The organism is Streptomyces sp. NPDC007991 (assembly GCF_042958445.1).
GTDB lineage: Bacteria > Actinomycetota > Actinomycetes > Streptomycetales > Streptomycetaceae > Streptomyces.
Genome location: NZ_JBIBJD010000008.1, coordinates 114,164 through 197,291, shown reverse-complemented (window position 1 = coordinate 197,291; position 83,128 = coordinate 114,164). Strand labels below are relative to the sequence as shown.

Genomic DNA, 83,128 nt, shown 5'->3' with positions numbered 1-83,128 from the left:
CACCAGGCTGTGCACCGCCGACGCCCAGGTGGCGGGGTGGGGACGGGCGGAGTGGGGGCGGGCGCCCCCACGTCCGGGTCGTAGTCGTCGGCGACGGCGGCCCGAGTCGGCCCGGCCTGGAGATCGCCGTGGGGGTGGGGATCGTCAGGTGGCTGCGGGACCTTCGCGGCTGGTCGCGCGGTTCCCCGCGCCCCTGAAGGGGCGCTGTGCCAGGACCTGGCCGAGCCCACCCCGCGCCGGGCTAGTGCGCCGCCGACTCCCAGTCCGGGCCCGCGCCCACCGAGACGCCCAGGGGGACGCGGAGGTGGACGGCGTTCGCCATCTCTCGGCGGACGAGTTCCTCGGCGGTGGCCCGCTCCCCGGGGGCGATCTCCAGCACGATTTCGTCGTGGACCTGGAGCAGCATGCGGGAGGTGAGCCCGGCGTCCTTCAGCGCGCTGTCCACCTTGAGCATGGCGATCTTGACGATGTCGGCCGCCGTGCCCTGGATGGGCGCGTTGAGGGCCATCCGCTCGGCCGCCTCGCGGCGCTGGCGGTTGTCGCTGTTGAGGTCGGGGAGGTAGCGGCGGCGCCCGAAGAGCGTCGCCGTGTAGCCCGTCGCCCGGGCCTCGTCGACCGCCCGGCGCAGATAGTCCCGTACGCCGCCGAACCGCTCGAAGTAGGCGTCCATCAGGGCGCGGGCCTCCGCCGCCTCGATGTTCAGCTGCTGGGAGAGGCCGAAGGCGGACAGTCCGTAGGCCAGGCCGTACGACATGGCCTTGATCTTGCGGCGCATCTCGGCGTCCACCGCGGTCGGCTCCACCGAGAAGACCTGGGAGGCGGCCGTGGTGTGCAGGTCCTCGCCGGAGGTGAACGCCTCGATCAGGCCCTCGTCCTCGGAGAGGTGGGCCATCACGCGCAGCTCGATCTGGCTGTAGTCGGCCGTCATCAGCGACTCGAAGCCCTCGCCGACGACGAAGCCGCGGCGGATCGCGCGGCCCTCGTCGGTACGGACCGGGATGTTCTGCAGGTTGGGGTCCGTCGAGGACAGGCGGCCGGTGGCGGCGACCGTCTGGTTGAACGTGGTGTGGATGCGGCCGTCCGCGGCGATCGTCTTGATCAGGCCCTCGACGGTGACGCGGAGCTTGGCCTGCTCGCGGTGACGGAGCATGATCACCGGCAGCTCGTTGTCCGTCTGCGTGGCGAGCCAGGCGAGCGCGTCGGCGTCCGTGGTGTAGCCGGTCTTGGTGCGCTTGGTCTTGGGCAGGGCCAGCTCGCCGAAGAGGACCTCCTGGAGCTGCTTGGGCGAGCCCAGGTTGAACTCGTGCCCGGCTGCCGCGTGGGCCTCCTTCACCGCCTGCTGGACGGCGCCGGCGAACATCTGCTCCATGGCCTCCAGGTGGGGCCGGTCGGCCGCGATGCCGTGCCGCTCCATGCGGGCGAGCAGCGCGGACGTGGGCAGCTCCATGTCGCGCAGCAGGTCGGCGGCGCCGACCTCCTCCAGGCGGCTCTCGAAGGCCTCGCCCAGGTCGAGGACGGCGCGGGCCTGGATCATCAGGGCCTCGGCCTCGGCGCCCTCGTCCGCGCCGAAGGCGAGCTGCCCGTCGGCCGCGGCGGCGGGGGCCAGCTGGCGGTGCAGGTATTCCAGGGACAGCGCGTCCAGGTCGAAGGAGCGGCGGCCCGGCTTGACCAGGTAGGCGGCGAGCGCGGTGTCCATGGTCACGCCCTCGACGCTCCAGCCGTGCTCGGCGAAGACCCGCATGGCGCCCTTGGCGTTGTGGAAGATCTTGGGCTGGGCGGCGTCGGCGAGCCAGGCCGCGAAGGCCCTCTCGTCGGCCTCGTCCAGCTGGGAGGGGTCGAACCAGGCGGCTGCTCCGCCGGGCGCGGCGAGCGCGACCTCGGCGACCGAGCCCGCGCCGAGCGCCCAGGCGTCGACCGTGGCGACGCCGAGCGGCCCGGTGCCGTGCTCGGTGAGCCAGCCGGTCAGCTCGCCGGTGCCGAGCACCGTGCCGTCCAGCTGCACGCCGTCGGTGCTGATGGGGGTGGTCTCGGCCTCCTCGGCGCCGGGGTCGACGGCGAAGAGCCGCTCGCGCAGGGAGGGGTTGCGGATCTCCAGGGTGTCCAGGACCATCGCGACGGCCTTGCGGTCGTAGGCGGTGCGCTCCAGGTCGGTGACGCCCTTGGGGAGCTCGACCCGGCGCTCCAGCTCCGTGAGCCGCCGGTTGAGCTTGACCGCTTCCAGATGGTCGCGCAGGTTCTGCCCGGCCTTGCCCTTGACCTCGTCCACGCGCTCGACGAGCTCCGCGAAGGAGCCGAACTGGTTGATCCACTTCGCGGCGGTCTTCTCACCGACTCCGGGGATGCCGGGGAGGTTGTCGGAGGGGTCGCCGCGCAGGGCCGCGAAGTCGGGGTACTGCGCGGGCGTCAGCCCGTACTTCTCGAAGACCTTCTCCGGGGTGAAGCGGGTCAGCTCGGAGACGCCCTTGGTCGGGTACAGCACGGTCGTGTGCTCGCTGACCAGCTGGAAGGAGTCCCGGTCGCCGGTGACGATCAGGACCTCGAAGCCCTCGGCCTCGGCCTGGGTGGCGAGCGTGGCGATGACGTCGTCCGCCTCGAAGCCGTCGACCGCGAAGCGGGCGGCGCCCATCGCGTCGAGAAGCTCGCAGATCAGCTCGACCTGGCCCTTGAACTCGTCGGGGGTCTTGGAGCGGTTCGCCTTGTACTCCGTGAACTCCTGCGACCGCCAGGTCTTGCGGGAGACGTCGAAGGCGACCGCGAAGTGCGTGGGCGCCTCGTCGCGCAGCGTGTTGGCCAGCATCGACGCGAAGCCGTAGATCGCGTTCGTCGGCTGGCCCGTCGCGGTGGTGAAGTTCTCCGCGGGCAGCGCGAAGAACGCTCGGTAGGCCAGCGAGTGCCCGTCCATGAGCATCAGTCGCGGGCGGCTGCCGCCGGAGGTCTGGTCGGTCGTCTTCGATGCTGTCTCTGCCACGCCCCCGATCCTGCCACGCCCCACTGACACTCGGCCCCGGCCTCGGGCCCGACGACGCGTGTGCCCGGGACGAGCCGTCGCCCCGGCCGTCCCGACCATGCACCCGCGACGGGCCGCCCCAGCCCCCCGACGCGTACGCCCGAGGCCGGCCGCCGCCCCACTCACCCGCGACAGGCCGCCGCCCCGGCCCCCGCCCCGTGCACCCGCGACGGGCCATTGCCCCAGCCCTCCCCTCACGCGATGTCACCGCCGCGTGCGAGGATCGGAGACGTACCTCACAGTGCGGTGGAAGGGGAGAGTGCGATGGCGACCAAGCCACCCAAGAGCGATCCGGTTCAGGACGCGCCGCAGGTCACCGGGCCGCAGCACGCGGCAGCGGGCCTCCCCGCGATCGGGCACACGTTGCGGGTCGCCCAGCAGCAGATGGGTGTGAAGCGCACGGCGCTGACGCTGCTGAGCGTGAACCAGAAGGAGGGCTTCGACTGCCCGGGCTGTGCCTGGCCGGAGCCTGAACACCGGCACAAGGCGGAGTTCTGCGAGAACGGCGCGAAGGCCGTCGCCGAGGAGGCCACGCTGCGCCGGGTCACGCCCGAGTTCTTCGCCGCGCACCCGGTCGCCGACCTGGCCGGCCGCAGCGGCTACTGGCTGGGCCAGCAGGGGCGCCTGACCCACCCCGTGTATCTCCCCGAGGGGGGCACGCACTACGAGCCGGTGACCTGGGAGCGCGCCTTCGACATCGTCGCCGAGGAGATCGCCGCTCTCGGCTCCCCCGACGAGGCTGTCTTCTACACCTCGGGCCGCACCAGCAACGAGGCCGCGTTCCTCTACCAGCTCTTCGCCCGCGAGCTCGGCACGAACAACCTGCCCGACTGCTCGAACATGTGCCACGAGTCGTCCGGCTCGGCCCTGTCCGAGACGATCGGCATCGGCAAGGGCAGCGTCCTGCTGGAGGACCTCTACAAGGCCGACCTGATCATCGTCGCCGGCCAGAACCCGGGGACGAACCACCCGCGCATGCTGTCCGCCCTGGAGAAGGCCAAGGCCAGCGGAGCGCGGATCATCAGCGTCAACCCGCTGCCCGAGGCGGGCCTGGAGCGCTTCAAGAACCCGCAGACCGCGCAGGGCATGCTCAAGGGCGCCGCGCTGACCGACCTGTTCCTGCAGATCCGCATCGGCGGCGACCAGGCCCTGTTCCGCCTCCTCAACAAGCTGATCGTCGAGACGCGGGGCGCGGTCGACGAGGCGTTCGTCCGCGAGCACACGCACGGCTACGAGGAGTTCGCCGAGGCCGCCCGCGCGGCCGACTGGGACGAGACGCTCGCGGCGACCGGCCTGACCCGGGAGGACATCGACAAGGCCCTGGGCATGGTCCTCACCTCCGAGCGGACCATCGTCTGCTGGGCGATGGGTCTCACCCAGCACAAGCACTCGGTGCCGACGATCAAGGAAGTGGTCAACTTCCTTCTCCTGCGCGGCAACATCGGCCGCCCGGGCGCGGGCGTGTGCCCGGTCCGCGGCCACTCGAACGTGCAGGGCGACCGCACGATGGGCATCTTCGAGCGCCCCGCCCCGGCGTTCCTGGACGCCCTGGAGAAGGAGTTCGGCTTCGCCCCGCCGCGCGAGCACGGCTACGACGTCGTACAGGCCATCCGCGCGCTGCGCGACGGCGAGGCGAAGGTCTTCTTCGCGATGGGCGGCAACTTCGTCTCCGCGTCCCCGGACACGGAGGTCACCGAGGCGGCCATGCGGCGGGCCCGGCTGACCGTGCACGTGTCGACGAAGCTGAACCGCTCGCACGCGGTCACGGGCGCGCGCGCCCTGATCCTGCCGACGCTCGGCCGCACCGAGCGGGATCTCCAGGGCAGCGGCGAGCAGTTCGTGACCGTCGAGGACTCCATGGGCATGGTGCACGCCTCCCGGGGCCGGCTGGAGCCCGCGAGCCGGCAGCTGCTGTCCGAGCCGGCCATCGTGTGCCGTCTGGCCCGCCGCGTGCTGGGTGAGAACAGCGCCACACCCTGGGAGGAGTTCGAGAAGGACTACGGGACGATCCGGGACCGCATCGCGCGCGTGATCCCCGGCTTCGAGGACTTCAACGCGCGCGCGGCCCGCCCCGGCGGCTTCACGCTCCCGCACGGCCCGCGCGACGAGCGCCGCTTCCCCACGGCCACCGGAAAGGCCAACTTCACCGCCGCGCCCGTGGAGTACCCGAAGCTGCCCGAGGGCCGCCTGCTGCTCCAGACGCTGCGCTCGCACGACCAGTACAACACCACGATCTACGGCCTCGACGACCGTTACCGGGGCATCAAGAACGGCCGCCGGGTGGTGCTGGTCAACCCCGAGGACGCGCGGGCCCTGAAGCTGGCGGACGGCGCTTACGTCGACCTGGTCAGTGAGTGGAAGGACGGCGTGGAGCGCAGGGCGCCGGGGTTCCGCGTCGTGCACTACCCGACGGCCCGGGGCTGCGCCGCCGCGTACTACCCCGAGACCAACGTGCTGGTGCCGCTGGACGCCACGGCAGACATCAGCAACACCCCGGCCAGCAAGTCCGTCGTGGTGCGTCTGGAACAATCGGTCACCGACTGAGCGTTTGCTCAGCCGCAGTGGTAACCGCATGATCTGGACGAACGGAGACCGGGCCCCATGGGTGAGCAGCAGCATGTGACGTTCCCGCAGGAGGTCGTCGACGAGTACGCGGCGCTCGGCGTCGACCTCTTGGCCCTGTTCTCCGCGGGCCACCTCGGGACCCGGATGGGCGTCCAGATCGTCGAGGCCTCGGCGGACCGGGTGGTCGGGACGATGCCGGTCGAGGGCAATACCCAGCCCTACGGACTGCTGCACGGCGGGGCCTCCGCCGTGCTGGCCGAGACGCTGGGCTCGGTCGGCTCGATGCTGCACGGCGGCAGTTCCAAGATCGCGGTGGGCGTCGACCTGAACTGCACGCACCACCGCGGGGTGCGCTCCGGCCTCGTCACCGGCGTGGCCACGCCCGTGCACCGGGGGCGGTCGACCGCCACGTACGAAATCATCATCACGGACGAAAGCGACAAAAGGGTGTGCACGGCCCGGCTGACCTGCCTGCTGCGCGACGTGAACCCGGGCGACGAGCAGCTCATCCGCGCCGCGAGCTGACCGACGTAGGGAAAACCCTGGAGGGGCGGGCGCGCTCTTGTCGCGGCCGCCCCCGCGCGCTTCACTGACGCTCCACCCCCACAGGAGAAGACCCGTCCCACCCGTAGAAGGGTTTCTCTTGACCTCCGTACGCGCCTTCGCCGTCACCGCCGCGGCCGGTGCCGCCGTGCTCGCCACCGCGCTGCCCTCCGCCGCCATCAACTCCTACAACGCGACGCCCGCCCCCGAACGCACCGAGGTCGGCGCGCTCGTGGCCACCTGGGACGACGACGGCGACCCCGCGACCCCCGACCGGGTCGACTGGGTCTGCTCCGGCACCATGATCGACGCGGACACCTTCCTGACCGCCGCGCACTGCACCTCCGACTGGCCCGACAACGTGCGGTTCTCCGTGTCCCTGGACCAGGACGTGCAGTCCGGGCTCGACGCGGCGGCGAAGAAGTACCCGGGCGACCCGGACGCGCAGGCCGCCGCCGTCGCCGTCCCGGGCGCCGCTCACACCCACCCCGGCTACCCGGGGCCCGCCTCCGACACCCACGACATCGCGGTGATCGAACTGCCCGCCGCCCAGGTCAAGGCCCGCTGGAACTTCACCCCGGCCACCCTGCCCACCGCGAACCAGCTCGGCAGACTCGGCCCCCAGAAACTGAACGCCACCGACTGGCTCGTAGCCGGCTACGGCACCCAGGAAGCCGTCAACGGCCCCGGCGGCCAGACCCACCCCGGCGGCGGCGTCCGCATGAAGGCACCCGTCACCTTCGACGCCCTCAACAACTCCTGGGCCCGGCTGGCGATGACCGCCCCGCAGGGCAACGGAGGCGCCTGCTACGGCGACTCGGGCGGCCCCAACTTCGCCGTCATCGGCGGCCGGAACATCCTCGCCGCCACCACCATCACCGGCGACACCCCCTGCTATGCCACCAATGTGACCTACCGCCTGGACACCCCCGGCGCCCGCGCCTTCCTCTCACCGTTCGTGAAGCTGCCGTAGCCTCGCGCCGACACCCACCGGCCGCACCCCTTGGCACGACCGACCGCCCCGCCGCATCACGCACCGCCGGCTGCGGCGGGGCACCGCCGCCCCTGGCGGCAGCCCCACCCCTCACTCCCCCGACCCCGTCAGGCGTCAACCCGCCCTGCGTGGGCGGAAGGCGGACGTCTCCAGCGCCACGACCCGGCAGGCCGGTCCGCCGCCCCGGGGACGGGCACGCCTTGTCACCCTGGCCGCGATCGCCTCACCGTTCGTGAAGCCGCCGTCACCTCGCACCGACGCCCGCTTTGACGGTCACCCGGCACGACCGGCCACCCCTCCGCATCGCGCGCACCCCCAGGCATGGCGAGGCATCACCCCTGGGGGGCCGGCCCGCCCGCGCTCCCGGCCCCATGAGGCGACGCACCTCACCCGGCCCTCGGACCCGCCCATCTGCCGTGGACCGATGGAAGTCGGACATCGTGAACGCAGGCCCGGCAGGCCGGTCGGTCGACCGCCGGCGCGCGCGGCGCCCCCGGACGCGCGACGCCCGTCGCCGTGACCCCGACCACCCACCCGCACACCCGACCCCCGCCCCCGTGCCCCGACCACCGACCCCCGCGCCACCCCGGGAACGCACCTCCCCGTCACCCTGCATCCCCGCAACGGCGGCCGCGATCGCCCTGCTCCCGCCCGCCTCCACGCGCCTCACCACCGACGACCGGGTCCTCCGCTCCCCCGCGAGCGGGCCGTTCAGGTCCGCATCGGCGCTTACTCGCTCCTCACCCAGCCGACCGGTAAGCCGCCCCATCGCAACACCGCGGAAATCGCCTTTTCCGCCGGGCCGGAACTCCCCCGGACGCGGACCGTGCCCCTTCTCGGCGTAACGCTCCGTAACGCGCGCGCAATACAACAGCTCGAATTCACCTTCGACCGCGGCCGGTCCCCGGACCTCGCCGGCCCCCGTTCGCACCGCCCGCGCCCCGGTGGACGCACGATCTCAGCCACGGCCAACCGGAAGTGCGCGTTCTCAGAATGCGGACCACGGAGGAAATCCACCAAACCTGCCGAGAGGGCCCGCCACCGAAGCAGGGCATCCATCACGTCATAACAAGAAAGTCACAAGCCAGCCCACGCCGCTGACCCCGCCTCCACACGGGCTTAGAGTCACGGCCAGTCACCGCTCCATCGGGAGTTCGGTACCAGCGCGGCACTCACCCCCCGACCAGGGCGGGCCTGCCTGTGAAAGGACTGATCGTGCGACAGCGTTCCTTGGTGATTCTTACCTCCGTTCTGACGACCGGAGCTCTGACTCTCACCGCCTGCGGCTCCCGAGACGACAGCGGTGACAAGAGCGGAGACAGCGGCAACGGCACCACGCTGACCATCGGCGTCGACGCCCCCCTGTCGGGTGAGAACTCCACCACCGGCCTCGGCATCCAGTACGGCGCTCAGATCGCCGTCGACGACGCCAACAAGAACAACTGGGTCCCGGGCGTGAAATTCAAGCTCAAGGCCCTGGACGACAAGGCCCAGCCCGCCACCGGCCAGTCCAACGCCACCACCTTCACCGGCGACAAGACCGCCGTCGGCGCCGTCGGCCCGCTGAACTCCGGCGTCGCCCAGACGATGCAGCAGGTCTTCGCCTCGGCCAACATGGTCCAGATCTCCCCGGCGAACACCGCCCCCGAGCTGACCCAGGGCAAGAACTGGCAGACGGACAAGAAGCGTCCGTTCAAGACGTACTTCCGCACCGCCACCACCGACGAACTCCAGGGCAGCTTCGCGGCCGGCTACGCGTACAACGGCCTCAAGAAGAAGAAGGCCTTCGTCGTCGACGACAAGCAGACCTACGGCGCCGGCCTCGCGAAGATCTTCAACGAGCAGTTCAAGAAGCTCGGCGGCAAGGTCGTCGCCACCGACCACGTCAACACCGGCGACAAGGACTTCGGCTCCCTCGTCACCAAGATCAAGAACTCCGGTGCCGACCTGCTCTACTACGGCGGCCAGTACGACGAGTCCGCGCTGATCACCAAGCAGCTCAAGGACGCCGGCGTCAAGATCCCGCTGTTCGGCGGCGACGGCATGTTCGCCTCCACCTACATCGAGGCCGCAGGCAAGGCCGCCGAGGGCGACCTCGCCACCGCCATCGGTGTCCCCGCCGACACCCTGCCCGCCGCCAAGCAGTTCATCCAGACGTACAAGGACAAGGGCTACAAGGGCGACTACGGCGCGTACGGCGCCTACGCCTACGACGCCACCACCGCCATCATCAAGGCCGTCAAGGCCGCGGCCGACGCCAACGGCGGCAAGGTTCCCAGCGACATCAACGACCTGCGCTCCAAGGTCGTCGACGGAGTCCAGAAGTCCGACTTCGAAGGCCTCACCGGCAAGATCTCCTTCGACCAGTACGGCGACACCACCAACAAGCAGCTGACGGTGTACCAGGTCGAGAAGGGCGCCTGGAAGGACGTCGAGACGGGCACCGCCGACCTGAAGTAGTCCGGCCCGCCCCATAGCCGCACCACGGGCCGCGCGGGAGGAGGACCCCGACCGCGCGGCCCGTTTTCACACCCCCTCACAGCACGCGACCACGCACGCATCCAGTGCACACGACCACCAGCGACATGGAGGCCATGCGGTGAACACCCTGCCGCAGCAGCTGGCCAACGGGCTGCTTCTCGGCTCGATGTACGGGCTGATCGCCATCGGCTACACGATGGTGTACGGCATCGTCCAGCTCATCAACTTCGCGCACGGCGAGATCTTCATGACCGGCGCCTTCGGCGCCCTCACGGTCTACTTCTACATCCTCCCCGACGGCACCTCGATGATCTTCGCCGTACCCCTGATGCTTCTCGGCGGCGCCATCGTGGCCATCCTCATCGCCGTCGGAGCGGAACGGTTCGCCTACCGGCCACTGCGCGGAGCCCCACGCCTGGCACCCCTCATCACCGCCATCGGCCTCTCCCTGGCCCTCCAGGAAGTCGTCCGCAACTTCTACCCCGGCGCCGACCGCGCCCGCGCCTTCCCCGGCCTCGACGCCACCCACGACATCGGCTCCGTCACCATCAAGGACGCCGACATCTTCCTCATCCTCGCCGCCGTCGGCTGCATGGCCGCCCTCGCCGTCTTCGTACGCCGCAGCCGCACCGGCCGCGCCATGCAGGCCACCGCGCAGGACCCCGACACCGCACAGCTGATGGGCATCGACACCAACCGCATCATCGTCATCGCCTTCGCCATCGGCGGCTTCTTCGCCGCCGTCGCGGCCGTCGCCTACGGACTCAAGTACGGCAACGTCGACTACCGCATGGGCTTCCTCATGGGCCTCAAGGCGTTCACCGCGGCCGTCCTCGGCGGCATCGGCAACATCTACGGCGCCATGCTCGGCGGCGTCGTCCTCGGCATCGCCGAAACCCTCGCCTCCGCCTACATCGACGAGATCCCCGGCATGTCGCAGCTCGGCGGCCAGAGCTGGGCCAACGTGTGGGCCTTCTGCCTCCTCATCCTCGTGCTGCTGTTCCGGCCCCAGGGCCTGCTCGGCGAGCGCGTCGCGGACAGGGCGTGATCACATGACCGAGACGACCGAGAAGACCCCGGCGCCGGACGCCGTCCCCACCCCGGCGCCCGCCCCGCGCGGTCTCATACCCCTGCCCCCCGCAGCCGCCCGCGCCCTGCTGCTCGCCGGCGGCATCGCCACCGCCGCCTCCGCGTTCCTCGCCTGGACCTGGACCGACGAGTTCCCCGGCGACCTCACCATCAACGGTTACCCCGGCGGCCTGCAGTGGCTGACCTTCACCGCCGGCGTCCTCACCGCCCTGTTCACCCTCGCCGGCTACGGCATCCGGGGCCTCGGCTGGCTGCTGCCCGCCCGCAACAACGCACCCCTCGTCCTCACCGCCCTCGGCGGCTTCGCCGTCACCTGGTTCACCGTCATCGCCATCAGCGCGGAACTCGGCGGCGTCGTCAACCTCGAACCCGGCGGCTGGATCGCGGCCATCGCCTCACTCCTGCCCCTCCTCGGCGCCTTCGCCCTCCCCCAGGAGAAGCCCGGCACCGACGGCACCAAGGCAGCCCTCAAGGCCTACATCGCCAAACCCGACCGCATCCCCGCCGCCCAGCTCGGCAGCGGCTGGGTCCAGCGGGCCGTCATCACCGCCGTCACCATCATCGGCCTCGGCGTCTTCACCTACGGCATCGACACCGAATACGGCGAACTCTTCGTCGGCTACCTCTTCGTCGTCACCTTCGCCATGTGGGCCCTGCACACCGCCGGCCTGCTCGACCGCTTCTCCCAGCTGATCGCCGGCAACCGCAGCTTCACCCTCGCCATGGGCTTCGCCGCGGCCATCGCCTTCCCCTTCACCCAGACCGACGACCACTACGCCAACATCGGCGTCAACATCCTGATCTTCGGGACGGTCGCCCTCGGCCTCAACATCGTCGTCGGCCTCGCCGGACTCCTCGACCTCGGATACGTCGCCTTCCTCGGCGTCGGCGCCTACACCGCCGCCCTCGTCTCCGGCTCCGAGTTCTCCACCATCTCCGGCGTCCACCTGCCCTTCTGGGCCTCCGCCCTGGCAGGCGCCGCGGCCTCCCTCGTCTTCGGCGTCCTCATCGGCGCCCCGACCCTGCGGCTGCGCGGCGACTACCTCGCCATCGTCACCCTCGGCTTCGGAGAGATCTTCCGCATCGCCGTCAACAACATGGACGGCGACTCCGGACCCGACGTCACCAACGGCCCCAACGGCATCGCCAACATCCCCGACCTGAACCTCCTCGGCTTCAACTTCGGCCAGGCCCACGACATCGGCGGATTCACCCTCGGCCGCTTCGCCAACTACTACCTGCTGATGGTCCTCATCATGGCCATCGTCGTCCTGGTCTACACGCGTGCGGCGGACTCCCGCATCGGCCGCTCCTGGATCGCCATCCGCGAGGACGAGACCGCCGCCACCGCCATGGGCATCAACGGCTTCCGCGTCAAGCTCATCGCCTTCGCCCTCGGCGCCGCCCTCGCCGGCCTCGCCGGCACCGTCAGCGCACACGTCACCTACAGCGTCGTCCCCACCCCGTACCAGTTCGCCGGCTCCACCCCGCCCAACTCCGCGTTCCTCCTCGCCGCGGTCGTCCTCGGCGGCATGGGCACGGTCGCAGGCCCCCTCCTCGGCGCGGCCCTGCTCTACCTGCTCCCGGAGAAGCTGGTGTTCCTCCAGGACAAGTCGCTCCTCGCCTTCGGCATCGCACTCATCCTGCTCATGCGCTTCCGCCCCGAAGGCATCATCGCCAACCGCCGGCGCCAGCTCGAATTCCACGAGACCGGCCAACTCGACGTACCCAAACAGACCACGCTGACCGACGAACCGGCCGTCACCAAGGCGGGGGCGTAACCACGATGACTACACAGCCCACACCTGTACTCGAAGCACGCGACGTCACCATGCGCTTCGGCGGCCTCACCGCCGTGCGCTCCGTCGACTTCACGGTCAACGCCGGCGAGATCGTCGGACTCATCGGCCCCAACGGCGCCGGCAAGACGACCTTCTTCAACTGCCTGACCGGCCTCTACGTCCCCACCGAAGGCACGGTCTCCTACAAGGGCACCGTCCTGCCGCCCAAACCCCACCTGGTCACCCAGGCCGGCATCGCCCGGACCTTCCAGAACATCCGCCTGTTCGCCAACATGACGGTCCTGGAAAACGTCCTGGTCGGCCGCCACACCCGCACCAAGGAAGGCCTCTGGTCCGCCCTCCTGCGCGGACCCGGCTTCAAGAAGGCGGAGCGCGCCAGCGAGGAACGGGCCATGGAACTCCTCGATTTCATCGGCCTCGCCCACAAACGCGACCACCTCGCCCGCAACCTCCCCTACGGCGAACAGCGCAAACTGGAGATCGCACGCGCCCTCGCCAGCGAACCCGGGCTCCTCCTGCTCGACGAACCCACCGCAGGCATGAACCCCCAGGAGACGCGGGCCACCGAAGAACTCGTCTTCGCCATCCGCGACAAGGGCGTCGCCGTCCTCCTCATCGAGCACGACATGCGCTTCGTCTTCAACCTCTCCGACCGCGTCGCCGTCCTCGTCCAGGGCGAAAAACTCGTCGAAGGCACCTCCGAAGTCGTCCAGGCCGACGAACGCGTCATCGCCGCCTACCTCGGAGAACCCTTCGAAGGCGACCCCGGACAAGCCGAAGCCGCGGAGGTCGAAGCAGCCGAAGCCGCGGCCGGAGCCGACGCACACAGCACCACCAAGGGAGAAGCCAAGTGACCGCACTCCTCGAAGTCGAGGACCTCCGGGTCTCCTACGGCAAGATCGAAGCCGTCAAAGGCATCTCCTTCAGCGTCGACGCCGGCCAGGTCGTCACCCTCATCGGCACCAACGGCGCCGGCAAGACCACGACCCTGCGCACGCTGTCGGGTCTGCTCAAGCCGACGTCCGGGAAGATCGTCTTCGACGGCAAGCCGCTCAGCGGCGTCCCCGCCCACAAGATCGTCGCCCTCGGCCTCGCCCACTCCCCCGAAGGCCGGCACATCTTCCCCCGCCTCACCATCGCCGAGAACCTCCAGCTCGGCGCCTTCCTCCGCAAGGACAAGGAAGGCATCGAAAAGGACATCCAGCGCGCCTACGACCTCTTCCCCATCCTCGGGGAACGCCGCAAGCAGGCCGCCGGAACCCTCTCCGGCGGCGAACAGCAGATGCTCGCCATGGGCCGCGCCCTGATGTCCCGGCCCAAACTCCTCATGCTCGACGAACCCTCCATGGGCCTCTCCCCGATCATGATGCAGAAGATCATGGCGACCATCTCGGAGCTGAAGTCCCAGGGCACCACCATCCTGCTCGTCGAACAGAACGCCCAGGCGGCGCTCTCCCTCGCCGACCAGGGCCACGTCATGGAGGTCGGCAACGTCGTCCTCTCCGGGACGGGGCAGGACCTGCTGCACGACGAGTCCGTACGCAAGGCGTACCTCGGCGAGGACTGAGGTCCGGTCCTTACACCAAGAGGCCCGCGCAGACGCTCGGCCGGGGGTTGCCGGCCGGGCGTTTTGCGTTGGGCGGCGGTCATTCCTTGTCCCGCAGGCGGGCGATCTGCTGCCGGGAGAGTTCAACGGTGCGCTGCATGTGCCGGTACAACAGGGCGCGCTCGTCCTCGGTGTAGTCGGCGAACATCGCCCGCCATCCCCGGCTCAGCTCGGACCACAGCTCCATGAGATCCCGCATCGCCTCCGGGACAGGCTCCACCAGGACCCGGCGGCGGTCGGTCTTGTCGCGGTGCCGGACAACGTAACCGGCCTTCTCGAGACGGTCGACCAGCCGGGTGGCCGATCCGCTGGTCAGGCCGGTGAGTTCGGCGATCCGGCCGGTGGTGAACGGGCCGGGCTCGGCGGTCAGCAGGTTGAGGCACTGGACGTCGGTGGGGTGCAGCTTGAGATGGTCCGCGACCGCCTGGTTGAACATGACGTACGAGGCCAGGTAGCGGCGGGACTCCTGCTGGAGATCGTCGATCAGCATGCACACCCCTAAATATCTGCGTAACGCAGTAAGTGCGTTGTACGGTAACCGCATGACGAAGGAATTCTACCGGCCCGTGGTGGCGGTCGCCGGAGCGACCGGCGCCCAAGGCGGCGCGGCCGCCCGCTCGCTACTCGATCAGGGCTTCCAGGTCCGGGCCCTGACCCGCACTCCCGACTCGGCCGCCGCACACGCGCTGAGGGCCTTCGGCGCCGACGTACACGCCGCCGACTTCGACGACAGCAAGTCACTGGAGGCCGCCCTGAAGGGCGCCGACGGCTTGTTTGCCATGTCCACGCCGTTCAGCTCGGACCCGGAGACCGAGGTCCGGCAGGGCATCGCCCTGCTTCAGGCCGCCCGCGGTGTCGGGCACATCGTGTTCACCTCGGCAGCGCACGCCGACCGCGGCACGGGCATTCCACACTTCGAGAGCAAGTACCGCATCGAGCGGCACCTGCGAGGGCTGGGTGTGCCGTGGACGATCCTCGGTCCGGCCGCGTTCATGGACAACTACACGGTCGAATGGTCGCTCGAGGGTCTGCGTGAAGGCCGGTTCGTGCTGCCGATGCCGGCCGACCGGCCGCTGACGCTGATTCCCGCGCGGGACATCGGCGCCTTCGCAGCCCATGTTCTCGCCCGGCCGCAGGAGTTCGCGGGCCGGCGCATCGACATCGCTTCCGACAAGCTGACGTGCCTGGAGATCGCGGAAGCCCTGACCGGCGCATGCGGCCGGCCGATCGTCTTCCAGCGGCTGCCGATCGCCCACGTCGAGGCGTTCTCGGCCGATCTCGCCGCGATGTTCCGCTACTTCACCGAAGTCGGCCTCGATGTGGACGTGGACGCACTGCGGCGCGACTTCCCGGAGATCGGCTGGCAGCGTTTCGGCACCTGGGCGGCCGAGCGCACCTGGCCGGTCGGCTGATTCCACGCGGTCAGCACAGAACCGGACCCAGCTGCGAGCAGTTTGCGCAGACACTCGGCCGGGGTTTCCCAGCCGAGCGTTTTACGTGGGCGGCCGTTGAGTTCGGCGGCGACAGCGGACCGCCGCAGCAGACCGTTCTCTCAGCCCTTGCTGGACTTCTTCTCCTCGGCGTCCTGGATGACCGCCTCCGCGACCTGCTGCATCGACATCCGCCGGTCCATCGACGTCTTCTGGATCCACCGGAACGCCGCCGGCTCCGTCAGCCCGTACTCCGTCTGGAGAATCGACTTGGCCCGGTCCACCAGCTTGCGCGTCTCCAGCCGCAGCGTGAGGTCCGCGACCTCCTTCTCCAGCTCCTTCAGCTCCGTGAACCGCGAGACGGCCATCTCGATCGCCGGCACGACATCCGTCTTGCTGAACGGCTTCACCAGGTACGCCATGGCACCGGCGTCCCGGGCCCGCTCCACCAGATCGCGCTGCGAGAACGCCGTCAGCATCAACACCGGCGCGATGCTCTCCTCGGCGATCTTCTCGGCTGCGGAGATACCGTCCAGCTTCGGCATCTTCACGTCCAGGATCACCAGATCGGGACGGTGCTCACGGGCCAGCTCCACGGCCTGCTCCCCGTCCCCGGCCTCACCGACGACGGTGTACCCCTCCTCCTCCAGCATCTCTTTGAGATCGAGCCGAATCAGGGCCTCGTCCTCGGCGATGACGACCCGCGTCGTCATCGGAGGCACGTGCGACTTGTCGTCTTCAGGCACGTCAACAGGCTGGGGCGACTCGGGGGCGCTCACGTGGGCTCCTTGGTAGGGGCAGGCCGGTACTGCTCCCAAGAGCGTACCTAGCTGCGGTATGGTGGTCAGGCGGAGGGTCGAGGTCAACCTTCGATTCACCGGGCCCCGGTAGCCCAATTGGCAGCAGGCAATGGATTCAAAACCCATACAGTGTCGGTTCGAGTCCGACCCGGGGCACTTTTCCTTCATTTCCAAGGTCACTGTTTACAAGCGGATGTCCACGTTCTCGTGAACATCCGCTTCTTTCTGCGTGTCGTCACGATCATCGCCTCACAGTGGGCTCCATGTACGACATCAGTACACGTAAGCGAGCGCTCGCGCTGGTCGCTCAGGGCCGCAGCCTGAATTCCGTAAGCCGTGAGACAGGCATCTCGCGGGCCGCGATCCGCTCCTGGCAGGACCGCCTCGAGCCGCTGCCCCGCTTGGCGCCTCCAGACCCCGGGCCCCCTGCCGACGAGTGCGCCTACGCCTACTTACTGGGCCTCTACCTCGGCGATGGTTGCATCAGCGGCCACCCTCGCGGCGTCGGCTACTACCTGAGAATCGCGTGCGCGAACTCATGGCCTGGCCTGATCGACGCGTGCGAGACCGCCATGCGAGCCATCAACCCGACCGGGTGCGCCTTTCGCACCCAGGCGCAGGGCTACGTCTCGGTGGTCGGCTACAGCAAGCAGTGGCCCCACCTCTTCCCCCAGCACGGCCCCGGCAAGAAGCACGAGCGAGGTATCGCACTCGAACACTGGCAGCAGGCGATCATCGACGCCCACCCCTGGGAGTTCATTCGCGGCCTCATCCACTCCGACGGCTGCCGGGTAACCAACTGGACCACTCGACTCGTCGGCGGTGAACGGAAGCGCTACGAATATCCCCGGTACTTCTTCACAAACCGCTCGGCCGACATCATCCGGCTCTTCACCGCGACCCTCGACCAGGTCGGCGTCCAGTGGAAACGGGCAAACGCATGCAACATCTCCGTCGCCCGCAAAACCTCAGTAGCCCTCATGGACGCCCACGTTGGCCCCAAGTACTGACGGCTCCTTACTTCGGGCTGTCGTCCTCGCCGATGTGGTGGACGCGGACCATGTTCGTCGAGCCGGAGACGCCGGGGGGCGAGCCCGCCGTGATGACGACCGTGTCGCCCTTCTGGCAGCGGCCGTAGCGAAGGAGCAGTTCGTCGACCTGGTCGACCATCGCGTCCGTCGAACCGACCTCCGGGCCGAGGAACGTCTCCACGCCCCAGGTCAGGCTGAGCTGGGAGCGCGTGGCCTGGTCGGGGGTGAAGGCGAGGAGGGGGATCGGGGAGCGGTAGCGGGACAGGCGGCGGGCCGTGTCGCCGGACTGGGTGAAGGCGACCAGGAAGCGGGCGCCGAGGAAGTCGCCCATTTCGGCCGCTGCTCGGGCTACCGCGCCGCCCTGGGTGCGGGGTTTGTTGCGTTCCGTGAGGGGCGGGAGGCCTTTGGCCAGGAGATCCTCCTCCGCCGCTGCGACGATGCGGGCCATCGTGCGGACCGTGTCGATCGGATGACTGCCGACGCTGGTTTCGCCGGAGAGCATGACGGCGTCCGTGCCGTCGATGACCGCGTTGGCGACGTCGGATGCTTCGGCGCGGGTCGGGCGGGCGTTGTCGATCATGGAGTCGAGCATTTGCGTGGCGACGATGACCGGTTTGGCGTTGCGTTTGGCCAGTTTGATCGCGCGCTTCTGGACGATCGGGACTTGTTCCAGTGGCATTTCGACGCCGAGGTCTCCGCGGGCGACCATGATGCCGTCGAACGCGGCGACGATGTCGTCGATGTTCTCGACGGCCTGGGGTTTTTCGACTTTGGCGATGACGGGGATGCGGCGGCCTTCTTCGTCCATGATGCGGTGGACGTCCTGGATGTCGCGGCCGGTGCGGACGAAGGAGAGGGCGATGACGTCGGCGCCGGTGCGCAGGGCCCAGCGGAGGTCGTCCTCGTCTTTCTTGGAGAGCGCGGGGACGGAGACGGCGACGCCGGGGAGGTTGAGGCCTTTGTGGTCGGAGATGACGCCGCCCTCGATGACCGTGGTGTGGACGCGGGGGCCGTCGATCCGGGTGACTTGGAGGCAGACTTTGCCGTCGTCGACGAGGATGCGTTCGCCGGTGGTGACGTCGGTGGCGAGGCCGGCGTAGGTGGTGCCGCAGGTGGTGCGGTCGCCTTCGGTGCCTTCTTCGACGGTGATGGTGAAGGTGTCGCCGCGTTCGAGGAGTACGGGGCCTTCGGTGAAGCGGCCGAGGCGGATTTTGGGGCCTTGGAGGTCGGCGAGGACGCCGACGCTGCGGCCGGTTTCGTCGGCGGCTTTTCGTACCCGGTGGTAACGCTCCTCGTGTTCGGCGTGTTCGCCGTGGCTGAGGTTGAGGCGGGCTACGTCCATTCCGGCGTCGACCAGGGCTTTGATCTGGTCGTACGAGTCGGTGGCGGGTCCAAGTGTGCAGACGATTTTTGCTCGGCGCATGGTCTGAGCCTATGAGTTACTGACTGGTAGAGAATTGGTGGTGAGTGACTGCGCAACGGACTTTGCGTGAAACGTTACTGACAGGTGTTGAATTGTGCGGCGGGGCGCTCTGATGAGCACCCCGGGGGAATTCGGTCGGGTTTTCGGAAAGGGGCCGGCTAGAGCTTCGGCGGCACCATGGTGAAGCGGGCGTTGATCTGGGCGTGGACGCGCTGGCGCTGGGGTTCGAGGTCGAGGGGGGCCGCGGGGGCGTTCTCGGCGGCGGCGCCGTAGGCGGCGGAGCGGGCGCGGCCGGGGGCCTGGGGGTAGGGCGGTGGTGCGTTCTCGGCGCCGATGTCGGCGAGTTCGACCAGGGCGGAGAGGGTGGTGCCGAGTGCTTCGGCGTATTCGCGGGCGCGCTGGACGGCTCCCCGTACGGCTTTCTTGCGGGCTTCGCGGTGGGCGGGTGAGTCGGGGCGCAGGGCCCACCAGGGTCCGTCGACGCGGGTGAGTTCGAGGTCGGCGAGGCGGGTGGTGAGTTCGCCGAGGGCGGTGAAGTCGGTGAGTTCGGCGGTGACGTGGACGGTGCCGTGGTAGGTGCGGACGCGTTCGCCGCGGCCGTGTTTGGTGAGTTCGGGGGTGATGGAGAAGGCGCCGGTCTCCAGGCGTTCGACGGCGTCGCCGTAGGACTTGACGAGGTCGAGGACGCCGGCGTTGCGGCGGGTGAGGTCGTCGAGGGCGGAGCGGCGGTCGCGGCCGCGGGCGGCGACGGTGATGCCTATGCGGGCGATCTCGGGGTCGACTTCGAGGCGGGCTTCGCCGCGGACGGCGATGCGGGGGGCGTCGGGTGTGCCGTAGGGGACGGCGGGTTGGGAGGCGTCTGACGTGGGGGCGGTCATACGCCCCACTCTGTCATGTCTTGGCTGGCCAAGGGGGTGGGGCCGGTGGGACGAGTCATCAGATCGCAACCTGCCGGGGCTGTTGCTCTCGGTCATGGCCGGGTCAGAATCTACGCGCGTTATCTACGCGCGTCGTTCACAGATTCCGCGAGGAGTGCCAGATATGCCGTTGAACCGCCGGAAGTTCCTGGAGAAGTCCGCTGTGGCCGGGGCGGGGGTGGCGCTGGCCGGTGGGGTCGGGGCGCCGGGTGCGCAGGCGGCCGAGACGAAGGGCGGCGCCAAGCGGTACGCGTTCACCGTGCTGGGGACGACGGACCTGCACGGCAACGTCTTCAACTGGGACTACTTCACGGACGGGGAGTTCGACGACAAGGACCACAACGACGTCGGACTGGCCAAGGTCTCGACCCTGGTGAACCGCGTCCGTGCGGAGAAGGGGCGTGGCAACACGCTGCTGATCGACGCGGGCGACACGATCCAGGGCACGCAGTTGTCGTACTACTACGCGAAGGTCGACCCGATCACGGCCGAGGGCGGGCCGGTGCACCCGATGGCGCAGGCGATGAACGCCATGGGCTATGACGCGGCGGCGCTCGGCAACCACGAGTTCAACTACGGCATTCCGGTGCTGCGGAAGTTCCAGGAGCAGTGCCGTTTCCCGCTGCTGGGTGCGAACGCGCTGGATGCGAAGACGTTGCGGCCGGCTTTCCCGCCGTACAGCATGCACCGGCTGCGTACGCCGTTCGGGCGGGATGTGAAGGTGGCGGTGCTGGGTCTGACGAATCCGGGGATCGCGATCTGGGATAAGGCGAACGTGCAGGGGAAGATGACGTTCCCGGGTCTGGAGGAGCAGGCGGCGAAGTGGGTGCCGAGGCTGCGGTCGATGGGTGCGGACGTCGTCATCGTGTCGGCGCACAGCGGTTCGTCGGGGACGTCGTCCTACGGTGACCAGTTGCCGTACGTCGAGAACGCGGCGGGGCTGGTGGCCGAGCAGGTGCCGGGGATCGACGCGATCCTGGTGGGGCACGCGCACACGGAGATCCCCGAGTACTTCGTCACCAACAAGGAGACCGGCAAGCGGGTCGTGTTGTCGGAGCCGCTGAAGTGGGGTCAGCGGCTGACGCTGTTCGATTTCGAGCTGGTGTGGGCCAGGGGCTGCTGGACGGTCGAGAAGGTGGGCGCGAAGGTCCTGAACTCCAACACGGTGGAGGAGGACCCGAAGATCACGAAGCTGCTCACGGACGAGCACGAGAAGGTCGTGGCGTACGTCAACCAGGTGATCGGCACGAACGCGGCGGAGATGACGTCGGCTGAGGCGCCGTTCAAGGACGTGCCGATCATCGATCTGATCAATCACATCCAGGCGGATACGGTGAAGCAGGCGCTGGCGGGTACGGAGCACGCCGCGCTGCCGGTGTTGTCGCAGGCGGCGTGCTTCTCGCGGTCGGCCCGGATTCCGGCGGGCGAGGTGACGATCCGGGACGTGGCGGGTCTGTACGTCTTCGAGAACACGCTGGAGGCGCGTCTGATGACGGGTGCGCAGATGAAGGCGTATCTGGAGTTCTCGGCGAACTACTACGTGCGGACGGCGCCGGACGCCCCGGTGGATCCGGCGAAGCTGACGAACGCGAACGGCACGCCGGACTACAACTACGACGTGGTGAGCGGTCTGTCGTATGAGATCGACATCGCGAAGCCGGCCGGGTCGCGGGTGACGGACGTGCGGTTCGAGGGGCAGCCGCTGGCGGACGACGCGCGGTTCGTGTTCGCGGTGAACAACTACCGGGCCAACGGCGGCGGCAATTTCCCGCATGTGGCCGCCGCCCCGGTGGTGTGGTCGAACTCTGAGGAGATCCGCAACACCATGATCGCCTGGGTGAAGTCGAAGGGGTCCATCGATCCGGCTGCCTTCGCGGCGGTGGACTGGAAGCTGACGAGGAACGGCACGCCCGTTTTCTGAGCCGCGTTTTTCATCGCCTTCGGTCGTCGACGAGCGGGGTGAGTGCCGGTGCCTCGCGGGGCGGCGGGACTTGCCGGTGCGGTGCGAGGCCGAAGGTGGTGAAGGCGGTGCGGCGTGGGAGGGCGTAGGTCTCCCTGCCGGTGAGGGAGTTGAGGATGATCGCGGCGCGCCAGGCGGCGAGGCCGAGGTCCGGGGTGCCGACGCCGTGTGTGTGGGTCTCGGCGTTCTGGACGTACACCGTGCCGGTGACGGACGGGTCGAGGACGAGGCGGTAGTCCTCGTCGATGCGCGGGCGTGCCCGGCTGTCGCGGCGCATGTAGGGGTCGAGGCCGGCCAGGATGCGGTCGAGGGGGCGTTCGCGGTAGCCGGTGGCGAGGACGACGGCGTCGGTGGTGAGGCGGGAGCGGCTGTCCTGTGAGCCGTGCTCCAGGTGCAGTTCGACCTTGGTCGTGGCGACGCGGCCGGCGGTGCGGACGCGGACGCCGGGGGTGAGGACGGCGTCGGGCCAGCCGCCGTGCAGGGTGCGGCGGTAGAGCTCGTCGTGGATGGCGGCGATGGTGGCGGCGTCGATGCCCTGGTGCAGTTGCCACTGCCCGGCGATGAGCCGGTCGCGGGCGGGTTCGGGCAGGGCGTGGAAGTAGCGGGTGTGGTCGGGGGTGAAGTGCTCCAGGCCGAGTTTGGAGTATTCCATCGGTGCGAAGGCCTCGGTGCGGCCCAGCCAGTGGATCTTTTCGCGCCCGGCGGGCCTGCTCCGCAGCAGGTCGAGGAAGATCTCGGCGCCGGATTGTCCGATGCCCACGACGGTGACGTGTTCGGCGGCGAGGAGCGTGTCGCGGTGGTCGAGGTAGTCGGCGGCGTGGACGACGGGCACGCCGGGGGCTTCGACGAGGGGTTTGAGGGGGTCGGGGACGTAGGGCTCGGTGCCGATGCCGAGGACGACGTTGCGCGTGTAGGTCCGGCCGAGGGCCTCTGCTTCTCCGTCGGGGTCGAGCTGGGTGAAGTCGACCTCGAAGACGTCGCGTTCGGGGTTCCAGCGGACGGCGTCGACCTGGTGGCCGAAGTGCAGTGCGGGGAGGTTGTCGCAGACCCAGCGGCAGTAGGCGTCGTATTCGGCGCGCTGGATGTGGAAGCGCTCGGCGAAGTAGAAGGGGAACAGCCGTTCGCGGGACCTGAGGTAGTTGAGGAAGGTCCAGGGGCTGGTGGGGTCGGCGAGGCTCACCAGGTCGGCGAGGAACGGCACCTGGATGGTGGCGCCTTCGATGAGCAGGCCGGAGTGCCAGCCGAAGGCGGGGCGCTGTTCGTAGAAGGCGGTGTCGAGCGCGCCGATGGGGTGGGCGAGCGCGGCGAGGGAGAGGTTGAACGGGCCGATGCCGATGCCGACCAGGTCGCGGGGGGCGTCCGGCTCGTGGTTCGGGTGCGGGTAAGGGGTGGCCTGGGCGGGGTTCGGCTCGTCGTGCGGCTGGGGACTCGGCACGGGGTTCATCGGGGGGTGTGTCCTTCCACGAGTGTCGCTTGCCGTGCTGTCACGAGGTGCAGCAGCGCGGCCAGGTCGGCGGGCCCGGTGGCGGGGTTGAGGAGGGTGGCCTTGAGCCAGAGCCGGCCGTCGAGGCGGGCCCGGCCGAGGACGGCGCGGCCGTCGGTGAGGAGCGCTCGGCGCAGGGCGGCCACGGCGATGTCGGTGGCGCCGGCGGGCCGGAACAGGATCGTGCTGATGACGGGCGGGGCGTGGAGTTCGAGGCCGGGGTGCTCGTCGACGAGGGCGGCGAACTCGCGGGCCCGGGCGCAGACCTGGTCGACGAGCGCGCCGAGGCCGCCGCGGCCCAGGGTCTTGAGGGTGACGGCGAGTTTGAGGACGTCGGGGCGGCGGGTGGTGCGCAGGGACCGGCCGAGCAGGTCCGGCAGGCCGGCCTCGGTGTCGTCGGCGGCGTTGAGGTAGTCGGCGCGGTGCCGCAGGGCGGTGAGGTCGCGGTGGTCCTTGACGGCCAGGAGGCCGGCGGCGGCCGGCTGCCAGCCGAGTTTGTGCAGGTCGAGGGTGACGGTGTCGGCGGCGTCGAGCCCGGTGAGCCGGGTGCGGTGGTGGTCGCTGAAGAGGAGGCCGCCGCCGTAGGCGGCGTCGATGTGCAGCCGTGCGCCGTGGGCCGTGCAGCGGGCGGCGATCTCGGGCAGGGGGTCGATGAGTCCGGCGTCGGTGGTGCCGGCGGTGGCGGCGACGAGGAGGGGGCCGGGCAGGCGGGAGAGGGCGTCGTCGAGGGCGGCGGGGTGGAGCGTGCCGGCCGGGGCGGGCAGGACGACGGGGTCGGGCAGTCCGAGCAGCCAGGCGGCTCGCGGGAGCGAGTGGTGGGCGTTCGCTGCGCACACGAGCCGCACGGATCCGCCGTGCGCCTCCCTTGCGAGGAGGAGGGCGAGCTGGTTGGACTCGGTGCCGCCGGTGGTGATGAGGGAGTCGGGGGCCGTGTCCGGGTTGTGCCCGGGCCCGTAGATCTCGGTGGCCAGTGCCCCCGCCACCAGCAGCTCCAGTTCCGATGCCGCCGGGGCCTGGTCCCAGGAGTCGAGGGAGGGGTTGAGGGCGGAGGCGGCGAGGTCGGCCGCTGTGGCGAGGGCGAGGGGCGGGCAGTGGAGGTGGGCGGCGCACAGGGGGTGGGCCGGGTCGGCGGCGCCTTCGGCGAAGGCGCGGATCAGGGTGCGCGGGGCGTGCGGGTCGCCCTGGTCGGGGAGTACCTCCCCCACCGCCTCCCGCAGGCGCGCCGCGACCGCCTCGGGCCCGCCCGCGGGCAGCGGGCCGCCGCGGGCCCGGGCGCCGGCGTCGAGTGCTTGGAGCACGGTGTCGAGCAACGGCCGCAGGGCGCTCGGGCCTTCGGGACCTGAGGCGAGGGGTGGCGTGCTCATGGGCGTTCCTCCGGGGAGCGGGGGCGACGCGCCCGGAAAGCCCAACGACCGGACCCGGATGGAGGTACCTCCCTGCGGGAAAACCGGATGGAGGTACCTCTCCCGTCTCAGCCCTTGAAGTCGTCCACGTGGTCTTCGGCCCAGGCCGCGAAGGGGCGGGCCGGCCGGCCGGTGATCTCCCCTACCGTGCCGGTGATTTCCGGCGGTGTGCCGACCGTAGCGGCGAAGCTGTCCAGCAGGGCCCGGAGCATGTCCGGCGGGACGTGCGGGAACAGTTCGGGGCCCGCCTCGTCGGGCGGGATCTCGGTGAAGCGCAGCTCGCGGCCGAGGGCCCGGCCGATGGCCGCGACCTGCTCGGCGTTGGTGATCGCCTCGGGTCCGGTGAGGCGGTGGGCCTCGCCCTCGTGGCCGTCGTCGAGGAGGGCGCGTTCGGCGACGGCGGCGATGTCGTCCTCGTGGATGGGGGCGGTCTGCCCGTCGGCGAAGACTCCGCGGACGGTGTCGCCGGTGCGGATCTGCCGGGCCCACTGGAAAGCGTTGGCGGCGAACGCGTTGGGGCGCAGGAAGGTCCACGCCAGGCCGCTGTCGCGGACCTGCCGCTCGGCGGTGGCGTGCATGATGTGGATGGGGTGGGTCTCGTCGGCGCCGGAGTCGATGATCCCGGAGGACAGCAGGACCACGTGACGCACTCCGGCGGCACGGGCCGCCGCCAGGAGGGTGGCCGTGCGGTCGCCGCCGGCCTGGACGTACAGGAACAGCTTGGTGGCGCCCTCGAACTGGGCGGCCGGCTCGTCGAGGCTGAGCCGTACCGTCTCGGTGCCCGCGGGCAGGCGGGCGCGCTCCGGGTCGCGGGTGAGGGCCCGCACGGGCTGTCCGGCGGCGGCGAGGCGTTCGACCAGGGCACGGCCGACGTTTCCGGTGGGGCCGGTCACTGCTATCACGAAGGGCTCCTCGGGTTTGATCGTCCTTGTCTGCCCGAGGCTATGGAGGGCGGCTGGTCCGCCGCATCGTCGGAAGGGACCAGCCGCCCCGGCCGCGGCCTACGTCGCGGGGCCTAGACCTCCTTGCCCTGGCGGACGCGCAACGCCCGTGCCAGGTCGTCGAGTTGGTCGACGAGTTTGCGGCGCAGCGCCGGGATCGGTGCGGCGTCGCGCAGGCACTCCTCGCCGAGGCGGAGGTTCGCGGGGTCGACCGTGTCGGCGGGGAAGGCCCAGCGGCCGGCGGCTTCGGCGATGGCGGGGCCGCGGCGGTCGGCGAGGGCGACCGCGTCCGTGTAGTAGCGCGGTACGTACGCGCGGACCAGGTCGGCCTGTTCGGGCTGCCAGAAGCCCTGGGCGGTGGCGGTGAACAGGTAGTTGGACAGGTCGTCGGAGCCGAACATCGACTCCCAGGCGCGGGCCTTGGCCTCCGGGTCGGGCAGGGCGGCCCGGCAGCGGGTGGCGCCCTCCAGGCCGGTGGCGCTGGGGTCGCGTTCGAGTTCGGCGGCGATGGCGGCCTCGTCGGTGGCGCCGAGGACGGCGAGCCGGCCCAGGACGCGCCAGCGCAGCTCGGGGTCGAGCTCCGGGCCGCCGGGCACGGTGCCGTCGGCGAGCCAGGCGGCGATGGTGTCCGGGTGGGCGGCGACGTCGATGCGGTGGCGTACGGCGATCAGGCGCAGCCCGGGGTTGTCGCCGTCCTCGGTGCGGCGGATGAGGTCGCGGCACAGCTCGGAGAGCGTGGCGAGCGCGGCGGGCCGCTCTTCGGGGGTGACGTAGCGGTCGGTGATGTACGTCGACGCGAAGGCGAGCACGCCCTGGACGATGGCGAGGTCGGTCTCCAGCGGGAGATGGGCCCGGGCGGTCTCCAGGTAGGCGGCGGGCGCCAGTTCGCCGTCGCGGACGGCGTCGCGCAGGGCGTTCCAGACGACCGCGCGGGTGAGCGGTTCGGGCAGGCCGGACAGGTCCTTGCGGATGGTTTCGAAGGACTCGGGGTCGAAGCGGATCTTGGCGTAGCTGAGGTCGCCGTCGTTGAGGAGGAGCAGCGCGGGGCGCTTGCCGATGGGGCGGGCGCCGGTCTGCGGCAGGTCCAGGTGGAGGCGTGTGCGCAGGACGAGTTGCCTGCCGTCGTCGCCGAGGTCCCGGTCGTACAGGCCGGCGGCGATGCGGTGCGGGCGGCTGCCGGCGCGGTCGACGGTGAGGGCGCAGGTGCCGTTCTCGCCGGGGGTGATGCGCGGGGTGAGGGTGTCGACGCCGGTGGTGCGCAGCCAGGCGTCGGCCCAGGCGTGGACGTCGCGTTCGGTGGCGTCGGCGAGGGAGTCGATGAAGTCGGCGAGGGTGGCGTTGCCGAACTTGTGGCGGGCGAAGTGGGTGTTGATGCCGGCCAGGAAGTCCTTTTCTCCGAGCCAGGTGACCAGCTGGCGCAGTGCGCTGGCGCCCTTGGCGTAGGAGATGCCGTCGAAGTTGAGCAGGGCGGAGGCGGTGTCGTCGACGGCTTCGGGGGCGACGGGGTGGGTGGAGGGGCGCTGGTCGGCGTCGTAGCCCCAGGCCTTGCGGTTGACGCCGAAGTCGGTCCAGGTGTCGTCGAAGCGGGTGGCTTCGGTGAGGGTCTGGTAGCCCATGTACTCGGCGAAGGACTCGTTCAGCCAGATGTCGTCCCACCACTTGAGGGTGACGAGGTCGCCGAACCACATGTGGGCCATCTCGTGGGCGATGACCATGGCGCGGGTCTGCCGTTCGGTGTCGGTGACGGCGGAGCGGTAGACGAATTCGTCGCGGAAGGTGACCAGGCCGGGGTTCTCCATGGCGCCGGCGTTGAACTCGGGGACGAAGGCCTGGTCGTAGGAGTCGAAGGGGTAGGGCTCGTCGAACTTCTCGTGGTAGCGGTCGAAGCAGGCGCGGGTGACGTCGAGGAGTTCGTCGGCGTCGGTGTCCAGGTAGGGGGCGAGCGAGCGGCGGCAGTGCAGGCCGAAGGGCAGGCCGCGGTGTTCGGTGTGCACGGAGTGCCAGGGGCCGGCGGCGACGGCGACGAGGTAGGTGGAGATGAGTGGGGTGGCGGCGGCTTTCCAGAGGCCGTCGCCGGTGTGCTCGGTGATGCCGTTGGCGAGGACGGTCCAGTCCTGCGGGGCCTTGACGGACAGTTCGAAGACGGCTTTGAGGTCGGGCTGGTCGAAGGCGGCGAAGACGCGCTGGACGTCTTCCATGAACAGCTGGGTGTAGACGTAGGTCTCGCCGTCGGTGGGGTCGGTGAAGCGGTGCATGCCCTCGCCGGTGCGGGAGTAGCGCATGTGCGCGTGCACGCGCAGTTCGTGCTCGCCGGCGGTGAGGTTCTTCAGGGGCAGCCGGTTGCCGTCGAGGGTTTCCGGGTCCAGGGGTTGTCCGTCGAGGGTGACGGAGCGCAGCTCGGCGGGCTTGACCTCGACGAAGGTGTCGCCGTCCGCGCGGGCGCCGAACCTGATCAGAGTGCGGGAGTCGAACGTCTCGTCCCCGGTGGTCAGGTCGAGTTCGATGGTGTAGCGGTGGACGTCGAGGAGCCCCGCTCGGGTCTGCGCTTCGTCGCGCGTCAGTACGGACATGCAGGACATGCTGCCTGATGGCACCGGCATGGCACAGAGGCGGATCGGTATGCGACCGATGTCCGCTCTAGGCGCGGTCCTTTTCCAGCTCACCGGCGTGCGCCCCCATGGGCCGCTGGGGCGGTACGCGCGCGTCGGGGTGGGGCAGGGCGGGGCGCTCGGTGTGTGCGGCGCTGTCGGTGTGCTCCCGGACGACGGCACGCAGCCGGCGCACTTCCCGTTCCAGGGCGAGGTGGTGCTGGTGGGCGTCGTAGAGGTAGCGGACCTTGGTGCGCAGGGCCCAGGGGTCCACGGGTTTCATGACGAGGTCGGCGACGCCGAGGCCGAAGGCGGCGGTGGTGAGTTCCTGGTCGGGGCCGAAGCCGGTGAGCAGGATGACCGGGATGTGCTGGGTCTGTTCCACGCGCCGCATGTAGCGCACGACCTCCAGTCCGCTGACGCCGGGCATGCGCACGTCGAGGAGGAGCAGGCCGACCTGGCCGCGCAGCACCTCCTTGAGCGCCTCGTCGCCGCTGGTGGCCCGGCCGAGCCGGTAGCCCAGCGGGGCCAGGGCGCTCTCCAGCGCGTACAGCGTGTCCTCGTGATCGTCGACGATGAGGATCCTGGTATCCGACGGCATGACCCGACGCCCCTCCCTCGTGGAGGATCCAGAGTAAGTCCGGGACACTGACGCGCAGTACTCGTCAGCTGACATGCTGTGCACAGCGCAGCATGCCTCGCGCGGGGCGCCGTGTCACTCCCCCGGGGGTGGTCGTGAGAGGTCAGTCGCCGCTGTGGGCTGAGCCGTTGAGTGCCTCGTCCGCGATGCGCTCGTGGTGGCGGATGACTTCGGCGACGATGAAGTTCAGGAACTTCTCCGCGAAGGCCGGGTCGAGTTTGGCGTTCTCGGCCAGTGCGCGCAGCCGGGCGATCTGGCGGGCCTCGCGGGCCGGGTCGGCGGGCGGCAGCTGGTGGCGGGCCTTGAGGTGGCCGACCTGCTGGGTGCACTTGAAGCGCTCGGCGAGCATGTGGACGACGGCCGCGTCGATGTTGTCGATGCTGTCGCGCAGGCGGGCGAGTTCCGTAACGACGGCGGGGTCGACGTCACCGGTGCCGGTGTTGCTGGTGGTCATGGCAGGTCAGCCTAAGGGGCGCGCACCCGGCGGCCGCGGGGCGTCTCACGACTCGGCGGGGGCCGGTCGTGGGCCCGTTCCCGGGAGCCGAGCCGCGGGTGGAAGCCGCCGGAGCGAGACGGCGACGGGGCGCTGTCCGCCGGTCACGGCCCGGATTCCGCCGGAGGCCAAGGGCGGCGACGACCGGTTTTCGCGGCGGTACGGCGGCCCTGTGGGCGTCACACTTTCGTACAGTGGAAGCGGGTTCAGGGGCGTCTTGGGGGTGACGCGTGGCGAACGACGGGCCGGTCGAGCACGGCTACCCGCATCTGGAGACGGTGCGGGCCGCCATCACGGCGCTGTACAAGCGGCTGTCGTACGACACGATCCAGACGTTCGCGACCAGTGTGCTCCCCGCCGACGTGGCGTTCTGCGACACCGACGACCTGTATCTGGGGGCGCAGCGGGTGGCGCACGAGCTGGTGCGGCACTACCGGCTGCCGGACGCCCGGCTGGTCGTGAGCTTCCGGGAGATGCGGCACGCGGCGAATGTCGAGCTGGCGGCGGGGCCGGAGTACTTCGTGGAGCTGAATGACCGGTTCCGTACGCATCGGCGGGACATCGGGGCGGCGCTGGCGCACGAGGTGATGCATGTGTATCTGCACCGCCTCGACCTGTCGTTTCCCGGTGTCCGGGACAACGAGATCCTGACGGACACGGCGACGACGTATCTGGGCGCGGGCTGGCTGCTGCTGGACGCGTACCGGGAGGACCGGGCGTCGTCCCAGAAGCTGGGGTATCTCACGCCGGAGGAGTTCGGGTACGTGCTGGCCAAGCGCGCGCTGCTCTTCGGGGAGGACCCGTCGGTGTGGTTCACCAGTCCGCAGGCGTACACGGCGTATGTGAAGGGCAGGGAGCTGGCCCGGCGCGATGAGCAGCAGCCGCCCCTGACGGCGGCGGGGTGGGCGGGGCGGCGGCGGTACGCGCACGACCGGCGGCATGCGCAGACCGGCCCGCCGCAGCCGGGTGTGCGGTACTCGTTCACGCCGGACGGGGGCGGGCGGCTGCGGGTGTCGTTCCCCTGCCCGACCTGTCATCAGCGGATCAGGGTGCCGGTGCGGGGGCGCGTCCGGGCGCGGTGTGCGTTGTGCCGGAGTGTGCTGGAGTGCGACACGTAGGTGTGGTGCCGGCGGTGCGCCCCGGGTAGGCCTAGGCCCCGTACACGCTCCCCGGCTCCCCCGCCTCCGCCAGGAGTTTGCGCGCCGTCTCCCCCGCCTGCGCCGGGGCCCACCGTTCCTCCTTGTCCGCGCTCGGGCCGGGGCGCCAGCCCTCCATGACCGTGATCCGGCCGCCCTCCGCCTCGAAGACCCGGCCCGTGACCCCCGCGCTCGCGGCCGAGCCGAGCCAGACCACCAGGGGGGAGACGTTCTCCGGGGCCATCGCGTCGAAGCCCGAGTCGGGCGCCGCCATGGTCTCGGCGAAGGTCCGCTCCGTCATACGGGTCCGGGCGGCGGGGGCGATCGCGTTGACCTGGACGCCGTAGCGGCGCAGTTCGGCCGCCGCGACCAGGGTCAGGGCGACGATGCCGGCCTTGGCTGCGCTGTAGTTGCCCTGTCCGACCGAGCCCAGCAAGCCGGCTCCGCTGCTGGTGTTGACGATCCGGGCCTCGGGCGGGCGGCCTGCCTTGGCTTCGGAGCGCCAGTGCGCGGCGGCGTGCCGCAGGGGGAGGAAGTGGCCCTTGAGGTGGACGCGGATGACGGCGTCGAAGTCGTCCTCGTCGAGGTTGACCAGCATGCGGTCGCGCAGGAAGCCCGCGTTGTTGACGAGCGTGTCGAGCCGGCCGTACGTCTCCAGGGCCGTCCGGACCAGGGAGGCGGCGCCCTCGGTCGTGGCGATGTCGCCGCCGTGCGGCACCGCCTCGCCGCCCGCCGCGCGGATCTCCTCGGCGACGCGGACGGCCGGGCTGCCGGGGCCGGGCAGCCCGTCGGCTCGGGGTGTGCCGTCGAGGCCGACGCCGAGGTCGTTGACGACGAGCCGCGCGCCCTCGGCGGCGAACGCGAGGGCGTGGGCGCGGCCGAGTCCCCGGCCCGCGCCGGTGACGGCGACGACCCGGCCGTCGCAGATTCCGCTCACCTGAGGCCTCCTTGTCCGGGTCATCCGGGTTTCTCCTTGTTCACGGTCGAGGCGTCCAGGAACGCGGGCCGCTCCCCGCCGCCGTGGACGAGCAGACTCGCCCCGCTGATGTAGGCGGCGGCGTCCGAGGCGAGGAAGACCGCGGCCCGGCCGACGTCGGACGGCTCGGCGAGACGGCCGAGCGGGACGGTGCGGGCGACGGCCGCGACGCCGTCCTGGCCGCCGTAGTGGAGGTGGGACAGTTCGGTGCGGACCATGCCGACGACGAGGGTGTTGACCCGGACGTCGGGCGCCCACTCCACGGCCATCGAGCGGGCGAGGTTCTCCAGGCCCGCCTTGGCGGCGCCGTAGGCGGCGGTGCCCGGGGAGGGGCGGCCTCCGCTGACGCTGCCGATCATGACGATCGAGCCCCTGGCCCGCCGCAGGTGCTCGTACGCGGCGAGGGACACGGTCAGCGGAGCCACGAGGTTGAGCTCCACCACGCGCGCGTGCCGGGCGGCGTCGGCCTGGGTGAGCGGGCGGTGGGGGCTGCCGCCCGCGTTGTTGACGAGGACGTCCAGCCGGGGCAGCTCGCCGCACAGGCGCCGGACGGCCTCGGCGTCCCGGACGTCCAGCGGCCTGAACTCCGTTCCGGGCACCGGGGCGTCCGGTGGGCGGCGGGCGCAGACCACGACCTCGGCGCCGGCCTGGACGAAGGCACGCGCGATGCCGGCACCGACGCCCCGGGTCCCGCCCGTGACGACGGCGACCTTCCCGTCCAGCTCCATCCGCTGCTACCTTTCCACCTAACAAACGTTTGGTGGAAAGGTAGCTGATGCGGCCATGGGTGTCTCCACCTCGTGCGGGGAAAAGGGCATAGCCGTCGTCACGGTCGACTTCCCGCCGGTGAACGCCCTGCCGGTGGCCGGCTGGTTCGCCCTGGCCGACGCGGTGCGCGCGGCCGGGCGCGACCAGGAGGTGCGGTGTGTGGTGCTGACGGCCGAGGGGCGGGGGTTCAGCGCGGGCGTGGACATCAAGGAGTTGCAGGCGGACGACCGGGAGCACCGCGCGCTGCTCGGCGCGAACAGCGGCTGCGCGCAGGCCTTCGCGGCGGTGTACGAGTGCGAGGTGCCGGTCGTGGCGGCCGTGCAGGGGTTCTGCCTGGGCGGCGGCATCGGCCTGGTGGGGAACGCGGACGCGATCGTGGCGAGCGAGGACGCGGTGTTCGGGCTGCCCGAGCTGGACCGGGGAGCGCTGGGCGCGGCCACGCATCTGGCCCGGCTGGTCCCCCAGCACCTGATGCGGGCGCTGTACTACACGGCGCGTACGGCGAGCGCGGCGGAACTGCACGCGCACGGCTCGGTGTGGCGGGTGGTCCCGCGCGACGCACTGCGCGCCGCCGCTCTGGAACTGGCCCGGGAGATCGCCGCCAAGGACGGCCGGCTGCTCCGGCTGGCCAAGGCCGCCCTCAACGGCATCGACCCCGTCGACGTGCGCCGCAGCTACCGCTTCGAGCAGGGCTTCACCTTCGAGGCGGGGCTCAGCGGGGTGGGCGACCGGGTGCGGGCCGGCTTCGGGAGTTCCGGGAGTTCCGGCCCTTCCGGGAAGGAGGCGATTCGGTGAGGGACAAGACGATGACGGCCGACGAGGCCGTGTCCCGCCTGTCCAGCGGCATGACCCTCGGCATCGGCGGCTGGGGCTCGCGCCGCAAGCCGATGGCCCTGGTGAGAGCGCTGCTCCGGTCCCGGATCACCGATCTCACGATCGTCTCGTACGGCGGCCCGGACGTCGGCATGCTGGCCGCCGCCGGGCGGATCCGCAAGCTGGTCACGGCGTTCGTCACCCTGGACTCGATCCCCCTGGAGCCGCACTACCGCGCGGCCCGCGAGCGGGGCGCCTTCGCGCTGACGGAGATCGACGAGGCGATGTTCCTGTGGGGCCTGCGCGCGGCGGCGCACCGGCTGCCGTTCCTGCCCGTGCGGGCCGGTCTCGGCTCGGACGTGATGCGGGTCAACCCCGTTCTGCGGACGGTCACTTCGCCGTACGAGGACGGGGAGACGTTCGTGGCGATGCCCGCCCTGCGGCTCGACGCGGCCCTGGTGCACGTGAACCGCGCCGACCGGCTGGGCAACGGGCAGTACCTGGGCCCGGACCCGTACTTCGACGACCTGTTCTGCGAGGCGGCGGACACGGCGTACGTCAGCTGCGAACGGATCGTCGGCACGGCCGAGCTGACGAAGGCGGCACCGCCGCAGACCCTGCTGGTCAAGCGGCACACGGTGACAGGTGTCGTGGAGGCGCGGGGCGGGGCGCACTTCACGTCCTGCGCGCCCGACTACGGCCGGGACGAGGCGTTCCAGAAGACGTACGCGACGACACCGTGGCCCGAGTTCGCGGCCCGCTTCCTCGCCGGGGACGAGCAGGCCTACCGGTCGGCCGTCGGGGAGGGCACATGACGGGCGTCAGCCGCGCCGAGTACTGCGTGATCGCGTGCGCCGAGGCCTGGCGGGGCGACGGTGAGGTGCTCGCGAGCCCCATGGGGCTGATCCCCTCCGTCGGCGCCCGGCTGGCCCGGCTCACCTTCGCGCCCGACCTGCTGCTGACCGACGGCGAGGCGCTGCTGGTCCGCCCGGACGGGACGACGGAGGGCTGGCTGCCGTACCGGCAGCATCTGGCCCTGGTCACGGGCGGCCGGCGGCACGTGATGATGGGTGCGAGCCAGATCGACCGGTTCGGCAACCAGAACATCTCGTGCATCGGCGACTGGGAGCGGCCCCGGCGGCAGCTGCTCGGGGTGCGCGGCGCACCGGTCAACACCCTCAACCATCCGACCAGTTACTGGATTCCCCGGCACTCCCGGCGGGTCTTCGTCGAGCGGGTCGACATGGTCTGCGGCGTCGGGTACGACCGTGCGGCCGGGGCGCGTCACCACCACATCCGGCGGGTCGTCTCCGACCTGGGTGTCTTCGACTTCGACACGCCCGACCGCTCGATGCGGCTGGCCTCGCTGCACCCGGGAGTCACGGTGGCGGAGGTCCGTCAGGCGACGGGCTTCGAGCCGGCCGTCCCCGACGAGGTGCCGCCGACCCGCGAGCCGACCGCCGAGGAACTCCGGCTGATCCGCGAGGTCGTCGACCCGGCCGGCACGCGGACCCGGGAGGTCGCCGCGTGATGGAGACCGCGCTCACCCGGCTGACCGGGGTCCGCCATCCCCTGGTGCAGACCGGGATGGGCTGGGTGGCGGGGCCGCGTCTGGTCTCCGCCACGGCGAACGCGGGGGCGCTGGGCATCCTGGCCTCCGCGACGATGACGCCCGACCGGTTGCGTGCGGCCGTCCGGGAGGTCCGGGCCCGTACCGACGCGCCGTTCGGGGTGAACCTGCGCGCCGACGCGGCGGACGCCGGTGACCGGGTCCGGATCCTGATCGAGGAGGGCGTCCGGGTCGCCTCCTTCGCCCTGGCCCCCTCCCGGGAGCTGATCGGCGAGCTCAAGGAGGCCGGTGTGGTCGTCATGCCGACCGTGGGGGCCCGGCGGCACGCCGAGAAGGTCGCGGCGTGGGGCGCGGACGCGGTGCTCGTGCAGGGCACGGAGGGCGGTGGGCACACCGGCGAGGTGGCCACGACGGTGCTGCTGCCGCAGGTCGTCGACGCCGTGGACCTACCGGTCGTGGCGGCGGGCGGGTTCTTCGACGGGCGGGGACTGGTCGCGGCGCTGGCCTACGGGGCGGCGGGCGTCGCCATGGGCACGCGGTTCCTGCTCACCTCGGACTCGACGGTGCCGGAGGCGGTGAAGGCCCGGTATCTCGCGGCGACGGTGCGGGACGTGACGCTCACCCGGGCGGTGGACGGGCTTCCGCACCGCATGCTGCGCACGGACCTGGTGGACGCCCTGGAGCGCTCGGGCCGCGTGCGAGCCCTGTTCCACGCGACGCGCCGGGCGTCGGGCTTCCGGCGGCTGTCCGGCCTCACCTGGCGCCGCATGGTCCGCGACGGCCTCGCCCTCCGGCACGGCAAGGACCTGACCTGGAGCCAGGTGCTGCTCGCCGCGAACACGCCGATGCTGCTCAGGGCGTCCATGGTGGACGGCCGTACGGATCTGGGGGTGATGGCCTCCGGGCAGGTCGCCGGGGTGATCGACGACCTGCCCTCGTGTGCGGAGCTGGTGGAGCGGATCATGGAGGAGGCCGAGGAGACGCGGCGGCGGCTCACAGCCTCTCGATGATCGTCACATTGGCCTGTCCACCGCCCTCGCACATGGTCTGCAGGCCGAACCGGCCGCCGGTGCGCTCCAGTTCGTGCAGCAGGGTCGTCATCAGCTTCACGCCGGTCGCGCCGAGGGGATGGCCCAGGGCGATGGCGCCGCCGTTGACGTTGACCTTCTCCGGGTCCGCGCCGGTCTCCTTCAGCCAGGCCAGGACGACGGGGGCGAAGGCCTCGTTGATCTCGACGAGGTCGATGTCGCCGATGGTCAGGCCGGTCTTCTTCAGGGCGTGGGCGGTGGCCGGGATCGGGGCGGTGAGCATCCGGATCGGGTCCTCGCCGCGCACCGAGAGGTGGTGCACGCGCGCCCGGGGGGTGAGCCCGTGGTCGCGCACGGCCCGCTCGGAGGCCAGCAGCATCGCCGCCGCCCCGTCGGAGACCTGCGAGGAGCAGGCGGCGGTGATCGTGCCGCCGTCGAGGACCGGCCGCAGTCCGGCCATCTTCTCCAGGGTGGTGTCCCGGCGCGGGCCCTCGTCGGCGGTGACGTCCCCGTACGGCACGGTCTCCCGGTCGAAGCGGCCCTCGTCGATCGCCCGCACCGCCCGCCGGTGGGAGCGCAGGGCGAACTCCTCCTGGTCGCGCCTGCTGATCCCCCACTTCGCGGCGATCATCTCGGCGCCCGCGAACTGGTTGACGGGCTTGTCCCCGTACCGCGCCCGCCAGCCCGCACTGCCCGCGAACGGGCCCTCGGTCAGCCCCAGCGGCTCGGCGGCCTGCCGGGTGGCGAAGGCGATGGGGATCATCGACATGTTCTGCACACCGCCGGCGACCACCAGGTCCTGGGTGCCGGACAGCACGGCCTGCGCCGCGAAGTGCACGGCCTGCTGCGAGGAACCGCACTGCCGGTCGACGGTCACGCCCGGCACCTCCTCGGGCAGCCCGGCCGCCAGCCAGCAGGTCCGCGCGATGTCCCCGGCCTGCGGCCCCACGGCGTCCAGACAGCCGAGGACGACGTCCTCCACGGCGGCCGGATCCACGCCCGAGCGGTTCATCAGCTCCTTCAGCGCATGCGCGCCGAGGTCGGCCGGGTGGACCGCGCTCAGCCCTCCCCCGCGCCGCCCGACGGGCGTGCGGACCGCTTCGACGATGTAGGCCTCGGCCATGGCAACTCCCTCACAGATAAGGGCTATTCGCGTACGGCGATCCCGTCCAGCACCATCGACAGGTACTGCCGGGCGATCTCCTCCGGGCTGTGCTGGCCGCCCGGCCGGTACCAGGACGCGGCCACCCACACCGTGTCGCGCACGAACCGGTAGGTGAGCCGGACGTCGAGGTCGGCCCGGAAGGCCCGCTCGGCGACGCCGCGCTCCAGAGTGGACAGCCACGCCTTCTCGAACCTGCGCTGCGATGCGGCGAGGAACGCGAACCGCTCCTGCGCCACGAGCTGCTTGCTCTCCTTCTGGTAGATCGCGACGGCCGCGCGATGCCGGTCGATCTCCCGGAACGACTCGGTGACCAGGGCCTCGAGCGTCTCGCGCGGGCCGAGCCCGGCGCCCAGGACGGTGTCGTAGCCGTCCCAGAGCTCGTCGAGGAAGGTGCGCAGGATCTCCTCCAGCATCGACTCCTTGGAGTCGAAGTGGTAGTAGAGGCTGCCCGCGAGCATTCCCGCGTGGTCCGCGATCTTGCGGACGGTGGTCGCGTTGTAGCCCTGCTCGGCGAAGACCTCGGCGGCGGTGCCGAGGAGTTCGCTGCGGCGGTCCGGGGCGGCGGGGGGCTCGGCTGTCGCGGCGGTCACCCGGGGCTTCTTCTTGGTCGGCACGCTGTCCATTGTCCTAGGGATGCTGGCTGCTGACGGAGACGACCTCGCCCGTCATGTACGAGGAGTACTCCGACGCCAGGAACACGATCACGTTGGCCACCTCCCAGGGCTCGGCGCAGCGCCCGAAGGCCTCGCGGGCCGTCAGTTCCTCCAGCAGTTCGGGGGTCGTCACCTTCGCGAGGTGGGGATGTATGGCGAGGCTCGGCGACACCGCGTTGACCCGGACCCCGTACGCTGCGGCCTCGACGGCGGCGCACCGGGTCAGCGCCATCACGCCCGCTTTCGCGGCCGCGTAGTGCGCCTGTCCGGCCTGGGCGCGCCAGCCGACGACGGAGGCGTTGTTGACGATCACGCCGCCTGTGCCGCGCATCCGGCGCAGGGCGGCCCGGGTGCATCTGAAGGTGCCGTTCAAGGTCACGTCGAGGACCTTCGACCACTGCTCGTCGGTCATGTCGACGAGGGGCGCGGTCCCGCCGAGGCCCGCGTTGTTGACGACCACGTCGAGCCGGCCGTGCTCCCGGACGGCGGTGTCGAACAGCGCCCGCACCTGCGACTCGTCGGTGACATCGCACACGGCGGACGCCACCGCCCCCTCGAACTCCCGGGACAGCCGCGCCTCGTGCTCCTTCAGTCGCCGCGGGTGCGCGTCGCTGATCAGCACGCGGGCGCCTTCCTCCAGGAAACGGCGTGCGGTCGCCCCGCCGATCCCCGCGCCCGCCGCCGCGGTGATGACGGCCGTGCGCCCGTCGAGCAGACCGTGTCCGGGAACCCTGGCCGGCGCCTCGACGTTTGTCATGGCAGCACGCTAACCTACCAAACACTTGTTAGGGAAGACCGTTGGTGAGGGAAGGAGGACGCCGGTCGTGGACCTCACCCACTCCCCCGCCGACGAGGCGTTCCGCGCCGAGGCCCGCGCCTGGCTGCGCGCTCACGTGCCGTCCGGGCCGCTCCCCTCCCTGGAGACCGAGGAGGGCTTCGCCGCTCACCGCGCCTGGGAGGCCGAGCTGGCCGCGGACGGCTGGTCGGTGGTGAACTGGCCGAGGGAGTACGGCGGCCGGGACGCCACGCTGGTCCAGTGGCTGCTGTTCGAGGAGGAGTACTACGCGGCGGGCGCGCCCGGCAGAGTCGGCCAGAACGGCATCCATCTGCTCGCCCCGACGCTCTTCGAGCACGGCACGCGGGAGCAGAGAGCCCGGGTGCTGCCCTCCATGGCCACCGGTGAGGTGATCTGGGCCCAGGCCTGGTCGGAGCCGGAGGCGGGCTCGGACCTGGCGTCCCTGCGTTCGAAGGCCGTGCGCACCGACGGCGGCTGGCTGCTGACGGGACAGAAGACCTGGTCGTCCCGGGCCGCCTTCGCGGACCGCGCCTTCGGCCTGTTCCGCAGCGACCCGGACGCGCCGAAACCCCACCAGGGCCTGACGTACGTGATGTTCGGTCTGCGCGCCCCCGCTGTGACCGTCCGCCCCATCGCCCGCCTCGACGGGAAGCCGGCCTTCGCCGAGCTGTTCCTGGACGAGGTGTTCGTGCCCGACGAGGACGTGATCGGCGAGCCCGGCCAGGGCTGGCGGATCGCGATGTCGACGGCGGGCAACGAGCGGGGGCTGATGCTGCGCTCCCCCGGCCGCTTCCTCGCCGCCGCCGACCGGCTCCACCGGCTCTGGCGGGCACAGGGCAGCCCGGAGAGCGCCCGGGAGCGCGTGGCCGACGCCCTGATCGGCGCCCGCGCCTACCAGCTGTTCGCGTACGCCGCCGCCTCCCGCTTCCTGGACGGCGCGTCGATCGGCCCCGAGTCCAGTCTGAACAAGGTCTTCTGGTCGGAGTACGACATCGCGCTGCACGAGACGGCCCTCGACCTCCTGGGCGAGGAGGGCGAGTTCGCCGACACGGACTGGGCCGAGCGCTACGTCTTCTCCCTGGCCGGTCCCCTCTACGCCGGGACGAACGAGATCCAGCGCGACATCATCGCCGAGCGCCTGCTCGGACTGCCGAAGGGACGCCGCTGATGCGTTTCCTCCTCGACGCGGAGCAGCGCGCCTTCGCCGCCTCGCTGGACGCCCTGCTGACGGCGGCGGACACCCCGGCGGTGGTACGGGACTGGAGCCGGGGCGACCATGCGAGCGGGCGGGCGCTGTGGTCCCGTGTCGCGCAGGCCGGTGTGTTCGCTCTGGCGGTTCCGGAGGCCTACCAAGGCGGCCTGGGGCCGCGCCCGGTCGAGCTGGCCGTCGCCTTCGTCGAACTGGGCCGCCACGCGGTACCGGGGCCCTTGGCCGAGACAGTGACGGCGGCGGTGCTCCTCAGCGGCGCGAACCCGGGCACGGCCGAGCGGCTGCTGCCGGCGCTGGCATCGGGCGGGACGATCGCGACGGTGGGGGTCGCGATGCCGGGGATCGGGAAGGCGGAGAGCCGGCAAGCGGAGACCCAGAAGGCGACGACCGCGAAGACGGAGAGCGCGACGGCGACGACCGCGAAGCCGGAGAGCGCGACGGCGACGACCGCGAAGCCGGAGAGCGCGACGGCGACGACCGCGAAGCCGGAGAGCGCGACGGCGGAGAGCGCGACGGCGGAGACCGAGAAGGCGACGACCGCGAAGACGGAGAGCGCGAAGACGGAGAGCGCGAAGGCGGAGGGCGCGAAGCCGGGGACCCAGAAGGCGGGGAGCACGACGGCGGGGAGCGCAACGGCGACGACCGCGACGGCGGAGAGCCAGGAGGCGGAGATCGGCACGTCGTACGCCCTCGACGGTGACGTCGCCGGGCTCCGTCTGTCCTGCTCGCCCGACGGCATCCGTCTCTCACCCGGCCACGGCCCCGTCCGCCCCTCCCTCGATCCGGCCCGCCGCCTCACGCCCCTCGCCCCCGGCGGCGAACTCCTCCTCCCTGGGCCCCTCACGGAACACGCCCTCGCCTGGGCCCGTCTCGCCACGGCCGCCCAGGCGCTGGGCTTGGGCCTCGCGCTCCTCGACCAGACCGTCGCCCAGGTGAAGCGGCGTTGCCAGTTCGGGGTGCCCGTCGGGTCGTTCCAGGCGGTCAAGCACCGGCTGGCCGACGCGAAGATCGCCCTGGAGTTCGCGCGCCCGCTGGTGTTCGGAGCCGCCCTCACCATGCGGCCGGCCGAGGTCGCCGCCGCCAAGGCCGCCGCGTGCGAGGCGGCGTACGGCACCGCCCGCACGGCGCTGCACCTGCACGGCGCGATCGGCTACACGGCGGAGTACGGCCTGTCGCTGTGGCTGACCAAGGCCCGGGCCCTGCGCACCGCCTGGGGCGATCCCCACGCCTGCCGGGCCCTGGTCGTCAGTGCGGCCGGTGATCGCCGCCGGTGATCTGCCGGAACTCCTCCACCGTCGGCTTCTCGATCCGCGTGTCCGGCCCGAACATCGCCTTCGCGAGCCGGGCACGCAGCCGCTCGGACCGCTTGACCTTGCGGCGGACGCCGCCCGCGTCGACCAGGGGCCCCATCTCGTACGGCGGATGCTGCTCGTGCTGGGTGAGGGTGAACAGCTCCGCCTGCGTCAGGGGCTCGTGCACCTCGATGAACTCGCCGTTCGGCAGCCGTCTGATGGTGCCGGTCTCCCTGCCGTGCAGCACCTTGGCGCGGTCGCGGCGCTGCAGGCCCATACAGATCTTCTTCGTGACCATGAAGGCGGCGGCCGGCAGCACGAAGACGCCGATCCGCACGAACCAGGTGATCACGTTGATGGACAGATGCAGATGCGTGGCCACGATGTCGTTGCCGCCGCCGATCAGCAGCACCGCGTACAGGGTCAGCCAGGCCACGCCCAGGCCGGTGCGCACGGGCGCGTTGCGCGGCCGGTCCAGGATGTGGTGCTCGCGTCTGTCGCCGGTGATCCACGCCTCGATGAAGGGATAGAGGCCGATGGCGAGCAGGATCAGCGGGAAGAGCGAGAAGGGGATGAACACCCCGAGGACGAGTGTGTGGCCCCAGAGGTTGATCTCCCATCCCGGCATCACCCGGATCAGCCCCTCCGAGAACCCGAGGTACCAGTCGGGCTGGGCGCCGGTGGTGACGAGGTCGGGGCGGTAGGGGCCGAAGGCCCACACGGGGTTGATCTGGGCGATGCCGCCCATGACCGCCAGGACACCGAAGACGAGGAAGAAGAAGCCGCCCGCCTTGGCCATGTAGACCGGCAGGAAGGGCATCCCGACGACCGACCGCTCCTTGCGTCCGGGGCCCGGGAACTGGGTGTGCTTGTGGTAGAAGACCAGGATCAGATGGGCGGTCACCAGACCCAGCATGATCCCGGGCAGCAGCAGGATGTGGACGGGGTACAGCCGCGAGATGATGTCCTCGCCCGGGAACTCCCCGCCGAAGAGGAAGAACGACAGGTACGTCCCGACGATCGGGACCGACAGGATCGCGCCCTGTGCGAAGCGGATGCCGGTGCCGGACAGCAGGTCGTCGGGGAGGGAGTAGCCGGTCAGGCCGGTGATGATGCCGAGCATCAGCAGGGTCCAGCCGAAGAGCCAGTTGAGCTCGCGGGGCTTGCGGAAGGCGCCGGTGAAGAACACCCGCATCATGTGCACCAGCATGCCCGTGATGAACACCAGTGCGGCCCAGTGGTGGATCTGCCGGATCAGCAGCCCGCCGCGCACGTCGAAGCTGATGTCCAGCGTGGACTCGAACGCCTTGGACATGAGCACGCCGTTGAGCTGTGTGTAGGACCCGTGGTAGGCGACCTCCTGCATGCTCGGTTCGAAGAACAGGGTGAGGTAGACGCCGGTGAGGATCAGGACGATGAAGCTGTAGAGGGTGACCTCGCCCAGCATGAAGGACCAGTGGTCCGGGAAGACCTTGCGCATGTTGGCCCTGGCCAGCGCGTAGAGCCCGAGCCGCCCGTCCGCCCAGTCGGCGAGCTTCTCGCCCTTGCCGGCCGGAGGGCTCCGGCGAGCGGAAGCCGTCCCGTATACCCGTCGCGCGCCGTCGTCGCCCATACGTCGTCGCCTCCCCGTGGGATCCTTCCCAGCGTGGCACGGCGCCGCGGCCACGCAAACGGGGCGTATGGGCGGTTGGGCCAAGGGGCGGGTCGGATGGCCCCGGGGGAGCGAGCCGGCGGCTCAGCGGCTGCCGGGATCCGGCACGATCCCCTGCGCCCTGGCGGCCGCGAGCCACTGCGGGAACTCGCCCACCAGCCGGTCGTACAGCTCGGCGTCCGAGACCCTTCGCGGGTCCTCGCCCGCGAGGAAGAACCCGGCGTTGTCGACGACCCGCTTGCCCGGCACGGCCAGCTCGTCGAGCCCGCGCAGGAAGTCGAACTGCTTGCTGCCCGGGTCGCCGAAGCCGATGAACTGCCAGAACAGCGGCAGCTTCGCCGCCTTGCACAGATACCGTTCCGCGGCGAGCTTACCGGTGGGTCCGCCGTCGGTCTGGAACACCACGAGGGCCGGCTCGGTCGCCCCGCTGTCGAGGTAGTGGTCGATGACGGCGTCCATCGCCAGGTGGTAGCTGGTCCTGCCCATGTGCCCGAGTCCCGCCACGATCCGGTCGATGCGCCCCTGGTGGTCGGCCAGGGCGATCTCTGTCTCGGCGTCGATGCCGGTGGAGAAGAACACCACCGGCACGGTGCCGTCGTCGTCGAGGTGCGCCGACAGCCCGAGCACCCGGTCGGCCAGCGCCTGCACGCTGCCGTCCTTGTAGTAGGGCCTCATCGAGCCGGAGTGGTCGAGAACGAGATACACCGCGGCCCGCAGCCCGTCGAGGCCGTGCTTACGGAGCGACACCCCGGCGCTCTTGTACAGGCTGACCAGCGCGGGCGCGGTCTCTTCCACCTTGCTGAGACTGATCGCGGCCATCCGCTCTCCCCCCTCGGTCACCGGCTGCCGATCACCGGGACGGGTCCCGAGAGTACGGCACCCCGGCCCGAGTACTCTGCGATGATGTCCTACTCGTGAAATGCATGAGGGGGACGCGTGAAACCGGGACAGGCCAAGGCCCCTGGAGGGGGCAGACGGCGGGCGTTGGTCGTCGGGGTGGGGCGGACCCCCGCGCTGGAGCGGGACGAGCATCTGGCCCGGCGTTTCCCCGCCCTTCAGAGCGCCGTCGAAGACGTCGAACTCGTGAGCCGTGCGCTGCGCCAGTCGCACTACGAGGTACGGCCGCTGCACGACCCGGGCGGCTTCGAACTGCTCGGCGCTCTCCAGGAGTTCTTCGACGAGTGCTCCCCCGGCGACACGGCGTTCCTCTACATGTCCTGTCACGGTACGACCGTGGGCAAACGGGACCATCTCCTGCCCGCCGACGTACAGCCGGGCCGCATGGACCCGGCCGGTGGCCGGTCGCTCCTCGACCGCACGCTCATAGCCGCGGACCCCGGGGGACTGCTCGACGGGCTGCCCGCCGGCGTGACGACGGTCGTCTGCCTGGACATCTGCCGCACCGAGGAGCCCACGCCCCTGGCCGAGCAGGGCCGGAACACCGTCCTCTCGGCCGCCGAGGACGTGTACTGGCTCTACAGCTGTGGCCGGGGCGAGCGCTCCTACGCCGACCCGCAGGAAGGCAGTTGGTTCGGCCGGGCGCTCGCCAAAGCACTCGCGCCGACCACGCAGCCGACCACCTTCGCCGACCTCGTCCGCGACACCCGTACGGCGGTGCGCCGGAACGCCTCCGACGCGGGGGTCATGCCGCCCACCGTCGACCGGTACGTCCCGCACGGCCTCGACCCGGACGACCCCGGCCCCGTGCTGTGCGAGGGCGCGCAGGAAGCGTACCGGTGGACGACGATGATCGAGCAGTCGTGCCTGTGGCGGTACACGTCGGGCACCGCGGCGGTGCACGAGCGGGTCAAGAAGCGGCTCGGCGAGCTGGTCGAGCACATCGTGGACTCCCTCTCCACCGAGGGCGCGCACCGCGACGACCCGTGGACCGACCCCACCTATCCGGTCCGGGTGGTCGATCGGCTGGAGACCCTGGTCAAGCGGGCCCGTCTGGAGGGCCGCGACCTGCTCTCGCCCGCCGAGACGGCGGCGCTGCTCGCGGCGCCCGTCGTGCAGGAGGGCATCGTCGCGATCGCGCTGGAGGAGCTGCGCAGGACGATGCCCGAGGGCATGGACGTCAAGAGCGCGGACGACGCCCTCGAAGGTCACGACCGCCTGGTCCGCGACGCCGCCCACGACGTCGCCCGCGCGCACTCCCAGGTCCGGCGCACCGTCGCAACCCTGCGCCGCCGGGGCCTCAAGGAACAGACGGCAGCCGCCGACCACTGGCTGCGGCACCGCTTCATCACCGACTGGGACCCGCTGTGGGAACGCACGGGCGACTACTCGGCCGTGGACACGATCCTCGACCTGCTGGTGGGCGCGATCCTGGACGCGGCCGCCGACCCCACGGGAGCACCGGTCAGAGAGGCGACCAGGCTCACCATCGACGGCCAGGTGCGCCAGGTCCTCGGCCATCTGACGGTCCATCCGAGTACCAGCCCGCGCATCAACGACGCGCGCGGCGGTGACGACTGGAGCACCTACCCGCCGGTGCCCGGGAACCAGTGGCGCGCCTCGGACCTCGCCCGCCTGCTGTGGACAGCCGGCCTCCAGGCCGCCGACCCGCGCCGGATGTCGAGTGTCCTCGTCGACCACCTGGGTGCCCACGAGCCCCTGGACCCGGACGACGTGGTGGCCGCCCTGTCCGCCGACTTCGGCTACGACGTGACGCTCCTGGGCGAACAGGACGAAGGACCCTACGAGCTCACCGTCCGGTTCGCCTGCCCCCATCCGGCGCTCCACGTGGCCGTCGAGGAGCTCGCCGCGCGGACGAACGCGACCGTGGACCTGCTGCACCAGGAGTGCCAGAAGGCCCGGACGACCCCGCCGGCCCTGCTGCGCGGATTCCCCGAGCGCGTCACCACCGACCAGCTCGTGCCCGTGGCCGAGCGGTACAAGCAGCCGCTGGAACGCTTCCGGCTGGCCGAGGACGAGATCCGGCCCCTGCTCATGGGCACCCAGCTGTACGGCGATCCCATGCTGGCGGTGCGCGAGCTGTACCAGAACGCCCTGGACGCCTGCCGCTACCGTGACATGCGCCGGCAGTACGGCGCGGCGCAGGGCCGGCCGGGGCCCGACTGGCAGCCGAGGATCACCTTCACCCAGGGCTGGGACGCCGACGGCAGGCCGTACATCGAGTGCACGGACAACGGTTCCGGCATGAACCGCGCCAAGCTGACCTCGATGTTCGCCCGCGCCGGCAAGCGGTACGAGCAGGACCCGGAGTTCGTCCAGGAGCGCCGCAACTGGCGCCGCGCCGACCTCGGCGAGATGCCCCTCAACTCCCGTTTCGGCATCGGCGTGTTCAGCTACTTCATGCTCGCCGAGGAAGTCGTCGTCTGGACGAGCCCGGTGGACCACTACGGCCGCGCGCTCCAACTGGAGCCGCTGCGCGCCGACATCCAGTCGGGCTCGGGGCTGCTGAGGATCGGTGAGGATCCGCATGTGGCACTGGACGGCGGGACGCGGGTGCGGCTGTATCTGGGCGAGGACGCCACCGTCGCGCCCTCGTTGGTGGAGACGCTCGAGTCCTTCCTGTGGGTGGCGGACTTCGAGGTGGAGGCACGGGAACTCACCAAGGACGACAACCGGACGGCCGTACGGCACCGGCGCTGGGAGCCCGGAGCGCTCACGCCACCCACCCCCAAGCCCTGGTACGGCGACGCCGTCCAGGGCACCCGCGACATCTGGCTGGTGCAGGGCAAGGGCGGGTGGCTGCTGGACGGCGTGGTCATCAAGGACGCGCCGGAGTCGTGCGGCCACATCGTCAATCTGCGGGAACGGCATCGGCCCGAGCCCAGCGTGGATCGCAACAGCCTTATCTCGTACGACGAGGAGGCAGTGACGTCCGAGCTGCTGGACGCCGCGCCGAGGGCCACCTCGCGGTGGCGGGAGGTCCTGCTGCCGTGGCTGTGGGAACTCGCCGGGAAGTCGCCCCGGCTCGCCTTCACCGTGCTCGACTCGCTGCCCGATGGCACCGCGGCCATCATCTTCCCCCCGGGAGCGCACCCCGACCAGACCCTGCCGCGTACGGCGCCTCTCGCGACGGTGGGGTGCCTGCCCATGGACGAGAGCGCCGGGAACAGCCGAGGCCCCTGGCGTGGGCAGCTCGGCGACTACCAGAGCGCCCTGGCCGGACAGTGGCAGAAGACACGGCTCGCTCTCCACCAGGGGGGAAAGGCCTTCCTCCCGCCCGGGTACCCCCGTCCGACGGCCATGGACGCGATCCTCTTCCCGAAGGAGGCCAACACCCCGCGCGGATGGCAGACGGTGCTGCGGGCCGCATACCTGACACACATGCCGTCGGCTGAGCCCCTGAAGGCCCTCCGCCGCTACGCGATCCTGGGTATGGAGGTTCCTGCCGCGACGGACATCCGCAGACTTCGGACGGCGCGGCCCACGAGGGAACTGGTGGAACTGTCCGGGATGTGGCGTTCCATGCTGCGTGAGGGGCACTGGAACAAGCCGGCCCTGTACGCTCCGCTCCTGCTGATCGCCGCGCGACACCGCCTGCCCCTCGCAGACGCGGTCGCCCTCCTGGAGGAACTCCGGGCCTGGCAGCCCGAGTTGCCGCCCCCGCCCGTCCTGGACGCCGACCTGGCCGCCGAGGTCCCCACGCGGGGTGACGCTGCGCTGTTGGTGAGCCAGGAACTGGACGAGGAACTGCATGTGTGGCCCGGTGAGCTGGGGGTCGTCGATCTTCTCGTCCGGGGTGAATCGGGAGTGCCCGTCAGCGACCTGGCGGCTCGTGTCCGGCGGTTCGAGCCGCTCGGCTTCTCGCTGCGGGAGGACCTCTCGCCCGCCGCCATCGAGCACGGTCCGCTCAATGCGATGGAGCGTTCCCTGTTCGTCCGCTCGGTCGGTGGCCGCCTGGACGTGACCCGACGGCGTGGCGACGATCTCCGCATCGACGATCTGCTCGTGCTGGCCGCGGAGTTGCAGATCCCGCCGAGTGAAGCGGCCTCACGTCTGAACGCCCTCACGCCGGTGACCGGGATTCGCGCCGACGAGCCGCCCGCCGAGGTGGCCGACTGGATCCCCTCCTCCCTGGCGGCCGAAGTACTCACTACGATCCGTCGCCGTGGCGCCGGGGTCTCGCCCTGGGAGTTCATCAGGGTCATCACGCGCAGGGCCTCACGCACCCCGACCCTGTCGCCCCGGTCCGAGATCGACCTCGACGAGATCGACAAGGTCCTGCGGCGCCTGAACTCGGCGGGCCTGCTCGCCCCGGGATTCGAGGACCGCATCGAGGAGACCCTGCGGCAACTGGAGGTCTGGGACCACCCCCTCACCCGTGGACATTCGGTCGCGTTGTCCGGCAGGAATCTCGACGAGCAGGGCGTGACACCCGCGGTCCTCGTCCAGCTCAGTGCCACGGAGCGACGCCCCATCGGCGACATCGTGCGGAGGCTGACCGGACAGGACCAGGTCCTGCCCGTCTCCGTCTCCCGGCCGGACCCCGCGGTCCTGGACCTGCAAGCGACCTCCCAAGACGTCGGTGCGCTCCTGACGCAACCGTCGGGCCGATTCCTGCCGGCCCTCCGGCTCTCGCGACTGCTGCGCCACGCCTACATCACGCGCCGCACGCTCGCCGCCTCCATCGAACACCTCACCCGGTTCCAGCCGCTCGGCGGCCCGCCGCCCCCCTGCGCCGCCGACACCCCCGGGGCCGCGGCCGTACGGGACCACACACCCGACCTCTTCGACATGGCCGCCTTCGGCCCGGGTCTCCTCGGCATCGACGACGAGACCTGCGTCCTCGGCCCCCTCGAACTCGTCCGCACCGCCGGCCGCTTCGACTGGACCCTCGGCAGGACGTACGACCGCTACGCCCCCTTCGCCTGCCTCGGCCTGGACGTCACCGTCGGCAGGCCCGAGGGCGAGGTGGCCGACCGCGTCCCCGACTGGCAGGATCTGATCATCCTCACCGAGCAGCTCACCGGCCGGGCCCCCGCCCTGGCCGGCACCGTCTCCGAGGACCACATCACGCTCAGCGCGGAGGAGACGGACCTGCCCGAGAGCCAGGTGCGCGAGCGACTGGCCCGGTACGCGGCCCTCTTCTGCCTGGAACTCCCCTGCGAAGCCCCTCATCCGGAAGGCACCGCCGAGTGACGCCCCCGATCGAGTACGACCCCGACGCCGTCCACGCCCCCGTCCTCACCTTCCGGTGGGTCGTGCGCAGGAACGGCGACGACGCCCGGTACGAAGCCTCCGGGACCTGCCCGGTCTGCACCTGCCCGATGACGAGGACCTGGCCCTTCGGGCAGCCCCCGGTCGCCAAGGGCGGCTTCTTCGGCCGGCGTGAGGAGCCGGGGCCCCAGTCGTTCCACACCCTGTGCGAGTGCCGCACCCTGCACATGAACCGCCCCGCGAGCGAGCCACGGGGCTGCGGGGCCCTGCTGACCATCGCGGCGCCGCCCTCGCCCGGGCAGTCCGGGGCGACGCCATGACCTTCACACCCACGCCGCAGCAGCTCCGCGACGCGGACCGCCGCTGCCGCGAGATGGCCTCTCCGGAGCGGCAGTTGCAGGCGGCGCTGCATCAGGCCGAGGGGTATCGCAATTTCCTCGCCTCGCTCACCGGCCTGCTCGCCGCGGTGTTCGTGCTGAAGGGCCAGGAGGATCTGAGCAAGCTGGCGGACACGCCGCGCTGGTGGGTGACCGGGCTGCTGATCGCCGGGTTCCTCGCCCTGATCGCCGCTTCCTGGCTGGGCGTTCTGGCCGTGCACGGACGGCCCGGTGAGGAAATCCTGCTGGAGGCGGGCAGGCTGCTGCGATACGAGAAGAAGCGGACGAAGACCATCTGGCTGCTGGTGGAGTGCGCGCGCTGGCTCGCCCTGGCCGGTGTCCTGTGCGTCGCTGCCGCGGTGATCGTCACATGGGTCGTGCCCGGCGGAAAGTAGGGGGAAAGGCGACAGCGCCTGCCCGTTCGTCCGGTCGGGGACTGTGGGGCAGGCGCCGTCAGTGTTCCGTACGCCTTTGTACGGGACGTCTCTTCGGTGATCCGTCAGACCATCAGCGCACGGTCCGTCGGGCGGATCGGTGCCGGCAGCTCGCTGGCGCCCGTGAGGTGGCGGTCCACCCCGCGCGCCGCCGAGCGGCCCTCGGCGATCGCCCACACGATGAGCGACTGGCCGCGGCCCGCGTCACCGGCGACGAACACGCCCGGCACGTTGGTCTGGTAGTCGTCGTCGCGGGCGATGTTGCCGCGCTCGTCGAGCTCCAGGCCGAACTGCTCGACCAGGCCGTTCTCCCGGTCGGTGCCGGTGAAGCCCATGGCGAGGGTGACGAGCTGGGCGGGGATCTTGCGCTCGGTGCCCGGCTTCGGGGTCAGCCGGCCGTCGATGAACTCCACCTCGGTGAGGTGCAGCCACTGCACGTTGCCGTCCTCGTCGCCCTCGAAGTGGGTCGTCGAGACCGAGTAGACGCGCTCGCCGCCCTCCTCGTGGGCCGAGGTGACCTTGTAGAGCATCGGGAAGGTCGGCCAGGGCTGGTTGACCGGGTGCCGCTCGTCGTTCGGGCGGGGCATGATCTCCAGCTGTGTGACGGAGGCCGCGCCCTGGCGGTGGGCCGTACCGACGCAGTCGGCGCCGGTGTCGCCGCCGCCGATGACCACGACGTGCTTGCCCTCGGCCGAGATCGGGGGCGCCACGTAGTCGCCCTCCTGGACCTTGTTCGACAGGGGCAGGTACTCCATGGCCTGGTAGATGCCCTTGAGCTCGCGGCCGGGCACCGGCAGGTCACGGGCCGTGGTCGCGCCGACGGCCAGGACGACCGCGTCGTAGCGCTTCTTCAGGTCCGTCGCCTTCAGGTCGCGGCCGATCTCGATGCCGGTGCGGAAGCGGGTGCCCTCCGCGCGCATCTGCTCGATGCGGCGGTTGATGTGCCGCTTCTCCATCTTGAACTCGGGGATGCCGTACCGCAGGAGGCCTCCGATGCGGTCCGCGCGCTCGTAGACGGCGACCGTGTGTCCGGCCCGGGTCAGCTGCTGGGCGGCGGCCAGGCCCGCGGGGCCGGAGCCGATGACGGCGACGGTCTTGCCGGACAGGCGCTCCGGGATCTGCGGGGCGACGTCCCCGGTCTCCCACGCCTTGTCGATGATCGAGACCTCGACGTTCTTGATGGTGACCGGCGGCTGGTTGATGCCGAGCACACACGCCGACTCACAGGGAGCGGGGCACAGCCGGCCCGTGAACTCCGGGAAGTTGTTCGTCGCGTGCAGCCGCTCGGAGGCGGCGGCCCAGTCCTCGCGGTAGGCGTAGTCGTTCCACTCGGGGATCAGGTTCCCCAGCGGGCAGCCGTTGTGGCAGAACGGGATGCCGCAGTCCATGCAGCGGCTGGCCTGCTTGCTGATGATCGGCAGCAGGGAGCCGGGGACGTAGACCTCGTTCCAGTCCTTGACGCGCTCCTCGACGGGGCGGGACTTGGCGACCTCGCGCCCGTGGTTCAGGAAGCCCTTCGGGTCAGCCATTGATCGCCGCCTCCATCATCTTCTCGTGGGTCTCGGTCTCGGAGAGACCGGCTCGCTCGGCGGCTTCCTTGGCGGCGAGCACTGCCTTGAACGTGCTGGGGATGATCTTGCTGAAGCGCTCGACGGCGGTGTCCCACTCGGCCAGGAGCTTCTCGGCGACGGTGGAGCCCGTCTCCTCCTGGTGGCGGCGGACCACGTCGTGCAGCCACTGCCTGTCGGTGTCGTCCAGCGCCTCGACCGCGTCCAGGTTGCCGACGTTGACGTTGTCGCGGTCCAGGTCGATGACGTACGCGATACCGCCGGACATACCGGCCGCGAAGTTGCGGCCCGTCTCGCCGAGCACCACCGCGTGACCACCGGTCATGTACTCGCAGCCGTGGTCGCCCACGCCCTCGGAGACGACCGTCGCGCCGGAGTTGCGGACGCAGAACCGCTCGCCGACCTTGCCGCGCAGGAACATCTCGCCGCCGGTGGCGCCGTAGCCGATGGTGTTGCCGGCGATGACGCTGTACTCGGCGAGGTGGTCGGCCGCGCGGTCCGGGCGGACCACGATCCGGCCGCCCGACAGGCCCTTGCCGACGTAGTCGTTGGCGTCGCCCTCCAGGCGCAGCGTGACACCGCGCGGCACGAACGCGCCGAAGGACTGGCCGGCGGAGCCGGTGAAGGTGATGTCGATGGTGTCGTCGGGCAGGCCCGCGCCACCGAACTTCTTGGTCACCTCGTGGCCGAGCATGGTGCCGACCGTGCGGTTGATGTTGCGGATCTGCACCTGTGCGCGGACCGGCTGGGCCTCGGTGGCGTCCGAGGCGGACAGGGCGTCCGCGGCGAGCTTGATCAGCTGGTTGTCGAGCGCCTTCTCCAGACCGTGGTCCTGGGCGATCAGCCGGTGGCGGACCGCGCCCTCGGGCAGCTCGGGCACGTGGAACAGCGGGGCCAGGTCCAGGCCCTGTGCCTTCCAGTGGTCGACCGCCCGCGTGACGTCGAGGGTCTCGGCGTGGCCGACGGCCTCCTCGATGGAGCGGAAGCCCAGCTCGGCGAGGATCTCGCGGACCTCCTGGGCGATGTACTGGAAGAAGTTCACGACGTACTCGGCCTTGCCGGTGTACCGCTCGCGCAGGACCGGGTTCTGCGTGGCGATGCCGACCGGGCAGGTGTCCAGGTGGCAGACGCGCATCATGACGCAACCGGAGACGACGAGCGGCGCGGTCGCGAAACCGAACTCCTCGGCGCCGAGCAGCGCGGCGATGACCACGTCGCGGCCGGTCTTGAGCTGGCCGTCGGTCTGCACGACGATGCGGTCGCGCAGGCCGTTGAGCAGCAGCGTCTGCTGGGTCTCGGCGAGACCGAGCTCCCAGGGGCCGCCCGCGTGCTTCAGCGAGGTGAGCGGTGAGGCGCCGGTGCCGCCGTCGTGGCCGGAGATGAGGACGACGTCCGCGTGCGCCTTGGAGACACCCGCGGCGACCGTGCCGACACCGACCTCGGAGACCAGCTTGACGTGAATCCGCGCCTGCGGGTTCGCGTTCTTCAGGTCGTGGATCAGCTGGGCCAGGTCCTCGATGGAGTAGATGTCGTGGTGCGGGGGCGGCGAGATGAGGCCGACGCCCGGCGTCGAGTGCCGCGTCTTGGCGACCCACGGGTAGACCTTGTGGCCGGGCAGCTGGCCGCCCTCGCCGGGCTTGGCGCCCTGGGCCATCTTGATCTGGATGTCGTCGGAGTTGACCAGGTACTCGGAGGTCACGCCGAAGCGGCCGGAGGCGACCTGCTTGATGGACGACCGGCGGGCCGGGTCGTACAGGCGCTCCGGGTCCTCGCCGCCCTCACCGGTGTTGGACTTGCCGCCCAGCTGGTTCATGGCGATGGCGAGGGTCTCGTGCGCCTCCTGCGAGATGGAGCCGTACGACATGGCGCCCGTCGAGAACCGCTTGACGATCTCGGAGACCGGCTCGACCTCGTCGATCGGGATGGGCTTCCGGTCGGACTTGAAGCCGAACAGACCGCGGAGCGTCATCAGCCGCTCGGACTGCTCGTTCACGCGCTCGGTGTACTTCTTGAAGATGTCGTAGCGGCCGGAGCGCGTGGAGTGCTGGAGGCGGAAGACCGTCTCCGGGTCGAACAGGTGCGGCTCGCCCTCGCGGCGCCACTGGTACTCGCCGCCTATGTCGAGCGCGCGGTGCGCCGGGGCGATGCCGGAGGCCGGGTAGCCCTTGGCGTGCCGGGCGGCGACCTCCTTGGCGATGACGTCGATGCCGACGCCGCCGATCTTGGTGGCCGTGCCGTTGAAGTACTTCTCGACGAAGGTCTCGTCGAGACCGACGGCCTCGAAGACCTGGGCGCCGCGGTAGGAGGCGACGGTCGAGATGCCCATCTTGGACATGACCTTCAGCACGCCCTTGCCGAGGGCGTAGATGAGGTTGCGGATGGCCTTCTCGGCCTCGACGCCGGGCAGGAAGGTGCCGGCGCGGACCAGGTCCTCGACGGACTCCATCGCCAGGTACGGGTTGACGGCGGCGGCGCCGTAGCCGATGAGCAGGGCGACGTGGTGGACCTCGCGGACGTCGCCGGCCTCGACCAGCAGGCCCACCTGGGTGCGCTGCTTGGTGCGGATGAGGTGGTGGTGGACGGCCGCGGTGAGCAGCAGCGAGGGGATCGGCGCGTGCTCGGCGTCCGAGTGGCGGTCCGACAGGACGATCAGCCGGGCGCCGTTCTCGATCGCGGCGTCGGCCTCGGCGCAGATCTCGTCGATCCGCGCGGCCAGCGCGTCACCGCCGCCGTGCACCCGGTACAGGCCGGACAGGGTCGCGGCCTTGAAGCCGGGCATGTCGCCGTCGGCGTTGATGTGGATGAGCTTGGCCAGCTCGTCGTTGTCGATGACCGGGAAGGGCAGCACGACGCTGCGGCAGGAGGCCGCGCTCGGGTCGAGCAGGTTGCCCTGCGGGCCCAGTGAGGAGCGCAGCGAGGTGACGAGCTCCTCGCGGATGGCGTCCAGCGGCGGGTTGGTGACCTGCGCGAACAGCTGGGTGAAGTAGTCGAAGAGCAGGCGCGGGCGGTCCGACAGCGCGGCGATCGGCGAGTCGGTGCCCATCGAGCCGATGGGCTCGGCACCGGCCTTGGCCATCGGCGCGAGGAGGACGCGCAGCTCCTCCTCGGTGTAGCCGAAGGTCTGCTGGCGGCGGGTGACCGAGGCGTGGGTGTGGACGATGTGCTCGCGCTCGGGCAGGTCGGAGAGCTCGATCTCGCCGGCCTCCAGCCACTCCGCGTACGGGTTCTCGGCGGCGAGCTCGGCCTTGATCTCGTCGTCCTCGATGATGCGGTGCTCGGCGGTGTCGACGAGGAACATGCGGCCGGGCTGCAGGCGGCCCTTGCGGACGACCTTGGCCGGGTCGATGTCGAGGACGCCGACCTCGGAGCCGAGGACGACGAGGCCGTCGTCGGTGACCCAGTAGCGGCCGGGGCGCAGGCCGTTGCGGTCGAGCACGGCACCGACCTGGGTGCCGTCGGTGAAGGTGACACAGGCCGGGCCGTCCCAGGGCTCCATCAGGTTGGAGTGGAACTGGTAGAAGGCGCGCCGGCTGGGGTCCATGGAGTCGTGGTTCTCCCACGCCTCCGGGATCATCATCAGCACGGAGTGCGGCAGGGAACGTCCGCCCAGGTGCAGGAGTTCGAGGACCTCGTCGAAGGAGGCGGAGTCGGAGGCGTCCGGCGTACAGACCGGGAAGATCCGCTCGATGGCCTTCTCGTCTGATCCGAACAGGTCCGAGACGAGCTGCGACTCGCGGGCCACCATCCAGTTGCGGTTGCCCTTGACGGTGTTGATCTCACCGTTGTGGGCGACGAAGCGGTACGGGTGGGCCAGCGGCCAGGACGGGAAGGTGTTCGTCGAGAACCGGGAGTGCACGAGCGCGATCGCGGAGGCGAAGCGGCGGTCGGACAGGTCCGGGAAGAAGGGCTCCAGCTGGCCGGTGGTCAGCATGCCCTTGTAGACGATGGTCCGCGCGGACAGCGACGGGAAGTACACACCGGCCTCGCGCTCGGCCCGCTTGCGCAGCACGAAGGCCTTGCGGTCGAGGGCGATGCCCTCCGAGACGCCGTCGCTGACGAAGATCTGCCGGAAGACCGGCATGGTCGACCGGGCGGTGGCGCCCAGCAGCTCGGGAGCGACCGGCACCTCGCGCCAGCCGAGCACGGTCAGGCCCTCGTCGGCCGCGATCGTCTCGATCCGCGAGACGGCGTCGGCGGCGGAGTCCTCCGGCAGGAAGGCGGTACCGACGGCGTAGGCACCGGCCGCGGGCAGTTCGAATCCGGCCACGTCACGGAAGAAGGCGTCCGGGACCTGCGACAGGATGCCGGCGCCGTCGCCGGAGTCGGGCTCGGAGCCGGTGGCACCGCGGTGTTCGAGGTTGCGCAGGACGGTCAGGGCCTGCTCGACCAGGGTGTGGGACGCCTCGCCGGTAAGGGTGGCGACGAAGCCGACGCCGCAGGCGTCGTGCTCGTTGCGGGGGTCGTACATACCCTGCGCAGCAGGGCGAGCATCCATGAAGGACCAGTTCTGGCCATTCGCGGAATGCTGGGACGGCTGGCGCGGCGTACGCATCGGCTCTCCCGTCGTCGTCATCTGGCATATGCAAAGTGCCGAGGGACGACGTTGGCCCTCGCGTGATCGCAAAATTTCGTGCAGGTTACATGATGGAGCGGTTCTCGGGAACCGGGATAATCCGTTCCAACATGCGGACACCGGCGGCTTGCGGCGGGGGTACCGCACCGACGGTGGAAGCTATGGGGGGCCTGTACGGAACGACCGGGTGAGATCGATACCCGTCGGGCCCGGAGGCGGGACGGGCGTCTTCGCCCAGCCCGCTGAGCGCGTCCACGGGCCTCATTGCCCGCAGCGCTTACGGCTCATGCCCGGTGGTTGCGCATTCGAAACCAGCAAGTAACGGCTACTTATGCGGCCCCTCGCATAACTCCGAGCCGAGCTATCCTACGGCCGTCCCGAACAAGCCGCCCAGGGCGTACGTCACACCCGCCGCCGCGCCTCCCAGGAACAGCTGCCGCAGCCCGCTGTACCACCAGGTGCGTGCCGTCACCCGGGCCACCACCGCGCCGCACAGGAAGAGCCCGAGCAGCGCCAGCAGCACGGCCGGCCAGAGGCTGCTCGCGCCCAGCAGATACGGCAGGACCGGGATCAGCGCGCCCAGCGCGAAGGAGCCGAAGCTCGACACCGCGGCCACGGTGGGCGAGGGCAGATCGCCGGGGTCGATGCCCAGCTCCTCCCGGGCGTGGATCTCCAGCGCCTGCTCGGGGTCCTTCGACAGCTGCCGTGCGACCTCGTCGGCCAGCTTCGGCTCGACCCCGCGCGACCGGTAGAGCGCGGCGAGCTCGGCCTCCTCGTCCTGCGGGTGCTTGCGCAGCTCGCGCCGCTCCACGTCCAGCTCGGCCTCGACGAGCTCGCGCTGCGAGGCGACGGAGGTGTACTCGCCGGCGGCCATGGAGAAGGCACCGGCGGCCAGGCCCGCGAGTCCGGTGAGGACGACGGTGTGCTGACCGACCGAGCCGCCCGCGACACCGGTCATCAGGGCCAGGTTGGAGACGAGGCCGTCCATCGCACCGAACACCGCGGGACGCAGCCAGCCGCCGTTGACGTCCCGGTGGGTGTGGTTGTCCCGGTGCGCCTCGTGCAGCGCCGCCTCGGTCTCGATGATGGCCATGAAAAATCCCCGATCCCCTAGCCGAACCAGCTTCTCTGGACGAGTTCCAGATTTTTACAACACACAAAGTACGCCGTGAATTCCGACTCCGCCAGCAAGGAAAGGCTGCGCTAACCTGCGGTTTTACCGCGTGACGCTCACTTGATGACGATCTTGCACAGATGTCGACCGGGTGATGCTGGGGGTCCCTAGGCTCGGGGCGGTCGCCGGAGTGGGACACATTCCGTATGGCATCGATCGCCTGCATCTCCTCCGTACCGGCGCCCGGGGACGCCACCGAACTGCGCGCACGCGCACGCGGCGCCCTGCTGGGCCTGGCCGTCGGTGACGCGCTCGGGGCCCCGGCCGAGAACCTGAAGCCCTCCGAGATCCGCGCGCGGTGGGGCCGTATCACCGGCTACGTCGCCGAGCATCCCGCCGGCACGGACGACACCGAGTACGCGATCTTCTCGGGCCTCCTGCTGGCCCGGCACGGCTCGGCCCTGACCCCCGCGCATGTGGAGGCGGCCTGGCACGAGTGGATCGCCGACCGCGACGAGGGCCCCTTCCGTGGCGCCGGCTTCAGTGAACGCGGCACGCTGGAGAACCTCCGGCGGGGCCTGGCCGCCCCCATCTCCGCCCAGCACCGGCACGCCTGGAGCGACGGTCTGGCCATGCGCGCGGCCCCCTTCGGGGTGTTCGCGCCGGGCCGCCCGGCGGAGGCGGCCCGGCTGGCGGCGATCGACGGCTCGGTGAGCCATGACGGCGAGGGCATCTACGGCGGCCAGGCGGTGGCGGCGGGCGTGGCGGCGGCGATGGCGGGCGCCCAGCCGATCGCGGTCGTGGCCGCCGCCCTCGCCGTCGTTCCCGACGACTCCTGGACGGCCCGCTGCCTGCGCCGCGCGGTGGCGGTGGCCCACCGCGGCGAACGCGCGGTCCGCTCCGCGGTCGTCATCGGCGGCTACCCGTGGACGGACCTCGCCCCCGAGGCGGTCGCCCTCGCCTTCGGCGCGTACGCGGCGGCCGACGGCGACTTCGAACAGTCCGTCCTGACGGCGGTCAACATGGGCCGCGACGCGGACACGACGGCGGCGGTCGCGGGCGCGCTGGCCGGTGCGACGCGGGGTGTCTCGGCGATTCCGGAGGCCTGGACGACCCCCATCGGCCCGGTCCGCGGCCGGTGCCTGCCGGCGATGGCGGGCTACCACGTCCTGGACGTGGCGGACCTGCTGACGCCCTGGGCCCCGGCGCACGGCGACGAGCCCGGGCCGACGGACTTCGTCCTGGCGGGCGACGGAACGCAGGCCCCCGCATGACGCGGCACGATCCGGCGGCAGCGGCCGGCGCCGCGGCCCCGGTAAGACCACCCGCGGCCGCCGACGGCGAAGGCGCCCCACGGGAGACCAGGACCCCTCAGGTGACAGTCACGGGCGGTGCGCTGGTGGGAGACAGAAAGGCCGAAGGCCTCCTGCTCGGACTCGCCGCAGGCGACGCCGCCGGCTGGCCCGCCGCCCGCCACCGAGCCGCCCGCATGCCCGACTGGACCCGCCGCCTCACCCGCGAACTGGACACCTTCGCCGAACACAACGCCACCACCACCCTCCCCGTCCCCATCGCCCTGAACCAGCCCCCGGAACCCCTCCGCCTGGGCCCCTCGGACGACGCCGAATGGGCCGCCTTCGCCGCGGAAGCCCTCCTGCGCGCAGGCGACGACACCGTCCTGAACGACCTCAGCCGAGAACGCCGCATCCGCGCCGCGATCGACCTCACCTGGAACGCCATCGCCTGCGAAGTAGCCGCCGCAGCGGACCGCGCACCCGAGATCGAGTCCGCCGTCCTCCCCCTGCGCGCCCGTATCTCCGTCCGCGCCGGCCTCGGCAACCTCGCCACCGGCCTGCGCCCGCCCGCCACGGGCCACGACAACCCCCACTACTTCGACGACGCCGCCTGCGTGAGGGCGTGCGTCCTGGCCGTGGCCCACCCGGGCGACCCCCGGCGCGCCGCCGACCTCGCCGAGTTCGACGCCCGCTACACCCAGGACGGCGACGGCGTGCACGGCGCCCGGGCGATGGCGGCGGCCCTCGCCCTCGCCCTGGCCGGCGCGGACGTCCACGCCTGCGTCACCGCCGCGCTCACCGAACTGCCCGAGGAGACGGAGATCGGCCGCAACGCCCGGCACGCCCTGCACCTCACGGCCGCCGCGGACAGCGCCTTCGCCCTGGTCCCGCCCCTGGAACACCAGATCGTCGACCACGTCTACAGCTACGGCATCGCCGCCGCCGAAACGGTCCCGGTCGCCCTCGCCCTGGCCACAGCCGCGCGCGGCCGCATCGCGGAGGCGGTTCCCGCCGCGGCCTGCCTGTCCCGCGTCGCGGACTCCGCCCCGGCCCTGGCGGGCGCCCTCACCGGCGCGCTGGGCGGCGGCGCCTCGATCCCGGCCTCCTGGCGGGAGACCTGCCGCACCCTCTCCGGCTGCGTCCTGCCCCGCCTCACCGGCACGGACCTCGTGGAACTCGCCGGACTCCTGGAAGCCGCACAACCGGACCGCCCCGGTGGATGATGCGGCCATGCAGCCCAAACCACACCAAAACGCCACACTGGACGAGCGGATCACCGGAGCCCTGGTCGGCGCCGCCGTCGGCGACGCCCTCGGCGGCCCCGTCGAGGGCTACTCGCCCGAGCAGATCCTGGAACGCCACGGTGGCCGCGTCCACGGCATCGTGGGCCCCTGGCACGGCGACGACTGGCGCACCGCCCGCCCTCTCGCCCCGTACCACAAGGGCGACGGCCACGTCACCGACGACACCTTGATGACGCACGCCCTGATCCGCGTCTACGCCCGGGTCCGCGACCACCTCGACGCCTACGCGATCGCCGACCACCTCGTCCCCGACCTGATGACCGAGCCCCGCTGGATCCCGGAACTGGAGACCGAGGCCCTCCCCCTGCACCGCGTCTTCCTGGCGGAGAAATGGCTGGTGACGAGGATCCACTACGGCCATGCCGACCCGCGCGAGGCCGGCACCGGCAACATCGTCAACTGCGGTGCGGCGATGTACATGTCCCCCGTCGGCCTGGTCAACGCCGCCAACCCGCGGGCGGCCTACGCCGAGGCCCTCGACATCGCCGGCGCGCACCAGTCGTCCTACGGCCGTGAGGCGGCGGGCGTCCTGGCGGCGGCGGTCGCGGCGGCATGCAGCCCGGGGGCCACCACGGACTCGGTCGTGTCGGCCTGCCTGTCCCTGGCGAAGGACGGCACGCGCACCGCGATCGAGCGGGTCTGCGAGGAGGCCTCCCGCCACACGGACTTCGAGTCGGCACTGGCCCCCCTGCGCGAGGCGGTCGCCCCCTACGACACGGTCGGCCCGGACTACCGCGCCCCTTCCCTCGGCGCCCGCCGCCCCTCCCGCCTCCACGCGATCGAGGAACTCCCCGTCGCCCTGGGCATGTTGCTCGTGGCCAGGGGCGACTACCGCCACGCGGTCCTGGGCGCCGTGAACTACGGCCGCGACTGCGACTCCATCGCCACGATGGCCGGCGCCCTGGCGGGTGCCCTCGGCTCCCCCATCCCCCAGGACTGGGCCAAGACGGTCGCCGAGGCCAGCCGCCTGGACCTCTGGGAACCGGCCACGACCCTCACGGCCGTCACCCGCGAGATCTTCGCCCGGGACACCTCCCGCCGCCGCGCCCACGAAGAGGCCTTCGCATCCCTCGGAGGCCCGGAATGCTCCGCCTGACCTGGGTCCAGCCGGAGGATCTGATCGGCCATGAACTCCACCAGGCGACCCAGGACGGCCGCGAGCCGAAAGCGATCGCGGCCCGCTGGAGAGCGGCAGGCGGCCCCCCGGCCCCCCTCACAGCAGGCGCGTCCTCCACCCCCGCCTCCCGCTACCTCCGCCAACTGGCAGAAGACCTCCTGGACGAACTGGCGGACTTGCCCAGCGCCTTGGCGGACGACGAGCCGACGGACCTGGCAGCGATCCAGTCCCTGTGCCCGGATTGGTCAATGCCTCAGCCTGCGGGCAGTCGTGCCGCCGGGGCGATGGGGGTCCCGCGTCCAGTCACAAAACAGTCGCACCTGGAATCCGCCTGGCTGGGCAGAGCCGCGGGCTGCCTCCTGGGCAAACCAGTCGAGAAGCTCCCCCTGGACGCCATCCGCCAACTGGCCAAGTCCACCGGCAACTGGCCCCTCACCACCTACTTCACAGCCCGAGGCGTCCCCGAAGACCTCCTCCGGAAACACCCCTGGAACCGCCGCTCGGCGAAAACCTCCCTCGCCGAGAACATCGACGGCATGCCCGAGGACGACGACCTCAACTACCCCCTCCTCAACCTCATCCTCCTGCAACGCCACGGCAGGTCCTTCACCACCACGGACGTGGCCCGCACCTGGCTCGACGAACTCCCCGCCGGACGCACCTTCACCGCCGAACGCATCGCCTACCGCAACCTCCTCACCGGTTTGGAACCCCCGCACACCGCCCGCCACCGCAACCCGTTCCGCGAATGGATCGGCGCCCTGATCCGCGCCGACGTGCACGGCTGGACCAACCCCGGCGACCCGGCCGCCGCCGCGGAACAGGCCCACCGCGACGCCACCCTCACCCACACCGCCAACGGCGTCTACGCGGCGATGTTCACCGCGGCCACCATCGCGAAGGCCGCGACAGGGGAACACGACGTCCACACCTGCCTGCGCACCGGCCTCACCGTCGTCCCGCCCCGCTCCCGCCTCGCCCGGGCCGTCCATCACGCCATCCAACTGGCCCGGGAACACCGCGACTTCGAAACAGTCGTCGACATCCTGCACGCCACCCACGCCGCCGCCCACCACTGGGTGCACGCCGTCCCCAACACCGCCCTCGTCGTCGCCGCCCTCACCCACGCCGACGGCGACTTCTCCGGCTCGGTCTGCCGCGCCGTGAGCGGCGGCTGGGACACCGACTCGGGCGGCGCGACCGCCGGCAGCATCGCCGGCCTGCTGGCAGGGGACCCCGCGGCACTCCCCGACCGCTGGACGGCCCCGCTGAAGAACCGCCTGTCCACCTCCATCGGCGACTTCAACGGCACCGGCTTCGACACCCTCGCCCATCTCACCCACCGGGAGACCCACCGCTCATGACCGCGCCCCTCACCGGCCTCCGCGTCCTGGACCTCGCCACACTCTTCGCCGGCCCGATGGCCGCCACCCTGCTCGGCGACTTCGGCGCGGAGGTCGTCAAGGTCGAGCACCCGGCGAAACCGGACCCGTCCCGCGGCCACGGCCCGTCGAAGGACGGCGTGGGCCTGTGGTGGAAGATGCTCGGCCGCAACAAGCGCACCATCACCCTCGACCTGTCGAAGCCCGGCGGCCGCACCACCCTCCTGCGCCTCGCCGCCGGCGCCGACGTGATCATCGAGAACTTCCGCCCCGGCACCCTGGAGAAGTGGGACCTGGGCTGGCCGGAGCTGTCGGCCGCCAACCCCCGTCTGGTGCTGGCCCGCGTCACCGGCTTCGGCCAGTTCGGCCCCTACGCCCACCGCCCCGGCTTCGGCACCCTCGCCGAGGCGATGAGCGGCTTCGCCGCGATCACCGGCGAACCGGACGCGCCCCCGACGCTCCCGCCGTTCGGCCTGGCCGACGCCATCGCGGGCCTGACGACCGCGTACGCGGTGATGACGGCCCTCGCCGCCCGGGACAGGACCGGCGAGGGCCAGGTCGTCGACCTGGCCCTGATCGAACCGATCCTGGCCGCCCTCGGTCCCCAGCCCCTCTGGTACGACCAGCTCGGACACGTCCAGCCCCGCACCGGCAACCGCTCCCCGAACAACGCCCCGCGCGGCGTCTACCGCACCGCGGACGGAACCTGGGTCGCGGTCTCGACGTCGGCCCAGTCGGTCGCGGAACGCGTGCTGCGCCTGGTGGGCCGCCCGGAACTGATCGACGAGCCGTGGTTCGCCACGGGCGCGGGCCGCGCCCGCCACGCCGACGTCCTGGACGAGGCGGTCGGCTCCTGGATCGCCGCACGCACCCGCGCGGACGTCCTGGCGGCCTTCGAGAAGGCCGAGGCGGCTGTGGCCCCGGTCCAGGACGTCCGGGACGTGATGGCGGACCCGCAGTACCAGGCCCTGAACACCATCACCACCGTCGACGACCCGGAGCTGGGCCCCCTGCGCATGCAGAACGTCCTCTTCCGGCTCTCCGCCACGCCCGGCGCGATCCGCTGGGCCGGCCGCCCCCACGGCGCCGACACGGACGAGGTCCTCACCGAACTGGGCCTCACCCCGGCCGACCTCACGGCGCTGCGCGCGGAGGGCGTCCTGTGACGGCGTTCCCCCTCACGTGGCTGTACGCCCCGGGCGACCGCCCCCACGTGGTGGCCAAGGCCCTCACCGCCGGCGCCGACATCGTCGTCGTCGACCTGGAGGACGCCATCGCCCCCGACCGGAAGGCGTACGCCCGTGCCGCCACCGCCGAGCTGCTCACCGAGCAGCCGCCGGTCCCGGTCCACGTCCGCGTCAACGCCCTGGACAGCCCCTGGGCCGGGCAGGACCTCGCCACCCTCACCCCGGCTCGCGGCCTCTGCGCCCTGCGGCTCCCCAAGATCGGCTCACCCGCCGAGGTCGTCCGGATCGCCCGGCACGCCGTCCCCGCCGGGCTGCCCCTGTACGCCGTCCTGGAGACGGCCCTCGGCGTGGAACAGGCGTACGCCGTCGCCACGGCCCACCCGTCCCTGCGGGGCGTCTCTCTCGGGGAGACGGACCTCCGGGCCGACCTGGGCGGATGTGACGACGAGGGGCTCGACTGGTCCCGCTCCCGGGTGATCGTGGCCGCCCGGGCCGCGGGCCTGCCGCCGCCGGCCCAGTCGGTCCACCCGGACGTCCGCGACCTGGAAGGGCTGGCCGCCTCCTGCGCCCATGGCCGCGCCCTGGGCTTCCTGGGCCGGGCCGCGATCCACCCCCGCCAGCTCCCGGTCATCGAGCGGGCCTTCCTCCCCACCGAGGAGGAGATCGAGCGAGCGGAGACGATCGTCAAGGCGGCGGCGACGCACCAGGGCGCCCAGGCCCTCCCGGACGGCCGCTTCATCGACACGGCGGTGGTGACGGCGGCCCAGCGCACCCTGTCCCTGGCACGCCGCCGCTGACCCGCCCCCACCCGCAGAACACCGAGGGCGCCCGCGAATCCACGGGCGCCCTCGGTCTCGTACGGCGGACGGTCAGCTCTTCTTCGCCGACCCGGCCTCGTCATTGGCCTCGTCATCGGCCTTCGGCTCTTCGTCGGCCTTCGCCTCGTCGTCGGCCTTGGCGTCGGCTTCCTTGCCCTCGCCGGCGGACCCGTCGTCGCCGTCGGCTTCAGCGGCGGACGCCTCCGCACCGGGCTCCACCACGGCTTCCCGGCCCGGCCGCTTCTTCGACGACAGCACGAGGTAGGTGACCGCGAGCAGGAACACCAGGATCGCGGTCCACACGTTCAGCCGGACACCCAGGATGTGGTGGGCGTCGTCGACGCGCATGTACTCGATCCACGCCCGGCCCGTGCAGTACGCGGCGACGTACAGCGCGAACGCCCGGCCGTGGCCCAGCCGGAAGCGGCGGTCCGCCCAGATGACCAGGAGCGCGACGCCGATGCACCACAGCGACTCGTACAGGAACGTCGGGTGGTATGTGCCCGGCACCCGGCCGTCCGCGGAGGACGTGATCTCCAGGGCCCACGGCAGATCGGTGCGCTTGCCGTACAGCTCCTGGTTGAACCAGTTGCCCCAGCGGCCGATCGCCTGGGCGAGGGCGATGCCCGGCGCGACGGCGTCGGCGTACGCCGGCATCGGGATGCCACGGCGGCGGCAGCCGATCCAGGCGCCCAGCGCGCCCAGGGCGATCGCGCCCCAGATGCCGAGACCGCCCTCCCAGATCTTGAAGGCGTCCACCCAGTCACGGCCCTCGCTGAAGTACAGCTCGTAGTCCGTGATCACGTGGTAGAGCCGGCCGCCCACGAGGCCGAAGGGCACGGCCCAGACCGCGATGTCGGCCACCGTGCCGGCCCGCCCGCCCCGGGCGATCCAGCGCTTGTTGCCGAGCCAGACGGCAACGAAGACGCCGATGATGATGCAGAACGCGTAGCCGCGCAGCGGAATGGGGCCGAGGTACAGCACCCCGCGTGACGGGCTGGGAATGAAGGCAAGTTCCATGGCAAGGTCGACGCTACCGTGCCGGACCCGGGCCGCGGCAGGCAGCCCGGCTACGGGTCCATAACAGGCAAGTGAGAAAAGCCGTCACCCCTTGTTCTGCTCCTGCACCAGCTGCTTCAGCTTCGCCGGGGTCATCGTCCGGTCCTGGTAGATGTTCTTGCCGTCCAACAGGACGGTCGGCGTGCCCGAGAAGCCGCCCTTGGCGAACGCCTGGTGGGACTTGGTGACCCAGGCGTTGTGCGTGCCGCCCTCGACGCACTTGCGGAAGGCGGGGGAGTCCAGGCCGTCGACCTTGCCGGCCAGCTCGATCAGCTTGGCGTTCCTGGCGTAGGCGTCGTCGGTCTCCGGGGGCTGGTTGTCGAAGAGCACGTCGTGGTACGCGGGGAACTTCCCGGCGTCCTGGGCGCAGGCCGCGGCGTTGGCCGCGTTGCGGGAGCCGGTGCCGCGCAGGTTGCCGTCGATGAGGGTGACCAGGTGGTACTCGGCCTTCAGCCGGCCGGCGTTCGTCAGCTCGTGGATCACCGGCCGGTACACCGACTCGAAGGATCTGCAGGCCGGGCAGCGGAAGTCCTCCCAGACCGTGAGCGTGGACTTGGCGCTCTCCTTGCCGACCGGGATGGCCAGGCCGTCCTTGCCCTGGGCCCCCGAGGGCGCCACGACCGGGCCCGCCGCCTCGCTGTCGTCGTCCTTTCCGGCATTGGCGGCGATGACGCCGATCACCGCCGCGAGTCCCAGGACGGCCACGACGGCACCGCCCACGATCAGCGCGCGGCGGCGCTTCTCCGAGGCCTTCTGCTTCTCGCGCTCCACCGCCAGCTTCTCCCGGGCGGTGCGCTTTCCCTCATGGTTCTTCTCGCTCACATCCCGGAAACGAACCGGGGAGGCGCACCGCGCCTCCCCGGCCCCAGGTCCACCCGTACGAGGGACCCGTATGACTACGCGCCTTCTTACGCCTGCCCGCGCACGCCCTTCGCCAGGCCGGCGGCCAGGGTGCGGACGGCCTCGACACCGGCCGCGTCGTCCGGGGCGTCCAGCATGGCCTTGACGAAGGCCGAGCCGACGATCACGCCGTCGGCGAAGCCGGCGACCTCGGCGGCCTGGGTGGCGTTGGAGACGCCGAGGCCGACGCAGACCGGCAGGTCCGTGCCGGTGGCGCGGGTGCGTGCCACCAGGTCCTCGGCCTGCGAGCTGACCGACTCACGGGTGCCGGTGACGCCCATGAGGGAGGCGGCGTAGACGAAGCCGCTGCCCGCCGCGGTGATCTGCGCGAGCCGCTCGTCCCTGCTGCTGGGGGCGACGACGAAGACGGTGGCGAGGCCGTGCTTCTCCGCGTGCTCCCTCCACAGCGCCGACTCCTGGACAGGCAGGTCGGGCAGGATGCACCCGGCGCCGCCCGCCTCGGCGAGCTCGGCGGTGAACCGCTCGACGCCGTAGCGGTCGATGGGGTTCCAGTACGTCATGACGAGGACGGGCTTGCCGGTGGCCGCGTGGGCCTCGCGGACCGTGCGCATCACGTCGGCGATCTTCACACCGCCGCGCAGGGCGATGTCGTCGGCGGTCTGGATGACGGGCCCGTCGAGGACGGGGTCGCTGTGCGGCAGACCGACCTCGACGACGTCGGCGCCGCCGTCCAGGGCGGCCTTGATCGCCTCGATGCCGCCGTCCACGGTCGGGAACCCGGCCGGGAGGTAGGCGATGAGGGCGGACCGGCCCTCGGACTTCGCCGCTGCGAGGGTGTCGGTCAACAGCTGGATCTTGCCGCTCACTTGGCGTCCCCCTCGATCTCGGCGGTGTCGGTGTCCGCGTCGGCGGCGACTTCGGCGTCGGTGTCGTACAGACCGAAGTAGCGGGCGGCGGTGTCCATGTCCTTGTCGCCGCGGCCGGACAGGTTGACCACGATCAGCCCGTCCTTGCCCAGCTCCTTGCCGACCTCCAGGGCACCGGCCAGCGCGTGGGCGCTCTCGATGGCCGGGATGATGCCCTCGGTGCGGGACAGCAGGTGCAGGGCCTGCATGGCCGCGTCGTCGGTGACCGCGCGGTACTCACCGCGACCGGAGTCCTTGAGGTAGGAGTGCTCGGGGCCGATGCCCGGGTAGTCCAGACCGGCGGAGATCGAGTACGGCTCGGTGATCTGGCCCTCGTCGTCCTGGAGGACGTAACTGCGGGAGCCGTGCAGGATGCCGGGTTCGCCGGCGGTCAGGGTCGCCGCGTGCTCGCCGGTGTCGACGCCGTGCCCGGCCGGCTCGCAGCCGATGAGGCGGACGGACTCGTCCGGGATGAAGGCGTGGAAGAGGCCGATGGCGTTGGAGCCGCCGCCGACGCAGGCGACGGCCGCGTCGGGGAGGCGGCCCGCGCGCTCCAGGAGCTGGCGGCGGGTCTCCACGCCGATGACGCGGTGGAAGTCGCGGACCATGGCCGGGAAGGGGTGGGGTCCGGCGACCGTGCCGAAGAGGTAGTGCGTGTGGTCGACGTTGGCGACCCAGTCGCGGAACGCCTCGTTGATCGCGTCCTTCAGCGTGCGGCTGCCGGACTTCACGGCGATGACCTCGGCGCCGAGCATGCGCATGCGGGCGACGTTGAGGGCCTGGCGCTGGGTGTCGATCTCGCCCATGTAGATCGTGCACTCGAGGCCGAAGAGGGCACAGGCCGTGGCGGTGGCGACGCCGTGCTGGCCGGCGCCCGTCTCGGCGATGACCCGGGTCTTGCCCATGCGCTTGGTGAGCAGGGCCTGGCCGAGGACGTTGTTGATCTTGTGGGAGCCGGTGTGGTTGAGGTCCTCGCGCTTGAGGAAGACGCGGGCGCCTCCGGCGTGCTCGGCGAACCGGGGCACCTCCGTGAGGGCCGACGGGCGGCCGGTGTAGTTGACCAGGAGGTCGTCGAGTTCCTTGGCGAACTCCGGGTCGTGCTTGGCCTTGTCGTACTCGACGGCCACCTCGTCGACTGCGGCGACGAGGGCCTCGGGGATGAACTTGCCGCCGAATGTCCCGAAGTAGCCTTCGGGGTTGGGCGTTTGACCCTCGGGGTCGGGGATGAAGAACTGGCTGGGCATACGAATACCTCACGGTGAGTGTGTGTGGATCACTAATCGCCGTGGGGGCGGGGATTGTCAGTTGACTGCGGGAGCGCCGTGGCTGGTCGCGCAGTTCCCCGCGCCCCTGAAGGGGCGCTGTTGCCATCGCATGCCGTTGACCTGCCCGGGCTCGTCACCGATGACGTAGCGGACCCGGCGGCCGTGGACGCGGCGCGCGGGGGCTCGGCAGCCGCGGGGGCGGCAGCCGCGCGCGAGGCGGGCGTACCGGTCCACGGTCGTCATGGTGAGAGTCATCGGGGGCAAGCCTAGCGGGAGATCAGCCCCGGCCGTGCCGGAGTGCGGGGTGTTCGCCCGCCGCCACCAGGTCCGAGACCGCCGTCTTGGGGTCCTTGCCGGTGACGAGGGACTCGCCCACCAGGACCGCGTCGGCGCCGGCGTTGGCGTAGGCGATGAGGTCGTGCGGGCCGCGGACGCCGGACTCGGCGATCTTGATGATGTGGTCGGGGATCTCCGGTGCCACACGCTCGAAGGTGCCGCGGTCGACCTCGAGGGTCTTGAGGTTGCGCGCGTTGACGCCGATCACGCGGGCGCCGGCGTCGACCGCGCGCTCGACCTCGTCCTCCTCGTGCACCTCGACGAGCGGCGTGAGCCCGATGGACTCGGCACGCTCGATGAGGGACTCCAGGGCGGGCTGGTCGAGGGCGGCGACGATCAGCAGGACGACGTCGGCACCGTAGGCGCGGGCCTCCCACAGCTGGTACGACGTGACGATGAAGTCCTTGCGCAGGACCGGGATGTCCACCCGGGCGCGGACCGCTTCGAGGTCGGCGAGCGAGCCGCCGAAACGGCGCTGTTCGGTGAGGACGGAGATGACGGCCGCGCCGCCCGCCTCGTAGTCCGCGGCGAGTCCGGCCGGGTCGGCGATCGCGGCCAGCGCGCCCTTGGAGGGGCTGGAGCGCTTGACCTCGCAGATGACCTTGACGCCGTCGCCACGCAGTGCGGCCGCGCCGTCCTTGGCCGCGGGAGCCTTCGCCGCACGCTCCTTGAGCTCGTCGAGGCTGACGCGCGCCTGCCGCTCCGCGAGGTCGGCACGGACTCCGTCGATGATCTCGTCGAGCACACTCACGCGAGCGGCCCCCTTCCAGACTCTTGACAATTCCAGCGACCGATCGAAAACCGATGGTCACTGCGATGGTATCCGCACCGGGGCGAAGGCCTCGCATCCGGTTGACGCCCGGTCCACTACCTGGACATCCGCCAGTTGATCAAGGATGGAGCCAGCCACCGAAGGGCAGGTTCCGGACAACGGAGAAGACCAGCAGCAACGCGCCGAGGCTCCACACCAGCCCCGGGCGCGGGTCGAACCGCATCGGGCGCCCCCGCGCCGCGTGGACCACCCATACGGTCCACAGCACGGCGAAGGCCAGATAGCCGAGGACGGCGAGCGCGTTGGCGTGCAGCGCCGCCGGGACGTCGCCGTGGACGAAGGCGTGCGCACTGCGCAGTCCGCCGCAGCCGGGGCAGTACAGGCCGGTGTAGCGCAGCAGCGGGCAGACGGGGTAGTGGCCGGGTTCGCTGGGGTCGACCGCGCCCACGTAGGCGAACGCGGCGGCGACGGCCGCGAGCACCCCGGCGGGGGCGGCCAGGCGGCCCGGGACGCTGTGCGTCACCCTTCGGCTGTAGGCGTTCACGGTACGCATTGTGCCCGGTGCGCGCGTGAGGGGCGGCCCCGGCACCCGAGTGCCGGCCGCCCCTCGTACGACTGATACGACGACGCGGTGCTCCGCGGGGGTCAGCCCTCGGCGCGCGCGGGCTCGCGGTCGCCCGTGGTCGCGTGCGGCTGGTGCAGGTCCTTGGGCTGGCCGAGGCCCATCATCCGCATGATGCCGCCGACGACACCGCCGAGGAGCACGACGACGATGCCCGCCCAGAAGCCCACGGGCTGGTCCATCACCATGAACGCGCCCGCGACGCAGAAACCGATGAAGGCGATGATGACACCGGTCCAGGCGGCCGGGGTGTGACCGTGGCTGCTGCCCGCCATTGCTTGCTCCTCGTTGCTGTGTGCGTGTCTGAGCAGGACGCTCAGGCCCATTGTCCCGCACGCGCACGCCCGCCGTGAGCGGGGGTGTCCCCCGCTCCGCCGGGTGGGCTCACGCCCCGGTCGGGTCCTCGCCCCGGTCGAGTGCCTTCCACAGGTCCTCGGGACGGTCGGGGTCGACGGCAGGGGCCTTGCGGCGTGACCGGGGTGTGCCGCCCCGCTCGTAGCGGCCGGACATCGCGGGCCACAGCCGGCCGTAGCGCAGGGCGAGCAGACCGGCCAGGAGGATGAGGACGCCGCCGACGGCCGCGACGTACGGCCAGGCGGTGTGGCTGAGGGTGTCCACGGAGGCGGAGGTGTCGCCGGAGGCCTGGGCGGCCTGCTCGTCGAGTGCGGAGCTGTCGGACGCGCCGAGCACGGCGGCGGCGACGATGCCCGCGCCGGAGAGCGCCAGCAGCCCGGCCACGACGAAGCGGCCGGCCCGGCGGACGGCGAAGACGGCGACGAGGGCGGCGAGGCCGACCACGGCGAGCGCCGCGGGTACGCCCGTGACGTCGCTGCCCTTGGCGGTCAGGGGGAAGGCGCCGCCGGCCACCGTCGCGGTGCCCTCCGCCCAGCGCTGCCGGGTGGCGAGCAGCGCCACGGCCGCGCCGAGCGCGCCGCACAGCAGCGCGACGGCGAGGCTCAGTCGGCCGGCCCGGGCGGATCCGGCGGCTTCGGAACGGGGGTGAGGTGCGGCAGTCACGTACTCCACTATCGCCTGAACCCCGGGCGAACCGTCACCCGGGGTTCATCTCAGGCCTTTCCCAGCCGGTTCGCCGTGTGCACGGCCCGCAGGACCGCCGCCGCCTTGTTGCGGCACTCCGTGTCCTCGGCGACCGGGTCGGAGTCGGCGACGATGCCCGCGCCGGCCTGCACGTACGCGGTGCCGTCACGCAGGAGGGCCGTGCGGATGGCGATGGCGGTGTCGGAGTCGCCCGCGAAGTCGAGGTAGCCGACGCAGCCGCCGTAGAGCCCGCGCCGGGACGGTTCGAGTTCGTCGATGATCTGCATCGCGCGCGGCTTCGGGGCGCCGGAGAGGGTGCCGGCCGGGAAGCAGGCGGTGAGGACGTCGAAGGCCGTGCGGCCCGGGGCGACGCGGCCCGTCACCGTCGAGACGATGTGCATCACGTGCGAGTACCGCTCGACGGACATGAAGTCGACGACCTCGACCGAGCCGGGCTCGCAGACCCGCCCCAGGTCGTTGCGCCCCAGGTCGACGAGCATGAGGTGCTCGGCGCGCTCCTTGGGGTCGGCGAGCAGCTCGTCGGCGAGGGCCTGGTCCTCCTGCGGCGTGGCGCCGCGCCAGCGGGTGCCGGCGATGGGGTGGACCAAGGCCCGGCCGTCCTCGACCTTGACCAGGGCCTCGGGGGAGGAGCCGACGACGTCGAAGCCGTCGAAACGGAACAGGTACATGTACGGGGACGGGTTGGTGGCCCGCAGGACCCGGTAGACGTCCAGCGCGCTCGCCGTGCACGGCGTCTCGAAGCGCTGGGAGGGGACCACCTGGAAGGCCTCCCCGGCCCGGATGCGCTCCTTGATGTCCTCGACGGCCTCCTGGAAGTCGGGGCCGCCCCACAGCGCCGTGTACTCGGGGAGCTCGGAGGGCGGGAGCGCGGCCGGGGGCTGGGCGACCGCGCGGGAGAGGTCGGCCTCCATGGCGTCGAGCCGGGCCACGGCGTCCGCGTGGGCCTCGTCGACGCCGGTGTCCAGGTCGTTGTGGTTGATCGCGTTGGCGATCAGCAGGACCGAGCCCTCCCAGTGGTCCATGACGGCCAGGTCGCTGGTGAGGAGCATGGTCAGCTCGGGCAGCTTCAGGTCGTCGCGCTCGCCGGGGCCGATCTTCTCCAGGCGGCGGACGATGTCGTAGCCCAGGTAGCCGACCATGCCGCCGGTGAAGGGGGGCATGCCGTCCTGGTGGGGCGTGTGCAGGGCCTCGATGGTGGCGCGCAGCGCGGCGAGGGGGTCGCCGTCGACGGGGACGCCGACGGGCGGGGCGCCGAGCCAGTGGGCCTGTCCGTCGCGCTCGGTCAGCGTCGCCGCCGAGCGCACGCCCACGAAGGAGTAACGGGACCACGAGCGGCCGTTCTCCGCGGACTCCAGCAGGAAGGTGCCCGGGCGCTCCGCGGCGAGCTTGCGGTAGAGCGCGACCGGGGTGTCGCCGTCGGCGAGGAGTTTGCGGGTGACCGGGATGACCCGCCGGTCGGTGGCGAGCTTGCGGAACGTCTCGAGGTCCATGGCCGCTGACCTTACTGATCCGAGGCGGGGGCGTCGGAGCCGCCGTCCTTGAGGAGCACGTCCTGGTCGAAGCAGGTGCGCGCGCCGGTGTGGCAGGCGGCGCCGACCTGGTCGACCTTGACGAGGACGGTGTCGGCGTCGCAGTCCAGCGCCACGGACTTCACCCACTGGAAGTGGCCGGAGGTGTCGCCCTTGACCCAGTACTCCCGGCGGCTGCGGGACCAGTACGTGCACCGGCCGGTGGTCAGGGTGCGGTGCAGCGCCTCGTCGTCCATCCAGCCGAGCATCAGCACCTCTCCGGTGTCGTACTGCTGGGCGATGGCGGGCAGGAGGCCGTCGGCGCTGCGCTTGAGGCGGGCGGCGATCTCCGGGGCGAGACGGCTGGGCCGGGGGGACGTGCTGGTCATGCCGACCATTGTGCCGCGCGCCACTGACAGGCCAGGTGGAGTGTCCACTGTGCGGACCTGATCGGCGGTCGTAGGCTGGGCCGCATGTCGACCCATGCCAAGCGTGAACGACTTCTCCTCGCCGATCTGTTGGAGACCGCGGGCCCGGACGCGCCCACCCTGTGCGAGGGCTGGACCACCCGGGACCTCGCGGCGCACGTGGTGGTGCGCGAGCGCCGCCCGGACGCCGCCGGCGGGATACTGATCAAGCAGCTCGCGCCGCGCCTGGACCGGGTGATGGCGGAGTACACCGACAAGCCGTACGAGGAGCTGATCCAGCTGATCCGTACGGGGCCGCCGCGATTCTCGCCCTTCTCCCTCAAGCAGGTCGACGAGATGTCGAACACCATCGAGTTCTACGTCCACACGGAGGACGTCCGGCGCGCCCAGCCCGACTGGTCGCCGCGCGAGCTCGACCCGGTCTTCCAGGACGCCCTGTGGTCCCGGCTGGAGCGCACGGCCCGGCTGATGGGGCGCGGCGTCCCGACGGGCCTGGTGCTGCGCCGCCCGGACGGCCAGACGGTCGTCGCCCAGCGGGGCGCGCCGGTGGTCACGGTGACGGGTGAGCCCTCGGAGCTGGTGCTGTTCTCCTACGGCCGGCAGAGCAAGGCCGAGGTCGAGCTGGACGGCGACGAGGACGCGATCGCGAAGCTGCACGAGACGAAGCAGCTCGGGATCTGAAGCCGGTCGGGTCCTGAGGGGTGGGTCACCGCACCGGGTGGCCCGCCTCCCGCAGCGTCTGCTTGACCTCGCCGATGCGCAGGTCCCCGAAGTGGAACACCGACGCGGCCAGCACCGCGTCCGCGCCCGCCGCGATGGCCGGCGGGAAGTCCGCCAGCTTGCCCGCGCCGCCGGAGGCGATGACCGGGACGGTCACGTGCCCCCGCACGGCCTGGATCATCTCCAGGTCATAGCCGTCCTTGGTGCCGTCCGCGTCCATGGAGTTGAGCAGGATCTCGCCGGCGCCCAGCTCGGCGGCCTGGTGCGCCCATTCGACGGCGTCGATGCCGGTGCCGCGACGGCCGCCGTGGGTGGTCACCTCGAAGGAGCCGGACTCGGTGCGGCGGGCGTCCACCGAAAGGACCAGGACCTGGCGGCCGAAGCGCTCGGCGATCTCCCGGATCAGCTCCGGGCGGGCGATCGCGGCCGTGTTGACGCCGACCTTGTCCGCGCCGGCCCGCAGCAGCTTGTCCACGTCCTCGGCGGTGCGCACCCCGCCGCCGACCGTGAGCGGGATGAACACCTGCTCGGCCGTGCGGCGCACCACGTCGTACGTCGTCTCGCGGTTGCCCGACGAGGCGGTGATGTCCAGGAACGTCAGCTCGTCGGCGCCCTCGGCGTCGTACACCTTGGCCATCTCGACGGGGTCGCCCGCGTCGCGCAGGTTCTGGAAGTTGACGCCCTTGACGACCCGGCCGTTGTCCACGTCCAGGCAGGGGATGACTCGGACCGCCAGGGTCATGAATCCACCGTTCCTCTGAATGCCTCTAGTTCCACCGACACCAGGACGCGCGGGTCGACGAAGCCGTCCACCACGAGGAAGCTCGCGACGGGGCGCACGGAGTCGAACAGCTCCTTGTGAGCCCGGCCCACCTCGTCGAGGTCGCGCGTGTGTGCCAGATACATTCGCGTCCGGACCACGGACTCGATACCGAGCCCGAACTCGCCGATCGCCTCCAGGGCGCTGGTGAAAGCCGCCTTGGCCTGCTCGTACGGGTCGCCCTCCCCGTACAGCACATCGCCCTTGAAGGGTGTCGTGCCCGCCACCAGCACCCGATCGCCCGCCGCCACGGCGCGCGCGAAACCGAAACTCTCTTCCCAGGGACTTCCGCTCTGCACGCGCCGTACGGCATCACTCATGACGACACAGTCTCCAATGCCTCTTCCAGGGTGAACGCCTTCGCGTACAGCGCTTTCCCTACGATCGCGCCCTCGACACCGAGCGGGACGAGCTCGGCGATCGCTCGGAGGTCGTCGAGCGACGCGACACCGCCGGAGGCCACGACCGGACGGTCCGTCGCCGCGCAGACGTTCTTCAGCAGCTCCAGGTTGGGGCCCTGGAGCGTGCCGTCCTTGGCGATGTCGGTGACGACGTACCGCGCGCAGCCCTCCTTGTCGAGGCGCTCCAGCGTCTCGTAGAGGTCGCCGCCGTCGCGGGTCCAGCCGCGGCCGCGCAGGGTGGTGCCGCGGACGTCGAGACCGACCGCGATCTTGTCGCCGTGCTCGGCGATGACCTTGGCGACCCACTCGGGGGTCTCCAGGGCGGCCGTGCCGAGGTTCACGCGGGTGCAGCCGGTGGCCAGGGCGGCGGCGAGGGTGTCGTCGTCGCGGATGCCGCCGGACAGCTCGACCTTGATGTCCATCGCCTGGGCGACCTCGGCGATCAGCTCGCGGTTGTTCCCGGTGCCGAACGCGGCGTCCAGGTCGACCAGGTGCAGCCACTCGGCGCCGGAGCGCTGCCAGGCGAGGGCGGCCTCCAGGGGCGAGCCGTAGGAGGTCTCCGTACCGGACTCGCCGTGCACGAGGCGGACCGCCTGGCCGTCGCGGACGTCGACGGCGGGGAGGAGTTCGAGCTTGCTCACAGTGTTCCGATCCAGTTGGTGAGGAGCTGGGCTCCGGCGTCGCCGGACTTCTCGGGGTGGAACTGCGTGGCCCACAGGGCGCCGTTCTCGACGGCCGCGACGAACGGCTTGCCGTGCGTGGACCAGGTGACCATGGGGGCCCGCATCGCCGGGTTGTGGGTCTGAAGCGACCAGTCGTGGACGGCGTAGGAGTGCACGAAGTAGAAGCGCGCGTCCGCGTCCAGGCCGGCGAACAGCCGTGAGCCGGCCGCCGCCTCCACGGTGTTCCAGCCCATGTGGGGCACGATCTCGGCCTGGAGCGGTTCGACCGAGCCGGGCCACTCGTCGAGGCCCTCGGTCTCCACGCCGTGCTCGATGCCGCGCGCGAAGAGGATCTGCATGCCGACGCAGATGCCCATGACGGGGCGGCCGCCGGCCAGGCGTCGGTCGACGATCCAGTCGCCGCGCGCCTCGCGCAGGCCCTTCATACAGGAGGCGAAGGCGCCGACGCCCGGCACCAGCAGCCCGTCGGCGTTCAGCGCCTTGTCGTAGTCGCGTGTGATCTCGACGTCGGCTCCCGCGCGCGCCAGGGCACGCTCGGCGGAGCGGACGTTGCCGAAGCCGTAGTCGAAGACGACCACACTCTTGCGGGAGGCGCTCAATTCCACACCTCCAGCCTCACGACACCGGCCGCCAGGCACATCGCGGCGCCGATGGAGAGCAGCACGATCAGGCCCTTGGGCATCTTCTGCTTGACGAAGGAGTAGATGCCGCCGACGAGGAACAGGCCGACGACGATCAGCAGGGTCGAGATGCCGTTCACAGGGCGCCCTTCGTGGAGGGGAGGATGCCGGCCGCGCGCGGGTCGCGCTCGGAGGCGTAGCGCAGGGCCCGGGCCAGCGCCTTGAACTGGCACTCCACGATGTGGTGGGCGTTGCGCCCGTAGGGCACGTGCACGTGCAGCGCGATCTGGGCCTGGGCGACGAAGGACTCCAGGATGTGCCGGGTCATCGTGGTGTCGTACTCGCCGATCATCGGCGCCATCTTCTCGGGCTCGGTGTGCACGAGGTAGGGGCGGCCGGACAGGTCGACGGTGACCTGGGCGAGGGACTCGTCCAGCGGGACCGTGCAGTTGCCGAAGCGGTAGATGCCGACCTTGTCGCCGAGGGCCTGCTTGAAGGCGGCGCCGAGGGCGAGGGCGGTGTCCTCGATGGTGTGGTGCGAGTCGATGTGCAGATCGCCCTCGGTCTTCACCGTCAGGTCGAACAGACCGTGCCGGCCGAGCTGGTCCAGCATGTGGTCGTAGAAGCCGACGCCGGTGGAGATCTCCGTCTTGCCGGTGCCGTCGAGGTCGATCTCGACGAGGACCGAGGTTTCCTTGGTCGTCCGCTCCACGCGTCCTGTGCGGCTCATGAACTCTGCTCCTTCTTCAGTGCACGTACCGCGTCGAGGAACGCGTCGTTCTCTTCGGGGGTTCCGGCCGACACCCGCAGCCACCCGGGGATGCCGTTGTCCCGGACGAGGACGCCCCGGTCGAGGATCTTCCGCCAGGCCGTGTGCGCGTCCTCGAACCTGCCGAACTGCACGAAGTTGGCATCGGAGTCGACGACCTCGTAGCCGATGGCGCGAAGTTCGCTTACCAGGCGGTCCCGCTCGGCCTTGAGCTGCTCGACATAGCCGAGCAGCGTGCCGGTGTGCTCCAGGGCGGCCAGGGCCGTCGCCTGGGTGACGGCCGACAGGTGGTAGGGCAGCCGGACGAGCTGGACGGCGTCGACGACGGCCGGGTGCGCGGCGAGGTAGCCGAGGCGCAGGCCGGCCGCGCCGAACGCCTTCGACATCGTGCGGGAGATGACGAGGTTCGGGCGTCCGTCGAGCAGCGGCAGCAGCGAGTCGCCGTGGCTGAACTCGATGTACGCCTCGTCGGCCACGACCATCGACGGCTTGGCCGCCTGCGCGGCCTCGTAGAGCGCGAGGACCGTCCCGGGCGGGACCGCGTTGCCCGTGGGGTTGTTGGGGGTGGTGATGAAGACGACGTCGGGCCGGTGCTCGGCGATGGCCTTCTCGGCGGCGGCGAGGTCGATCGTGAAGTCGTCGCCCCGCGGGCCCGAGATCCAGCCGGTGCCCGTGCCGCGCGCGATGAGCCCGTGCATCGAGTACGACGGCTCGAAGCCGATCGCGGTGCGGCCCGGCCCGCCGAAGGTCTGCAGCAGCTGCTGGATGACCTCGTTGGAGCCGTTGGCCGCCCAGACGTTGGCGAGGCCGACCTCGTAACCGGACGTGTCGGTCAGGTACTCGGCGAGCTTGGTGCGCAGCTCGACCGCGTCCCGGTCCGGGTAGCGGTTGAGGTTGCGGGCCGCCTCACGGACCCGCTCGGCGATGCGCTCGACCAGCGGCTCGGGCAGCGGGTAGGGGTTCTCGTTGGTGTTCAGCCGTACGGGGACGTCCAGCTGGGGCGCGCCGTAGGGGGACTTGCCGCGCAGCTCGTCCCGTACGGGGAGATCGTCGATGCCTGTCACTTGCCCTGTGGAACCTTCCAGTCGAACCTCGCCTTGACCGCCGCGCCGTGTGCCGGCAGGTCCTCCGCCTCCGCCAGCGTGACCACGTGGTGCGCGACCTCGGCCAGTGCGTCGCGCGTGTAGTCGACGATGTGGATGCCGCGCAGGAAGGACTGGACGGACAGGCCCGAGGAGTGGCAGGCGCAGCCGCCGGTGGGCAGGACGTGGTTGGAGCCGGCCGCGTAGTCGCCGAGGGAGACCGGGGCCCAGGGGCCGATGAAGATCGCGCCGGCGTTCCGTACGCGGTCGGCCACGGCGGCGGCGTCGGCCGTCTGGATCTCCAGGTGCTCGGCGCCATAGGCGTCGACCACCTTCAGGCCCTCGTCGATGCCGTCGACCAGGACGATCGCGGACTGCTTGCCGGACAGGGCCGGGACGATCCGGTCGTCGACGTGCTTGGTGGCCGCGACCTGCGGCTCCAGCTCCTTGTCCACCGCGTCCGCGAGCTCGGCGGAGTCGGTGACCAGGACGGCGGCGGCCAGCGGGTCGTGCTCGGCCTGGCTGATCAGGTCGGAGGCGACGTGCACCGGGTCGGCGGTGTCGTCGGCGAGGACCGCGATCTCGGTCGGGCCGGCCTCGGCGTCGATGCCGATCCTGCCCGTGAAGTAGCGCTTGGCGGCGGCGACCCAGATGTTGCCGGGGCCGGTGACCATGGTGGCGGGCGGGCAGGACTCGGTGCCGTAGGCGAACATCGCGACGGCGGTGGCACCGCCGGCCGCGTAGACCTCGTCGACACCGAGCAGGGCGCAGGCGGCGAGGATCGTCGGGTGCGGCAGCCCGTTGAACTCGGACTGGGCCGGGGAGGCGAGCGCGATGGACTCCACGCCGGCTTCCTGTGCGGGCACGACGTTCATGACCACCGAGGACGGATACACCGACCGGCCGCCCGGCGCGTACAGCCCGACCCGGTCGACCGGAACCCACTTCTCGGTCACGGAGCCGCCGGGCACCACCTGGGTGGTGTGCGTGGCGCGGCGCTGCTCGCGGTGGACGGTCCGGGCACGGCGGATGGATTCCTCCAGGGCCGCGCGCACGGCCGGGTCGAGCTCGTCCAGCGCGCGCGTGAGCGCGGCGGCCGGCACCCGCACCTGGTCGAGCCTGACCCCGTCGAACCGCTCGGCGTACTCGATCAGCGCCGCGTCGCCCCGATGATGCACGTCCTCGCAGATCGGACGCACCTTCTCCAGGGCGGCCGTTACGTCGAACTCGGCTCGGGGCAGCAGGTCACGCAGGGCGGGGCCCTCGGGGAGGGTGTCGCCGCGCAGATCGATTCGGGAGATCACGTGCTCAATTCTCTCAGACCCGATTCCCGCGCCGTCCGCTCGTATCAATGGCTGATACAGACCATCGCCGAACCCCGGAAGATCCCCTTCACGTTTCGCGTTCGGGGCGTCACTCAGCGGGCATGAACAGGTGTACGAAGCACCTGACCCGCGAGTATCCGGGGAGGAAGGAAGAGACGTGACGCAGGGGGCCGGCGTGCGTGCCGGGGATGTGCCCGAGGACCTGACGGCGGTCGAGGCCGGAATGTGGCAGGCGTTCCGCAACGGCAGCGTGTACGACCTGAGCAGCGGCGACCCGGTGGTGGACGATCCGCACGGCGGCCACCCGTGGGGCGAGGAGCGGACCGTGCGGGCCCGGATCGTCTGCTGGCTGCTCCTGGACGGCCCGCCCGCCCTGGCCGGCCGGGTGTCCTCGCTGAAGCTGGCCGGCGTGCGGATCAGCGGCTCGCTGGACCTCGCGGGCGGCACGGTGGTGCCGTACGTCGAGATGCGCCAGTGCCGGTTCGAGCAGGACGTGCTGCTGCCGGAGGCCCGCTTCACGACCGTGCGGATGGTGGACTGCTCGGTGCCTCGGCTGGAGGCGGCCCGGGTGCAGACGGAGGGCGACCTGCATCTGCCGCGCTGCCGGTTCCACCGCGGCATCCGGCTCACGGACGCGCAGATCGGCACGGACCTGATGCTCAACCAGGCGATCGTGCACCGGGACCGCAGCGGCCGGTCGATCGCCGCGGACGGCCTGACCGTCGGCCAGGACTTACAGGCCGAGCTGCTGGAGTCGCACGGCGAGCTGAGCCTGCGCGCCGCCACCATCGGCGTCTCCCTGAGCCTGCGCGGCGCCCGCCTGGCCAACCCCCGCGAGCGGCTCGCCTTCAACGCCCCGCAGCTGACCGTAGAGCGCAGCCTGTACCTGACCCCGGCGGGCGTCGGCGCCCAGGCGATGAGCGGCATGACCCCGGCGCGCGGGACGCGGATCCAGCGCTTCTCGTGCGAGGGCGGGATCCGGCTGGACGACGGGCGGTTCGGCGACGCGGTCGACTTCGAGCAGGCCGGATTCACCCTCACCGACGACCAGGAACTGTCACTGCGCCGGGTGCAGACGCCGGAGCTGCGGTTCCTCGGCGAGCATCCCGCGCGCGGGCGTGTCGTGCTGTCGGGGGCGAAGATCGTCAACCTGATGGACCGGGCGGACGCCTGGCCCGGCCCGGGGCGGCTGCACATGGGCGGCTTCACCTACGAGAACCTCGTGCCACGCGGGCCGTTCCCGCTGGCCGAGCGGCTGGACTGGGTGGCGGCGGCGACCGCCGAGTACAACCCGGAGCCGTACGAGCGGCTCGCGGCCGTGCTGCGGGCCGGCGGGGAGGACGAGGACGCCCGCGAGGTGCTGCTCGCCAAGCAGCGCCGGCACCGGGAGAGCCTGCCACCGGCCGCCAAGCTGTGGGGGTACGCGCAGGACTGGACGGTCGCCTACGGGTACCGGCCGGGCCGGGCCGCGGTGTGGATGGCGGTGCTGTGGGCGGCGGGCTCCCTCGCCTTCGCGCAGACCGGGCATCCGCCGCTGAAGCAGGGCGAGCATCCGGAGTGGAACCCCACGCTGTTCACGCTCGATCTGCTGCTGCCGGTGATCGACCTGGGCCAGGTGGGCTTCTGGCAGCTGCGCGGGGGCTGGCAGTGGCTGGCGACGGCGATGATCCTGCTGGGCTGGATCCTGGCGACGACGGTGGCGGCGGGGGCGACGCGGCTGCTGCGGCGCAACTGATGATGCGGGTGTGACCAGCGTTATTGAACTGTCACACTTTTACGCTCTCTTGACCGTGGGGCGTACAACTTTCCGCGATTTCGCCGAACGATCTGGCGCCGCCATAACCAGCGGACTTTCAATGGTCGGCACCATGGCCATGCAGCTGCCGTTCATCCGCCCGGGCCGGATGACAAGGACCGCGTCCCACCCCGTCAGCAGGCCGCGCGCCGACGACGAGGTGCTGCTCGACGCCCCCGACGCCCGGCTCAGTCCGGCGCTGGTCGCGGCCGCCCGCGGCGACCACGGACCGGCCTCCGGGCTGCTGCGCGCGACGCGGGTGGCGGCCGAGTGGGAGCGGCGCGACCGGTACGTGACCCGGCTGGCCTCCTTCGCCCGCTCCCGCCCCGACTGGCTGGACGCCTGGCTCGCCACGGCCCCGCACGACCCGGACGCGCTGCTGCTCGGGGCCCAGCTGGCGGTGGACCGCGCCTGGCAGTCACCGGCCCGGGCCGAGGCGCTGCGCGAGATCAGCCCGCTGATCACGGCCGCCGCCCGGGCCGACCACGCCGACCCGGTGCCCTGGCGGCTCGCGCTGGACCACGCGCGCGGCGCCCAGGCCGGGCACACCTACTTCGAGCAACTGTGGGCGGCGGCCGTCCGCCGCGCTCCGCACCACTACGGCTGCCACGAGTCGGCCCTGCGCTATCTGGCCGCGTCCTGGCACGGTTCGCACCAGGAGTGCTTCGACTTCGCCGACCGGGCCGCACAGGACGCGCCCGCCGACGCGCTCGTCCAGGCGCTCCCGCTGCGGGCGGCCTTCGGCTACCTCACCGACGGCTGCGGGCCCGAGCTGCCGCGCGCACGGCTGGACGCCGCCGCCGACCGGGCGATCGCGCTGTCCCCGCGACTGCCCGCGGCCGATCCCTGGCCGGCCCGGATGCGGAACCTGCTCGTCTTCGTCCTGGTGCGCCTGGAGCGCTGGCAGGACGCCCGGGAACAACTGCGCCTGAACGGCCCGTACGCCACCTCGTTCCCCTGGGACCAGGTGTCGGACGACCCGCTCGGCCACTTCCTGCGGATACGCGACGACGTGCTGTCCGGGGCAGCCGGCCGGCCGGCCCGGCATCCACGGAGTGGCCGGGGCGGACGAGTCAGCTCCGGCGACCATTAGGCTTTTACGTCGTGACCACCGTCCGGCTCCCCCTCTTCCCCCTGAACTCGGTGCTGTTCCCGGGGCTCGTGCTCCCGCTCAACGTCTTCGAGGAGCGGTATCGCGCCATGATGCGCGAACTGCTGAAGACACCGGAGGACGAGCCGCGCCGGTTCGCCGTCGTGGCGATCCGCGACGGCCACGAGGTGGCCCCGAGCGCGCCCGGCATGCCCGACCCGACGTCCCTGCCCGAGCGGGGGCCCGCCGCCGGCTTCGGCACGGACCCGGCCAAGGCGTTCCACAAGGTGGGCTGTATCGCGGACGCGGCGACGATCCGGGAGCGGACCGACGGCTCCTTCGAGGTGCTGGCGACCGGCACGACCCGGGTGCGGCTGCTGTCGGTGGAGGCGTCGGGTCCGTTCCTGACGGCCGAGCTGGAGACGCTGCCGGAGGAACCCGGCGACGAGGCGGCGCCGCTGGCCGAGGGGGTGCTGCGCTCCTTCCGCCAGTACCAGAAGCGGCTGGCGGGCGCCCGGGAACGGTCCCTGACGACCGGTGCCGACCTGCCCGACGAACCCGGCGTGGTGTCGTATCTGGTGGCCGCGGCGATGATGCTGGACACCCCCAGCAAGCAGCGCCTGCTCCAGGCGCCCGACACGGCCTCCCGCCTGCGCGACGAGCTGAAACTCCTTCGCTCCGAGACGGCCATCATCCGTAATCTGCCGTCGTTGCCGGCGTCGGACCTGACGCGCGGCCCGACGAGTCTCAACTGAAGCGGATGAAGCGGACGCCCATGGCGAAGAAGTCGAAGAAGCAGCACCAGCCGGGCGGTACCCCGGCGACGGTCGCCCTCACGGCGGCGGGCGTGGAGTTCACGGTCCACTCCTACGACCACGACCCCGCCCACCCCTCCTACGGCGAGGAGGCGGCCGAGGCGATGGGCGTCTGTCCGGACCGCGTCTTCAAGACCCTGGTGGCCGACATCGACGGCGCGCTGACGGTCGCGGTGGTCCCGGTGGCGGGCCAACTGGACCTGAAGGCCCTGGCAGCGGCGGTCGGCGGCAAACGCGCGACGATGGCCGACCCGGCCCTGGCGGAACGCACGACGGGCTACGTCAGGGGCGGCATCTCCCCCCTGGGTCAGCGCAAGAAGCTCCCGACGGTGCTGGACGCGTCGGCGTCTTCCCACCCGACGATCTGCGTCTCGGCGGGCCGGAGGGGCTTGGAGGTGGAACTGTCCCCGGAGGACTTGCGGAAGCTGACGGAGGCGGTAGTCGCTCCCGTCGGACGGCCTGCCTAGCCTGCGGGCAGTCGTGCCGGGTGCCTACGCAGCAGGCGGTGCCTCATAAGGCCCATGCTCGAACTCCGGCTCCGGATCCCGAGGCCCGAACAACGCCGTCAACCCGAGGTGCAGCACCAGCGCGGCAAGCGGCCAGGCCAGCAACGCCCCCTTCGCCCCCAACTTCAACGG

At 71.4% G+C, this 83,128-nt stretch carries 72 protein-coding genes, 1 tRNA gene and 2 pseudogenes (1 of these 75 only partly in view); 34 read left to right on the top strand and 41 right to left on the bottom strand.

Annotation, left to right across the window (positions count from 1 at the left end):
- Window positions 1–241 precede the first annotated feature (241 nt).
- Entirely contained in the window at window positions 242–2,968 is a 2,727-nt protein-coding gene (gene polA, locus ACFZDA_RS24040; protein ID WP_391085124.1) for a DNA polymerase I, read from the bottom strand.
- A 303-nt stretch (window positions 2,969–3,271) separates the two neighbouring features.
- Between polA and ACFZDA_RS24035 the strand changes: the two genes are divergently transcribed.
- From ACFZDA_RS24035 to ACFZDA_RS24000, 8 genes are all read left to right on the top strand, one after another.
- On the top strand, window positions 3,272–5,551 hold the full coding sequence (locus ACFZDA_RS24035) for an FdhF/YdeP family oxidoreductase (RefSeq protein ID WP_391085120.1): 2,280 nt from the start codon (window positions 3,272–3,274) through the stop codon (window positions 5,549–5,551).
- A gap of 57 nt (window positions 5,552–5,608) precedes the next feature.
- Entirely contained in the window at window positions 5,609–6,097 is a 489-nt protein-coding gene (locus ACFZDA_RS24030; protein ID WP_391085117.1) for a hotdog fold thioesterase, read from the top strand.
- 118 nt (window positions 6,098–6,215) lie between these two features.
- A complete protein-coding gene (locus tag ACFZDA_RS24025; RefSeq protein ID WP_391085114.1) occupies window positions 6,216–7,088 on the top strand; it encodes a trypsin-like serine protease in 873 nt (290 codons plus the stop codon).
- A 1,251-nt stretch (window positions 7,089–8,339) separates the two neighbouring features.
- Entirely contained in the window at window positions 8,340–9,569 is a 1,230-nt protein-coding gene (locus ACFZDA_RS24020) for an ABC transporter substrate-binding protein (RefSeq protein ID WP_391085724.1), read from the top strand.
- Between the two features lie 139 nt (window positions 9,570–9,708).
- The gene (locus tag ACFZDA_RS24015) at window positions 9,709–10,638 is read left to right on the top strand and encodes a branched-chain amino acid ABC transporter permease (RefSeq protein WP_391085110.1); all 930 of its coding nucleotides are present in this window, start codon (window positions 9,709–9,711) and stop codon (window positions 10,636–10,638) included.
- Between the two features lie 4 nt (window positions 10,639–10,642).
- A complete protein-coding gene (locus ACFZDA_RS24010; RefSeq protein ID WP_391085107.1) occupies window positions 10,643–12,460 on the top strand; it encodes a branched-chain amino acid ABC transporter permease in 1,818 nt (605 codons plus the stop codon).
- Window positions 12,461–12,465: 5 nt separating this feature from the next.
- Window positions 12,466–13,335: an ATP-binding cassette domain-containing protein gene (locus tag ACFZDA_RS24005; protein WP_391085104.1), complete on the top strand. Its 870-nt coding sequence runs from the start codon at window positions 12,466–12,468 to the stop codon at window positions 13,333–13,335.
- Window positions 13,332–14,048, top strand: a complete 717-nt coding sequence (locus ACFZDA_RS24000; protein WP_391085101.1) for an ATP-binding cassette domain-containing protein — start codon at window positions 13,332–13,334, stop codon at window positions 14,046–14,048. The genes ACFZDA_RS24005 and ACFZDA_RS24000 overlap by 4 nt, the downstream gene beginning before the upstream one ends.
- Before the next feature lie 79 nt (window positions 14,049–14,127).
- On the opposite strand, the gene ACFZDA_RS23995 is transcribed toward ACFZDA_RS24000, so the two are convergent.
- The gene (locus tag ACFZDA_RS23995) at window positions 14,128–14,577 is read right to left on the bottom strand and encodes a MarR family transcriptional regulator (protein ID WP_391085098.1); all 450 of its coding nucleotides are present in this window, start codon (window positions 14,575–14,577) and stop codon (window positions 14,128–14,130) included.
- Between the two features lie 52 nt (window positions 14,578–14,629).
- On the opposite strand from ACFZDA_RS23995, the gene ACFZDA_RS23990 reads away from it, so the two are divergent.
- Entirely contained in the window at window positions 14,630–15,499 is an 870-nt protein-coding gene (locus ACFZDA_RS23990; RefSeq protein WP_391085095.1) for an NmrA family NAD(P)-binding protein, read from the top strand.
- A 140-nt stretch (window positions 15,500–15,639) separates the two neighbouring features.
- Here ACFZDA_RS23990 and ACFZDA_RS23985 read toward each other — a convergent pair whose 3' ends face one another.
- Window positions 15,640–16,296, bottom strand: coding sequence for a response regulator (locus ACFZDA_RS23985; protein ID WP_391085092.1), 657 nt, complete (start codon window positions 16,294–16,296; stop codon window positions 15,640–15,642).
- 102 nt (window positions 16,297–16,398) lie between these two features.
- On the opposite strand from ACFZDA_RS23985, the gene ACFZDA_RS23980 reads away from it, so the two are divergent.
- Window positions 16,399–16,473, top strand: a tRNA-Leu gene (locus ACFZDA_RS23980).
- Between the two features lie 107 nt (window positions 16,474–16,580).
- Window positions 16,581–17,327, top strand: coding sequence for a transcriptional regulator (locus tag ACFZDA_RS23975; protein ID WP_391085089.1), 747 nt, complete (start codon window positions 16,581–16,583; stop codon window positions 17,325–17,327).
- Between the two features lie 7 nt (window positions 17,328–17,334).
- Here ACFZDA_RS23975 and pyk read toward each other — a convergent pair whose 3' ends face one another.
- Together pyk and ACFZDA_RS23965 are read right to left on the bottom strand one after the other, a co-directional pair.
- Complete coding sequence (gene pyk / locus ACFZDA_RS23970; protein ID WP_391085086.1) at window positions 17,335–18,771, bottom strand: pyruvate kinase; 1,437 nt, start codon at window positions 18,769–18,771, stop codon at window positions 17,335–17,337.
- A 158-nt stretch (window positions 18,772–18,929) separates the two neighbouring features.
- Window positions 18,930–19,649 (bottom strand): SIMPL domain-containing protein, encoded by a 720-nt coding sequence (locus ACFZDA_RS23965; protein WP_391085083.1) that lies wholly within the window; start codon window positions 19,647–19,649, stop codon window positions 18,930–18,932.
- A 163-nt stretch (window positions 19,650–19,812) separates the two neighbouring features.
- On the opposite strand from ACFZDA_RS23965, the gene ACFZDA_RS23960 reads away from it, so the two are divergent.
- Window positions 19,813–21,609 (top strand): 5'-nucleotidase C-terminal domain-containing protein, encoded by a 1,797-nt coding sequence (locus ACFZDA_RS23960; RefSeq protein ID WP_391085080.1) that lies wholly within the window; start codon window positions 19,813–19,815, stop codon window positions 21,607–21,609.
- 10 nt (window positions 21,610–21,619) lie between these two features.
- Here ACFZDA_RS23960 and ACFZDA_RS23955 read toward each other — a convergent pair whose 3' ends face one another.
- The 6 genes from ACFZDA_RS23955 to ACFZDA_RS23930 form a co-directional block, all read right to left on the bottom strand.
- Window positions 21,620–23,092 (bottom strand): SidA/IucD/PvdA family monooxygenase, encoded by a 1,473-nt coding sequence (locus ACFZDA_RS23955; protein WP_391085077.1) that lies wholly within the window; start codon window positions 23,090–23,092, stop codon window positions 21,620–21,622.
- Window positions 23,089–24,495, bottom strand: a complete 1,407-nt coding sequence (locus ACFZDA_RS23950; RefSeq protein ID WP_391085074.1) for an aminotransferase class V-fold PLP-dependent enzyme — start codon at window positions 24,493–24,495, stop codon at window positions 23,089–23,091. The genes ACFZDA_RS23955 and ACFZDA_RS23950 overlap by 4 nt, the downstream gene beginning before the upstream one ends.
- 107 nt (window positions 24,496–24,602) lie before the next feature.
- Complete coding sequence (locus ACFZDA_RS23945) at window positions 24,603–25,436, bottom strand: NAD(P)H-binding protein (protein WP_391085071.1); 834 nt, start codon at window positions 25,434–25,436, stop codon at window positions 24,603–24,605.
- Between the two features lie 113 nt (window positions 25,437–25,549).
- A complete protein-coding gene (gene pepN / locus ACFZDA_RS23940) occupies window positions 25,550–28,045 on the bottom strand; it encodes an aminopeptidase N (RefSeq protein ID WP_391085068.1) in 2,496 nt (831 codons plus the stop codon).
- 67 nt (window positions 28,046–28,112) lie between these two features.
- Window positions 28,113–28,664 carry a response regulator gene (locus tag ACFZDA_RS23935; RefSeq protein WP_391085066.1) on the bottom strand — a complete coding sequence of 184 codons (552 nt, stop codon included), beginning with the start codon at window positions 28,662–28,664 and terminating at the stop codon, window positions 28,113–28,115.
- A gap of 142 nt (window positions 28,665–28,806) precedes the next feature.
- Window positions 28,807–29,157 carry a chorismate mutase gene (locus ACFZDA_RS23930; RefSeq protein WP_391085063.1) on the bottom strand — a complete coding sequence of 117 codons (351 nt, stop codon included), beginning with the start codon at window positions 29,155–29,157 and terminating at the stop codon, window positions 28,807–28,809.
- Window positions 29,158–29,426: 269 nt separating this feature from the next.
- Here ACFZDA_RS23930 and ACFZDA_RS23925 point away from each other — a divergent pair, with 269 nt between their 5' ends.
- Window positions 29,427–30,314: a hypothetical protein gene (locus ACFZDA_RS23925; RefSeq protein WP_391085060.1), complete on the top strand. Its 888-nt coding sequence runs from the start codon at window positions 29,427–29,429 to the stop codon at window positions 30,312–30,314.
- A 31-nt stretch (window positions 30,315–30,345) separates the two neighbouring features.
- Here the strand turns inward: ACFZDA_RS23925 and ACFZDA_RS23920 are convergent, their stop codons facing one another.
- Window positions 30,346–31,269: an SDR family oxidoreductase gene (locus ACFZDA_RS23920; RefSeq protein WP_391085057.1), complete on the bottom strand. Its 924-nt coding sequence runs from the start codon at window positions 31,267–31,269 to the stop codon at window positions 30,346–30,348.
- Window positions 31,270–31,289: 20 nt separating this feature from the next.
- The gene (locus tag ACFZDA_RS23915; RefSeq protein WP_391085054.1) at window positions 31,290–32,036 is read right to left on the bottom strand and encodes an SDR family oxidoreductase; all 747 of its coding nucleotides are present in this window, start codon (window positions 32,034–32,036) and stop codon (window positions 31,290–31,292) included.
- Window positions 32,037–32,091: 55 nt separating this feature from the next.
- On the opposite strand from ACFZDA_RS23915, the gene ACFZDA_RS23910 reads away from it, so the two are divergent.
- From ACFZDA_RS23910 to ACFZDA_RS23895, 4 genes are read left to right on the top strand one after another with little or no spacing between them, the layout of a single operon-like run.
- Entirely contained in the window at window positions 32,092–32,871 is a 780-nt protein-coding gene (locus ACFZDA_RS23910; protein WP_391085051.1) for an enoyl-CoA hydratase family protein, read from the top strand.
- Window positions 32,868–33,704 (top strand): CoA-transferase, encoded by an 837-nt coding sequence (locus tag ACFZDA_RS23905; RefSeq protein ID WP_391085044.1) that lies wholly within the window; start codon window positions 32,868–32,870, stop codon window positions 33,702–33,704. Before ACFZDA_RS23910 ends, ACFZDA_RS23905 begins: the two co-directional genes overlap by 4 nt.
- Window positions 33,701–34,420, top strand: coding sequence for a CoA-transferase (locus ACFZDA_RS23900; protein WP_391085041.1), 720 nt, complete (start codon window positions 33,701–33,703; stop codon window positions 34,418–34,420). The genes ACFZDA_RS23905 and ACFZDA_RS23900 overlap by 4 nt, the downstream gene beginning before the upstream one ends.
- Entirely contained in the window at window positions 34,420–35,469 is a 1,050-nt protein-coding gene (locus ACFZDA_RS23895) for a nitronate monooxygenase (protein ID WP_391085722.1), read from the top strand. The genes ACFZDA_RS23900 and ACFZDA_RS23895 overlap by 1 nt, the downstream gene beginning before the upstream one ends.
- Here the strand turns inward: ACFZDA_RS23895 and ACFZDA_RS23890 are convergent.
- The 3 genes from ACFZDA_RS23890 to ACFZDA_RS23880 are packed head-to-tail and all read right to left on the bottom strand — an operon-like array spanning window position 35,453 to window position 38,062.
- Entirely contained in the window at window positions 35,453–36,610 is a 1,158-nt protein-coding gene (locus ACFZDA_RS23890) for an acetyl-CoA C-acetyltransferase (RefSeq protein WP_391085038.1), read from the bottom strand. The genes ACFZDA_RS23895 and ACFZDA_RS23890 overlap by 17 nt on opposite strands.
- A 23-nt stretch (window positions 36,611–36,633) precedes the next feature.
- The gene (locus ACFZDA_RS23885; protein ID WP_391085035.1) at window positions 36,634–37,266 is read right to left on the bottom strand and encodes a TetR family transcriptional regulator; all 633 of its coding nucleotides are present in this window, start codon (window positions 37,264–37,266) and stop codon (window positions 36,634–36,636) included.
- Between the two features lie 13 nt (window positions 37,267–37,279).
- Window positions 37,280–38,062, bottom strand: a complete 783-nt coding sequence (locus tag ACFZDA_RS23880) for an SDR family oxidoreductase (protein WP_391085032.1) — start codon at window positions 38,060–38,062, stop codon at window positions 37,280–37,282.
- Window positions 38,063–38,129: 67 nt separating this feature from the next.
- Here ACFZDA_RS23880 and ACFZDA_RS23875 point away from each other — a divergent pair, with 67 nt between their 5' ends.
- From ACFZDA_RS23875 to ACFZDA_RS23865, 3 genes and pseudogenes are all read left to right on the top strand, one after another.
- On the top strand, window positions 38,130–39,269 hold the full coding sequence (locus ACFZDA_RS23875; protein WP_391085029.1) for an acyl-CoA dehydrogenase family protein: 1,140 nt from the start codon (window positions 38,130–38,132) through the stop codon (window positions 39,267–39,269).
- Window positions 39,269–39,637: pseudogene (locus ACFZDA_RS23870) on the top strand (acyl-CoA dehydrogenase family protein); the annotation flags it as partial. The gene ACFZDA_RS23875 and the pseudogene ACFZDA_RS23870, both read left to right, overlap by 1 nt.
- 354 nt (window positions 39,638–39,991) lie before the next feature.
- Window positions 39,992–40,585, top strand: a pseudogene (locus ACFZDA_RS23865) (acyl-CoA dehydrogenase family protein); the annotation flags it as partial.
- Here the strand turns inward: ACFZDA_RS23865 and ACFZDA_RS23860 are convergent.
- Window positions 40,557–42,215 (bottom strand): cytochrome b N-terminal domain-containing protein, encoded by a 1,659-nt coding sequence (locus ACFZDA_RS23860; protein WP_391085027.1) that lies wholly within the window; start codon window positions 42,213–42,215, stop codon window positions 40,557–40,559. The pseudogene ACFZDA_RS23865 and the gene ACFZDA_RS23860 sit on opposite strands and share 29 nt — an antisense overlap.
- A 123-nt stretch (window positions 42,216–42,338) precedes the next feature.
- Complete coding sequence (locus ACFZDA_RS23855) at window positions 42,339–43,073, bottom strand: VWA domain-containing protein (protein WP_391085024.1); 735 nt, start codon at window positions 43,071–43,073, stop codon at window positions 42,339–42,341.
- Between the two features lie 117 nt (window positions 43,074–43,190).
- Between ACFZDA_RS23855 and ACFZDA_RS23850 the strand changes: the two genes are divergently transcribed.
- From ACFZDA_RS23850 to ACFZDA_RS23840, 3 genes are read left to right on the top strand one after another with little or no spacing between them, the layout of a single operon-like run.
- On the top strand, window positions 43,191–48,368 hold the full coding sequence (locus ACFZDA_RS23850) for a caspase family protein (protein ID WP_391085021.1): 5,178 nt from the start codon (window positions 43,191–43,193) through the stop codon (window positions 48,366–48,368).
- Window positions 48,365–48,706, top strand: a complete 342-nt coding sequence (locus tag ACFZDA_RS23845; protein ID WP_391085018.1) for a hypothetical protein — start codon at window positions 48,365–48,367, stop codon at window positions 48,704–48,706. The genes ACFZDA_RS23850 and ACFZDA_RS23845 overlap by 4 nt, the downstream gene beginning before the upstream one ends.
- Window positions 48,703–49,158 carry a hypothetical protein gene (locus ACFZDA_RS23840; RefSeq protein ID WP_391085015.1) on the top strand — a complete coding sequence of 152 codons (456 nt, stop codon included), beginning with the start codon at window positions 48,703–48,705 and terminating at the stop codon, window positions 49,156–49,158. The genes ACFZDA_RS23845 and ACFZDA_RS23840 overlap by 4 nt, the downstream gene beginning before the upstream one ends.
- 104 nt (window positions 49,159–49,262) lie before the next feature.
- On the opposite strand, the gene ACFZDA_RS23835 is transcribed toward ACFZDA_RS23840, so the two are convergent.
- From ACFZDA_RS23835 to ACFZDA_RS23825, 3 genes are all read right to left on the bottom strand, one after another.
- Entirely contained in the window at window positions 49,263–50,726 is a 1,464-nt protein-coding gene (locus ACFZDA_RS23835) for a glutamate synthase small subunit (RefSeq protein ID WP_391085012.1), read from the bottom strand.
- Window positions 50,719–55,317, bottom strand: a complete 4,599-nt coding sequence (gltB, locus tag ACFZDA_RS23830) for a glutamate synthase large subunit (protein ID WP_391085720.1) — start codon at window positions 55,315–55,317, stop codon at window positions 50,719–50,721. The genes ACFZDA_RS23835 and gltB overlap by 8 nt, the downstream gene beginning before the upstream one ends.
- A 382-nt stretch (window positions 55,318–55,699) precedes the next feature.
- Window positions 55,700–56,431 carry a VIT1/CCC1 transporter family protein gene (locus ACFZDA_RS23825; protein ID WP_391085009.1) on the bottom strand — a complete coding sequence of 244 codons (732 nt, stop codon included), beginning with the start codon at window positions 56,429–56,431 and terminating at the stop codon, window positions 55,700–55,702.
- Between the two features lie 227 nt (window positions 56,432–56,658).
- Here ACFZDA_RS23825 and ACFZDA_RS23820 point away from each other — a divergent pair, with 227 nt between their 5' ends.
- The 6 genes from ACFZDA_RS23820 to ACFZDA_RS23795 are packed head-to-tail and all read left to right on the top strand — an operon-like array spanning window position 56,659 to window position 63,534.
- Entirely contained in the window at window positions 56,659–57,726 is a 1,068-nt protein-coding gene (locus ACFZDA_RS23820) for an ADP-ribosylglycohydrolase family protein (RefSeq protein ID WP_391085006.1), read from the top strand.
- Window positions 57,723–58,970, top strand: coding sequence for an ADP-ribosylglycohydrolase family protein (locus ACFZDA_RS23815; RefSeq protein WP_391085003.1), 1,248 nt, complete (start codon window positions 57,723–57,725; stop codon window positions 58,968–58,970). The genes ACFZDA_RS23820 and ACFZDA_RS23815 overlap by 4 nt, the downstream gene beginning before the upstream one ends.
- 7 nt (window positions 58,971–58,977) lie before the next feature.
- Window positions 58,978–60,147, top strand: a complete 1,170-nt coding sequence (locus ACFZDA_RS23810; RefSeq protein WP_391085000.1) for an ADP-ribosylglycohydrolase family protein — start codon at window positions 58,978–58,980, stop codon at window positions 60,145–60,147.
- Complete coding sequence (locus tag ACFZDA_RS23805) at window positions 60,135–61,532, top strand: ADP-ribosylglycohydrolase family protein (RefSeq protein WP_391084997.1); 1,398 nt, start codon at window positions 60,135–60,137, stop codon at window positions 61,530–61,532. Before ACFZDA_RS23810 ends, ACFZDA_RS23805 begins: the two co-directional genes overlap by 13 nt.
- Window positions 61,529–62,716, top strand: a complete 1,188-nt coding sequence (locus ACFZDA_RS23800) for a CoA transferase (RefSeq protein WP_391084994.1) — start codon at window positions 61,529–61,531, stop codon at window positions 62,714–62,716. The genes ACFZDA_RS23805 and ACFZDA_RS23800 overlap by 4 nt, the downstream gene beginning before the upstream one ends.
- The gene (locus ACFZDA_RS23795; protein WP_391084991.1) at window positions 62,713–63,534 is read left to right on the top strand and encodes an aldolase/citrate lyase family protein; all 822 of its coding nucleotides are present in this window, start codon (window positions 62,713–62,715) and stop codon (window positions 63,532–63,534) included. Before ACFZDA_RS23800 ends, ACFZDA_RS23795 begins: the two co-directional genes overlap by 4 nt.
- A 72-nt stretch (window positions 63,535–63,606) precedes the next feature.
- On the opposite strand, the gene lgt is transcribed toward ACFZDA_RS23795, so the two are convergent.
- From lgt to hisI, 11 genes are all read right to left on the bottom strand, one after another.
- On the bottom strand, window positions 63,607–64,575 hold the full coding sequence (gene lgt, locus ACFZDA_RS23790; RefSeq protein ID WP_391084987.1) for a prolipoprotein diacylglyceryl transferase: 969 nt from the start codon (window positions 64,573–64,575) through the stop codon (window positions 63,607–63,609).
- A gap of 84 nt (window positions 64,576–64,659) precedes the next feature.
- Window positions 64,660–65,436, bottom strand: a complete 777-nt coding sequence (locus tag ACFZDA_RS23785) for a thioredoxin domain-containing protein (protein WP_391084984.1) — start codon at window positions 65,434–65,436, stop codon at window positions 64,660–64,662.
- An 86-nt stretch (window positions 65,437–65,522) separates the two neighbouring features.
- Entirely contained in the window at window positions 65,523–66,341 is an 819-nt protein-coding gene (gene trpA, locus ACFZDA_RS23780) for a tryptophan synthase subunit alpha (RefSeq protein ID WP_391084981.1), read from the bottom strand.
- The gene (trpB, locus tag ACFZDA_RS23775; protein ID WP_307174621.1) at window positions 66,338–67,624 is read right to left on the bottom strand and encodes a tryptophan synthase subunit beta; all 1,287 of its coding nucleotides are present in this window, start codon (window positions 67,622–67,624) and stop codon (window positions 66,338–66,340) included. Before trpB ends, trpA begins: the two co-directional genes overlap by 4 nt.
- Before the next feature lie 57 nt (window positions 67,625–67,681).
- Window positions 67,682–67,900, bottom strand: coding sequence for a tryptophan biosynthesis modulator TrpM (gene trpM / locus ACFZDA_RS23770; RefSeq protein ID WP_391084977.1), 219 nt, complete (start codon window positions 67,898–67,900; stop codon window positions 67,682–67,684).
- A gap of 22 nt (window positions 67,901–67,922) precedes the next feature.
- On the bottom strand, window positions 67,923–68,732 hold the full coding sequence (gene trpC / locus ACFZDA_RS23765) for an indole-3-glycerol phosphate synthase TrpC (RefSeq protein ID WP_391084974.1): 810 nt from the start codon (window positions 68,730–68,732) through the stop codon (window positions 67,923–67,925).
- A 139-nt stretch (window positions 68,733–68,871) separates the two neighbouring features.
- Entirely contained in the window at window positions 68,872–69,306 is a 435-nt protein-coding gene (locus tag ACFZDA_RS23760; protein ID WP_391084972.1) for a DUF2752 domain-containing protein, read from the bottom strand.
- 92 nt (window positions 69,307–69,398) lie between these two features.
- On the bottom strand, window positions 69,399–69,650 hold the full coding sequence (locus ACFZDA_RS23755) for an HGxxPAAW family protein (protein ID WP_391084969.1): 252 nt from the start codon (window positions 69,648–69,650) through the stop codon (window positions 69,399–69,401).
- Between the two features lie 109 nt (window positions 69,651–69,759).
- Entirely contained in the window at window positions 69,760–70,401 is a 642-nt protein-coding gene (locus ACFZDA_RS23750; protein ID WP_391084966.1) for a TIGR02234 family membrane protein, read from the bottom strand.
- Between the two features lie 41 nt (window positions 70,402–70,442).
- Window positions 70,443–71,924 (bottom strand): anthranilate synthase component I, encoded by a 1,482-nt coding sequence (locus ACFZDA_RS23745; RefSeq protein ID WP_391084963.1) that lies wholly within the window; start codon window positions 71,922–71,924, stop codon window positions 70,443–70,445.
- Window positions 71,925–71,935: 11 nt separating this feature from the next.
- Window positions 71,936–72,331: a phosphoribosyl-AMP cyclohydrolase gene (hisI, locus tag ACFZDA_RS23740; protein ID WP_391084960.1), complete on the bottom strand. Its 396-nt coding sequence runs from the start codon at window positions 72,329–72,331 to the stop codon at window positions 71,936–71,938.
- An 84-nt stretch (window positions 72,332–72,415) separates the two neighbouring features.
- Here hisI and ACFZDA_RS23735 point away from each other — a divergent pair, with 84 nt between their 5' ends.
- A complete protein-coding gene (locus tag ACFZDA_RS23735) occupies window positions 72,416–73,051 on the top strand; it encodes a TIGR03085 family metal-binding protein (protein WP_391084957.1) in 636 nt (211 codons plus the stop codon).
- A 25-nt stretch (window positions 73,052–73,076) separates the two neighbouring features.
- Here the strand turns inward: ACFZDA_RS23735 and hisF are convergent, their stop codons facing one another.
- The 8 genes from hisF to hisD are packed head-to-tail and all read right to left on the bottom strand — an operon-like array spanning window position 73,077 to window position 78,769.
- On the bottom strand, window positions 73,077–73,832 hold the full coding sequence (gene hisF, locus ACFZDA_RS23730; protein ID WP_356923038.1) for an imidazole glycerol phosphate synthase subunit HisF: 756 nt from the start codon (window positions 73,830–73,832) through the stop codon (window positions 73,077–73,079).
- Window positions 73,829–74,230, bottom strand: coding sequence for a RidA family protein (locus ACFZDA_RS23725; protein WP_307174630.1), 402 nt, complete (start codon window positions 74,228–74,230; stop codon window positions 73,829–73,831). Before ACFZDA_RS23725 ends, hisF begins: the two co-directional genes overlap by 4 nt.
- Window positions 74,227–74,952 (bottom strand): bifunctional 1-(5-phosphoribosyl)-5-((5-phosphoribosylamino)methylideneamino)imidazole-4-carboxamide isomerase/phosphoribosylanthranilate isomerase PriA, encoded by a 726-nt coding sequence (priA, locus tag ACFZDA_RS23720; RefSeq protein ID WP_391084951.1) that lies wholly within the window; start codon window positions 74,950–74,952, stop codon window positions 74,227–74,229. The genes ACFZDA_RS23725 and priA overlap by 4 nt, the downstream gene beginning before the upstream one ends.
- Window positions 74,949–75,599 (bottom strand): imidazole glycerol phosphate synthase subunit HisH, encoded by a 651-nt coding sequence (gene hisH / locus ACFZDA_RS23715; RefSeq protein WP_391084948.1) that lies wholly within the window; start codon window positions 75,597–75,599, stop codon window positions 74,949–74,951. The genes priA and hisH overlap by 4 nt, the downstream gene beginning before the upstream one ends.
- Window positions 75,590–75,754 (bottom strand): hypothetical protein, encoded by a 165-nt coding sequence (locus ACFZDA_RS23710; RefSeq protein ID WP_010039417.1) that lies wholly within the window; start codon window positions 75,752–75,754, stop codon window positions 75,590–75,592. Before ACFZDA_RS23710 ends, hisH begins: the two co-directional genes overlap by 10 nt.
- Entirely contained in the window at window positions 75,751–76,344 is a 594-nt protein-coding gene (hisB, locus tag ACFZDA_RS23705; protein WP_003989586.1) for an imidazoleglycerol-phosphate dehydratase HisB, read from the bottom strand. The genes ACFZDA_RS23710 and hisB overlap by 4 nt, the downstream gene beginning before the upstream one ends.
- Window positions 76,341–77,447 (bottom strand): histidinol-phosphate transaminase, encoded by a 1,107-nt coding sequence (locus tag ACFZDA_RS23700; protein ID WP_391084943.1) that lies wholly within the window; start codon window positions 77,445–77,447, stop codon window positions 76,341–76,343. The genes hisB and ACFZDA_RS23700 overlap by 4 nt, the downstream gene beginning before the upstream one ends.
- Window positions 77,444–78,769, bottom strand: a complete 1,326-nt coding sequence (gene hisD / locus ACFZDA_RS23695; protein WP_391084941.1) for a histidinol dehydrogenase — start codon at window positions 78,767–78,769, stop codon at window positions 77,444–77,446. The genes ACFZDA_RS23700 and hisD overlap by 4 nt, the downstream gene beginning before the upstream one ends.
- Window positions 78,770–78,947: 178 nt before the next feature.
- On the opposite strand from hisD, the gene ACFZDA_RS23690 reads away from it, so the two are divergent.
- The 4 genes from ACFZDA_RS23690 to ybaK all read left to right on the top strand — a co-directional run bounded on the left by ACFZDA_RS23690 (window position 78,948) and on the right by ybaK (window position 82,957).
- Window positions 78,948–80,525 (top strand): oxidoreductase, encoded by a 1,578-nt coding sequence (locus tag ACFZDA_RS23690; RefSeq protein WP_391084938.1) that lies wholly within the window; start codon window positions 78,948–78,950, stop codon window positions 80,523–80,525.
- A 121-nt stretch (window positions 80,526–80,646) separates the two neighbouring features.
- Window positions 80,647–81,678, top strand: a complete 1,032-nt coding sequence (locus ACFZDA_RS23685; RefSeq protein WP_391084935.1) for a hypothetical protein — start codon at window positions 80,647–80,649, stop codon at window positions 81,676–81,678.
- An 11-nt stretch (window positions 81,679–81,689) separates the two neighbouring features.
- Window positions 81,690–82,430 carry an LON peptidase substrate-binding domain-containing protein gene (locus tag ACFZDA_RS23680; protein WP_391084932.1) on the top strand — a complete coding sequence of 247 codons (741 nt, stop codon included), beginning with the start codon at window positions 81,690–81,692 and terminating at the stop codon, window positions 82,428–82,430.
- 20 nt (window positions 82,431–82,450) lie between these two features.
- Window positions 82,451–82,957, top strand: coding sequence for a Cys-tRNA(Pro) deacylase (gene ybaK, locus ACFZDA_RS23675; protein ID WP_391085718.1), 507 nt, complete (start codon window positions 82,451–82,453; stop codon window positions 82,955–82,957).
- A 24-nt stretch (window positions 82,958–82,981) separates the two neighbouring features.
- Here ybaK and ACFZDA_RS23670 read toward each other — a convergent pair whose 3' ends face one another.
- Window positions 82,982–83,128: the final stretch of an AAA family ATPase gene (locus ACFZDA_RS23670; protein WP_391084929.1), read on the bottom strand. Its footprint extends 567 nt past the window's final position; the window shows 147 of its 714 coding nt (coding positions 568–714); its start codon lies beyond the right edge, outside the window — the gene reads right to left on this strand; the stop codon is at window positions 82,982–82,984.

What these genes read in the sequence shown, in the direction of transcription:
- ACFZDA_RS24035 (WP_391085120.1), top strand. Translation starts at nt 3,272, where the DNA reads ATGGCGACCAAGCCACCCAAGAGCGATCCGGTTCAGGACGCGCCGCAG.
- ACFZDA_RS24030 (WP_391085117.1), top strand. Translation starts at nt 5,609, where the DNA reads ATGGGTGAGCAGCAGCATGTGACGTTCCCGCAGGAGGTCGTCGACGAG.
- ACFZDA_RS24010 (WP_391085107.1), top strand. Translation starts at nt 10,643, where the DNA reads ATGACCGAGACGACCGAGAAGACCCCGGCGCCGGACGCCGTCCCCACC.
- ACFZDA_RS24005 (WP_391085104.1), top strand. Translation starts at nt 12,466, where the DNA reads ATGACTACACAGCCCACACCTGTACTCGAAGCACGCGACGTCACCATG.
- ACFZDA_RS23995 (WP_391085098.1), bottom strand. Translation starts at nt 14,577, where the DNA reads ATGCTGATCGACGATCTCCAGCAGGAGTCCCGCCGCTACCTGGCCTCG.
- ACFZDA_RS23990 (WP_391085095.1), top strand. Translation starts at nt 14,630, where the DNA reads ATGACGAAGGAATTCTACCGGCCCGTGGTGGCGGTCGCCGGAGCGACC.
- ACFZDA_RS23975 (WP_391085089.1), top strand. Translation starts at nt 16,581, where the DNA reads ATGTACGACATCAGTACACGTAAGCGAGCGCTCGCGCTGGTCGCTCAG.
- pyk (WP_391085086.1), bottom strand. Translation starts at nt 18,771, where the DNA reads ATGCGCCGAGCAAAAATCGTCTGCACACTTGGACCCGCCACCGACTCG.
- ACFZDA_RS23965 (WP_391085083.1), bottom strand. Translation starts at nt 19,649, where the DNA reads ATGACCGCCCCCACGTCAGACGCCTCCCAACCCGCCGTCCCCTACGGC.
- ACFZDA_RS23960 (WP_391085080.1), top strand. Translation starts at nt 19,813, where the DNA reads ATGCCGTTGAACCGCCGGAAGTTCCTGGAGAAGTCCGCTGTGGCCGGG.
- ACFZDA_RS23955 (WP_391085077.1), bottom strand. Translation starts at nt 23,092, where the DNA reads ATGAACCCCGTGCCGAGTCCCCAGCCGCACGACGAGCCGAACCCCGCC.
- ACFZDA_RS23950 (WP_391085074.1), bottom strand. Translation starts at nt 24,495, where the DNA reads ATGAGCACGCCACCCCTCGCCTCAGGTCCCGAAGGCCCGAGCGCCCTG.
- pepN (WP_391085068.1), bottom strand. Translation starts at nt 28,045, where the DNA reads ATGTCCGTACTGACGCGCGACGAAGCGCAGACCCGAGCGGGGCTCCTC.
- ACFZDA_RS23935 (WP_391085066.1), bottom strand. Translation starts at nt 28,664, where the DNA reads ATGCCGTCGGATACCAGGATCCTCATCGTCGACGATCACGAGGACACG.
- ACFZDA_RS23930 (WP_391085063.1), bottom strand. Translation starts at nt 29,157, where the DNA reads ATGACCACCAGCAACACCGGCACCGGTGACGTCGACCCCGCCGTCGTT.
- ACFZDA_RS23915 (WP_391085054.1), bottom strand. Translation starts at nt 32,036, where the DNA reads ATGGAGCTGGACGGGAAGGTCGCCGTCGTCACGGGCGGGACCCGGGGC.
- ACFZDA_RS23910 (WP_391085051.1), top strand. Translation starts at nt 32,092, where the DNA reads ATGGGTGTCTCCACCTCGTGCGGGGAAAAGGGCATAGCCGTCGTCACG.
- ACFZDA_RS23900 (WP_391085041.1), top strand. Translation starts at nt 33,701, where the DNA reads ATGACGGGCGTCAGCCGCGCCGAGTACTGCGTGATCGCGTGCGCCGAG.
- ACFZDA_RS23895 (WP_391085722.1), top strand. Translation starts at nt 34,420, where the DNA reads ATGGAGACCGCGCTCACCCGGCTGACCGGGGTCCGCCATCCCCTGGTG.
- ACFZDA_RS23890 (WP_391085038.1), bottom strand. Translation starts at nt 36,610, where the DNA reads ATGGCCGAGGCCTACATCGTCGAAGCGGTCCGCACGCCCGTCGGGCGG.
- ACFZDA_RS23880 (WP_391085032.1), bottom strand. Translation starts at nt 38,062, where the DNA reads ATGACAAACGTCGAGGCGCCGGCCAGGGTTCCCGGACACGGTCTGCTC.
- ACFZDA_RS23860 (WP_391085027.1), bottom strand. Translation starts at nt 42,215, where the DNA reads ATGGGCGACGACGGCGCGCGACGGGTATACGGGACGGCTTCCGCTCGC.
- ACFZDA_RS23855 (WP_391085024.1), bottom strand. Translation starts at nt 43,073, where the DNA reads ATGGCCGCGATCAGTCTCAGCAAGGTGGAAGAGACCGCGCCCGCGCTG.
- ACFZDA_RS23840 (WP_391085015.1), top strand. Translation starts at nt 48,703, where the DNA reads ATGACCTTCACACCCACGCCGCAGCAGCTCCGCGACGCGGACCGCCGC.
- ACFZDA_RS23835 (WP_391085012.1), bottom strand. Translation starts at nt 50,726, where the DNA reads ATGGCTGACCCGAAGGGCTTCCTGAACCACGGGCGCGAGGTCGCCAAG.
- gltB (WP_391085720.1), bottom strand. Translation starts at nt 55,317, where the DNA reads ATGCGTACGCCGCGCCAGCCGTCCCAGCATTCCGCGAATGGCCAGAAC.
- ACFZDA_RS23825 (WP_391085009.1), bottom strand. Translation starts at nt 56,431, where the DNA reads ATGGCCATCATCGAGACCGAGGCGGCGCTGCACGAGGCGCACCGGGAC.
- ACFZDA_RS23820 (WP_391085006.1), top strand. Translation starts at nt 56,659, where the DNA reads ATGGCATCGATCGCCTGCATCTCCTCCGTACCGGCGCCCGGGGACGCC.
- ACFZDA_RS23815 (WP_391085003.1), top strand. Translation starts at nt 57,723, where the DNA reads ATGACGCGGCACGATCCGGCGGCAGCGGCCGGCGCCGCGGCCCCGGTA.
- ACFZDA_RS23810 (WP_391085000.1), top strand. Translation starts at nt 58,978, where the DNA reads ATGCAGCCCAAACCACACCAAAACGCCACACTGGACGAGCGGATCACC.
- ACFZDA_RS23805 (WP_391084997.1), top strand. Translation starts at nt 60,135, where the DNA reads ATGCTCCGCCTGACCTGGGTCCAGCCGGAGGATCTGATCGGCCATGAA.
- ACFZDA_RS23800 (WP_391084994.1), top strand. Translation starts at nt 61,529, where the DNA reads ATGACCGCGCCCCTCACCGGCCTCCGCGTCCTGGACCTCGCCACACTC.
- lgt (WP_391084987.1), bottom strand. Translation starts at nt 64,575, where the DNA reads ATGGAACTTGCCTTCATTCCCAGCCCGTCACGCGGGGTGCTGTACCTC.
- trpB (WP_307174621.1), bottom strand. Translation starts at nt 67,624, where the DNA reads ATGCCCAGCCAGTTCTTCATCCCCGACCCCGAGGGTCAAACGCCCAAC.
- trpM (WP_391084977.1), bottom strand. Translation starts at nt 67,900, where the DNA reads ATGACTCTCACCATGACGACCGTGGACCGGTACGCCCGCCTCGCGCGC.
- ACFZDA_RS23760 (WP_391084972.1), bottom strand. Translation starts at nt 69,306, where the DNA reads ATGCGTACCGTGAACGCCTACAGCCGAAGGGTGACGCACAGCGTCCCG.
- ACFZDA_RS23755 (WP_391084969.1), bottom strand. Translation starts at nt 69,650, where the DNA reads ATGGCGGGCAGCAGCCACGGTCACACCCCGGCCGCCTGGACCGGTGTC.
- ACFZDA_RS23745 (WP_391084963.1), bottom strand. Translation starts at nt 71,924, where the DNA reads ATGGACCTCGAGACGTTCCGCAAGCTCGCCACCGACCGGCGGGTCATC.
- hisI (WP_391084960.1), bottom strand. Translation starts at nt 72,331, where the DNA reads ATGACCAGCACGTCCCCCCGGCCCAGCCGTCTCGCCCCGGAGATCGCC.
- ACFZDA_RS23735 (WP_391084957.1), top strand. Translation starts at nt 72,416, where the DNA reads ATGTCGACCCATGCCAAGCGTGAACGACTTCTCCTCGCCGATCTGTTG.
- hisF (WP_356923038.1), bottom strand. Translation starts at nt 73,832, where the DNA reads ATGACCCTGGCGGTCCGAGTCATCCCCTGCCTGGACGTGGACAACGGC.
- ACFZDA_RS23725 (WP_307174630.1), bottom strand. Translation starts at nt 74,230, where the DNA reads ATGAGTGATGCCGTACGGCGCGTGCAGAGCGGAAGTCCCTGGGAAGAG.
- hisB (WP_003989586.1), bottom strand. Translation starts at nt 76,344, where the DNA reads ATGAGCCGCACAGGACGCGTGGAGCGGACGACCAAGGAAACCTCGGTC.
- ACFZDA_RS23685 (WP_391084935.1), top strand. Translation starts at nt 80,647, where the DNA reads ATGGTCGGCACCATGGCCATGCAGCTGCCGTTCATCCGCCCGGGCCGG.
- ybaK (WP_391085718.1), top strand. Translation starts at nt 82,451, where the DNA reads ATGGCGAAGAAGTCGAAGAAGCAGCACCAGCCGGGCGGTACCCCGGCG.